The following is a 115,042-nucleotide window of genomic DNA, read 5'->3' as shown; positions in this document are numbered from 1 at the left end:
GTCCGCCCAGGCCACCAGCTCCGGACCGACGCGATAGGCGCGGATGACTGGCAGATAGACCTTGCGGTTGGTGTCGGTGTCGAGTCCACGCTCACGGGCGATCTGTTGGGCGCTGGTCTGCAGATCCTGATGCTGCAACTTCGGCATATAGCGAGCGCCGACAATCAAACTGACCAGGCCAATAAGGTAGGTCAGGGCGTAGCCGAGGCTTAAGTGATCGAGTGCTTGTGAAAGCTGGGTACTGTCCATACCCGAATGACGTAGTGTATCACCGGCACCCACCAGTACAGGCGTGGACGTCATTGCGCCTGCCAGCATCCCCGCCGTCAGACCGATATCCCAGCCGAACAATTTGCCGAGCCCAAGAGCAATCAACAATGCGCTGCCGACTAATACCAGCGCCAGCATCAGGTAATTTTTGCCGTCGCGGAAAAAAATAGAAAAAAAGTTTGGCCCAGCTTCCACTCCTACGCAAAAAATAAACAGCATAAAACCTAAATTGAGGGCATCAGTGTTTATGCTGAAATGTTGCTGACCTAATAATAAGGAAACCACTAAAACGCCAATGGAATTACCGAGTTGTACAGAACCCAGGCGTAATTTCCCCAGACAGAGTCCGAGCGCCAGAACAACAAATAATAACAGTATGTAATTCCCGTTTAACAAATCTGCGACGTTTATATTCACGGAGGCTAACTTCTTGTTTACTTGTAAGCTATTGAAAGAATGGGTTATTTGGGCTACTGTTTTGCGAAGAATCTGAGTTAGAAAAACGCACTAGTGCGTCTTTATTCCCGGCAACACAATAACTGGCCGCTAGTTTAATCGTATTGAATTGCAACGGCTAGTAAGAATCATCTATTCGCGCGGGGGTTTTTCGGCAGGGAGTGCCATAACGCTTTATCTGACCGTTCGTTCATTGCAACGGATGAAGAGTTTGATAGAGAAAAGTCAGGAGGATTGTTTGAAACATAAACGCGGACTTGCAGGCATCATTTGTTGTTTTTTACTTTTCATTGTCGTCTGTTTTTTAGAAGTGACGAATATGAAAGGTGCCTTTCGTGCGTCCGGGCATCCTGAACTCGGGTTGCTGTTTTTTACTTTACCGGGTGCCGTTGCCAGTATTTTTTCACGTCGCCGTAAAGTGATGTTGCCACTGTTTGGCGCGATCCTCGCCGCACCGCTCTGCTTCGTCGTCATGCGTCTGTTTTTTACCCCGGTGCGTTCTGTATGGCAGGAGCTGGCGTGGCTGTTTAGTGCGGTATTCTGGTGTGCGCTGGGTGCGCTCTGCTATCTGTTTATCAGCAGTTTCTTTGGCAACGGGACGCGATAAGACCAGTGTCACCCCGGTTATTGCCTGTTTACTTTATTCTACCGAACTGTTTGCGAACGAACTTATCAAATTCGGTAAAACTACCAATGTGTTTTTGATCGACAAAAATTTGCGGCACCGTTTCGATGGGTTTGCCTGCGGCTTGTTCCAGCGCTGCGCGGGTAACGCCGTCCGCATGGATATCAACATAACGCCACTCAAAATTATCCTGTGTTTTGCTGACTTTTTCAGCCAACTCTTTTACGCGTGCGCACTGTGGACAACCTGCGCGACCAAATATCACTGTGTACATGGATCCTCCTTAAACCAGACGGTAAGCAGGGATATAATGCGGCTTTTGCGCCCACGTATAAAACAGGTTGTGCCTGTTATGTTAATTTCCGCAACCTTTCAACACATTTTGACGAGCATTTCCGGTCTGAGTGTTCGCTATAATGGGGGTTTTGTTTCCAGGGAAAACGACCATGACTCCAGTTATCGATCTGCTCCGCGCCCACCGCTCTATCCGCCATTTCACCCAGGAACCCATTAGCGCAGCGCAGCGTGAAGCGATTATCGCCGGTGCCCAGGCCGCCTCCAGTTCCAGCTTTTTACAGTGCAGTTCAATTATTCGCGTGACCGACCCGGCGTTACGTCAACAACTGGTTACGCTGACCGGCGGTCAACAGCATGTGGCTGAAGCCGCTGAATTTTGGGTGTTTTGCGCCGATTTTAATCGCCATCTGCAAATTTGCCCGCAGGCGCAACTGGGGCTGGCGGAACAGCTCCTTCTCGGTGTCGTTGATACGGCCATGATGGCGCAAAATGCCATGACGGCAGCGGAATCACTCGGCCTTGGCGGCGTGTATATCGGTGGGATCCGTAACAGCATTGAGGCGGTGACCGAATTACTTCATCTGCCTCAGCATGTTTTGCCACTCTTTGGGCTCTGTCTTGGCTGGCCTGCCGATGATCCGCAGGTGAAGCCGCGTTTACCCGCCGCGCTGGTGGTGCATGAGAACAGCTATCAGCCTGTCGATGCGGACATCCTTGCACAATATGATGCGCAAATTGCCGCGTATTATACGTCGCGAGGCAGCAATACCCGCCAGGATACCTGGAGCGATCATATCCGGCGCACCATCATTAAAGAGAACCGTCCGTTCATCCTCGACTATTTGCATAAACAAGGGTGGGCAGTGCGCTAATTCCCGTTCATCCTGTGTCTCGCTGCGTGTATGATACGCAGGCTTTCTACTCGTCATACTTTACGTTGCCAGTGCATTTGCTATGTCTGGGTGCCCTGGTCATAGCGTTGTCTATGCTGTCGGGGCTTACTGACTTGCCGCCTTCCGGCAATGTGAAAAAGGTAGAGTATTGCCAGTCTATTGAGAGAGGTGCAGGGTGAAAATCGCCATATTGTCCCGGGACGGAACGCTCTATTCATGCAAACGCCTGCGCGAAGCTGCCATTGCGCGCGGGCATCTGGTCGAAATTCTCGATCCGCTGTCGTGTTATATGAACATCGACCCCGCGGCTTCTTCGGTCCATTACAAAGGCCGTCAACTTCCCCATTTTGATGCGGTGATCCCGCGAATCGGTTCCGCGATTACCTTTTACGGTACTGCCGCGTTGCGCCAGTTTGAAATGCTGGGCAGCTATCCGCTCAATGAGTCGGTGGCGATTACGCGCGCGCGTGACAAATTGCGTTCTCTGCAACTTCTGGCCCGCCAGGGGATTGATCTGCCGGTGACGGGGATCGCTCATTCACCGGATGACACCAGTGATCTGATTGCCATGGTCGGTGGCGCGCCGCTGGTGGTAAAACTGGTGGAAGGGACGCAGGGGATCGGCGTGGTCCTTGCCGAAACACGGCAGGCGGCAGAAAGTGTGATTGACGCGTTTCGCGGCCTGAACGCCCATATTCTGGTTCAGGAATACATTGAGGAAGCGAAGGGGCGGGATGTTCGCTGCCTGGTGGTGGGCAATGAGGTTGTCGCGGCGATTGAGCGGCAGGCGAAAGAGGGGGATTTTCGCTCCAATCTGCATCGTGGCGGCGTGGCCAGCGTGGCGACAATCACTCCGCGTGAGCGGGAGATGGCGATTAAAGCCGCACAGACACTCGGTCTGGATGTCGCCGGGGTGGATATCCTTCGTGCCAACCGGGGGCCGCTGGTGATGGAAGTGAATGCGTCGCCTGGGCTTGAAGGTATTGAGAAGACCACAGGGGTGGATATCGCAGGTAAAATGATTGCCTGGATTGAGCGCCATGCCACGCCCGGCTATTGCCTCAAAACCGGCGGCTAGTCGATTTTCCGCGCTACATAATGGTATGCGGCCTGCTTTTTGCGTAAGCTATGGCTCCCATTTTTTCGTCAGAGGTTGTTTTGCGCATGAATTCACTCGTCGCACCTGGTCTGGACACGCTTCGTCAATGGCTTGATGAACTGGGTATCAGTTTCTTCGAATGCGATACCTGCCAGGCGTTGCACCTGCCGCATATGCAGAATTTCGACGGGGTGTTTGACGCCAAAATCGATCTGATTAACGACGTTGTCCTGTTTACGGCGATGGCGGAAGTGAAGCCTTCCGCCTTGCTGGCACTGGCCGCCGATCTTTCCGCCATCAATGCCAGTTCTTTGACGGTGAAAGCATTTCTCGATATTCAGGATGATAACCTGCCAAAGCTGGTCGTTTGCCAGACATTATCCTCAGGCGCCGGGGTGACGCTCGAACAATTTGCATGGTTCATGCGCCAGAGCGAAGAGCAAATTTCAATGGTGATCCTTGAAGCCCGCGCCCATCAGATGCTGTTTGTTCCCGAAGAAGAAGAGCTCAAAGCTGGCGAAGACGCGCACAATTTTCTTCACTAAACCTGCCTGACATTAGCGCAGTCGCTGCCAGAGCGGCTGCATAATGAATGTTTTAATTCTGCTTTTAACCTTCTTTTAAAGAATTATTCACCGCTATTCCCGCCGTTTCGGCTTATCACATAGACAGAATCTGCATAAAAAATTGATAAAAGGCGTTTTTTAATCTGCCCTATAGCCTCTAACCCTGGCTACAGTTATTCTTGCGGTGCTTTGAAAGCATGCGGCGTCGGCCGAAAGAATTTTCCTCTTCGACCAGTGCAGACTGACAAAATATGCATGAATTTTGCATATCTTAAATGCGTACACTTAGTTCGTATGGTAACGGACTTTCCAGAAGGAATGAGATATGACCGCTTTGAGTAAAAAATGGTTATCAGGTCTTGTTGCGGGTGCATTAATGGCTGTCTCTGCCAGCACACTCGCCGCAGAGCAAAAGACGCTGCATGTGTATAACTGGTCTGACTATATTGCGCCGGATACGGTCGCAAACTTTGAAAAAGAGACCGGGATTAAAGTTGTTTACGACGTGTTCGATTCCAACGAAGTGCTGGAAGGCAAATTGATGGCGGGCAGCACCGGTTTCGACCTGGTGGTGCCTTCTGCAAGCTTCCTTGAGCGCCAGTTAACCGCCGGTGTGTTCCAGCCGCTCGATAAGAGCAAGCTGCCGAACTGGAAGAACATGGACCCGGATGTGCTGAAAATGGTTGCTCAGCATGACCCGGACAACAAATACGCGGTGCCGTACCTGTGGGCCACCACCGGCATTGGCTATAACGTTGATAAAGTCAAAGCGGTATTGGGCGATGTGCCGGTCAACAGTTGGGATCTGGTGCTGAAACCTGAAAACCTCGAAAAACTGAAAAGCTGCGGCGTCTCCTTCCTGGATGCGCCAGAAGAGATTTTCGCGACCGTGCTGAACTACCTGGGTAAAGATCCGAACAGCACCAAAGCGGACGATTACTCCGGCCCGGCAACCGATCTGCTGCTGAAACTGCGTCCGAACATTCGCTACTTCCACTCCTCTCAGTACATTAACGATCTGGCAAATGGCGACATCTGCGTAGCCATCGGCTGGGCGGGCGACGTATGGCAGGCGGCTAACCGTGCTAAAGAAGCGAAGAACGGCGTGCATGTTAACTACATCATTCCGAAAGAGGGCGCCCTGGCGTTCTTCGACGTCTTCGCCATGCCTGTTGACGCGAAAAACAAAGACGAAGCGTATCAGTTCCTGAACTACCTGATGCGTCCTGACGTTATCGCGCACATCAGTGACCATGTCTTCTATGCTAACGGTAACAAAGAGTCCAAACCGTTGATCAGCGCAGAAGTACGTGACAACCCGGCAATCTATCCGCCGGCGGATGTTTTCGCGAAACTGTATACGCTGAAAGTGCAGGATCCGAAAATTGACCGCGTAAGAACCCGCGCGTGGACAAAAGTAAAAAGCGGCAAATAATCAATCACCTGAACAGTGATTGCGTTGCACCAGGGCGGTGCAATTGCCCTAAACCTGGACAGGGGTCATTGGCCTCTGTCCGGTCATTTGTAGACAACTAGCTGGTACTGGTTGAGTTTTTTTGCCGGAGAGCACTTGAGTGAATGACGCTATCCCCCGCCCACAGGCGAAAACCCGTAAGGATTTAACGCCTCTGCTTGAAATCCGCAATCTGACCAAATCGTTTGACGGCCAGCACGCCGTTGATGACGTCAGTCTGACCATTTATAAAGGCGAAATCTTCGCGCTGCTGGGTGCATCTGGTTGCGGCAAGTCAACGCTGCTGCGAATGCTGGCAGGCTTTGAACAGCCAACGACCGGGCAAATTATGCTCGATGGTGTCGATCTGGCGCATGTGCCGCCTTATCTGCGTCCTATCAATATGATGTTTCAGTCCTATGCCTTGTTCCCGCATATGACCGTTGAACAGAACATCGCGTTTGGCCTCAAGCAGGACAGGCTGCCCAAAGCGGAAATCGCCAGCCGTGTTGCGGAGATGCTGAGTCTTGTGCACATGCAGGAGTTCGCGAAGCGTAAACCGCATCAGCTTTCTGGCGGTCAGCGTCAGCGTGTCGCGTTGGCCCGTAGTCTGGCAAAACGCCCGAAACTCCTGCTGCTTGATGAACCGATGGGTGCGCTGGATAAGAAACTGCGTGACCGTATGCAACTGGAAGTGGTGGACATTCTGGAGCGCGTTGGCGTGACCTGCGTTATGGTCACGCATGATCAGGAAGAAGCCATGACCATGGCCGGACGTATCGCCATTATGAACCGCGGTAAGTTTGTGCAAATTGGCGAACCTGAAGAGATTTATGAACACCCGACCACCCGCTACAGCGCCGAATTTATCGGCTCGGTTAACGTGTTCGAAGGCCTGCTTAAAGCGCGTGAGGACGACGGTCTGGTGATTGATTCGCCGGGGCTGGTTCATCCGCTGAAAGTGGACCCGGATGCCTCTGTTGTGGATAACGTACCGGTCTATGTTGCGTTGCGCCCGGAGAAAATCATGCTCTGCGAAGAGCCGCCTGCCGACGGTTATAACTTCGCGGTGGGTGAGGTGGTGCATATTGCCTACCTTGGCGATCTGTCGATTTACCACGTTCGTCTGCAAAGCGGGCAAATGATCAGTGCGCAGTTGCAGAACGAGCACCGCTATCGTAAAGGTACCCCGACATGGGGCGACGAAGTTCGCCTGTGCTGGGATGCCGACAGTTGTGTGGTTCTGACGGTTTAAGGAGCGGTGATGAGTACACTTGAACCACCGACCCGCGTCGAAAAACCGGGCGGTTTTAACCTGTGGTTGGCGCGTTTTCAGATGAAGCACGGGCGCAAGTTCGTTATCGCGCTTCCCTATATCTGGTTGATCTTACTGTTTTTACTGCCGTTCCTGATTGTCTTCAAAATCAGTCTGGCAGAGATGGCGCGCGCGATCCCGCCCTATACGGATCTGGTGGAGTGGGCCGATAATCAGCTCACCATTTCGCTCAACATCAATAACTTCCTGCAACTGACCGACGATCCGCTCTATTTTGAAGCGTATCTCCAGTCATTACAGGTCGCGGCGGTGTCGACGATCTGCTGTCTGGTTCTGGGGTATCCGCTGGCCTGGGCCGTTGCGCACAGTAAGCCGTCGACGCGTAATATTCTGCTGCTGCTGGTTATTTTGCCTTCATGGACCTCTTTCCTGATTCGCGTCTATGCCTGGATGGGGATCCTGAAAAGTAACGGCGTGCTGAATAATTTTCTGATGTGGCTGGGGATTATCGATCAGCCGCTGACGATTCTGCACACAAACCTGGCGGTGTATATCGGTATCGTTTATGCCTATTTGCCGTTTATGGTGCTGCCTATCTACACCGCGCTGACGCGTATTGACTACTCGCTGGTTGAAGCGTCGCTGGATCTGGGCGCGCGCCCGCTGAAAACCTTCTTTAGCGTGATCGTGCCGTTGACCAAAGGGGGCATTATCGCTGGCTCCATGCTGGTGTTTATCCCGGCGGTGGGTGAGTTCGTGATCCCGGAACTGCTCGGTGGCCCGGACAGCATCATGATTGGTCGCGTCCTGTGGCAGGAGTTCTTTAATAACCGCGACTGGCCGGTGGCCTCGGCTGTGGCGATTATTATGCTGCTGCTGCTGATCGTGCCAATCATGTGGTTCCATAAACATCAACAGAAACAGATGGGAGACAACGCATGAATAACTTGCCGGTAGTGCGTTCCCCGTGGCGTATTTTGATTCTGGTGCTGGGGTTCACGTTCCTCTATGCGCCGATGCTGATGCTGGTCATCTATTCCTTCAACAGCTCCAAACTGGTGACGGTGTGGGCCGGCTGGTCAACGCGCTGGTATAGCGAGTTGTTCCATGATGACGCCATGATGAGCGCAGTGCGCCTGAGTCTGACCATTGCCGCCTGCGCCGCGACGATGGCGGCGATCCTCGGTACGATTGCGGCAGTGGTGATGGTGCGCTTTGGCCGTTTCCGTGGTGCCAACGGTTTTGCGTTTATGATTACCGCGCCGTTGGTGATGCCGGATGTGATCACCGGGCTGTCGCTGTTGCTGCTGTTTGTTGCCCTTGGTCATGCGATTGGCTGGCCGTCGGATCGCGGCATGCTCACCATCTGGCTGGCGCATGTGACCTTTTGTACGGCTTATGTCGCGGTGGTTATCTCCTCGCGTCTGCGTGAACTCGACAGGTCAATTGAGGAGGCGGCGATGGATCTTGGCGCGACGCCGCTGAAAGTGTTCTTTGTTATTACGCTACCGATGATCATGCCAGCGATTATCTCTGGCTGGCTGCTGGCGTTTACCCTCTCTCTCGACGATCTGGTTATTGCCAGCTTCGTTTCCGGCCCGGGGGCGACAACGCTGCCAATGCTGGTCTTCTCGAGCGTGCGTATGGGGGTGAACCCGGAGATCAACGCCCTCGCGAGCCTGATACTGGGTGTCGTGGGGATTGTTGGTTTAATCGCCTGGTATCTGATGGCGCGCGCGGAAAAGCAGCGAGTGCGCGATATCCAGCGTGCAAGACAGGGACAATGATTCTAGAATCTTAAACGTTGTGTCACGGATGCCGCGCTTGTCGCGGCATTTTTCACAGGGAATATTGCACATTGGGATTCTTTACTAAAGCGCATCAGTCTCACGCCCGTCCGAATGTACCCGCACTGGTACAAGTGGCGGCTATCGCCATTATTCTTATCCGCTGTGTGGATGTCTTCATGCTCTGCAATGTGCTGGGCATACGGGGAATGATCGACTTCGTGGTACGCAGCGCGCAAACCTGGAGCCTGACGCTGATTTTCTTCGGCAGCCTGGTGCTGGTCTTCGTTGAAATTCTCTGTGCTTTTTCCGTGGTGAAGGGGCGAAACTGGGCGCGCTGGCTGTATCTGTTGACGCAAATTATTGCCACCGCTTATCTGTGGGCGGCATCGCTGGGGTATGGATATCCTGAGCTGTTCAGTATTGCCGGCGAATCAAAACGTGAGATTTTCCGTACGCTAATGCTGCAGAAAATGCCCGACCTGCTGGTACTCTTCCTGTTGTTTGTCCCTTCTCCCAGCCGACGCTTTTTCCGTCTGCAATAACGGGGTACAATCGCCGCCCCGCAATTAAGAAGGTTTTATTATGCAGTGCGCACTCTTTGATGCCAGGCGCTGTCACTCCTGTCAGTGGATTGAACAACCGACTGGCGACCAACTCTGTGCAAAAATGACCGATCTCCGCACCTTGCTGGCGGATTTGCCGGTGACAGAATGGTGCGCGCCGGTTAGCGGCCCGGAACAGGGGTTTCGTAATAAAGCCAAGATGGTGGTGAGCGGCAGCGTGGAGAAACCGCTGTTCGGTATGTTGCATCGCGACGGTACCCCCGAAGATTTGACCGATTGCCCGCTTTATCCCGCCTCGTTTCAGCCGGTTTTCGCCGTCCTTAAACCTTTTATCGCCCGTGCGGGCTTAACGCCCTACAACGTGGCGCGTAAACGCGGCGAGCTGAAATACCTGCTATTAACCGAAAGCCAGCATACGGGCGGCATGATGCTGCGTTTTGTGCTGCGTTCACAGGCCAAGCTTGAGCAGCTTCGTGCCGCGCTGCCGTGGTTACAGGCGCAATTGCCGCAGCTTCGCGTCATTTCAGTCAATATCCAGCCGGTGCACATGGCAATTATGGAAGGGGAGACGGAAATCTTCCTGACTGAGCAGCAGGCGCTGGCGGAAAATTTCAACGGCGTGCCGTTGTGGATCCGTCCGCAGAGTTTCTTTCAAACCAATCCGGTTGTCGCCAGTGCGCTGTACGCTACGGCGCGTGAGTGGGTAAGGGCGCTGCCGGTACGCCATATGTGGGATCTGTTTTGCGGTGTCGGCGGTTTTGGTCTGCACTGTGCAACCCCGGAGATGACGCTCACCGGTATCGAAATTGCCCCGGAGGCGATTGCCTGCGCGAAGCAGTCTGCGGCTGAGCTGGGACTGACCGATTTGCACTTTCAGGCGCTGGACTCCACCCAGTTTGCGACCGCCCAGACGGATGCGCCACAACTGGTGCTGGTAAACCCGCCGCGTCGTGGAATTGGCCAGGCGCTTTGCGATTATCTGAGCCGGATGGCGCCGCCGTATATCGTCTATTCAAGCTGTAATGCCCGCACGATGGCGGCAGACTTGCACGCGCTGCCGGGTTATCGTGTGGAGCGTGTGCAACTGTTTGATATGTTCCCCCACACGGCGCATTACGAAGTGCTGACACTGTTGGTGAAATGTTCTACGGTTTAAGGCATTCGCTCATCAGGGGGCACTGACCATGCGTATGCCATCTCGTTACTTATTCCCTCTTAAACCTGCCGCACCGGGTTCCGGTGTGGTGGCGTTCGTCGTTCTGTTTGCGCTGTTGGCTGGGGTTCTTTACGGCGCTTATCGCCTGTTGCGTGACTTTGTGAGCACGGGGAATCCTTTTATTTTCGCCGTTGCGCTGTTTGTGGTTCTGTTGAGTGTTTCCGGGATGGTCGACAGCCGCAAGCGGCGCGCAAGGCTCTCGGCGTTGGCGCAGGCGCGTCAGGGCGAAAGCATTTGCCAGTTTGCGCGCGCATTTCCTCGGCGGGATGTGGACGCCTGGGTGATCCGCGCTGTCTGGGAAACCGTGATGGCGTGGGGCGGGCGTGACCTGGTGCGGCTGAATTTCCCCCTGCGGGCAGACGACAGTCTGGCACTTTTTGCTTTAGACGATGACGAAGAGCTTTTCGATGCGCTCTCAGATGCGGCGACAAGGGCCGGGCGTACACTGGAAAATCTTGAGCACAACCCGTTTTTTCCCCTCCTCACGCTGCGTGATATGGTCATGGCGCTGAATGCGCAGCCCATGACGCAAGAGCGGCAACAAAAAAGAGACGTCGTTCTGGATTAGGGTAAACAGTGGGCGCAGCCCGGCCAGTGACCCCGGCAATACTGCCCGGGGTGCTGGCGGGGAGATTATTTGTCCATGCCGTCCGATTTTTTCTTCATCATGTCGTCTTCTTTGCCCATGGTCCCTTTTTTCGCCATGTCGCCGTGCTTCATCGTGCTCTCTTTTTTTGCCATCCCGTCATGTTTCATCGGCACCTTTTTCTTCATCATGGTGCTGTCATCCTGCTTTTTAATACCGTCCTGGCTCATCGCGTCGGCGGCATGGGCGTTAGCCACCGCAAAGACACAGAGGGTGGCGAGGGTGAGGATCATCTTTTTCATGGTGGTTTCCTTGCAAGGTGAGAGGGGGTGTCACCTGACTCTCTTGCCTGACTCCGGAAAGTTTGGGTGACAGGCCGCAGCTTACGCCTGGACCGGTCACGACTTCCTCACGGAAATATAAATTATTTGTGATAACTCAATGCGCGACTATTGGGTAAGCTAATAAAGAGAAAGGCAACCGGAACGGGCTATGGAAACCGCAAAAAAAATACTGCTGGTCGAAGATGATCGGGATATTGCTGGCCTGCTGCGGCTTAATTTGCAGGACGAGGGCTACCAGATTGTGCATGAAGAGGATGGGGCGCGTGCGCTCGCCCAGCTTGAAAAGACCGACTGGGACGCGGTAATCCTCGATCTGATGCTGCCGAATGTCGATGGGCTGGAGATTTGCCGCCGCATCCGCCAGATGACCCGCTATCTGCCGGTCATTATCATCAGCGCCCGAACCAGTGAGACACATCGGGTTCTGGGGCTGGAAATGGGGGCGGATGATTACCTGGCGAAGCCGTTTTCGATACTGGAACTGGTGGCGAGGGTGAAGGCGCTGTTTCGTCGCCAGGAGGCGATGGGACGCAATCTGCGTCTTGATATGGGTAGCATTGCCTGTCACGGTTTAACCATCGACCCGCTTCCCCGCGAGGTGCGCCTGCGCGGCGAGTTGATTGATTTGACGCCGCGCGAGTTCGATCTGCTCTACTGGTTTGCCCGTCATCCCGGCGAGGTCTTCTCGCGTCTGGCGCTGCTCGATCAGGTGTGGGGATATCAGCATGAAGGCTATGAGCACACGGTTAATACCCATATCAACCGTCTGCGCATGAAGATTGAAAAGGATGCCGCCGCACCGGAAATTATTCTGACCGTCTGGGGGAAAGGCTATAAATTTGCCGTTTCGGGGTCTGAGGGGGAATGATGCGTCGTTTAAGTCTGACTCAGCGCCTGACGCTGCTCTTCACCGTGCTGCTCCTGCTCTGCGCCGCCGCAGCCTGCAGCGTTCAACTCTACAGTAGCACCCGCTACGGCGATGCGATGGTGCAACGGCTTTCTGCGGGTCTTGCTCAGCAAATTGCCAGCAGCGAGCCGCTGCTTGATTCCCAGGGGAAAGTGAATCGCCAGACGCTGAAATCGCTGTTTGACCGCCTGATGACGCTCAACCCCAGCGTCGAGCTGTATATGATCTCCCCGGAAGGCGATTTGCTGGCCGATGCCGCGCCGCCGGGGCATCTTCGTCGCGAGCATATCGATGTTGCCCCGTTGCAGCACTTTCTATCCGGCGCGGCCTGGCCAGTCTATGGCGACGATCCGCGCAGTGTCGACAAACAAAAAGTCTTTAGCGTGTCGCCGATTCGCCTCGATGGTCAGTTGCGGGGTTATCTCTACATTATTTTGCAGGGTGAGAACCTGAACGCGCTGGCGGATACTGCCTGGCAAAAAGCGCTGTGGAGCGCATTGCTGTGGTCGTTGCTGTTAGTGGCGGTGTTTGGCGCACTGGCAGGCGGTCTTACCTGGTGGTGGGTGACGCGTCCGGTGAAAAAATTGACCCGCGAGGTGCAGGGGCTGGAGCAGGATAGCATCAGCGCCATTAAGCAACTGGCGTTGCGTGCGCCGGATCCTGAGGCAGGAAATGAAGTCGCGGTCCTGGAAAACGCCTTTATTGAGCTCTCCCGGCAGATAGCCAGCCAGTGGGATCAACTGGCAGACAATGACCGACAGCGACGGGAGTTTGTTGCCAATATTTCGCACGATTTACGTACCCCGCTGACCTCATTACTGGGCTATCTGGAAACCCTTTCGGTGAAGGCCGGGCATTTAACGCCGGAAGAGTCGAAACATTATCTGAGCATCGCCCTGCGCCAGGGAAACAAAGTCCGGCACCTGTCTCAACAGCTCTTTGAACTGGCGCGGCTGGAACATGGTGGCATCAAACCGCAGCCGGAACCCTTCTCAATGGCGGAACTTTTGCAGGATGTGGCACAGAAATTCGATCTGATGGCGGAAACGCGCGACATCCGGTTACTGCTGGAGTTGCCTACCAACCTGCCGCTGGTGTATGCCGATTTGTCGATGATGGAACGGGTGCTCACCAATTTGCTGGATAATGCGGTGCGCCATACGCCCAACGGTGGGAAGATTTATCTGCGCGCCCGTCAGCAGGATGACCAGCTTATGGTTGAGGTTGAGGACAACGGGTCCGGTGTACCGGGTGCGCTGCGGGCTACGTTGTTCCAGCGCCCGTCGGTGCTGGACAAGGCCAGTGCGGGAGAGTCACGCGGCGGGCTGGGGCTGATGATTGTCCGGCGTATGCTGCAACTGCACGGTGGCGATATCCGGCTGGTGGATGCCCAACCGGGGTCCTGTTTCCGTTTTACGCTGCCGTTTCAGGGAGCATGAGAGCATAAAAAAAGCCGCGTCACGCGGCTTTTTCTCTTCAATTACGCTTACTGCGGGAACCACTGATCGCTGATTTTCTGATAAGTGCCGTCAGCTTTGATGGCCGCCAGGGCCGCGTTCAGTTTTTCCAGCAGGGCTTTGTTATCCGGACGTACCGCGATACCAAGACCTGTGCCGAAATACTGCGGATCGGTCACTTTCGGAGTCGCAACACCCAGTTGCGGGTTGGTTTTCAGCCACTCGTTGACCACCGCGGTATCACCGAACACGCCATCGATACGGCCATTTTTCAGGTCGATAATCGCGTTCTGGTAACTGTCATAAGCCACGGTTTTCACTTCCGGGTGTTTGTCCTGCAGGTATTTCTGGTGCGTGGTGCCGTTTTCCATACCGATACGTTTGCCTTTCAGGTCATCGAAGGTTTTGTACGCATCTTTTTTGGCAATAACCACGGCGGAGTTGGCGTAGTACGGCTCGGTGAAGGAGACCTGTTTGCTACGCTCCGGGGTGATATCCATGCCGGAGATAACCGCGTCATATTTTTTGAATTTCAGGGACGGGATCAGGCTGTCAAAGGCATGGTTGGTGAAAGTACACTCTGCTTTCATCTGGGTACAGAGCGCGTTTGCCAGGTCGATATCAAAACCCACAATCTTGTTATTCGCATCCATGGATTCAAACGGCGGGTAGGTAGCAGAGACACCGAAATTAATCTTGTCCGCGGCGGTTGCGCCAGCAGCGAAAGAGGCAAGTAATGCGGCCAGAATCAGTTTTTTCATTTTTAGATCTCCTGTCTGTCAATCTTATTGTTTTGCGGTTGCCGTGTCTGAGGCATGGGGCTAACAATGCCACTTAATGAATTTATATGCAATATATTTGATTAATTATTTTGTTTTTCATATTAAAAAAGCGAGCAATTAATAAGTTGCTCGCTTTATTGATTACTATTTATGCATTTTTTGTGGTTTTAGTTGCGTCGCTCAAAGGCCAGCGCTTTACGCTCAATCAGACGCATCATCAGGGTCAGCAGGCCGTTAACGATAAGATAAATCGCCCCGGCAGCACCAAATACCATCACATCGTAGGTGCGTCCGTACAGCAACTGACCATGTCCCATCACTTCCATTAACGTAATGGTATAGGCCAGCGATGTACTCTTGAACACCAGCACCACTTCGTTCGAATAGGACGATAAGGCGCGTTTGAATGCATACGGCAACAGAATCGCCAGCGTATCTTTCTTGCTCATCCCCAGCGCGCTGCAGGACTGCCACTGGCCTTGCGGAATGGCGCGGATCGCCCCGTAAAACAGCAGAGTGGTATAGGCCGCGCTGTTCAGGGAGAGTGCCAGCAAGGCACACAGCCAGGGTTCCGACAGCAGGTGCCAGATAACCGGATATTCCTGTAGCACCGGGAACTGGCCCGGACCGTAGTAAATCAGGAAGATCTGCACCAGCAGCGGGGTACCGGTAAACAGCGTGATATAGCCACGGACTATCCATGACAGAACGGGCGTCTTTAGCGTCAGCACAATGGTAAAGAGCAACGACAGGATCAACGCAGCAATCAGCGACGCCACGGTGAGCGTCAGGCTGGTGTGCAGGCCTTTCAGCAGCTCAGGTAAATACTCAAGCATCAGTCTGGTCTCCGTTCAAAGCGTGTGGCGCGCAGATCGATACGCTTAAGGATCCACTGACTGAGCAGGGTGACCACCAGATAAATCGCTGCCGCCACAATGTACCAGGTAAATGGCTCCTGGGTACGGGTGGCGATACTTTTGGTTTGCAGCATCAGGTCATTAACGCTGATAAGCGACACCAGCGCGGTATCTTTCAACAGTACCAGCCACTGGTTGCCAAGGCCCGGCAACGCGTGACGCCACATTTGCGGCATGACCAGACGGAAGAAAATGGCGCTTTTTGACAGCCCCAGCGCCTGGCCCGATTCCCACTGACCTTGCGGTACCGCTTTTAGCGCGCCACGTAAGGTCTGTGACGCGTAGGCGGAGTACAGCAATGACAGGGCGATCACGCCGCAGAAGAACGGGCTGACATCAAAGTTCTCGATCTGCACCTGTATCGGGAGTTGCACGAACCCCAGATTGAGGGTGAAACCGTCAGAAAGAATTAACAGTAGCTGTGACGAGCCGAAATAGATAAACAGCACGACCAGAATTTCTGGTAAGCCGCGCAAAATAGTGACCAGCGCCGAGCCAGCCCACGCAACGGGACGCCATTTGGCTGACTCCCATACCGCAAAGATCATCGCCAGAACCAGGCCGATGATCAGTGCGCAAACGGCAAGGCCGACGGTCATCCCGGCGGCGCTTGCTAATGGAAAAATTTCATTCATCAAGGATTACTTCTGGAACCATTTGTTGTAGATGGTTTGGTAGGTGCCATCTTTCTTCACTTTTTCCAGCGCAGTGTTGAATTTCTGCTGCAACTCGGTGTTGCCCTGACGAACGGCGATACCCAGGCCCGTGCCGAAGTACTCTTTATCGGTCACTTTGTCGCCAACGGTAGCCAGTTTATCGTTCGATTTCAGCCATTCGGTGACAACTGCGGTGTCACCAAATACGGCATCGATACGGCCATTCTGCAGATCCAGCTTAGCATTCTGATAGCTGTCGTACGGAACGGTGGTGATTTCCGGGTGTTTATCATTAATGAATTTCTGGTGAGTGGTGCCGTTCTGCACACCCACTTTCTTGCCTTTCAGGGCATCAATGCTGGTGTATTTACCGGTTTGACCTACGAACAGCGCGGAGTTGTCATAGTACGGAGTGGTAAACAGAACCTGTTTCTCACGCTCCGGGGTGATGTCCATACCGGCCATTACCGCGTCGAAACGACGGAATTTCAGGCTGGGGATCAGGCTGTCGAACGCCTGGTTGGTGAAGGTACAGGTGGCATCAATCTCTTTACACAGCGCGTTTGCCAGGTCTACATCGAAACCAACGATTTTGTTGTTGGCGTCGGTAGATTCAAACGGAGGGTAGCTTGCTTCGGTGGCGAAACGGATAGTCTGTGCTGCAGAAGCAGACAGGCTGACGCTTGCAAGTAGCGCGGCGATCAATACTTTTTTCATTGTCATTTCCCCGAGAACTCAGTGAGATAAATAATATTTAAACGCGTCGGTCTGCGGCGAAGCAAAGCAGCTCGCATCCCCTTGTTCGATAATATGACCGTTTTCCATATAGACCACGCGGCTGGCGGTTTTGCGCGCCACTTCCACTTCATGGGTCACGATAACCTGCGTAATACCGGTTTCTGCCAGTTCACGGATGATGCTGACGATTTGCGCGGTAATTTCCGGGTCCAGCGCGGCCGTCGGTTCATCAAACAGCAGAACCTGCGGCTCCATCATCAGAGCGCGGGCAATCGCCACACGCTGCTGCTGGCCGCCGGAAAGATGCAGCGGATAACGATCGCTGTAGGGCTTAAGACGTAAACGTTCCAGCAGTTTGTCCGCACGGGCGAGCGCCTCATCTTTACTCAGACCCAGCACGCGGCACGGGGCTTCAATAAGGTTCTGGGCTACCGTTAAGTGCGGCCAAAGATTGTATTGCTGAAACACCATACCCACGTTCTGACGCAAATCGCGAATCGCTTTGTCAGAAGGGGCTTTGGCAAAATCGAAGTGATTGCCTGCGATGCTTAACTGACCGGAGCGCGGCATCTCAAGCAGGTTCAATACGCGTAATAATGAGCTCTTACCCGCGCCACTCGGGCCAAGCAGCACAAGTGTTTCACCCTGCGGGCAGTCAAGCGTAATGTCAAAGAGCGCCTGGTGCGCACCATAGAAGCAGTTAATGCCGTTTAATTTTATACTCATCGAGGCAATCTAATAGCAATTGAGGCCGCAAATAGTAACGTTCGCAGAATAGTTATGCAATATTTGTGCGTTAAAACTTAAATATAAACCGCATTCACACATAAAGTTAGCACAAAATACCGGGGCGTGATGGAAGCAGGCATAAATGTCGGCATTCACGCTGGAATGCCAGACATTTTGCGGGGATTAATGCATATTTCCCACTTTCATGGGCCTCTTGTTAGCGATGCTCAACAGACTGGCGCAATGTCCCGGCCGGAGCATGCGCCGTGCCACCGAGGTAGCGCACATCATCCACAGCCCAGCACTGACCTTCACGGATCATCAGCACTTCATCCTGCCAGCTTTGGGAGCCCTGAGTCAGGGTGACCCGCAGTGGAATGTTTCGCGCATCGGTGTTTGGGATCGTTGAGGCGCTGGCAACGCTCGCTTTCTCCGGCATGACGGTTCTGCTGGAGAAGGGATCGGATTTCAGGAGCGTGGTATTGCGATTATCTTTACTGGCTGCGGTGAGCGAAGCCGCCAGATCGTCGCTCAGGTACGGACGCAGTGCAGAAAAATCATTACTGCGGTGCTCAATGCGATAATCGTAAAATTGTTGTGCAACAGTATCGGGGCCGCCTTCGATACAAGGGCCGCTGCGGGTTCCGATATCCTTAAACGCTGGTGTAACCGTGGTACAGGCGCTGAGCAGCAGCGCGCACGGTAAAACGAGAGTCAAAGCAGAGTAGCGCATATTGATTTCCTTATTTTCTCTTCGGATATAACCACCTTTCAAGAATAGTGTATTGCTCCGATAATGTGCTTTATAACGCACTGAGTATCAAAAGGAGACGCTGATGCAATTTTCAACAACACCCACCCTCGAAGGCCAGCCGATTGTCGAATACTGCGGCGTCGTCACCGGCGAAGCGATTCTGGGGGCCAATATTTTTCGCGACTTTTTCGCTGGTATCCGCGACATCGTGGGGGGCCGTTCAGGCGCGTATGAAAAAGAGCTGCGCAAGGCGCGTGAAATTGCGTTTCGCGAGATGGGCGAGCAGGCAAAAGCGCTGGGAGCGAATGCCGTTGTGGGTATCGATATCGATTACGAAACGGTGGGCAAAGACAGCAGCATGCTGATGGTGAGCGTGAGCGGTACGGCGGTGAAAACACGCTGATGAGCCGCTTTTTATCCTTATTGTTGTTAGCGCTGTTTCTGGTGGGGTGTGCGGGTGAGAAGGGGATCGTCGATAAAGACGGTTACCAGCTTGATACCCGCCGTCAGGCGCAGGCGGCGTATCCGCGTATCAAAGTGCTGGTGGTGCACTACACGGCGGATGACTTTGATGTTTCGCTGGCGACGCTCACCGATAAGCAGGTGAGTTCGCACTATTTGATTCCGGCGCACCCGCCTTTCCACCACGGTAAGCCGCGTATCTGGCAACTGGTGCCGGAAAGTGAGTTGGCCTGGCATGCGGGGATAAGCTACTGGCGCAACGCCACGCGAATCAATGATACCTCTATCGGTATTGAACTTGAAAACCGTGGCTGGCAAAACGTGGCAGGGGTGAAGCGATTTACCCCCTTTGAGCCTGAACAGATTGCCGCGCTGGTTCCGCTGATGAAAGACATTGTCAGTCGTTATCATATCCAGCCACAGAACGTGGTGGCGCATTCGGATATCGCCCCGCAGCGCAAAGATGATCCGGGGCCACTTTTCCCGTGGCGTGAACTGGCGGCACAGGGGATAGGGGCATGGCCGGATGCCGCGCGTGTGGCATTCTATCTGAATGGTCGCGCGCCGTATGAAGCGGTAGAGACGGGCTCACTGCTCGATCTGCTGGCGCGCTACGGTTATGAGGTCAAACCGGAGATGAGCGCCGCCCAGCAGAAAAGGGTGATTATGGCCTTCCAGATGCATTTCCGCCCGGCATTATGGAATGGTGTAGCCGATGCAGAAAGCCAGGCGATTGCCGAAGCGCTGCTGGAAAAATATGGTCAGGGATGAGGACGCTTGAGGTAAGGGCCGTTTAGCGCGGCAACTTCCCGTGATCCCGCAGCCAGTAAGCCGTGCGGGCAATGCCCTCATCGACAGAGACAATAGGCTCATATCCCAGCTCGTCCTTCGCTCTTTGGATATCCAGCGTGAAATCGAAGTTCAGCTTGGATACCCCATAATGGGTGAGCGAAGGCTCTTTCGCTGATTTGTCGCCGAAACGTTCCATGCTGCGTGCGATCATATCCAGCATCGCATAAGGCACGGAGCGGATGCGGCAGTCCATCCCCAAATCGTCAATCAACTTTTGCACGATGCTACGCAGGGTGCGCGGCTCGCCGTTGGTGATGTTGTAGGTCCGCCCGGACGGCAGCGCATCACAAACGGGCTGGCTTGCCAGCCACATCGCATGCACCGCGTTTTCGTAGTAAGTCATATCGACCAGCGCTTGCCCACCGCGCGGCAGTAAGATGCTGCGGTAGTGGTGCATCATCTGCGCCAGACGGGGAATAAAGACTTTATCGTGTGGCCCGAACAGACTCTGCGGGCGTAAAACTGTAAAACGAGTATTGGGGTTGGCCTGCGCAAGCAGTTGAATCACCTCTTCGCTGGCGGCTTTACTGCGGGCGAACTCGTTAGCTAATCGCGCCGGACGGAAATCCTCACGAATGTCGTGATGATGGTGATAATCGAAATAGAGTGATGGCGATGAAATGTGAATGAAGTTACGCACGCCCCAGGCCACGGCCCATTCGCCGAGGCGTCGGGTTGCCCGGACATTCGCCAGGTCAAAGGCTGCCTGTGTACCCCAGGGAGAGGTAAAACTGGAACAGTGCCACAGGGTATCCACCCCGGCGAGCATCACTTTGGCCTGCGAAGAGACCAGCTCGGTCAGATCGGCGTGAATAAACTCAGCGCCCATTTTTGTCAGCAACTCGCCCATGGCTTTGTTGCGGCCCGTTGCGCGTACGCTAATGCCTTTTTGACGCAAATATTCGACGGCGTTTCGGCCTAAACCGCTGGTTGCGCCTGTGACCAGAACCTTCATAGCAATCCACTATAGTGACCCGCAATCATTGCGTGCGCATTCTTCCGTGAAACAGGGCGGTATGCAATGGGAAACATGAAAGAATAATGTCTGAATTTACTTTTTTTCTGCGTTTTGTTCTGCCAGTCGCGCAATTCGCCGCGCCATGCCCCGAAAAATAAACAGATGCGCGGGGATCATCAACAGCCAGTAGAGCAGCCCTGGCATACCGTGCGGATGCCACCAGGCGCGTACATCCAGCAGGCGGTATTGACCTTTGTCGGTGAGGGTAAAGCTCAGGCGACCCAGCCCCGGCGCTTTCATCCCGAACAGCAGTGCTAATTGCTTTTGCGGCTCGGCGATGATCACTTTCCAGCTATCAACCTGGTCGCCTGGCTGCAAAAACGGACGCTGCGGACGGCCTTTCGCCAGACGATGGCCGATCAGATGATCCAGCGCGGCGCGGGTTTGCCAGAGAATATTGCCAAAAAAGTAACGCTCTTTACCGCCGATCTGATTAACCACCTCCCACAGCGCCTCCAGACTGGCGGCGGTTTCAACGGTGAAGCCTGCCTGTTTGGGGAAATAGCCATATTGCGGACGCCAGCGTGCAAATGCCTGCGGGGAATATCCCCAGTCGCTGGAATTCACCAGTTTCTCTTCTTCACGAAGCGTACGACGAACCGCTTCGTCGAAAGTGATCAACGGCTGGGGGATGAGCTGGCGAAGGGGGCCATCGTCAGCCAGCAGATCATGCTTTAACCCCTGAATCAGCGCGCGCGCAATAGTCGGTGGCACGGACGTGATGACCTGTAAAAACCAGACCGAGATAAGCCGGGTGGGCAGGGGGACAGGGATTAATGGACGGGTAACGCCACTGACCGCCATAAAATGTTCAAACTGTTGCTGGTAACTCAGCGTTTCCGGGCCGGCAGCCTCAAAAACGCGGTGCTCTTGCGACGGATGATGGCGTAACTCCAGCAGGTAGTGGAGCAGATTCTCCAGCGCAATGGGAGTGGTACGTGAACGCACCCACAGCGGCGGCGTCAGCACCGGCAGGTTGTAAACCATATCGCGCATCACTTCAAACGCGGCCGAGCCTGCGCCAACAATAATCCCGGCGCGCAATTCCGTAATGGGAACCCCCGCGTCGCGCAGGATATCGCCGGTGAGCTGGCGGGCAATCAGATGGCTGGAGTCACTGGATCCTTTGGCCTGCAGTGAGCTGAGAAAAATCACCTGCCGGACCGGGCATTGCCGCAGCGTATCGCGCACGTTGAGGGCAATTTGTCGCTCCTGGGCGATAAAGTCGCCGCTCTCGCCCATGCTATGCACCAGAAAGTAGAGAGTATCGATCCCCTGAAACAGCGCCGGGAGATTGTCCGGCCAGATAAGATCCGTTTCATGGCAACTTACCCCCGGCAACTGCTGTTTTTGCAGGCGAGCAAGATGGCGTGCCACAGCGAGAATCTCATGCCCCTGCTGACTTAACGCCTGGATCAGGTGCTGACCAATGTAGCCACTGGCCCCGAGCACCAGAATTCGTTGCGGCACACCCTGCTCCTTAACGCTGCAAAAACGCCTGCCAGTGAGAAACAACATCGGCAAGCTGATCGCGGCTGACATCCAGATGGGTCACCAGGCGCACAATCGGCGAAGCGTTAATCAGCACATCGCGCTCACGCATAAAGGCTCCGAGCGCCGCCGCGTTTTCTTCCCCTACGCGGACAAACAGCATATTGGTGTCATTGCGCATCACGTCGGCGCCAATTTCACGCAACTGTGCCGCCAGCCAGGCCGCGTTATCGTGATCGTCTTTCAGTCGCTGGACATTGTGCTCAAGCGCATAGAGACCGGCTGCCGCCAGTATTCCCGCCTGACGCATGCCGCCGCCGGTCATTTTACGCCAGCGGGTAGCACGCTTGATGTAATCCTTACTTCCCACCAGCAGTGACCCGACGGGCGTGCCAAGACCTTTAGAGAGGCAAATAGTAAACGAGTCGCAGTATTGAGTGATGTCGCGCAACGCACAGCCATATTCCACCACGGCATTGAAAATACGCGCGCCATCAACGTGCAGCGCAAGGTTGCGCTGGCGGGTGAACTCCCACGCCTGACGCAGGTAGTCGCGTGGCAGGACTTTACCGTTGTGGGTGTTTTCCAGGCTTAACAGGCGGGTACGGGCAAAGTGGATATCGTCCGGCTTGATTTTCATGGCCACTTTATCGAGCGGCAGGCTGCCGTCCGGTGCGGCGTCGATGGGCTGCGGCTGGATACTGCCCAGAACGGCAGCGCCACCGGCTTCGTACAGGTAATTATGTGCGGCCTGGCCGACAATGTACTCTTCGCCGCGCTCGCAATGGCTGAGCAGTGCGACCAGGTTTGCCTGGGTACCCGTAGGCAGAAACAGCGCGGCTTCCTTACCGCCCAGCGCAGCTGCGTAACGCTGCAGTTCATTGACGGTCGGGTCATCCCCGTAAACATCATCCCCGACGGGCGCTGCCAGCATATGTTCCAGCATGGCGCGCCCCGGGCGGGTGACGGTATCACTGCGTAAATCGATCATGGCACTTCCTTATTTACACGTCATCCCTCAGGCTGCCTCTGTGCAGGCTGTGCCCGCTAACCCCCGTTGCATCGTTATCTCCGCGTCTGGGGTTAGAGGACTAGCCGTCCTGATGCATCATGAAGGATTTTGTGTTGAGGCAAAAAGGATGTTTTACCTGAGCCAGTTCGTTTTCGCCAGTTCCATCACCTCATCGCCACGTCCGTTGATAATGGCGCGCAGCATATAAAGGCTAAAGCCTTTGGCCTGTTCCAGTTTGATCTGCGGTGGGATGGCCAGCTCTTCTTTGGCGACCACCACATCCACCAGCACCGGGCCATCAATGGAGAACGCCCGTTGGAGAGCCTCATCCACATCGGCTGATTTTTCCACCCGGATACCGGTAATCCCGCACGCTTCGGCAATGCGGGCAAAATTGGTATCATGCAGTTCCGTGCCATCGGTGAGATACCCGCCAGCCTTCATCTCCATCGCCACAAAGCCAAGCACGCTATTGTTAAAAATGATGATTTTGACAGGCAGCTTCATTTGCACCACCGAGAGAAAATCCCCCATCAGCATGCTGAAACCACCATCGCCGCACATCGCCACAACCTGCCGTTGTGGGTAGGTTGCTTTCGCCCCCAGTGCCTGGGGCATTGCATTGGCCATCGAACCGTGGTTGAACGACCCCAGCAGGCGGCGCTTACCGTTCATTTTCAGATAACGTGCAGCCCAGACGGTCGGTGTGCCTACATCGCAGGTGAAGATGGCGTCGTCGCTGGCGAAATGGCTGATCTGTTGCGCCAGATATTGCGGGTGGATGGATTTCTCACTGGGTTTTGCCAGATCGTCCAGCCCCTTACGCGCATCGCGATAGTGCTCCAGCGCTTTGTCCAGAAAACGGCGATCGGTTTTTTCTTCCAGCAGCGGAAGCAGGGCGGTGAGGGTGGCATTGATATCGCCCACCAGCGCCATGTCTACTTTGCTGTGGGCGCCAATACTGCCTGGATTGATATCAATTTGAATGATTTTGGCATCCGTGGGGTAAAACGCCCGATAGGGGAACTGGGTGCCGAGCAGGATTAACGTATCGGCATTCATCATGGTGTGAAAACCCGACGAGAAGCCAATCAACCCGGTCATGCCAACATCGTACGGGTTGTCATACTCCACATGCTCTTTACCGCGCATGGCATGCACGACAGGCGCTTTCAACTTACCGGCAAACTCGATCAACGCACTGTGCGCACCCGCGCAGCCACTGCCGCACATCAGGGCGATGTTGCTGGAGTAGCGCAGCAACTGCGCCAGTTTTTTCAACTCTTCCTCAGCGGGTACTACCACCGGTTGTGGCGCCGGATACCAGTGGCTGCTGGCGGTCTCTGGTGCCGGTTTCAACGCCACATCTCCGGGTATGACGACAACGGAAACACCACGGTTAAGTATGGCTTTGCGCATGGCGATGGCCAGCACCTGCGGGATCTGTTCGGGGGTCGAAACCAGCTCACAATAGTGGCTGCATTCGCGGAACAACTCCTGCGGATGGGTCTCCTGAAAATAGCCGCTGCCGATTTCGCTTGAAGGAATGTGAGCGGCAATCGCCAGCACAGGTACGTGGTTGCGATGGCAGTCGAACAGCCCGTTAATCAGATGCAGGTTGCCAGGCCCGCAGGAGCCAGCACAGACGGCCAGCTCACCAGTGAGTTGCGCTTCCGCGCCTGCCGCAAATGCAGCAACTTCTTCATGGCGCGTGGACATCCAGTCAATGGTGCCCATGCGGTTAAGGCTGTCGCTTAATCCGTTTAACGAATCTCCGGTTACACCCCAGATGCGTTTCACCCCTGCCTGCTCAAGTGTTCTGGCGATATAAGCGGCTACAGTCTGTTTCATCGTTACGCCTCCATCTTATTGTTCCGTCTACAAGCGTAGTCGATGAAATGTCATTATTTGTGCGTAAATTGCCCCTTATTAGTTAGGGCTTTATTTATTTTTGGATTAGGAATAATCTGCTTACAGTTCGATAAAAATAGGAATCATTTCAAATGATTAAATCGCTGTTAAGTTCTGTTAATAAGATGTTGGCGCATGAAGACTTTGGTCGTTTATTGCTGCGTTTGACTGTCGGTGGATTGATGTTGTTCCACGGATTGCACAAGCTCATCGGCGGCATTGATGGCATCGCGGGTATGCTGGTGGCGAAAGGATTGCCTGGCTTTATCGCTTACGGTGTGCTGATTGGCGAAGTGGTTTGCCCGGCCCTGATCATTCTGGGCATTCTGGTCCGTCCGGCAGCGCTGGTGCTGGCATTCACAATGGTCGTTGCCTGGTTGATGGTGGGTATTAACAACACGGCAATGTTGGATAAGACGGGCGCATGGGCGATCGAAAGCCTGGTCTATTTCTTTGTTGCCGCACTGGCACTGGCCTTCCTGGGCGCGGGGCGTTACTCCGTTGCGCCAGCCGAGTGGCGTTAAGGTTTAAAAAAAGCCCTTCCTGAAAAGGAAGGGCTTTTGCTTAACAGGGGACTGGCGGTTATGCCAGTACCAGATCGCTTTCCGGGTGGCAGGAGCAGGCCAGAACATAACCCTCAGCAATTTCCTGCGGTGTTAATGTCATAGTGCTGGTGACGCTGTACTTACCGGACACCACTTTCGTTTTGCAAGACCCGCAGACACCCGCACGACAGGCCGCATTGACCGGCACCTTGTTACTTTCGAATGCTTCCAGCAACGTAGTGCCAACCGGACCGTAGAACGTTTTCGCCGGCTGTAATTTGGTGAATGTCAGACCGCTGGTTGCCGCTTCTGCCACCGGGATGAAGAACTTCTCATTAAAGAACTGCGTCACACCCAGAGCTTTAACGTCTTTCTCAACCTGGTCCATATAAGGCGCTGGCCCACAGGTCATGACGGTACGGGCAGCAAGGTCCGGGACGCTGCGCAGGATCTCTTGCGTCAGGCGACCGGCAAGGAAGCCAGCCGTGGCGTTGTTTTCCGCCACCAGGGTAACCGGATAGTTTTTCCACTCATCGGCAAAAATCACATCCTGGGGTGAGCGCACGCTAAAAATAACCTGCACATCAACCTGTGGACGGTATTTTGCCAGCCAGCGGCGCATCGACATGATCGGTGTTACCCCACAGCCCGCCGCCAGCAAGAGTAATTTATCACTGGCTTTGTTGTCGCAGGTGAACTCCCCTTGCGCATCCGACAGCCAGAGATAATCGCCGCGTTTGACGTCTCGCGTCAGCCACTTTGAGCCCAGACCGCCATCAAGACGACGGATGGTCAGCGTGATGTATTCGCTGACGCCCGGCGTGGAGGAGATCGTATAGGCACGCATCTGCTCAGCGCTGTTGCGAATACTGACCAGCGCATATTGTCCTGCGCGGTACGGGTAATAATCGTGGCATAACAGCGACAGCGTCCAGACATCCGGTGTTTCTTGTTGGATGTGGTGAACCTGCATACGCCACGGACACTGCGGGGTTGGCATCGTCATTCTCTACTCCTTACGCGCCCAGTAACTGCTGCATATCCTGCTCTACGGTCGTGATTGAACGCAGACCGAATTTCTCATTCAGTACTGCCAGCAGATCTGGCGTCAGGAAGCCAGGCGCCGTTGGGCCGGTCACGATATTGGTAACGCCGAGCGAGAGCAGGGTCAGCAGAATCACAATCGCTTTCTGTTCAAACCAGGAAAGCACCAGTGACAGCGGCAGGTCGTTCACGCCACAGCCCAGTTTCTCTGCCAGCGTGACGGCAAGAATAATGGCCGAGTAGGCGTCGTTACACTGACCGGCATCCACCAGACGCGGCAGGCCTTCGATATTGCCGAAGTCCAGCTTGTTAAAGCGGTATTTACCGCACGCCAGGGTCAGGATCAGGCAGTCATCCGGTACGCTGGTGGCGAAGTCCGTAAAGTAGTTACGTTCACCGCGCGCGCCATCACAGCCGCCAAGCAGGAAGATGTGACGCAGTTTTTCACGGCTCACCAAATCAATCAGAGTATCGGCTGCACCGAGCAGCGTCTGACGGCCAAAACCAACGGTGATCAGGTGCTCGATTTCACTGTACGGGAAGCCTGCCAGTTGTTGTGCCTGATCGATAACGCGGGTGAAGTCATCGCCTTCCAGATGATTAACACCCGGCCAGCCGACGATGCTGCGCGTCCAGATACGGTCGTCATAGGAACCGACAGTCGGGTCGATGATGCAGTTTGAGGTCATCACGATGGGGCCCGGGAAGCGGGCAAATTCAACCTGCTGGTTCTGCCAGCCGCTGCCGTAGTTACCCACCAGATGTTTATATTTACGCAGTTCCGGGTAGCCGTGGGCTGGTAGCATTTCGCCATGGGTATAGACGTTAACACCCGTGCCTTCGGTCTGCTGCAGCAGGTTATGCAGGTCTTTCAGATCGTGACCGGAAATCAGGATGCATTTACCGGCAACAGCTTTTACGTTGACCTGAGTCGGCGTCGGGTGGCCGTAGGCGGTGGTTTCGCCCGCATCCAGGATGCTCATCACTTTAAAGTTCATCTGACCGATTTCCATCGAGCAGTTGAGCAGGGCGTTCATATCAGCAGGCCAGGTACCCAGCCACGCCATAATTTTATGGTACTGGGCGTAAATCTCGTTGTCGTACTGGCCGAGTACGTGGGCGTGCTCCATATAGGCTGCGGCCCCTTTCAGGCCGTACAGGCATAGCAGGCGCAGGCCGAGAATATTTTCACCGATAACCGCTTTATCAATATTCGGTGTGAAGGCTGCCGCCTGACGCTGCAGATCGCCCAGGTCGTCGCTGACCAGTTGCAGTTCTGCCATCGGGTTATCAACCGTGGCTGCCGGATCTTTGCTAAGGCACTGTGCTTTTAAGGCTTCACGGTAGGCAATCGCTTCACGCGCATAGCCAACGATACGCACGGAATCGAAGTTGACGTTGGTCAGCGTAGAGAAGAAGGCGCGCGGGGCAAAGTTGTCGATGTCATGAACGATAATGCCGTATTCACGCGCTTTGCTGGCCCAGGCTGACAGCCCTTGCAGCGCGGCGATCAGCAGATCCTGCAGGTCCGATGTTTCGGCCGTTTTGCCGCACATACCCTGCGCATAAGCGCAGCCATCACCAGCCGGGGTACGGATGGTCTGTTCACATTGCACACAAAACATAGTCACACCTTATAAATTAAAGTTATATTTGAAATGCATGTTTAAGATTATGCTGCTCCCGAAAGGCTTAAAAGATGTTTTTTATGCAATGTGCAGAGAGATTGATTTAGCGCAATTTTAAGGCCGCCAGTCTACCGCTTAGGGAGTAAGTGTTAAAATGAGAGAGGGCACTTAATAATAAAGAGAATTATTAGCAATACTGACAGAGGCGAACATGCCGGCGTCTCCCTTAAATGAAAAACGCCGGTTGCCGCTTAGAGGCAGAAGGAATGTTCGGAGGACCAGACAACGTAAAACGAAGAGATAAAATAAACCAATAACCTATTGGCTTAATTCGAATTAATCACGTTTTTCCAGCAGAGTGCGATACAAAATCCCCCCAAGGATGCCGCCAATAATTGGCATGACCCAAAATAGCCATAATTGATTTAGCGCCCAGCCACCCTGAAAGAGTGCCACTGCGGTGCTACGTGCCGGGTTAACGGAGGTATTTGTTACAGGGATACTGATCAAATGTATCAGCGTTAAAGCAAGACCAATGGCAATAGGGGCAAAACCAGCAGGTGCATATTTATCCGTCGCGCCGAGAATAACTAACAGGAAGCCACAAGTCAGAACAACTTCTATTATGATGGCTGAGGTCATGGAATATTGACCAGGAGAATGTTCGCCGTAGCCATTTGACGCAAAGCCGCTGGCGACAGCATCAAAGCCCGCTTTACCGCTGGCAATCAGGTATAGCACACCGGCAGCAATTATCCCGCCTGCCAGTTGCGCAATAATATAGCCGATAATCTCTTTTGCCGGGAAACGACCACCCGCCCATAATCCCAGGGTTACGGCGGGATTAAAATGCCCACCAGAAATATGCCCGACAGCGTAAGCCATCGTTAATACGGTTAAACCAAATGCCAGCGCTACGCCAACAAAACCAATTCCCAGTTCTGGGAATGCCGCAGCTAATACCGCGCTCCCGCAACCACCAAATACCAGCCAGAATGTACCAAAACATTCCGCCGCTAATTTTCTAAACATAATATCCTCAATAAAAATCTACATCCTGTGAAGACAGCCAAAAACATTTTTCTGGCTGCTGTGTCACTATTTTAGAAATAATGGCGCGTGAGGGCCAGCCAAATAAATGGCTTAAATTTGATTTAAGGCAAAATGATGATAATAGCCTTTCGATGAACGAAGAAACGCAGCAGGAAATTATTTCGAATGAAATAAGCCATGCGGTAAAAAAATTAAACCATAAGCGCGTCGATACGCTGGCTCACATTCAAAGATGCTTAATCTATGATAAATACGGTGTTTTGCCCCGTTTCATGCCGCTATACTTGAGCTAACTTAATGGAAAAAAGACATATTTCCCGGAGGGGCTATGATTCTGGAGCGCGTAGAGATTGTCGGGTTTCGCGGTATCAATCGGCTATCGCTGATGCTGGAACAAACCAACGTCCTGATTGGGGAAAATGCCTGGGGTAAATCAAGCCTGCTGGATGCGCTGACGCTGTTACTCTCGCCGGAAACAGATTTATATCATTTTGTGCATGAAGATTTTTGGTTTCCGCCGGGAGATATTCAGGGGCGGGAACACCATCTGCACATTATCCTGACGTTTCGTGAATCCGAACCGGGGCGGTACCGTACACGCCGTTATCGACCGCTTCAGCCCTGCTGGGTGCCCAGCGATGATGGCTATCAACGTCTGTTTTACCGTCTGGAAGGGGAACTGGCGCAAGATGAAAGTGTCATGACGCTACGAAGCTTTCTTGATGCCCAGGGTCACCCGCTGATACTCGACGATATTGATGACCTGGCGCGCCACCTTATCCGCCTGATGCCGGTGCTGCGTCTGCGTGATGCGCGTTTTATGCGACGTATCCGTAATGGTTCGCTGCCGCAGACGCTGGAAGTGGAAGCAACCGCGCGTCAGCTTGATTTTCTCTCACGGGAACTGGTGACCCATCCGCAAAACCTGACGGACGGGCAAATTCGCCACGGGCTGTCAGCCATGGTGCAACTGCTGGAGCACTATTTTGCTGAACAGGGCAGCGGTCCATCCCATCAGCGCCTGATGCGCCGTCGCTCTCACGATGAGCAGCGTAGCTGGCGTTACCTCGATATCATTAACCGTATGATCGATAAACCCGGCGGCCGTATGTACCGGGTCATTCTGTTAGGCTTTTTTGCGACTCTGTTACAGGCCAAAGGGACAGTGCGCCTGGATCGCGACGCCCGACCACTTCTGTTGGTTGAAGATCCGGAAACACGACTGCACCCCATTATGCTTTCCGTCGCCTGGCAATTACTCAACTTGCTGCCGTTACAGCAAATCACGACCACGAACTCAGGGGAACTGCTTTCGCTCACCCCGGTTGAGCATGTATGCCGCCTTGTGAGGGAGTCTTCACGGGTTGCTGCATGGCGGCTGGGGCCGGGCGGCATGAACGCAGAGGAGGGGCGGCGTATTGCCTTCCATATTCGTTTTAATCGCGCATCGGCGCTGTTTGCCCGCTGTTGGCTTCTGGTAGAGGGGGAAACGGAGACATGGGTGATTAACGAGCTGGCACGCCAGTGCGGGCACCATTTCGACGCGGAAGGGATTAAGGTTATTGAATTTGCCCAGTCCGGGTTAAAGCCCTTGATCAAATTCGCCAGACGCATGGGCATTGAATGGCATGTGCTGGTCGACGGGGATGAAGCGGGCAAAAAATATGCGGCAACGGTGCGCGGTCTGCTGAACGAGGAACGTGACCAGGTGCGTGAGCACTTAACCGAACTGCCGGCGCTGGACATGGAGCATTTTATGTTTCGCGAGGGGTTTGACGAGGTGTATCGCCGTGTGGCGCAGTTGCCTGAAAATGTGCCGATGAATATGCGGCGTATCATTATCAAAGCGATTCATCGTTCGTCGAAACCCGACTTAGCTATTGAAGTCGCGATGGAAGCGGGGCGGCGGGGCGTGGAGTCGGTGCCATTACTTCTACGTAAGATGTTCTCCCGCGTACTCTGGCTGGCGCGCGGGAGAGCGGATTAGCGGTGTAAAATCTGACGCATCTGGTTTTGCAGTGAATCCAGTAAATCATAGCGGCGGCGATACTCCGCACGTTTTTTACTGGCAATCTCTTCCATGGTTTTTCGCGCAATCAACATTGGCAGGCGGAAGGTTCCCTCGGCGGTGCGTTCGCCGCTGAGCGATTCCCAGAAGCTGTCGTAGTCGGCGTGCAACTTGTCCTGTTTTTTCTTGCGGTAGCGCCAGCTTTGGTAAATATGCGTGTCATTACTGACGGCGATAATCTGTTCAACATCCAGATATGATGCCAGCTCTGTACAGGCCTCCAGCAGCAGGCGTTTAGGAAATAAACCGTGGCAACTCTTGGTTGCGGCCTGGATAAGCTCATGAGGAATATTCGCTTTTGCGCCCTGTAAGCCACCGATAAACAGCGTGCGTTTCCCCTCGTATAGACACAGCACGAAGGTTATTCCCGCCAGTTGGGTTCGCTGCTTATCGCAGAAAACCATTGTCGCTTCGCCTTCTTTGTCCTGCATTGGGTCCATATAAAAACGGATAGTGTAGTGCTCCCCATTCTTGCCGGTTAATTCGGCAAAGGTGACGCCCTGCGGCGTAAAAAAAACTGAACACACAGAGGTGGGGAGGCGCGCACAAAGGGTTTTGTAATGATAATCGAGCGCGGCGACTGTTTTTTTCTCATCGAAGGTTAATGACAGCCACGGGCGATGTAATCGACAAGGCAAACCCGGTTGGGCATTAAGAATAAGCAATAAATCCGGGTGCTGCGCCAGGCTGGATAGCAGTTTCGCGGTACCGAGTGGTTTGAACAAAGAGCGCAGCAGAAATTTTCGCCGATAAGAGGGGTTTTTCCATGCAAGACCTGGCATTAATTTGCCGCTGGCAAGTTGACAAAAAAGTTGCCAGCCTGTTTTTGCACAGAGTACGGGTGAAGTGATTCCAGCAATAGTGGACATGACACAAACTCGAATTGTAAGCGTAATGTCAATATTTCAACAAAATATGTCTTAACGCCGGATAAATGAATTATGTGAAAAAAAAGAAGATTGGGTTTCGTTGAGCAATTGTTTAATGAATACTGGCATCAATAGAGTCAGTTTGGATATCTGGAAAAGTTATGAATTTGAAGGGAAGAAGTCGAAAAATCTGGCTGGTGCTGATAGTACTGATCGTACTGGCGGCGATATGGCTCTTTAAGCAGTTGAATGCGCCAGTGCCTCACTATCAAACCTTGATCGTTCGCCCTGGCGAATTGCAGCAGAGCGTGCTGGCGACCGGTAAGCTGGATGCTTTGCGCAAAGTTGATGTTGGCGCTCAGGTCAGCGGGCAGCTCAAAACGCTGTCGGTGAATATCGGTGATAAGGTTAAAAAAGATCAACTGCTCGGCGTTATCGATCCGGAACAGGCAACAAACCAGATCAAGGAAGTGGAAGCGACCCTGCTGGAGTTGCGTGCGCAACGTCGTCAGGCTCAGGCTGAACGCAAACTGGCAGCGGTCACGCTCACACGCCAGCAACAACTGGCTAAAACGCATCTTATCTCGCGTCAGGATCTGGACACGGCAATTACCGACCTGGCGGTCAAAGAGGCGCAGATTGGTACTATAGATGCCCAGATTCAGCGTAATCAGGCGACGCTCGACACGGCGAAAGCCAATTTTGATTACACTCGCATTGTTGCGCCTATGGCGGGCGAGGTGACGGAAATCACCACGTTGCAGGGCCAGACGGTCATTGCCGCTCAGCAGGCTCCGAATATTCTGACCCTGGCCGATATGAGTACCATGCTGGTGAAAGCGCAGGTATCCGAGGCTGATGTCATCCACCTCAAACCGGGACAAAAGGCCTGGTTTACCGTGCTGGGTGACCCGGACACCCGCTATGAAGGCAAACTTAAGGATATTCTCCCCACGCCGCAGAAAGTGAATGACGCCATTTTTTACTATGCGCGTTTTGAGGTGCCTAACCCGCAAGGCATTCTTCGTTTGGAAATGACGGCGCAGGTACATATTCAGCTAACGGGTGTGAAAAATGTCCTTACTGTGCCGCTTGCCGCATTAGGCGATCCGGTGGGTGATAACCGCTACAAAGTGAAAGTGCTACGTAACGGTGAAGTGCGCGATCGTGAAGTGACGCTGGGTGCCCGCAATGATACTGATGCTGAGGTGACAAAAGGGCTGGATGCCGGAGAGGAGGTGGTCATTTCGGAAATCAACGCTGGGGCTAATAAATGACGGCGTTGCTCGAACTTAAAGGCATTCGCCGTAGTTATCCTTCCGGTGACGGGCAGGTAGAGGTTCTGAAAGGCATTACCCTTGATATCCATGCCGGTGAGATGGTGGCGATTGTCGGTGCTTCCGGGTCCGGCAAATCAACATTAATGAATATCCTGGGTTGCCTGGATAAGCCGACCAGCGGCAGCTATCGGGTTGCAGGGATTGATATTGCAACACTTGATGGCGATGCGCTGGCCAGGCTACGCCGGGAACATTTCGGTTTCATCTTTCAACGCTATCACCTGTTGTCGCATCTTACGGCCGCGCAGAACGTCGAAGTTCCCGCCGTTTATGCAGGTGTTGACCGTAAGGCACGTCTGGCGCGGGCAAAGGAGCTGCTGGCGCGACTGGGATTAGATGAACGGATGGAATATCCGCCGTCGCAGCTCTCAGGTGGGCAACAGCAGCGCGTTAGTATCGCGCGCGCCCTGATGAATGGCGGGCAGGTTATCCTTGCTGACGAACCTACCGGCGCACTGGATAGCCATTCGGGTGAAGAGGTGATGGCTATCCTGCATCAGCTTCGCGATCGCGGCCACACGGTCATTATCGTCACCCACGATGCGGACATTGCCGCACAGGCTGAAAGAGTTATCGAAATCCGCGATGGCGAGATAATTAATAATCCTCCCTCTACGAAGCACGACAACGCGCCGAAGACTATGAGTGCAGGGACGGAACCCGGCAACTGGCGACAATTCTCCGGGCGCTTCCAGGAGGCGCTGATGATGGCGTGGCGGGCGATGGCGGCAAATAAGATGCGTACCTTGCTCACCATGCTCGGCATCATTATTGGCATTGCCTCGGTGGTGTCGATTGTGGTGGTGGGGGATGCCGCTAAACAACTGGTACTGGCTGATATTCGGGCCATCGGCACCAACACCATTGATGTCTACCCCGGTAAAGATTTCGGCGATGACGACCCTCAGTATCAACAGGCGCTGAAATACGACGATATGGTTGCCATCCAAAAGCAGCCATGGGTGCGCTCGGCCACGCCATCTGTCTCGCAAAACGTGCGCCTGCGCAGTGGAAATATTGATGTGGCGGCCAGCGCGAATGGCGTTAGCGGTCAGTATTTCAACGTCTATGGCATGACCTTTAGCGAAGGGAACACCTTCAACAGCGAGCAGGAAAAAGGACGGGCACAGGTGGTGGTTCTCGACAGCAATACACGTCGGCAGCTCTTCCCGAACAAAGCGCAGGTTACAGGTGAAGTGATTCTGGTGGGAAATATGCCCGCCACGGTGATTGGTGTGGCCGAAGAGAAGCAGTCAATGTTTGGCAGCAGTAAGATTTTGCGCGTCTGGTTGCCATATCCCACCCTCTCGGCGCGCGTTCTGGGTCAATCCTGGTTGAACTCTATTACCGTGCGTGTCAATGAAGGTTACAGCAGTGAGCAGGCGGAGCAGCAGCTTACGCGGTTGCTGTCATTACGCCACGGCAAAAAGGATTTCTTCACCTGGAATATGGACGGTGTATTGAAAACGGCAGAAAAGACCACACGTACTCTTCAGCTGTTTTTAACGTTGGTTGCGGTAATCTCACTTCTGGTTGGCGGTATTGGTGTAATGAATATTATGCTGGTATCAGTAACGGAACGAACCCGAGAGATTGGTATCCGCATGGCGGTGGGGGCGAGGGCGAGCGATGTACTGGCGCAGTTTTTGATTGAAGCCGTGCTGGTATGTCTGGTGGGGGGCGCGCTGGGTGTGGCGCTCTCGATGGCTATCGCTTTCACGCTACAATTGTTCCTGCCGGGCTGGGAGATCGGCTTTTCGCCAGTTGCGCTATTGACGGCCTTTATCTGTTCAACCTTTACTGGCGTGCTGTTTGGCTGGTTGCCAGCCCGCAACGCGGCGCGACTGGACCCGGTGGATGCGCTGGCTCGCGAGTAAATAAAAATGCCAGTCGACTGGACTGGCATTTTAACTGCGGCATGTACACAATGAAGAAAGCGCCGTCAGGCGACGGCTTCTGCTTCTACGGGCACGATGAGACTGGCATGATTGCCTTTAGGGCCCTGATGTACATCAAACCGGACGGTTTGCCCGGCTTTTAGCGTTCTGTAACCATCCATCTGAATGGTGGAGTAATGTGCGAAGATATCTTCGCCGCCGCCTTCGGGGCAAATGAAACCAAACCCTTTGGCATTATTGAACCACTTAACAGTACCCGTTTCCATGCTTCGACATCCTTCGTAAATCTTATTTAAGTAAGATGGAATGAACCGGTGGCAGAGTGTGGGTTTGTTCAAAACCTCGCCAACTCTCGCCTGTACAATTTAGAGAAATCAGGCATCGCGTCAAGCGTTTGGCAGGGGTTATGCGGGGTGCATCAATCAAAAATTTGAAGCAGTTAACGCTATTGGAGGGGTTTGTGACAGCCGTCGCGGATGACAACGATAGATGATAGTTATCTAACACCTGATGTAGATTAAAAATACATCTAGACTCATGTAATCGGCCGATTGATTTGGGTCGGAACCTGTAACCTAAGATGAAAACTGACGATGGGCAAGACCAATAACTGGCTGGATTTTGACCACCTGGCGGATGAAAAACTGCGTGACGCGCTAAAGCCGCCATCCATGTATAAAGTTATGTTAATGAACGATGATTACACGCCAATGGAATTTGTTATTGACGTGCTACAAAAGTTCTTTTCTTATGATGTAGAACGTGCAACGCAATTGATGCTGACTGTGCACTATCGTGGAAAGGCGATTTGTGGTGTTTTCACCGCAGAAGTCGCGGAAACGAAAGTGTCGATGGTAAATAAGTATGCCAGGGAGAACGAGCATCCGTTGTTGTGTACGCTGGAAAGAGCCTGAATGCAGGCATAAAACTTGGGGGAGGTGCCAATGCTCAATCAAGAACTGGAACTCAGTTTAAACATGGCTTTCGCCAGAGCGCGTGAGCACCGACATGAGTTTATGACCGTCGAACACCTGTTACTGGCATTGCTCAGTAATCCCTCGGCCCGCGAAGCGCTGGAAGCGTGTTCTGTGGACCTGGTGGCGTTGCGACAGGAACTCGAAGCCTTCATCGAACAAACCACACCCGTCCTGCCGATGAGTGAAGAGGAGCGCGATACTCAACCGACGCTCAGCTTCCAGCGTGTCTTACAGCGCGCGGTGTTTCACGTTCAGTCCTCCGGTCGTAGCGAAGTTTCCGGGGCGAACGTGCTGGTTGCCATTTTCAGCGAGCAGGAGTCGCAAGCGGCTTATCTGCTACGCAAACATGAAGTGAGCCGCCTTGACGTGGTTAACTTCATCTCTCACGGCACACGTAAAGACGAGCCGGGACAATCCTCTTCTGATTCAAGCAGTCAGGCGAATAATGAAGAGCAAGCAGGCGGGGAGGAACGTATGGAAAACTTCACCACCAATCTCAATCAGCTTGCTCGTGTCGGCGGTATTGACCCGTTGATTGGGCGTGACAAAGAGCTTGAGCGCACTGTTCAGGTTCTCTGCCGTCGCCGTAAAAATAACCCGCTGTTGGTGGGGGAATCCGGTGTCGGTAAGACGGCAATTGCCGAAGGTCTGGCATGGCGTATTGTGCAGGGTGATGTGCCTGAAATTATGGCCGATTGCACCGTCTATTCGCTGGATATCGGTTCTCTGCTGGCTGGCACCAAATACCGCGGTGACTTTGAGAAGCGTTTCAAAGCGCTGTTGAAACAGCTTGAGCAGGACAGCAACAGCATTCTGTTTATCGACGAAATCCACACCATTATCGGTGCGGGTGCCGCGTCGGGTGGACAGGTGGATGCCGCTAACCTGATCAAACCGTTGCTCTCCAGCGGTAAGATTCGCGTGATGGGGTCGACGACCTATCAGGAATTCAGCAACATTTTTGAGAAAGACCGTGCGCTGGCGCGTCGTTTCCAGAAAATTGATATTACTGAACCTTCTGTCGAAGAGACTGTGCAGATTATCAATGGCCTGAAACCGAAATACGAAGCACACCATGATGTGCGCTATACCGCGAAAGCGGTACGTGCGGCGGTGGAGCTGGCGGTGAAATACATCAACGATCGTCATCTGCCAGACAAAGCGATTGATGTGATTGACGAAGCAGGCGCGCGTGCACGACTGATGCCCGTCAGCAAGCGTAAAAAAACCATCAATGTGGCGGATATCGAATCGGTGGTGGCCCGCATCGCGCGTATTCCTGAGAAGAGTGTGTCGCAAAGCGATCGCGATACGCTGAAAAATCTCGGCGATCGCCTGAAAATGCTGGTCTTTGGGCAGGATAAAGCCATTGAGGCATTAACCGAAGCCATCAAGATGAGCCGTGCGGGTCTGGGCCACGATCATAAGCCGGTCGGTTCCTTCCTGTTTGCCGGTCCTACCGGGGTCGGGAAAACCGAGGTGACGGTCCAGCTTTCCAAAGCGCTGGGCATCGAACTACTCCGTTTTGATATGTCCGAATATATGGAGCGTCACACTGTCAGCCGTTTAATTGGTGCGCCTCCGGGATATGTCGGCTTTGATCAGGGCGGCTTACTGACTGACGCGGTCATTAAACATCCTCATGCGGTCCTGCTGCTTGATGAAATCGAGAAAGCACATCCGGACGTCTTTAACCTGCTGTTGCAGGTCATGGATAACGGTACGCTGACCGATAACAACGGGCGCAAAGCGGACTTCCGCAATGTGGTGCTGGTGATGACCACCAACGCCGGGGTGCGTGAAACCGAACGTAAATCGATTGGTCTTATCCACCAGGATAACAGTACCGATGCGATGGAAGAGATCAAAAAGATCTTTACGCCGGAGTTCCGCAACCGTCTGGACAACATCATCTGGTTCGATCACTTGTCGACTGAGGTGATCCATCAGGTGGTCGACAAATTTATCGTCGAGCTCCAGGTACAGTTGGATCAGAAAGGCGTGTCGCTGGAAGTCAGTCAGGATGCCCGCAACTGGCTGGCAGAAAAAGGCTATGACCGTGCGATGGGGGCACGTCCAATGGGACGCGTCATCCAGGACAACCTGAAAAAACCGCTCGCCAACGAATTGCTGTTTGGTTCGCTGGTAGATGGCGGCCAGGTAACGGTAACACTGGATAAAGAGAAAGATGAGCTGAAATATGACTTCCAGAGTGCACAAAAGCACAAACCGGAAGCCGCACATTAATCTTCCTGCCTGAAATAAAAAACCGGACTGATGTCCGGTTTTTTATGCGTAGCATACTGGTGTTGATGTTGGCATCATCCCCGAAAAGCGGGGCGCATCGTATTCGGAAACGAAAAAAGCCGGACTGCGCGTCCGGCTCTCAAATTCTTGCACGTGCGTGCTTCAATAATTAACGGCTACGGAAGACAATGCGGCCTTTGCTCAGGTCGTACGGGGTCAGCTCAACTGTCACTTTGTCGCCCGTCAGAATGCGGATGTAGTTTTTACGCATTTTACCGGAGATATGCGCAGTGACCACGTGACCGTTTTCCAGTTCTACGCGGAACATAGTATTAGGCAACGTTTCCAGAACGGTGCCCTGCATTTCAATATTGTCTTCTTTGGCCATCTAATCCTCGGGGGTATCACTACCATATTTTTTTGAACCGGCAAGATAATGCCGAAGTTCGTCTGTTAAGTAAAGATTTGTGCGATAAAACGCAGCAAAGCGGCTTTTGCGCATTACCCTCACGCCACACTCACGGCACGCAATATGCGCAACGTGTAAAGGGGAACGAAGAAGGAAATGAAGGACGTCCCTGATACAAGCTTTCCCGAATGGTGGCGGGGTAACAGGCAGAAGCTGCTCTGAGCGTCCATTATAACACCCTGATAAAAAATGTGCCGAAAACATTCATCAGGCGGGTAAAAACAGTTCCCTGGGCACCCAGAAATGGGAAGGGAGCTTTTGCAAACGGAGCTCTCTAAGCCATTCAAGGTACTCGCGCCGCGGAATTTCCACAGCGCCCAGCGAGGCGGTATGCGAGTTCAGCACCTGGCAATCAATCAATTGACCCCCATCGCGAGCGAAGGCATGGCTGAACACCATTAACGCAGTTTTGGATGCATTAACGCGGCGGCTGAACATCGACTCGCCGCAAAACAATCTCCCCTGCGATACGCCGTACATGCCACCGACCAGTTCATCCTCCTCCCAGACTTCAATTGAATGGGCATGTCCTAACTCATGCAGTCGGTGATATGCCAGCACCACATCCGGTGTAATCCAGGTTCCCTCATCACGATCTTCTGTGCAGCCGTCGATTACCCGCCCAAAGGCATGATTGAGCGTAACGCGGTACGGGGAGGATTTGTGAAAACGCTTCATGCTACGGCTGACATGAAACTCTGTCGGCCACAGCACGGCACGTGGGTCTGGCGACCACCAGAGAATGGGATCGCCTGGCGAAAACCACGGGAAGATACCGCGTTGATACGCCATCAGGAGACGGGCAGGGCTAAGATCCCCACCCAGTGCCAACAAGCCATTTGGTTCACGCAACGCCGCTTCCGGCGAAGGGAACGCAAGGGTATGACGAGACAGCTGGACCAGGCGCATGACACAACGCTCCACAACGCAACAAGGAATACCCCATATATATCGTCACATCCGGCACAGCACTTTAGAATCACCCCTTAATGGGCGGCTGAAAATGACGACATCCATAGACTACAGACGTTGCTTAAACTGGTAGTATCGACCCTGTTTTGCCATTAACGCTGCGTGATTACCTTGCTCAATTATTTGTCCGTTGTCCATCACAATTATCTGATCAAAGCGACTCAGTCCACGCAGGCGATGTGTCACCATAAGCACGGTTTTTTTCTGCATCACTTCTTCAAGTAACTCAAGGATTTGGCTCTCCGTGGCAGCATCAAGCCCCTCGGTCGGCTCATCCAGCAGGACCAGCGGCGCATCGTGCAATAACGCTCGTGCGATAGCCAGACGGCGAAGCTCACCGCCGGACAGTTGACGACCGCCTTCACCCAGCCAGGCATTCAGGCCGCTGTCATCGAGTAATTTCTCAAGACCCGTGCGGGTAAGTACATCAGCCAGCGCCTCATCAGTTGCCTGCGGTGCGGCTAACAGCAGGTTATCGCGCAGCGTTGCGCTGAACAGATGCACACGTTGCGGTACCATACTGATACTCGCACGTAGCGCCGTTTCCCCGTATTGAGTCAGTGGCACTCCGTTGAGTAATACTTCTCCGTGCTGCGGGTCCCAGGCACGTGTTAATAGCTGTAGCAGCGTTGATTTACCACACCCTGTACGCCCCAGCACAGCAACATGTTCGCCAGCGGCAATAGACAGGCTAATGCCATCCAGCGCCTTTTGCGGTTGCTCAGGATAGCTAAATGAGATGTCCTGCAGGTTGACATTGACCGCAGTGGGGGCCATCGCTGAGGTTTGCGGGAACTGCACTTCCGGCGGACAGTCGGTAATTTGCGTAATCCGTATCGCCGAGGCGATAACTTGTCCAAGGTGTTGGAATGCACCGGTAACCGGGGCCAGCGCTTCAAAAGCCGCTAAAGCACAGAACACGAAAAGGGCAATAAGCGCACCTGGCTGCGTGTTATCGCCCACGCCGCCTGCGGCGAACCACAGCATAGTCAGCACTGCAATCGCGCCAATCAGTAACATCACTGCCTGGGACGCGGCGGTCAGATCGGACTGGCGACGCTGGGCGTCATGCCAGCTTAGTTCCGTATTTTCCATCTGTTCGCGGTAGCGCTGGCTGGCGCCGAAAATCGTGAGTTCCGCCTGGCCCTGTAGCCAGGTGGTTAACTGCTGACGGTATTGTCCGCGAAGCTGCGTCAGATTTTCGCCGGTGGGTTTCCCGGCACGATAAAAGAGCGGCGGCAGGATAATCAGCGTAGCCAGCATAATTCCACCCAGCATCAGCGCCAGTGGAACATCCAGTACGCTTAGCCCGACGGTGACCACAACAATCACCACAAGAGCGCCAACAAGAGGTGAAATCACGCGTAGATACAAGTGGTCAAGCGTGTCGACATCCGCAACCACGCGATTGAGTAACTCTCCCTGGCGAAAACGTGACAGGCCGGCAGGAGAGAGCGGCAGCAGTTTGCTGAATGTGGTGACGCGCAGATGTTGCAGCACGCGGAAGGTTGCATCGTGGCTGACCAGCCGTTCAAAATAGCGCCCGGCGGTACGGGTAATCGCGGCACCGCGAACCCCTGCAGCCGGGAGCATGTAATTAAAGCTGTAGAGTCCGGCGGCGCCGACCACCGCGGATGCCGATAAAAACCATCCGGACAATGTCAGCAGGCCGATACTGGCCAGTAGTGTGACAATCGCGAGGATCACACCCAGCAACAGCAGCCAGAAGTGGCGTTTATACAGAGCGAGATAGGGCAGAAGTGCGCGCATTTAAATCTCCTCCTGGCGATGGGCGAGGAGCGCGGCAAAGGCTCCCTGCGCTGTGGAGAGTTCCGCGAAAGCCCCCTGTTCGATGATTTTTCCGTCATCCATGACCCATATGGCGCTCCAGTCGGCCAGCCCTTCTAACTGATGTGTCACCATCAGCGTTGTCTGGTTCAGTGAGGCATCATTAAGCGCTTGCATCACGCGCTGTTCACTGTGCGCGTCAAGGCTGGCGGCGGGTTCATCGAGCAGCAATAGCTGGCATCGGTTAAGCAGGGCGCGGGCAACCGCAACGCGCTGAGCCTGGCCTACGGAAAGACGCGTTCCCTGATCGCCACAAGCTGTTTCCAGCCCTTGTGGTAAGAGCGGTAAAAATTCGCTCACCCAGGCTTTATCCAGCACGGACTGCAATTCAGCGGCGCTGGCATCCGGGCGAGACAGGAGGATATTTTCCCGTAATGTGGTGGCCGGAAGCTGCGGGTTTTGCCCGACCCAACTGATAAGCTGACGCCAGCTCTCCGGGGCCAGGTCTCGTAACTCAATGCCATTTATCCGCAGGGAGCCCTCATACGGCAGGAACCCGGAAAGGGCATTCATCAGCGAACTCTTACCGGAGCCGCTTTTCCCCACCAGCACCACGCGCTGACCGGCTGGCAGCGTAAAGTTCAGTGGCCCGGCAAGGACGCTGCCTTCTGGCGATTTGAGAACCAGATCTTCCGCTGTGATGCTCACCGCCTCATCCGCTTTCAGCGTGATATCGCCACGCTGCGGATGGGCAAGTGGCGCTTCCATAAAGGTTTTCAGGCTGTCGGCGGCACCAATAGCCTGGGCTTTCGCGTGATAGAACGTCCCCAGATCGCGCAGCGGCTGGAAGAACTCCGGAGCCAGAATCAGGGCCAGGAAACCGGCAAACAGCGTTACGCCCGTGCCGTAATGGCCAAAATTGAGTTCGCCCAGGTAAGAGAAGCCAAAATAGACGGCCACCAGAGCGATGGACAACGAGGTGAAAAACTCCAGCACGCCGGAGGAGAGAAACGCCATACGCAGGACTTCCATCGTACGGCTGCGAAAATCCTCTGAGGCCTGACGAATATTTTCTGTCTCCGCTGCGCCACGATCGAAGATACGCAGCGTCTCCATGCCGCGTAAGCGGTCAAGGAAATGGCCGCTCAGGCGCGCCAGTGCTTTGAAGTTGCGTCGGTTCGCATCGGCTGCGCCCATCCCCACCATCGCCATAAAGATCGGAATGAGCGGCGCGGTTGCCAGCAGAATCAAGGCTGCGGCCCAGTTAATTGGAAAGAGGGTAATGACAATCAGCAACGGTACACTGGCTGCCAGTGCCATCTGAGGCAGATAACGTGCATAAAAATCATGCATATCGTCGATTTGCTCGAGGATAAGCGTAGCCCAACTGCCTGCGGGCTTACCCTGAATCCACGCTGGACCAGCTTGCTGTAACCTGTCGAGCACCTGACGGCGTATTTCGAAACGGATGTGGACGCCGGCATGAAAACCGACGCGCTCACGCAACCAGACGACCCAACTGCGCAAAACAAAAATCAGCACCAACAAGGCAAAAGGCAGCAGCAATGCTTCGCGCGGGATATTTTCCATAATCATATGATTCAGGATTTTGGCGAGTATCCAGGCCTGAGCAACGATAAGAACGCCACTCACCACGCCCAGCAGGCGAGACATCATAAGCCAGCGACGAGAAATGACACTTTGCTGTTTTAACCAGCGGGTTAACTCTTGTTGACGGGTTTTATTCATTGCGCGCTTTGCAGGTGAAGTTATCGGAATTTTTGAGCTTCGCAATGTTACATCGGCGCAAAAATAAAGGCGACTTATAGTCGCCTTATTTACCTTTGTTACTGAGTTGTAACGTTTATTTACTTTGTGCTAACCCATCAAGATAACGTTCTGCATCCAGTGCCGCCATACAGCCGGTACCGGCCGAGGTGATCGCCTGACGATAGATATGATCCATCACATCACCCGCAGCGAAAACGCCTGGAATACTGGTCTGGGTGGCATTGCCATGAATACCTGACTGTACTTTGATGTAGCCATTTTCCAGTTCAAGTTGACCATCAAAAATGGCGGTGTTCGGGCTGTGTCCAATAGCGACAAACAGGCCGGCGACATCCAGTGATTCAATATTATCCGCATTTTCGGTATCGCGAATGCGCAGACCGCTAACGCCCATCTGATCGCCCGTCACCTCTTCCAGGGTGCGGTTGGTGTGCAGCACGATATTGCCACTGGCCACTTTATCCATCAGACGTTTAATCAGGATTTTCTCCGCGCGGAAAGAATCACGACGGTGAATCAGGTGTACCTCAGAGGCGATGTTTGCCAGGTACAGCGCTTCTTCAACGGCAGTATTACCCCCACCGATGACCGCGACTTTCTGATTGCGATAGAAGAAACCATCGCAGGTGGCGCAGGCAGAAACACCGCGGCCTTTAAATGCTTCCTCAGATGGCAGACCCAAATAACGCGCGGAGGCGCCGGTGGCGATAATCAACGCATCACAGGTATATTCGCCGCTATCACCGATAAGACGGAACGGACGGTTTTGCAGATCAACCTTATTGATATGATCGAACAAAATTTCGGTATCAAATTTTGCGGCATGCTCATGCATGCGCTCCATCAGGAGCGGCCCGGTCAGATCGTGCGGGTCGCCTGGCCAGTTTTCCACCTCAGTGGTCGTGGTGAGCTGACCGCCTTTCTCCATACCGGTAATTAACACCGGTTCCAGGTTTGCACGTGCAGCATAGACTGCAGCGGTGTATCCCGCAGGCCCTGAACCAAGGATAAGCAGCTTACTGTGTTTGGCCGTACCCATGAGATCCTCATTATTGTTTGGCAGACATTGGGCTGGATTGTAGGGAATTTGCAGGCGTAAAAAAAGGGCACAGCGGTTTTGTTAACGATATGTGTAATAGATGGCACTAATCATTTAACGCTGAGTGAGATCCTAAATATAACTATTTCTACTGAAAAACGGGCCGTTATAAGGTGATTAAATGAGTATTGCCTAAGGGTGATGATGAATATCTGGCATGTTGTACTAAAAAAAGATGTTTTGCTTTGACAATCCCCTGCGCATTTGCGAAAACATCAAAGGAAGAAAAAAAGCAGTGTTTCGCGCGTGATGCAAATTCATGCATGTAAATACCATTTTTACCGGGCTAGCGAAATCTACGCATGGCGTGGACAGACGCCATTCGTGATGTCGATAGCTGCCGTATGGCAACGGACTTCTTAATGCAGACCCTGGGATTACATGCGGCGTTATCGTTATTAACCCGCACGTAAAGCGACGGGCAAAGACCCTGAACAGTGAAGTGCACAGGGTCAAGACAGGAGTAGGGAAGGAATACAGAGAGACAATAATAATGGTAGATAGCAAGAAGCGCCCTGGCAAAGATCTCGACCGCATTGATCGTAATATTCTGAACGAATTGCAAAAAGATGGGCGTATTTCCAACGTCGAGCTTTCTAAACGAGTGGGACTTTCTCCTACGCCGTGCCTTGAGCGCGTGCGCAGGCTGGAAAGACAGGGCTTCATTCAGGGCTATACAGCGCTGCTGAACCCGCATTATCTGGATGCATCACTTCTGGTATTTGTTGAGATTACTCTGAATCGTGGCGCCCCGGATGTGTTTGAGCAATTTAACGCCGCAGTACAAAAACTTGAAGAAATTCAAGAGTGTCATTTGGTGTCCGGTGATTTCGACTACCTGTTGAAAACACGTGTGCCGGATATGTCTGCTTATCGCAAACTGCTAGGGGAAACCCTGCTGCGACTGCCGGGCGTGAATGACACCCGTACTTATGTGGTGATGGAAGAAGTCAAACAGAGCAACCGTCTGGTTATCAAGACGCGCTAATACGGAACAGGTGCAAAATCAGCTTTTTTTGATTACACTCCTGTTAATCCATACAGCAACAGTGCCGGGGTGACCCGGCGCTGTTGTCCGTTTTAGCTGGAGAGCCTTACTTGAGCCAGGAATACACAGAAGACAAAGAAGTCACACTAACCAAGCTAAGCAGCGGGCGTCGACTCCTTGAGGCGTTGCTGATCCTTGTTTCTCTGTTTGCCGTCTGGTTAATGGCGGCCCTCATTAGTTTTAATCCTTCCGATCCCAGTTGGTCGCAAACCGCGTGGCATGAACCCATACATAATCTGGGTGGCGCGCCGGGAGCGTGGCTTGCGGATACATTATTCTTCATTTTCGGTGTAATGGCTTACACCCTGCCGGTGATTATCATCGGTGGTTGCTGGTTTGCTTATCGACATCGTGCCAATGAAGACTTTATCGATTATTTCGCCGTTTCATTACGTCTTATTGGTGCGCTGGCGCTGATCCTGACCTCTTGCGGTCTGGCGGCTATCAACGCTGACGATATCTGGTATTTCGCCTCTGGCGGCGTCATCGGTAGTTTGCTGAGCACAACGTTGCAACCGCTGCTGCATAGTAGCGGGGGCACCATCGCCTTATTGTGTGTATGGGCAGCCGGGCTCACGCTGTTTACTGGCTGGTCCTGGGTGACCATTGCTGAAAAACTCGGTGGCATTATCCTCGGTATTCTCACCTTCGCCAGTAATCGCACGCGCCGTGACGATACCTGGGTTGATGAAGAGGAATACGAGGAAGAAGAGGAGTACGACGACGAGCCCGCAGCCCCGCGCGAATCGCGTCGTGCCCGTATTCTGCGTGGAGCACTGGCGCGCCGTAAACGCGTCGCGGAGAAATTCGCCAATCCTCTTGGCCGTAAAACCGACGCAGCATTGTTCTCCGGAAAACGGATGGATGATGATGAAGAGGAGATCGCCTACAGTGCCCGCGGTGTCGCAGCAGATGCTGATGATGTCCTGTTTTCTGGTCATAGAGCCACACAGCCGGATATCGACGCTTACGATCCGCTGTTAAGCGGGCAACGCGCAACCGAACCTGTTTCAGCCGCCGCTGCAGCCATGACAGCGGCACAGGCGTATGCTGCGCCAGCCAGCCCGGTGGTCCAGCCTCCGGTGGAAACGCCGCCGTGGCAGCCAGTTTCTGGCGACTATGCGGCGCAATATGAGCCAGAGCCCGAGCAGGTTCCGCTTTCGCATTACGCCGCGCCTGCACAGAATAATGAGTGGCAGCCGGAAGCGCCGCCAGTCGCACCACAGCCGCAAGCATATCAGGCGTGGCAAGAGCCTCAATACGAAGAGCCCGCGCCAGCGCCAGAGATTGAGCCGGAAGCGGTAGAAGAGGTGAAGCAGACGCGCCCGCCACTTTACTATTTTGAAGAGGTTGAAGCCCAGCGAGCACGTGAGCGTGAACAGCTCGCCGCCTGGTATCAGCCCATCCCGGAGCCGGTACAAGAATCGACGCGTCCGGTCGCGCCAGCAATGCCTTCTGTTCCTGCTGCGCCGACAACGCCTGTTGAACCCAGCGTTGTGCCGACAGTCGCGCCTGTTGCAGGTGCGAAAGATGTCGCTTCGACAGCGGCAGTGGCTACTGCACCGGTGTTTAGTCTTGCCGATGGCGGTGCTGCTCGTCCGCAGGTGAAAGAGGGCATTGGACCACAACTGCCGCGCCCGAACCGTGTCCGCGTGCCTACCCGGCGTGAGCTGGCTTCCTATGGCATCAAACTGCCATCGCAGCGGATGGCAGAAGAGCGCGCACGTGAAGCCGGGCGCCAACAAAATGGTGCGCTGGATGATGATGATGCCGACATGCTGCAACAACATGAGTTGGCGCAACAGTTCGCGACGAGTCAGCAGAACCGCTATGGCGAGGAGTATCAGCACGATACGACAGCCCCCATTCTTGATGACGATGAGGCCGAAGAGGCTGAACTGGCGCGTCAGTTTGCCGCCACCCAGCAGCAGCGCTATTCCGGTGAGCAGCCGACAGGGGCTCATGCCTTTTCAGCTGATGATTTTGCATTCTCGCCGTTTAAAGCGCTGGTAGATGATGGCCCTGGTGAGCCATTGTTTACGCCTGGCGTGATGCCAGAAGCTGAACAGCCAACGCAGCAGCCTGCTGTAAATTATACTGCTCAGCCTTCCGCGCCTGTCCATGCGCAACCTGCAGCGACCAGACCACAAGCACCTGCACCTCAGGAAAGCCTGATTCATCCGCTGTTGATGCGTAACGGTGACAGCCGCCCGTTGCCAAAACCGACGACACTACTGCCTTCGCTGGATTTGCTGACGCCACCGCCGGCTGAGATTGAGCCGGTTGATACTTTCGCGCTGGAGCAAATGGCTCGTCTGGTGGAAGCGCGCCTGGCCGATTTCCGTATTAAAGCTGACGTGGTGAACTATTCTCCGGGTCCGGTGATTACACGTTTTGAACTGAACCTGGCGCCGGGCGTGAAAGCGGCACGAATTTCTAACCTGTCGCGTGACCTGGCGCGTTCCTTGTCGACCGCAGCGGTTCGTGTTGTAGAAGTGATTCCAGGTAAACCTTACGTTGGTCTGGAGTTACCGAATAAAAAGCGTCAGACCGTTTATCTGCGCGAAGTGCTGGACTGCGCGAAATTCCGCGAAAGCCCATCGCCTTTGACCGTCGTGTTAGGCAATGATATCGGTGGCGAGCCGGTGATTGCTGATTTGGCCAAAATGCCCCACCTGTTAGTCGCGGGGACCACGGGTTCAGGTAAATCCGTTGGGGTTAATGCCATGATCCTCAGCATGCTCTACAAAGCGCAGCCGGAAGACGTGAAATTCATCATGATCGACCCGAAAATGCTGGAGCTTTCCGTGTACGAAGGTATCCCGCATTTGCTGACAGAAGTGGTCACCGACATGAAAGACGCTGCCAACGCATTGCGCTGGAGCGTTAATGAGATGGAACGTCGGTACAAACTGATGTCGGCGCTTGGCGTACGTAATCTCGCGGGGTATAACGAAAAAATCGCCGAAGCGGCGAAAATGGGGCGCCCAATTCCGGATCCATACTGGAAACCGTGTGACAGCATGGCGATTGAGCATCCGGTGCTGGAAAAACTGCCGTACATCGTCGTGCTGGTCGACGAATTTGCTGACCTGATGATGACCGTAGGTAAAAAGGTGGAAGAGTTGATTGCCCGCCTGGCGCAGAAAGCGCGTGCTGCGGGTATTCACCTGGTGCTGGCGACGCAGCGTCCTTCTGTTGACGTTATCACCGGTCTGATTAAAGCCAACATCCCGACCCGTATCGCTTTTACCGTGTCGAGCAAAATCGACTCCCGTACCATCCTTGACCAGGGCGGTGCAGAATCGCTGCTAGGGATGGGGGATATGCTTTACTCAGGGCCAAACTCGACCATGCCGGTACGTGTCCATGGTGCGTTTGTGCGTGACCAGGAAGTGCATGCCGTGGTGCAGGACTGGAAAGCGCGCGGTCGTCCGCAATACGTTGACGGTATTACCTCCGATAGCGAAAGCGAAGGGGGCGGCGGCGGTGGTTTTGACGGCGGTGAAGAGCTGGATCCGTTATTCGACCAGGCGGTTAATTTCGTCACCGAAAAACGCAAGGCTTCCATCTCTGGCGTACAGCGTCAGTTCCGTATCGGTTATAACCGCGCGGCGCGTATCATTGAGCAAATGGAAGCGCAGGGCATCGTCAGCGAGCAGGGGCATAATGGTAACCGTGAGGTGTTAGCGCCTCCGCCGTTCGAGTGATTGCAAAGATCGGTAAAGCCGTAAAAATTCAGTCTTTTCTTCTGTCACTTGTGGCAATGAGCTTTTAGAGTGACAGAAGTGTTCTCCCGTACCGGGAGCGACGTTTTTGAGGAAAAACAATGAAAAAAATCGCGATAACCTGTGCGTTACTTGGCAGCTTTATGGTGAGCAGCGTGTGGGCGGATGCTTCCAGCGATCTGAAAAGCCGTCTCGACAAAGTGAGCAGTTTCCATGCAAGCTTTACCCAAAAAGTGACGGACGGAAGCGGTGCGGCGGTACAGGAAGGTCAGGGCGATTTATGGGTCAAGCGTCCAAATCTGTTCAACTGGCACATGACGCAACCCGATGAGAGTGTCCTTGTTTCCGATGGGAAAACATTGTGGTTCTACAACCCGTTTGTTGAGCAGGCTACGGCAACCTGGCTGAAGGATGCTACCAGCAACACACCGTTTATGCTGATTGCGCGTAACCAGAGTAGTGACTGGCAGCAGTACAATATTCAGCAGAACGGCGATGATTTTGTCCTGACACCAAAAAGCAGCAATGGCAACCTCAAGCAGTTCACGATCAACGTTGGCAGTGATGGCACCATTCACCAGTTCAGCGCGATTGAGCAGGATGACCAGAAAAGTAACTACCAGCTAAAAGCCCAGCAAAATGGCACGGTAGATGCTGCTAAGTTTACCTTTACTCCGCCAAAAGGTGTAACGGTCGACGATCAACGTAAGTAAGAGGCATGCGTGAGCAATCTGTCGCTCGATTTTTCCGACAATGCGTTTCAACCTCTGGCCGCGCGTATGCGGCCAGAAAATTTGGCGCAATATATAGGTCAGCAACATCTGCTGGCTCCGGGTAAACCCCTGCCTCGGGCGATTGAAGCCGGTCATCTGCATTCGATGATTTTGTGGGGACCGCCCGGAACGGGAAAAACGACGCTGGCAGAGGTGATTGCCCGCTATGCCAGTGCCGATGTTGAACGCATTTCTGCGGTCACGTCGGGTGTGAAAGAGATTCGTGAAGCTATTGAGCGAGCCCGGCAAAATCGCAATGCGGGGCGTCGCACGATCCTGTTTGTTGATGAAGTCCATCGCTTTAACAAAAGCCAGCAGGATGCCTTTTTACCCCATATTGAAGACGGTACGATCACCTTTATTGGTGCTACCACCGAAAATCCCTCATTCGAACTCAATTCCGCTTTGCTCTCTCGTGCGCGCGTCTATCTGCTGAAATCTTTGACAACAGCGGATATTGAACAGGTATTAACGCAAGCGATGGAAGATAAGGCGCGGGGCTATGGCGGTCAGGATATTTCTCTGCCGGATGAGACCCGTAGCGCGATTGCTGAGCTGGTCAACGGCGATGCGCGCCGGGCGCTCAATACGCTGGAAATGATGGCCGACATGGCTGAGATGGATGACTCCGGTAAGCGCGTCCTGCAGCCCTCGCTTCTGACGGAGATTGCCGGTGAGCGTAGTGCGCGTTTTGATAACAAGGGCGACCGTTTCTACGATTTGATCTCAGCGCTGCATAAGTCTGTGCGCGGTAGTGCGCCAGATGCGGCGTTGTACTGGTATGCACGTATTATCAGCGCCGGGGGCGATCCATTATACGTGGCGCGCCGCTGTCTGGCGATTGCGTCTGAGGATGTTGGTAACGCCGATCCGCGCGCGATGCAGGTGGCTATTTCGGCCTGGGATTGTTTCACCCGCGTTGGGCCTGCGGAGGGTGAGCGGGCTATTGCGCAGGCGATTGTTTATCTGGCCTGTGCCCCGAAAAGTAATGCGGTTTATACCGCCTTCAAAGCCGCACTGGCGGATGCGCGCGAACGTCCGGATTACGACGTTCCCGCCCATTTACGTAATGCGCCAACCAGACTGATGAAAGAGATGGGTTATGGTCAGGAGTATCGCTATGCTCATGACGAACCCAATGCCTATGCGGCTGGCGAGTCTTATTTCCCCGAAGAGTTAGCACAAACACGCTATTATCATCCGACAAACAGAGGCCTTGAAGGCAAGATTGGCGAAAAGCTCGCCTGGCTCGCTGAACAGGATCATAAAAGCCCCACAAAACGCTATCGCTGAGAGTGGCGTTGCGGTAATGTTGTCGGTGTATCTCTGTGGCCGCAGGCTGCGGTCACTTTCTCATTTTTTCAATTCGATAAGCACAGGATAAGCATGCTCGATCCCAATCTGCTGCGTACCGAGCCAGACGCAGTCGCAGAAAAACTGGCACGCCGGGGCTTTAAGCTGGATGTAGATAAATTGCGCGCTCTTGAAGAACGTCGCAAAGTTTTGCAGGTAAACACCGAAAACCTGCAGGCAGAGCGTAACTCGCGATCGAAATCCATCGGCCAGGCGAAAGCGCGCGGGGAAGACATTGAGCCATTACGCCTGGAAGTGAACAAACTGGGTGAACAACTGGACGCGGCGAAAGCCGAGCTGGAAACGCTGCTGGCGGAAATCCGTGATATCGCGCTGGCAATCCCCAACATTCCGGATGACAGCGTTCCGGTTGGTAAAGATGAAAACGACAACGTTGAAGTGAAACGCTGGGGTACGCCGCGTCAGTTCGACTTTGAAATTCGTGACCATGTCTCGCTCGGCGAAATGCACGCGGGGCTGGATTTTGCTGCAGCGGTTAAACTGACCGGCTCCCGTTTTGTGGTAATGAAAGGTCAAATCGCTCACCTGCATCGTGCACTGGCGCAGTTTATGCTCGACCTGCATACCGAGCAGCACGGCTATAGCGAGACCTATGTTCCGTATCTGGTTAACCAGGATACGCTCTACGGTACGGGGCAATTGCCGAAGTTCGCGGGCGATCTGTTCCACACGCGTCCGCTGGAGGAAGAAGCTGACAGCAGTAACTATGCGCTGATTCCGACCGCAGAAGTGCCGCTGACTAACCTTGTCCGCGATGAAATCATCGACGAAGACGACTTGCCGATTAAGCTGACGGCGCATTCACCATGCTTCCGTTCAGAAGCCGGTTCTTATGGTCGTGATACGCGCGGTCTGATCCGTATGCACCAGTTCGACAAAGTCGAGATGGTACAGATTGTTCGTCCGGAAGACTCTATGGCAGCACTCGAAGAGATGACCGGTCACGCGGAAAAGGTGCTGGAGCTGCTCGGCCTGCCGTACCGTCGTGTTGCACTCTGCACGGGTGACATGGGTTTTGGTGCCTGCAAAACATTCGACCTGGAAGTGTGGGTACCGGCGCAAAATACCTATCGCGAAATCTCCTCCTGCTCCAACGTCTGGGACTTCCAGGCGCGCCGTATGCAGGCTCGTTGCCGTAGCAAATCCGATAAAAAAACACGCCTGGTACATACCCTGAACGGGTCCGGTCTGGCGGTCGGTCGTACGCTGGTCGCGGTGCTGGAAAACTATCAGCAAGCCGACGGTCGGATTGAGATACCGGCAGTCCTGCGTCCTTATATGCGTGGGCTCGAGTATATCGGTTAAGCCTCTTATTTCTTATAAAAAGCGCCTGAGGGCGCTTTTTTTATCCCTGCTTGATTTTCGACAATAAGCTTAACAAGAATAGGGTTAATACTCGTTTTGCAGGTCAGAATAAAACACTAAAAAAATGGAATTTCGTAATATAAGAAATTATATAACGATTCTATATTCTTAATTCTGTGAGCAAAGTGAGTACATATGAAAATTAAGACCCCCGATACACTACTCGGTGTGGAGGTGAGTCGACGTGGGCTGATGAGAACAACCGCTATTGGCGGGCTCGCGGCGGCAGGAAGTGCCTTCACTTTACCTTTTTCCCGACTCGTCAGCGCCGCTGATGCCATTTCTCCACCTTCCACCAGTGAAAAAGTTGTCTGGAGTGCCTGTACGGTCAATTGCGGTAGCCGATGTCCGCTGCGCATGCATGTCGTCGATGGCGAAATTAAATACGTCGAAACTGACAATACAGGCGATGATAACTACGATGGATTGCATCAGGTTCGCGCCTGCCTTCGTGGCCGCTCAATGCGCCGTCGTGTCTACAATCCCGATCGTCTGAAATATCCGATGAAGCGCGTTGGCAAACGCGGCGAAGGTAAATTCGAGCGAATCAGTTGGGAGGAAGCTTACGACACGATCGCTCAGAATATGATGCGTCTTATTAAAGACTACGGTAACGAATCCATCTATCTGAATTATGGTACCGGTACGCTGGGCGGTACAATGACGCGTTCGTGGCCACCGGGAAAAACGCTGGTGGCACGCCTGATGAACTGTTGTGGCGGTTACCTTAACCATTATGGCGACTACTCCTCAGCACAAATCGCTGCGGGGCTTAATTACACTTACGGTGGCTGGGCGGCGGGTAACAGTCCGTCAGATATCGAAAACAGTAAGCTGGTCGTGCTATTTGGTAACAACCCAGGCGAAACGCGTATGAGCGGTGGCGGGGTGACCTATTATCTTGAACAGGCGAGGGCAAAATCGAATGCCCGAATGATCATCGTCGATCCGCGTTATACCGATACTGGCGCGGGACGTGAAGATGAGTGGATCCCCATTCGTCCAGGTACAGACGCCGCACTGGTAAACGGCATTGCATGGGTGCTGATTACGGAAAACCTTGTTGATCAGCCATTCCTCGATAAGTACTGCGTTGGTTACGACGAAAAAACATTGCCCGCCAGTGCACCTGCCAATGGTCATTACAAAGCCTATATTCTTGGGCAGGGGAAAGACGGTGTGGCCAAAACGCCTGAGTGGGCGTCGACAATTACCGGTGTTCCTGCCGAGCGTATTGTTAAGCTGGCACGAGAAATCGGTAGCACCAAACCCGCGTTTATCAGCCAGGGATGGGGGCCACAGCGCCATGCCAACGGTGAGATTGCGACCCGTGCGATTTCAATGCTGGCTATCCTTACGGGCAATGTCGGGATCCACGGCGGCAACACAGGGGCTCGCGAGGGGTCATACGATCTGCCGTTCGAACGAATGCCGACACTGGAGAACCCGGTAAAAACCAGCATTTCTATGTTCTTGTGGACGGATGCCATTGAGCGAGGCCCAGAGATGACGGCGCTGCGCGATGGTGTACGTGGTAAAGATAAGCTGGATGTGCCTATTAAGATGATCTGGAACTATGCTGGCAACTGCCTCATCAACCAGCATTCAGATATCAACCGTACGCATAACATCCTGCAGGATGATAAAAAATGCGAGCTGATTGTGGTGATTGATTGCCATATGACGTCATCAGCAAAATATGCCGATATTTTGCTGCCAGATTGCACGGCGTCTGAGCAGATGGACTTCGCGCTGGATGCCTCCTGCGGCAATATGTCTTACGTCATTTTTAATGATCAGGTCATTAAGCCGCGTTTCGACTGTAAAACCATCTACGACATGATGTCCGGGCTGGCAAAACGTCTTGGCGTTGAGCAGCAGTTTACCGAAGGTCGCACCCAGGAAGAGTGGATGCGTCATTTGTACACCCTTTCACGTAAAGCGATCCCGGATTTGCCGGATTTTGACACCTTCCGTCAGCAGGGGATGTTCAAACAGCGCGATCCTGATGGGCACTACGTCGCCTATAAAGAGTTCCGCGACGATCCACAGGCCAACCCGCTGACCACACCGTCAGGTAAGATCGAGATCTATTCGGAAGCGCTGGCAACGATCGCGTCGACCTGGGAATTGTCGGAAGGCGATGTTATCGATCCCCTGCCGATTTATACCCCAGGGTTCGAGAATTACAACGATCCGCTGAACAAAACATTCCCCTTGCAGCTTACCGGTTTCCACTATAAGTCCCGTACGCACTCAACCTATGGCAACGTTGATGTATTGAAAGCGGCCTGTCGGCAGGAGATGTGGATCAACCCGATTGATGCGCGCAAACGTGGGATAATCAACGGTGATCGAGTACGTATTTTTAACGATCGTGGCGAAGTTCATATTGAAGCAAAGGTGACGCCGCGCATGATGCCGGGCGTAGTTGCTCTGAGCGAAGGTGCCTGGTATGCGCCGGATGCGAAAGGTATAGACCAGGCAGGTTGCATCAATGTCCTGACGACTCAGCGTCCCTCACCGTTGGCGAAGGGTAACCCATCGCACACTAACCTTGTTCAGGTCGAGAAGGCGTAAGGAGTAAAAGATGGCTACGCAATATGGATTTTATATCGACTCCGCACGCTGCACCGGCTGTAAAACCTGTGAGCTGGCGTGTAAGGATTACAAGAACTTAACCCCGGATGTCAGCTTCCGCCGCATTTACGAATACGCAGGGGGAGACTGGCAGGAAGATAACGGCGTCTGGCACCAGAACGTTTTCGCCTATTACCTCTCCATCGCCTGTAATCACTGCGAGGATCCGGCCTGTACCAAAGTCTGCCCCAGCGGGGCGATGCACAAACGCGAAGATGGCTTTGTGGTGGTGGACGAAGATATCTGCATCGGCTGTCGTTACTGCCATATGGCCTGCCCGTACGGTGCGCCGCAGTTCAACGCTGAAAAAGGCCATATGACCAAATGCGACGGCTGCTACAGTCGTGTTGCCGAGGGGCATAAGCCGATTTGCGTGGAATCCTGCCCGCTGCGTGCGCTGGACTTCGGCCCCATTGACGAGTTGCGTAAAAAATACGGTGAGCTGGCGGCTGTCGCCCCGCTCCCGGCGTCGCACTTCACGAAGCCGTGCATCGTGATTAAACCTAACGCCAACAGCCGCCCGACAGGGGATACCACCGGCTATCTGGCAAACCCGCTGGAGGTGTGAGATGGGTAACGGATGGCATGAATGGCCGCTGATGATCTTCACTGTCTTTGGCCAGTGTGTGGTGGGTGGCTTCATTGTACTGGCTGTGGCGCTCCTGAAAGGTGATGCTCACGCCGGGACGCAGCAACGTATTATCCGCGTGATGTTCGGTCTGTGGGTGCTGATGGGGATTGGCTTTATCGCATCAATGCTGCATCTCGGTACGCCAATGCGGGCGCTGAACTCCCTTAACCGGGTCGGCTCCTCAGCATTAAGCAATGAAATTGCCTCAGGATCGTTGTTTTTTGCTGTTGGTGGTATCGGTTGGCTGCTGGCGATGGCGGGAAAACTGTCGCAGAGGGGGAGCCAGTGGTGGCTCATTGTGACGGCAGTGCTGGGCGTGGTGTTTGTCTGGATGATGGTGCGCGTATACAACACCATTGATACGGTACCGACCTGGTACACGCTCTGGACGCCGCTCAGTTTCTTCCTGACGCTGTTCATTGGCGGCCCGCTACTCGGCTATTTGTTGCTGCGCATAGTGGGCGTTGAAGGCTGGGCAATGCGACTGCTGCCAGTGATTACTATGCTTGCACTGGTTGCCAGTATGATTGTCGTGCTGATGCAGGGAAGTGAACTTGCGTCTATCCATAGCTCCGTCCAGCAGGCGTCTGCGTTGGTACCGGATTACGGCGCATTAATGGCATGGCGCGTCGTTGCACTGGTCCTGGCTGTAGTATGCTGGGTGGCGCCACAACTGAAAGGCCACTACCCGGCGGTCCCGTTACTGAGCCTGGCATTTGTCCTGGTGCTGGTGGGGGAAATGATTGGTCGTGGTGTATTTTACGGTCTGCATATGACCGTGGGTATGGCGGTGGCAGGGTAACGTTGTAACAGCCGGGGCGGAAGTCCCGGCTTTTCAGGGCTGTTCTCACAATAAATTATCATGAATTTTTTCAACTGAACCCTGTCGATGTCATTCTGATATAAGCCAGTCTAATCAATCACGTAATGAAACTTTTAACCCTATGGAAACTTCGCTGGATTAGTTTTATATATCGTCCTGCCGTAAAACGTACCGATGGATAAAAGTGGTAGATTGACAATGTTTTTGCCAGTGGCATGATGCGCACGAATCTTGAACTTCCTCACGGTTTTTACCCATGCCCACTTATACTCGCCCAGTGCTTTTGTTGCTCTGTGGCTTGCTGCTGTTGACGCTGGCGATTGCAGTGCTGAACACGCTCGTCCCGCTTTGGCTCGCCCATGAAAACATGCCTACGTGGCAGGTTGGAATGGTCGGCTCATCCTATTTTACCGGCAACTTATTGGGGACACTGCTGACCGGGCGTGTGATCCAGCGACTTGGCTTTAACCGCAGTTATTACATTGCATCCATCATCTTTGCGGTTGGTTGTGCAGGGCTGGGGCTGAATGTGGGTTTCTGGAGCTGGCTTAGCTGGCGTTTCGTCGCGGGTATCGGTTGCGCAATGATTTGGGTTGTGGTGGAAAGCGCATTGATGTGCAGCGGAACATCCCGTAATCGCGGGCGCTTACTGGCGGCCTATATGATGGTCTATTACGTGGGCACGGTGCTGGGGCAGTTGATGGTGAGCAAACTGTCCACTGAACTGATGCATGTGCTGCCCTGGGCGGTGGGGTTAATACTGGCGGGGATTTTACCGTTACTCTTCACACGCATTATGGAGCAGCGCGATGAATCTCACGGTACTACGGCAATCTGGCCTATGCTTCGCCTGCGTCAGGCGCGGCTTGGCGTTAATGGCTGCATTATTTCCGGGATCATTCTGGGCTCCTTGTATGGGTTGATGCCGCTTTATCTGAACCATAAGGGCATCAGTGATGCGGGTATTGGGTTCTGGATGGCGTTAATGGTGAGCTCCGGTATCATTGGGCAATGGCCAATTGGTCGCCTGGCAGATCGTTTTGGACGACTGCTGGTGCTGCGTGTTCAGGTCTTTGTTGTGATCCTTGGCTGTTTCGCAATGCTTAGCAACGCGGCTATGGCCCCGGCGTTGTTTGTATTGGGCACTGCCGGTTTTACGCTCTATCCGGTGGCGATGGCGTGGGCCTGCGAAAAAGTCGAATATCATCAATTGGTGGCGATGAACCAGGCTTTGCTGCTTAGCTATACCGTAGGCAGCCTCTCCGGACCAACGTTGACCGCGATGCTGATGCAGAGCTATTCCGACAGTCTGCTGTTTATCATGATTGCCAGCGTGTCCTTTATCTATCTGCTAATGCTGATGCGTAAAGCTGGTCAGCATCCAACGCCAGTGGCGCATGCCTGATTTTAAGCCTGCATATGCAGGCTTTTTCTCTTTGCAGACGAAAATCCTCCATTATGGGAGTTCTCCCTATTGTGACCCGTCGAATATCTCAGATATTCTGCGCCTGGATTCATTTTAAGAAGGCCTCCATCATGATGTCTTTACGTCGTTCCAATACTGCCGCATTGGCTGTTTTTCTCGCGTGTTCCCTTATATCAATACCTGCTATGGCTAATCCTGGTAATGGGAATGGTAATGGCGGAGGGCAGGGCAACAGCAGCAATCATGGCAATTCCGGTTCTCATGGCGATAACGGAAATCATTCGGCAAATAATCAACACAAATCCGCTAAACAAAAAGACGGTAATGATGTTTCGGTGAATGTCAGCTACGACCGTGCGCGTACGCTGGCTGTGAATTATGGCTTGACGGGCTATGACTCTTTGCCGCCGGGAATCGCAAAAAACGTTGCGCGCGGTAAAGCACTACCGCCAGGTATTGCGAAGAAAACGGTGCCTGCGTCTATGCTGGGGCAGTTACCATCCTATCCGGGATATGAATGGAGAATTGTAGGCGACGACTTAGTTTTGGTGGCGCTGAGTACTGCCGTTGTGACGGCAATTATTAATGGTGTATTCAAATAAAATAATAACGCCCGGGAAACCGGGCGTTTTAATTAATACATCACTTTGTGACCATACTGTTCCAGGATGCCTTTCACGCGCTCCATGGTCTCTTTCTTCGGCGGATGAACGCCATCAAGTTTATACTCTTCACCCATCGCCACCCATTTGTGTTTACCCAGCTCATGGTAAGGCAGCAGTTCGATTTTCTCGACATTGCCCATATCGCGGGTAAATTCACCGAGGCGATGCGCGGAGTCGTCATCGTCAGACCAGCCCGGTACAACAACATAGCGGATCCAGACCTTAATATTTTTATTCGCCAGATATTTCGCGAACTCCAGCGTACGGTGATTAGAAACGCCCACCAGATCCTGATGAATTTCATCATTCATCTGTTTGAGATCGAGCATCACCAGATCAGTCACTTCCAGCAGCTCATCAATCACCGGATCGTAACGGCGAACAAAGCCATTAGTATCAAGACAGGTATGAATGCCCTCTTTTTTGCAGGCACGGAACCAGTCGCGGACAAACTCCGCCTGCAAAATGGCTTCCCCTCCGGAGGCAGTCACGCCGCCGCCGGACGCATTCATAAAGTGACGATAGGTCACCACGTCTTTCATCAGATCTTCTACCGTGATTTCTTTGCCGCCATGGGTGTCCCAGGTATCGCGGTTATGGCAATACAGGCAACGCATCAGGCAGCCCTGGAAGAAGGTAATAAAGCGGATACCTGGGCCATCAACGGTGCCACAGGATTCAAAGGAGTGGATGCGACCAATAACTGACATTGCGGTGTTTTCTCCAGATGTGGCCCATCCGGGGCCTGTATTGATGCACAGCTCACCGGCTGTGTTTAAGTCTATTTTGGCTGATATCCATCGTCTTGGCATAGATATCTGGCAAAGCAGACTGGAGAGGGGTGTTAAAAAGGCCCCACTTGTGTGGAGCCTTTATTGTACGCTTTTTAAATCGCGATTTCAGTCAATACCCGTCGTCTTTAAGGCTGCATCTTTGTTGGCTTCATTTACTCACCCGAATCACTTACGTGAGTAAGCTCATCGGGATTCGCGCTTGCCGCCTTGATGCAACCCGAATTCCATCGGGTTACACCAATTACATGGTCTGAGTGAAAGTACGGGTAATAACGTCCTGCTGCTGTTCTTTAGTCAGGGAGTTAAAACGTACTGCGTAGCCAGATACGCGGATGGTCAGTTGCGGATATTTTTCCGGATGTTCCATCGCATCGAGCAGCATTTCGCGGTTCATTACGTTCACGTTCAGGTGCTGACCACCTTCGATGGACGCTTCATGGTGGAAGTAACCATCCATCAGACCTGCCAGGTTAGTCTTACGAACTTCATCGTCTTTACCCAGTGCGTTCGGAACGATAGAGAAGGTGTAAGAGATACCATCTTTAGCGTAGGCAAACGGCAGTTTAGCAACGGAAGTCAGAGAAGCAACAGCACCTTTCTGGTCACGACCGTGCATTGGGTTAGCACCTGGTCCGAACGGCGCACCTGCGCGACGACCGTCTGGGGTGTTACCGGTTTTCTTACCATACACAACGTTAGAGGTGATGGTCAGAACAGACTGTGTCGGGATGGCGTTACGGTAAGTAGTCAGTTTCTGAATTTTCTTCATGAAACGTTCTACCAGGTCAACAGCCAGGTCATCTACACGTGCATCGTTGTTACCAAACTGCGGGTATTCGCCTTCGATTTCGAAGTCAACAGCCAGACCGTCTTCGTCACGAATCGGTTTAACTTTCGCATATTTGATAGCAGACAGGGAGTCAGCCGCAACGGACAGACCTGCGATACCACACGCCATGGTACGAATAACGTCACGGTCATGCAGCGCCATCAGAGAGGCTTCGTAGCTGTATTTGTCGTGCATATAGTGGATGACGTTCAGCGCGGTAACATACTGTTTAGCCAGCCAGTCCATGAAGTGATCCATGCGATCCATCACTTCGGTGAAGTTCAGTACATCGCCTTTGATCGGCTCAGATTTCGGACCAACCTGCATTTTCAGTTTTTCATCAACGCCGCCGTTGATAGCATACAGCATGGTTTTCGCGAGGTTAGCACGAGCACCGAAGAACTGCATTTGTTTACCAACGACCATCGGGCTTACGCAGCAAGCGATAGCATAGTCATCATTGTTGAAGTCAGGACGCATCAGATCATCGTTCTCATACTGCAGAGAAGAGGTATCGATGGAGACTTTCGCAGCAAATTTCTTGAAGTTCAGTGGCAGTTTTTCAGACCACAGAATGGTGATGTTCGGCTCCGGAGACGGCCCCATGGTGTACAGGGTGTTCAGGAAACGGAAGCTGTTTTTGGTAACCAGAGTACGGCCATCAACGCCCATACCACCGATAGATTCAGTTGCCCAAATCGGGTCGCCGGAGAACAGTTCATCATACTCAGGGGTACGCAGGAAGCGGACCATACGCAGTTTCATGACCAGGTGGTCAACCATTTCCTGCGCTTCTTGTTCGGTGATTTTGCCTGCTTTCAGGTCGCGTTCGATGAACACGTCCAGGAAGGTAGCGGTACGACCGAAGGACATTGCTGCGCCGTTCTGGGATTTAACAGCAGCCAGGTAGCCGAAGTAAGTCCACTGGATAGCTTCCTGAGCGGTAGTAGCCGGACCAGAGATATCGCAACCGTATTTAGCGGCCATCTCTTTGATCTGACCCAGAGCACGGTGCTGTTCAGCGATTTCTTCACGCAGACGGATAGTCGCTTCCAGGTTTACGCCGTTTTCCATGTCAGACTGCAGAGACAGGAACTGAGCGTATTTGTCTTTCATCAGGAAGTCGATACCGTACAGCGCAACGCGACGGTAGTCACCGATGATACGGCCACGGCCATAGGCATCCGGCAGACCGGTCAGCACGCCAGATTTACGGCAGTTCAGGATGTCTTTGGTGTAAACGTCAAAAACGCCCTGGTTATGAGTTTTGCGGTATTCAGTGAAGATTTTTTTCAGGGCCGGGTCCAGCTCGCGGTTGTACGCTTTGCAGGAACCTTCAACCATTTTGATACCACCGAACGGGATAATCGCACGTTTCAGCGGTGCTTCAGTCTGCAGACCAACGATTTTCTCAAGCGCTTTGTTGATGTAGCCAGCGTCGTGAGAGGTGATGGTAGAAGCAACAGAGGTGTCGAAGTCAACAGGCGCGTGGGTGCGGTTTTCCTGTTTAACGCCTTCCATTACTTTGTCCCACAGCGTGGTGGTCGCATCAGTTGCGCCAGCCAGGAAGGACTCGTCACCCTCGTAAGGGGTATAGTTTTTCTGGATAAAGTCGCGTACGTTGACTTCTTTCTGCCAGTCACCTTTCGCAAAACCTTCCCAGGCTGTGGCTAACTTTTCATTAAGCTCGGACATGTAACACCTACCTTCTTAAGTGGATTTTTTATTTACTGCCTGAAACAACCATCAATCAATGATGATCATCGCCACGCAGGTAAATGACCCAGTATGTCAACCCAACTAACAATCCTCCACCAATGATATTCCCAATTGTTACCGGAATCAGATTATCGGTGATGAAATTTGCAATAGTCAGGTGAGAAAAACTTTCCGGGCTGGAGCCGATAGCGGTCCAGAACTCCGGGCTCGCAAAGTGACGGATTACGATACCCATCGGAATCATAAACATGTTTGCGATACTGTGCTCAAAACCGCTGGCAACAAACATGGCCACCGGCAGCACCATAATCAACGCTTTATCGGTCAGACTGCGACCTGAGTAGCTCATCCATACGGCCAGGCAGACCATCAGGTTCGCCAGAATACCCAGTGCGACAGCTTCAATAAAGGTATGGTGCAGTTTGTGGTCGGCTGTTTGCAGGACATTCAGGCCCCAGCCACCATTTGCTACCATATACTCCCCGGATAACCACATCAGCAGCACGAACAACAATGCGCCAATCAGGTTACCGATATAGACGTTTACCCAGTTACGAGCCAGTTGGCCCCAGGTGATACGCCCACTGGCTTTCGCCACCACGATCAACACCGTTGATGTGAAAAGGTCTGCGCCGCAGATGACGCAAAGAATTAACCCTAATGAGAAGCATATCCCACCAACCAGTTTAGCCATGCCGTACGGCATTGATGCTGTCCCTGTGGTGGCAGTAATATAAAAAACAAACGCGATGGAGATAAAGACACCTGCTGTAATCGCCAAAAAGAACGTTGTCAGCGGTTTCTTAGTTGCTTTGTAGACACCTGCTTCTTCGGCAACTTTGGCCATCGCAGCTGGAAGTATTAGATCAAAAGGGTTGTCAGCTTTCACACTAACTCTCTCTTTATTTAAGTCGGCGACGAGATACTAACAAAGCATTATAGAAGAGAATTTGATATGGATCATATCTCGCCTGGCTTATAGGACTGCAAAGTGCATGGTTTTTCAGCAAATGCAGAGTAACGTGTTGATTATCAAAATAAAAATAAAGTTTAAAATTTGCAATTACAGTTGAATTTTTTTATGCGGCCTCCCAAACAACAGTTAATTAAAATGGGGTAATTGCCATAAAGAGTAACAATAATCCTTGGGTTTATATAATCATATTCACCCATGGTTAACTTAATTATTACAATTGGCACTCATTGCCGAAATATAAATAAAAAGGGGCAATGAAATTGCCCCGTAATATAACGTAGACCTGTGATTAAGCCTACAGATTGTCGTGTTACTTGTCGTTAATTCGACCAAAAGGCACGTTTGGCCCGTTGTAATTTTTCGTAAGCCGCTAACAAACCCTGATGCGCCGGAAATGCCGTCAGCGAACCATCCGCTGCCTGCAGACCATAGAAAGCCGCTTCTCCGCTTAGCGCCGCGCTGGCCGCTTCAACTGCATCCGCACCGTACATGCGCACAAAAGCGTTCAGATATTGCAGTGGCTGACGCTCTTCTTCCTGAGACAGTTGCAGCAGCGTTTGCAAGCAGCGGTAATAATTGATGCGCTCAGCGCTGAAGACCGAACCGTTGAATTCAATTGTCCACTCCGTCCAGGAGAGCGCCTGATCAAGGTCGCCACCCGCCAGCGCGAGCATCGCTTTCAGTTCGCCAATACGCAGCGTAAACCAGCCATTGTCTTTACCGGTCGCTACACCCAGCAGTTCACGCACGCGGGTGAAATCGTCATGACCTTCTTCATCAAGCTGATCGATAAGATTCAGGTAATCTTCTTTCTCCCACTCGCTACCTGGCAGAGAGAGGATTGTTTCACGCAGATGGCTGCCCATGCTGTTGTTTGCCAGCCAGAGATCTTCCGCCGGATAAATATCTGACATGCCCGGCACCAGGATGCGGCAGGCGTAAACGCCCAGATGCTCGTAGTCGGCGATGTACACTTCTTTATCTTCTGCATTGAAGATGGCCATCAGGGTGGCAAACTCTTCTTCGGTTGTTCCGGCAAAGCTCCAGTCAGCAAACGGGTAGTCTGCATCCTGTTTGAACAGATCCCAGGAGATCGAACCGCTGGAGTCGATAAAGTGCGTTTCGAGGTTGGTATGCTCTGCGACTTCTTCATCATCAAACGTCGGCGGGGTAAAGACATCCAGATCTTTCAGGCTACGGCCCTGCAGCAGTTCGGTCACGGTACGTTCGAGTGCCACGCCAAAGTCCGGGTGTGCGCCGAATGAGGCAAAGCAGGTGCCGTTAGCCGGGTTAAACAGAACAACGCAGATCACCGGATATTGACCGCCCAGCGAGCCATCATAGGCAAAAATCGGGAAACCTTCGGCTTCCAGTTTCTCAATAGATGCCACAACGCCAGGATAGCGTGCAAGGACCTCAGCAGGAATTTCAGGCAGGCTGATACGTTCGCTGATGATACGGTTTTTAATATGACGTTCGAAAACCTCAGACAAACCCTGGACGCGAGCTTCATTACGGGTATTGCCTGCTGACATGCCATTGGAGACATACAGGTTACCGACGATATTCATCGGAATATAGACGGTTTGTTCATCTGACTGGCGGGTAAAGGGCAGGGCGCAAATTCCGCGTTCTTCATTGCCGGACTGCAGATCGATCAGCATGCCTGCCGTCAGTTCGTTTTCCGGATCGTAAAATGCGCGCAGACGCGGATCGAGAATGCCTTCCGGCAGTGTGTCGTCTTCGGTCAGCGGGAACCATTTCTCATTTGGATAATGGACGAATGGACCATTAGCCACTTCATCACCCAGCCAGAAATCGGCAAAGAAATAGTTAGTGGACAGACGCTCAAAATATTCACCCAGCGCAGATGCCAGTGCCGCCTTTTTGGTTGCGCCTTTACCGTTAGTAAAGCACAGCGCGCAGTCTTTATCGCGAATGTGCACGGACCAGACGTTCGGTACCGGGTTTAGCCAGGAAGCTTCTTCAATATTGAAGCCGAGGTCGAGCAGTTTTTGCTGGAAGCGAGCGATGGAATCTTCCAGTGCGGCGTCTTTGCCGGGGATATAGGTTTGCGTCATAGCAGTCACTTTTTTGTACGTAAAGCGGGCAATCATACGGGTTTTACGTGACTGACGCTATCTTCGGGGCCCGGTCTGCGAAAATAAAACTTTTGACTATCATTAATGAACCTAACTCGTTGTTCGGAAATAAAAAAATGAAAGCGTTTGATCTCCACCGCATGGCGTTGGATAAGGTTCCTCTGGAGTTTCTTGGCGAAGTTGCGCTTCGCAGCCTCTATACCTTTGTTTTGGTCTTTATATTTCTCAAAATCACGGGGCGGCGCGGCGTGCGTCAGATGTCGCTCTTTGAAGTATTAATCATCCTGACATTAGGCTCAGCGGCAGGCGACGTTGCGTTTTATGACGATGTACCCATGCTTCCGGTACTGGTGGTATTTGTTACTCTGGCCGTATTGTACCGTTTAGTAATGTGGTTCATGACGCACAGCGAGAAACTGGAGGATCTGCTGGAAGGTAAGCCTGCCATCATTATTCACGAAGGGGAATTTGTCTGGGAGAAATTAGATAAGCAGAACATGACGGAATTTGAATTCTTTATGGAACTACGCATCCGTGGCGTTGATCATCTTGGGCAGGTGAGGCTGGCTATCCTGGAGACCAATGGTCAATTGAGTGTCTTTTACTATACGGATGAAGATGTAAAACCGGGTCTGTGTATTTTGCCTAAGGCATTTTCTGAACGTTTCACTACCATACCGGAAGCGGGAGTCTACGCCTGCGTTCAATGCAGTAAAATCATTGCCATGCCGGCGGGTTGTCATCAATTATGTCCGCGTTGTGCAAATCCAGAATGGTCGAAGGCCAGTCGGGGAATTCGGGTAACTTGATAGCCATTATGTCGGTTTTATGACGATTCAGCGGAAGAATGTTTTGTGTGACAGCGACTGCATATTTGGGGTCATAAGTTTTAGACATTGCGGCGCGTGTCACTGAATGATAAAACCGATATCCACTGTTATAACTTATTGCTTTTAGCGTGGTGAGGGGAAATGGCTCAGGTCTTTAATTTCAGTTCAGGTCCGGCAATGTTACCGGCAGATGTACTTAAACAGGCTCAACAGGAACTTTGTGACTGGCATGGTCTTGGTACATCAGTGATGGAAATCAGCCACCGTGGTAAAGAATTTATTCAGGTGGCTGAGGAAGCAGAAAAGGATTTTCGCGATCTGCTGAATATTCCCTCGAACTACAAAGTTTTGTTCTGCCATGGCGGCGGCCGTGGTCAGTTTGCCGGTATTCCGTTGAACATCCTCGGTGATAAAACCACTGCAGATTATGTTGACGCAGGTTACTGGGCGGCGAGTGCAATCAAAGAAGCAAAAAAATACTGCTCCCCAAATGTTATCGACGCAAAAATCTCTGTTGAGGGGCTGCGTGGTGTGAAGCCAATGAGCGAGTGGCAACTGAGCGATAACAGCGCCTATTTGCACTTCTGCCCGAACGAAACCATTGACGGTATTGCCATCAATGAAACGCCGAACTTTGCGGCCGATGTGGTTGTAACGGCGGATCTCTCTTCCACTATCCTGTCCACTCCGCTGGATGTTTCCCGCTACGGTGTGATTTATGCCGGTGCGCAGAAAAATATCGGCCCGGCAGGCTTAACGCTGGTGATCGTTCGTGAGGATTTGCTGGGTAAAGCGCATCAATCTTGCCCTTCAATTCTGGATTACACCATCCTGGCGGAAAACGACTCCATGTTTAACACGCCGCCGACGTTTGCCTGGTATCTGGCTGGCCTCGTCTTCAAATGGCTGAAAAACAACGGTGGCGTTGCAGCCATGGACCGTATTAATCAGCAAAAAGCTGACCTGCTCTACGGTGTGATTGATAAAAGCGATTTCTACCGTAACGATGTTGCCAAAGCGAACCGTTCTCGCATGAACGTTCCGTTCCAGTTGGCTGACAACGCGCTCGACAAAATTTTTCTGGAAGAGTCACTGGCGGCAGGGCTGCATGCACTGAAAGGCCATCGTGTGGTTGGGGGTATGCGTGCCTCTATCTATAACGCGATGCCGCTGGAAGGCGTAAAAGCGCTGACCGACTTTATGGCTGACTTCGAACGTCGCCACGGCTAAATTTGGCTTGCCCCGTACCCCCGTAGCCTGGCTGCGGGGGTTTTTATTCTGTTTGTTGAGAGTTGAGTTTCATGGAATCCCTGACGTTACAACCCATCGCGCGGGTAGATGGCACCATTAATCTGCCTGGTTCAAAAAGTGTTTCCAACCGCGCCTTGTTGCTGGCCGCCTTCGCACAGGGCACCACCGTTCTGACCAATCTTCTGGACAGCGACGATGTGCGCCATATGCTCAATGCGCTCAGTGCGTTGGGAGTTTCCTTCACGCTGTCTGCGGATCGTACCCGCTGTGAAGTAACCGGCGTCGGTGGACCGTTAACGGCAGAAAAACCGCTGGAATTATTTCTGGGTAATGCAGGTACAGCAATGCGGCCATTAGCAGCAGCGCTGTGCCTTGGCAGCAATGACATTGTCCTGACCGGCGAACCGCGTATGAAAGAACGTCCGATTGGCCATCTGGTGGATGCGCTACGGCAGGGCGGCGCGCAGATTAATTATCTGGAACAGGAAAATTACCCGCCTCTGCGTCTGCGCGGCGGGTTCAGCGGTGGCGTCGTCGAAGTTGACGGTAGCGTATCGAGCCAGTTTTTGACTGCATTGCTGATGACCGCTCCGCTTGCAGCTCAGGATACCGTTATCTCCATTAAAGGAGACCTGGTTTCCAAACCCTATATCGACATTACGTTGCATCTGATGAACACTTTCGGTGTCGAGGTTGAAAATCAGCAATATCAGCGGTTTGTCGTGCGTGGTAAGCAGCAGTACATCTCTCCGGGGCATTATCTGGTCGAAGGTGATGCTTCCTCTGCCTCCTATTTCCTGGCGGCTGGCGCGATTAAAGGCGGTACGGTCAAAGTCACCGGTATTGGGCGCAACAGCGTGCAGGGCGATATTCGTTTTGCCGACGTACTGGAAAAAATGGGTGCGCAGGTTGTCTGGGGTGATGATTTTATTTCTTGTACGCACGGTGAGCTGAATGCCATTGATATGGATATGAACCATATTCCTGATGCGGCGATGACCATTGCGACGACGGCGTTATTTGCCCGCGGTACTACCACGATGCGTAACATCTATAACTGGCGCGTTAAAGAAACCGACCGTCTTTTTGCCATGGCGACAGAACTGCGTAAAGTCGGCGCCGAGGTGGAGGAAGGTGAAGATTATATTCGCGTAACCCCACCGGCACACATTCAGTATGCGGAAATTGGCACCTATAATGACCACCGTATGGCAATGTGTTTCTCGCTGGTAGCGTTGTCGGATACACCTGTCACGATCCTCGATCCGAAATGTACCGCCAAAACGTTCCCTGACTATTTCGAGCAACTGGCGCGTATCAGTACGCTTGCCTGATTCTGTTCCTGCTGACGCGGCATTAAAACACAAGGGCTGGTGACCAATTTTGAAAAACTGGCGAAAATGGACTCCGGCCACGCGAAGTCACTGTTCGATTCTCATCCGCCATCAGCGGAGCGCGCGCAGCACATTCGTGATCGTATCGCCGCAGATAAAAAGTAAATAATTGTCACTTTCGGGCTGGTAATCCTCCAGCCCCTCTATAATTGCGCAAACCTTCTTCACTCAGCACGATTAATCCCGTTATTTATACCTGGTAGTAACGGTCATTGACGTTGCAGCGTATAATGCGCGGCGTTTACGTTAACGGTATGCCTTTATGAAGGAGAAAAAGATGGCGGCAATTGCCCCGGTAATCACCATTGATGGGCCTAGCGGTGCGGGGAAAGGCACTCTGTGCAAGGCAATGGCGGAAGCGTTGCAATGGCATCTACTGGATTCAGGCGCAATCTATCGTGTGCTGGCGCTGGCGGCGTTGCACCACCATGTTGATGTCACCTCAGAAGACGTACTGGTTCCGCTGGCAGCGCATCTCGACGTACGTTTTGTCTCAACTGACGGCAACCTTGAAGTGATTCTTGAAGGTGAGGACGTGAGCGGTGAGATTCGTACGCAGGAAGTCGCTAATGCAGCATCGCAGGTTGCGGCTTTTCCACGCGTGCGTGAGGCTCTGTTACGCCGTCAGCGCGCTTTTCGTGAAGCGCCGGGCCTTATCGCCGACGGGCGCGATATGGGAACCGTCGTATTCCCCGATGCGCCAGTGAAAATTTTCCTTGACGCCTCCTCCGAAGAGCGTGCGCACCGCCGCATGCTACAGTTGCAGGAAAAGGGGTTTAGTGTTAATTTTGATCGCCTTTTATCTGAGATAAAAGAGCGCGATGACCGCGATCGTAACCGCGCCGTCGCCCCACTTGTTCCTGCAGAAGATGCTTTAGTGCTGGATTCCACCAGTTTAACTATTGAGCAAGTGATTGAAAAAGCGCTACAATATGCGCGCCAAAAACTGGCACTCGCGTAATCGCGACAGAATTAGTAGTACCCCCGCTGCAAAGGATTGACGGCGGGTATGTGAAACAACCCCATCCGGCACGGAGCCAGGTGGACGTTAATATTAACCTGAAGATTAAACATGACTGAATCTTTTGCTCAACTGTTTGAAGAATCCTTAAAAGAAATCGAAACCCGCCCGGGTTCCATCGTTCGTGGTGTTGTTGTTGCTATCGACAAAGACGTAGTACTGGTTGACGCCGGTCTGAAATCTGAGTCTGCCATTCCGGCTGAGCAGTTCAAAAACGCCCAGGGCGAACTGGAAATCCAGGTTGGCGACGAAGTTGACGTTGCTCTGGATGCAGTAGAAGACGGCTTCGGTGAAACCCTGCTGTCCCGTGAGAAAGCTAAACGTCACGAAGCTTGGATCACGCTGGAAAAAGCGTACGAAGAAGCTGAAACTGTTACCGGTGTTATCAACGGCAAAGTCAAAGGCGGCTTCACTGTTGAGCTGAACGGTATTCGCGCGTTCCTGCCAGGTTCTCTGGTAGATGTTCGTCCGGTTCGCGATACGCTGCACCTGGAAGGCAAAGAGCTTGAGTTCAAAGTAATCAAGCTGGACCAGAAGCGTAACAACGTTGTTGTTTCTCGTCGTGCCGTTATCGAATCCGAGAACAGCGCTGAACGTGATCAACTGCTGGAAAACCTGCAGGAAGGCATGGAAGTTAAAGGTATCGTTAAGAACCTCACTGACTACGGTGCATTCGTTGATCTGGGTGGCGTTGACGGCCTGCTGCACATCACTGACATGGCCTGGAAACGCGTTAAGCATCCGAGCGAAATCGTCAACGTGGGCGACGAAATCACTGTTAAAGTGCTGAAGTTCGACCGCGAGCGTACCCGTGTATCTCTGGGCCTGAAACAGCTGGGCGAAGATCCGTGGGTTGCTATCGCTAAACGTTACCCGGAAGGTACTAAACTGACCGGTCGCGTAACCAACCTGACTGACTACGGCTGCTTCGTTGAAATCGAAGAAGGCGTTGAAGGCCTGGTACACGTTTCCGAAATGGACTGGACCAACAAAAACATCCACCCATCCAAAGTTGTTAACGTTGGTGACGTAGTGGAAGTTATGGTTCTGGATATCGACGAAGAACGTCGTCGTATCTCCCTGGGCCTGAAACAGTGCAAAGCTAACCCGTGGCAGCAGTTCGCGGAAACCCACAACAAGGGTGACCGTGTTGAAGGTAAAATCAAGTCTATCACTGACTTCGGTATCTTCATCGGCCTGGACGGCGGCATCGATGGTCTGGTTCACCTGTCTGACATCTCCTGGAACGTTGCAGGCGAAGAAGCAGTTCGTGAATACAAAAAAGGCGACGAAATCGCAGCTGTTGTTCTGCAGGTTGACGCAGAGCGTGAGCGTATCTCTCTGGGCGTTAAACAGCTCGCAGAAGATCCGTTCAACAACTACGTTGCTCTGAACAAGAAAGGCGCGATCGTAACCGGTAAAGTAACTGCAGTTGACGCGAAAGGCGCAACCGTAGAACTGGCTGACGGTGTTGAAGGTTACCTGCGTGCTTCTGAAGCATCCCGTGACCGCGTTGAAGACGCAACTCTGGTTCTGAACGTAGGCGACGACGTTGAAGCTAAATTCACCGGCGTTGATCGTAAAAACCGTGTAGTTAGCCTGTCTGTTCGTGCTAAAGACGAAGCTGACGAGAAAGATGCTATCGCAACTGTTAACAACAAACAGGAAGACGGCAATTTCTCCAACGCTATGGCAGAAGCCTTCAAAGCAGCTAAAGGCGAGTAATATTTCGCCATACTTTGGACTGCCAGACGGCTGTTAGTACATCGCTTCGGTAAATTGCCGGGGCGATATTGCGAAGCAACGGTGCCTGACACGCGAAGTATGATGAGTATACTTGACAGATTACAGATTTCGTCCTGTAATCAAGCACAAAGGGCGGCTACGGCCGCCCTTGTTCAAGCTGTTAAGCTAATTTGCCCTGAAGGAAACCGGAGGAATCATGACCAAGTCAGAATTGATTGAAAGACTTGCCAGCCAGCAATCGCACATTCCCGCGAAAGCGGTGGAAGACGCGGTGAAAGAGATGCTGGAGCATATGGCCTCTACTCTTGCCCAGGGTGAGCGTATTGAGATCCGCGGTTTCGGCAGTTTTTCTCTGCACTATCGTGCACCCCGCACCGGACGTAATCCGAAAACGGGCGATAAAGTGGATCTGGAAGGAAAATACGTTCCGCACTTTAAGCCGGGTAAAGAATTACGTGACCGCGCCAATATTTATGAAGGTTAAGTTTTAATCTGTATTGAAACCTAATCATCGTGAAAAGCACCGACAGGTGCTTTTTTCATTTCTGGTCCCTGCATCCTGAAAGCTGCTCGCAAAATGCGTTTTTTTAGATGCAAGCGCGTTTAAATCTGCCCACCCTCGCCGCAAAACAAGAAAATCATGCCAGACGGCATACGTAACGCTGGTCACACTTCCCGTAACAAGGAGGTGGGCATGTCATTACCTGCATTAGCACTTTGTCTGAACTTAGGCATATTGCCACTATTATTTCTCCCGACACTGCCTGAAATTGAACATGTCTGGGTGATAGCCGTTACAGGATTACTGCTCGCCAGCAGGCATCAGCGCTACATTCGCTATGCAGGTTTTACGGTTCTGTTTTTCGCCTGGGGATTACTGGCGGCATTGCAGGTTCTCTGGCCTACACAACATTTGCCGGGTGCGAATCGGCAGGTGAGGGTAGTGATTACCGCCACCGATCATGCAACAACGCACTATGCTGACATCACCCACCTGGAGGGTAAGCGCGTCATTCCCGCGGCAGGTATTACGCTCTACGGCGAATATTTGCCGCAACCGGTGTGCGTTGGTCAGCAGTGGGATATGACCATAAGAGCAAGGCCTGTACACGGGCAACTCAATGATGGGGGATTCGATACTCAGCGCCATGCGCTGTCGTCGCATTTACCGCTTACCGGTCGATTTGTGAAGGCAAATATTGTGAATGCCCAGTGTAGCTGGCGTGGGCGATATCTGGATTCACTGAGTACGCATCTGGAAGCGTACCCCTGGCGGCAGGTCATCCTGGCGCTGGGGCTTGGTGAACGTGCGGCGCTGGATAGTGACGTAAAAGATATCATGCGTCAGACGGGCACAGCCCACCTGATGGCCATATCGGGGCTGCATATCGCACTGACAGCGATGATGGGTGTGCTACTGACCAGAGGCGTGCAGCGCTTTTTCCCCGCAAGACGAATCAACTGGCATTTACCGCTACTGATAGGTGTGGTCTGTGCTGTCTGCTATGCCAGTTTAACGGGGATGCAGCCACCCGCTTTTCGAACCAGTCTCTCTATTGGCATATGGGCTGCTTTACGTCTCTCTGGACGTTTGTGGACACCATGGCAGGTCTGGGTGTGCTGCATTGCCGGTATACTGTTTATCGATCCTATTGCTGTGTTGTCGCAAAGTTTATGGCTGTCTGCTTTCGCCGTCGCGGCACTGATTTTTTGGTATCATTGGCTCCCGTTACGGATTCAGAACCTGTGCTGGTGGCGCCGGATCCTCATCGATCTGCTGTATATCCAGGCGGGAATGACATTATTGCTGATGCCGCTGCAGGTTTTGTCTTTTCACGGCCTTAGCCTGAGTTCAATGGTGGCGAATTTAATCGCAGTACCGCTGGTTACCTTTGTCACGGTCCCACTCGTCCTCTTCGGTATGCTGCTGCATCTTATTGGCCCGCAAGGTATTGAATCATGTGTCTGGTATCTGGCTGATGGTTCTCTTGCGATTTTATTCTGGTTCCTGCAGCGCTTGCCGCACGGCTGGATTGATGTCGATGCACGCTGGCTTGGGCTAGCCTGGCTTCCCTGGTTTTTTCTTATCATGGGAAAATTGCGCTGCTGGCGCACCTTTCCCGCTGCCAGTTGTACGGCAATCCTTCTCCTGCTGTTCCCTTTTTGGCAGACCCATCGCGACGGTGACTGGGCGGTACATGCGCTTGATGTAGGCCAGGGTCTGGCGATGGTTATTGAACGCAACGGTAAAGCAATTTTGTACGACACCGGGCTTGCCTGGCCGGGTGGGGATAGCGCACAGCAACTGATTACCCCGTGGTTGCGTTGGCATCATCTGCAACCGGAAGGCATTATTCTCAGCCATGAGCATCTCGATCATCGGGGTGGGCTTAATACTCTTCTCGCCGACTGGCCGTCACTGTGGGTTAAAAGCCCGTTGGGCTGGGCCGGCCATCAGCCCTGTTTTCGCGGTGAACGCTGGCAATGGCAGGGGCTTACCTTCACGGCACACTGGCCACTCAAAGGCGTGCAAATGAAGGGAAACAATCGCTCGTGCGTGGTCAAAGTCGATGACGGGCAACAAAGCATACTGCTTACGGGAGATATTGAAAGCGCAGGGGAAATGGCGATGATGAGCCATTACTGGCAGCATCTCCAGGCTACACTTATCCAGGTGCCTCATCATGGCAGCAACACCTCTTCCACGCTCCCTTTTATTCAGAGAGTGAATGGAAAGGTGGCGCTGGTATCGGCATCGCGTTACAACAACTGGCGTTTGCCGTCGGCAAAAGTGCAAAAGCGCTATCGGCAACAGGCTTACCAGTGGTTTGATACGCCGCATCATGGACAAATAACAGTCTTATTCTCGCGGCAAGGTTGGAAAATCTTAAGCTTACGCGAGCAAATTTTCCCACGTTGGTATCATCAGTGGTTTGGCGTACCTGGAGATAACGGGTAGAATATGCGGCTATTTCAACAAGTGCTGGTTTTTTGAATGCATAACGACAAAGATCTCTCTACATGGCAGACATTCCGCCGACTTTGGCCCATCATTGCGCCGTTTAAAACGGGTTTGATCGTGTCGGGAGTAGCGTTAATCCTCAACGCAGCCAGCGATACATTCATGTTATCGCTCCTCAAACCATTACTGGATGATGGTTTTGGTAAAACGGACCGCTCAGTGTTGCTGTGGATGCCACTGGTGGTTATCGGGCTGATGATTTTACGCGGCATCACCAGCTATATATCCAGCTACTGTATTTCATGGGTTTCTGGCAAGGTGGTGATGACCATGCGCCGCCGCCTGTTTGGTCATATGATGGGGATGCCCGTATCCTTCTTCGACAAACAATCTACCGGGACGCTCCTGTCCCGCATTACCTATGACTCTGAACAGGTTGCTTCTTCCTCTTCCAGTGCGCTGATCACTGTGGTTCGTGAAGGGGCATCTATCATCGGTCTGTTTGTGATGATGTTCTATTACAGCTGGCAACTGTCGGCAATCCTCATTGTACTTGCGCCGATCGTCTCTTTTGCTATTCGCGTTGTGTCAAAGCGTTTTCGCAATATCAGCAAAAACATGCAAAACACGATGGGGCAGGTGACCACCAGTGCCGAGCAGATGCTGAAAGGGCATAAAGAAGTGCTGATGTTTGGCGGTCAGGAAGTAGAGACCAGCCGCTTTGAGAAAGTCAGCAATAAGATGCGTCTGCAGGGCATGAAAATGGTCTCTGCATCATCCATTTCTGACCCGATCATTCAGCTTATTGCCTCACTGGCGCTGGCATTTGTGCTTTATGCCGCAAGTTTCCCAAGCGTGATGGATACCCTGACGGCAGGGACTATTACCGTTGTGTTCTCATCAATGATTGCTCTGATGCGCCCGCTTAAATCGCTGACCAACGTCAATGCCCAGTTTCAGCGCGGGATGGCTGCCTGCCAGACGCTGTTCGCGATTCTGGATAGCGAGCAGGAAAAAGACGAAGGTACGCTGGTGATTGAACGTGCAAAAGGCGACGTTGAGTTCCGTGATGTGACCTTTACTTATCCGGGGCGCGAGACGCCTGCACTGCGTAATATCAACCTGAGTATTCCTGCAGGAAAAACGGTGGCACTGGTTGGCCGTTCTGGTTCGGGTAAATCGACCATGGCGAGCCTTATCACGCGCTTCTATGACATTGATAAAGGCCAGATCCTGATGGATGGTCATGATCTGCGTGAATATAAGCTGACGTCATTGCGTAACCAGGTCGCACTGGTCTCGCAAAATGTACACCTCTTCAACGATACTGTGGCAAATAACATTGCCTATGCCCGTACGGAAGAGTACAGCCGTGAGCAGATCGAACAGGCGGCGAAAATGGCCTACGCCATGGATTTCATCAATAAGATGGACAATGGTCTGGACACCATTATCGGTGAAAACGGCGTACTGCTTTCCGGCGGCCAACGTCAGCGTATTGCGATTGCCCGTGCACTGTTGCGTGACAGTCCCATTCTTATCCTGGATGAGGCAACGTCGGCACTGGATACGGAATCCGAGCGTGCGATTCAGGCGGCGCTTAATGAATTGCAGAAAAACCGTACCTCACTGGTGATTGCACACCGCCTTTCTACGATCGAGCAGGCAGATGAAATCGTGGTGGTAGAAGATGGGCGCATCGTTGAGCGTGGAAGTCATAGCGAGCTTCTGGCGCAACTTGGTGTCTATGCGCAGTTGCATAAAATGCAGTTTGGCGAATGATTGCGCGCATCTGGTCCGGTGAATCACCGCTGTGGCTGTTGTTATTACCGCTGTCCTGGCTCTATGGCCTGGTCAGCGGCATTATTCGTTTGTGCTGGCGGCTGGGGTTGAAAAAAGCCTGGCAGGCACCCGTTCCCGTTGTCGTGGTCGGTAATCTGACTGCGGGCGGCAACGGTAAAACGCCGGTAGTTGTCTGGCTGGTTGAACAGTTACAGCAGCGCGGTATCCGGGTAGGGGTGGTTTCCAGAGGGTATGGCGGTAAAGCCGCGCATTACCCGCTGTTGCTTACCCCTGAAACTACGACTACCGAGGCAGGTGATGAGCCAGTGCTTATTTTTCAGCGTACGGGCGCGCCTGTCGCTGTGTCTCCCGCCAGAGTCGATGCCGTTAAAGCACTTCTGGCGGACTCACCTGTGCAACTGATCGTCACCGACGACGGCTTGCAGCACTATCGTCTGCACCGTGATAAAGAAATTGTCGTTATTGATGGTGTGCGACGTTTTGGTAACGGCTGGTGGCTTCCCGCAGGGCCGATGCGTGAGCGGGCATCGCGACTTAAAACCGTTGACGCAGTGATCACCAATGGTGGCATTGCTCAGCCTGGCGAGATAGCCATGCGATTGCAGCCAGGGTTGGCCGTGAATTTACTTACCGGTGAGCGCCGTAATGTCAATGCGTTGCAAAATCTGGTAGCAATGGCCGGAATTGGTCATCCTCCGCGTTTTTTTGCTACGCTGCATGAAAGCGGCGCGCGTCCGGTGAAAACCGTTGCGCTGGCCGATCATCAGGCACTTTCCCGGCAGGATGTTGCGGCACTGCTTGAGCCAGAGCAGACGCTTATCATGACGGAAAAAGATGCCGTCAAGTGTCGCGCCTTTGCGGAAAATAACTGGTGGTATCTGCCCGTGGATGCGCATCTTGAGGATAAGCAAGCAGAGAAGTTGTTGCAGGAACTCATAAATCTGGTGCGCTGACGCTCTTGTCGGGGCGCGCCGTGTTCTACGACCGGGAAGCCTATGTCTGTGCCACAAATCACGCTGCAAACGGCCCGTCATCTTCATCTTGCCGCTCAGGGCTTACTGAGAAAACCATCCCGTCGCGCCACCCCTGGCGACATCCTGACGACGATTCAACGTATGTCGTTGCTACAAATTGATACCATCAACATTGTGGCGCGTAGTCCCTATCTGGTACTTTTCAGCCGTCTTGGCAAATATCCTACCCAGTGGCTTGATGACGCGCTGAAAAATGGCGAACTGATGGAGTACTGGGCGCACGAAGCCTGCTTTTTACCACGTAGCGATTTTGCCTTATTCCGCCATCGTATGCTTGCCCCGGATAAGATGGGCTGGAAGTATCGCGAGGCATGGATGCAAGAGCATGCGCAGGAAATTGAGGCGCTCATCGCACACATTCAGCAAAACGGTCCTGTTCGTTCGGCTGATTTTGAACATCCGCGTAAAGGGGCCAGCGGCTGGTGGGAATGGAAGCCACATAAGCGCCATCTGGAAGGATTGTTTACTGCAGGGAAGGTGATGGTTATCGAACGCCGCAATTTCCAGCGCGTTTATGATCTTACTCATCGGGTGATGCCACACTGGAATGACGAGCGTGACTTATTAACGCAGGCTGAGGCCGAGCACCTTATGCTTGCGAAGAGTGCACGCAGTCTGGGCCTCTTTCGTGCTGAATGGCTCGCGGATTATTACCGTCTGCGCCAGCCTGCGTTACCTCTGTTGCTTGAGCGTCTCCAGGAAGAGGGCAACATTGTCCCGGTGGATGTCGAAAAGCTTGGCCCCGCCTGGCTGCATACTGATTTATTGCCGCAGCTTGAACTCGCGGCAGCCGGAAAACTGACGGCAACCCATAGCGCTGTGCTCTCACCCTTCGACCCGGTTGTGTGGGATCGCAAACGGGCGGAACAACTGTTTGATTTTAGCTATCGGCTGGAGTGCTATACGCCTGCGCCAAAACGTCAGTACGGTTATTTTGTGCTGCCGCTATTGCATCGTGGCCGTCTGGTCGGGCGAATGGATGCCAAAATGCATCGCAAAGAAGCGGTGCTGGAGGTCATTGCGCTCTACCTGGAAAACGGTGTAAAACCGGGGCGCATGCTTGAAAATGGGCTTCTAACCGCTATCGGTGATTTTGCCCGCTGGCAAGGCGCGCAGCGTGTTACCTTTGGAAAACTGCCGGAAGGGCTTTTTATTGAGCATCGTCAGGGGCTGGAAGTCGACGCAGCCTGACCAATGAATATGTTAAAATTTACGGATCATGCGTCAGGTCCGCCAGGAGGAAATATGGATCATCGGTTACTGGAAATCATCGCCTGCCCGGTTTGTAACGGCAAACTCTATTACAGCCAGGATAAACAAGAACTGATTTGCAAAGTGGATAGCCTCGCTTATCCCGTGCGCGAGGGCATTCCAGTACTGCTGGAAAACGAAGCGCGCTCATTAACAGAAGAAGAGAGTCGGCCATGAGTTTCGTTGTCATTATTCCAGCGCGTTACGCGTCCACCCGTTTACCGGGGAAACCTTTGGTTGATATCAATGGGAAACCCATGGTGGTGCATGTGCTGGAACGTGCGCGTGAATCAGGGGCGGCGCGCATTATTGTTGCGACCGACCATGCGGATGTTGCGCGTGCGGTAGAAGCGGCGGGTGGAGAGGTTTGCATGACCCGCGCCGATCATCAGTCCGGAACGGAGCGTCTGGCCGAAGTCGTCGAAAAATGTGGTTTCAGTGATGACACCGTGATCGTCAATGTGCAAGGCGACGAACCGATGATCCCACCGGCCATTATTCGTCAGGTGGCAGAAAACCTGGCCACTCGCGACATTGGCATGGCTACGCTGGCAGTGCCGATTCATCATGCCGATGAAGCATTTAATCCGAACGCGGTAAAAGTGGTGACCGACGTGCAAGGTTATGCGCTCTATTTCTCGCGGGCGACCATTCCGTGGGATCGTGACCGTTTTGCTGTTTCTCGTGAGACAATTGGCGATACCTTCCTGCGTCATATCGGTATTTACGGTTATCGTGCCGGCTTTATCCGTCGTTATGTAAATTGGGAAGCCAGTCCGCTGGAAAATATCGAAATGCTGGAGCAGCTACGCGTGCTGTGGTACGGCGAAAAAATTCACGTCGCTGTTGCGACGGAAGTTCCGGGCACAGGGGTTGATACGCAGGAAGATCTCGTGCGCGTGCGCGCTGAAATGCATTAATTTTCTCTTCTCAATCCCCTCACTCTGAGGGGATTTGCTTTTTTCCAGCAAATTCTCGTATTGATTTGATCTCATCAGGTGACATCCCGTCATCCGGCGCTCATTATAAAAGCAGTAGTCTTCATGAGGGCAATCTGATATGGAACAACTGCGCGCTGAATTAAGCCACCTGCTGGGTGAAAAGCTGAGCCGCATGGAATGTGTCAGCGAGAGACCTGATACGACGTTATGGTCCTTGTATGACAGCCAGGGAAATCCCATGCCATTACTGGCGAGGAGTTTTTCCACCCCTGGCCTTGCTCGTCAACTGGCATGGAAAATCTCAATGTTGGCACGCAGTGGCACGGTACGTATGCCTGTCGTGTATGGCGTAATGACCCATGAAGAACATCCAGGGCCAGATGTCCTGCTTATGGAACGCCTGCGCGGCGTGCCGGTTGAAGCACCTGCACGTACCCCCGAACGCTGGGAACATCTGAAAGATCAAATCGTGGAAGGGTTACTGTCCTGGCACAGACAGGACAGCCACGGCTGTGTGGGAATGGTGGACAATACCCAGGAGAATATCTGGCCCTCCTGGTATCGCCAGCGGGTAGAAGTACTATGGACCACGCTGAATCAGTACCACAATACGGGGCTCACGATGCAGGATAAACGTATCCTGTTCCGCACCAGGGAGTGCCTGCCGTTGCTGTTCGAAGGTTTCAACGACAATTGTGTACTGGTGCATGGCAATTTCAATTTGCGTAGTATGTTGAAAGATGCCCGGAGCGACCAGCTTCTGGCTATGGTCGGGCCGGGTATTATGCTCTGGGCACCGCGAGAATATGAGCTGTTCCGCCTGGCGGATGGTCCTCTCGCCGAAGGACTGTTCTGGCATTATCTCCAGCGCGCACCGGTCGCAGAATCCTTTATGTGGCGGCGCTGGCTCTATTTGCTGTGGGATGAAGTGGCGAAACTGGTGAATACGGGCCACTTCAGTCGCCCCAGTTTTGATTTGGCGTCTAAGTCACTCCTTCCCTGGCTTGCCTGAGTCACCTTTCAGCCATTGCCAAATCCTCCCCAGTGTTTCATACCCGACCCGGTCGCTGTGCATGAGCCAGACCGGGGACGGGATGGCGCGTTCCCAGGGATTAAGAGGGGAAACGATAGCCATCTGATTCGCGGGAGCGGGCAGGGGGGGGAGCCCCGCATTACGGAAGAAAACCATTGCTCTGGGCATATGCGAAGCGGACGTCACCAGTAAAAAAGGTACGTCGCCAATAGCCTGTTTGACGGCGGCAGCTTCCTCTTCGGTATCTTTCGGTGAATCCAGGGTGATGATATCGCCGCGCGGTATGCCCAGGCTCTCCGCCACTCTGGCTCCGGCTTCTGCTGTACTGATGGGGTTCGTTTTTGCCGCCGCACCGGTAAAGATTAATTTCGCACCAGGATTCTGATGTAACAGGCGAATGCCCTCGTTCAAACGTGGCAGGCTGTTATTAATGAGATTTGAGCTTGGTGCCCAGGCGTCATTCCAGGTATAGCCGCCACCCAGAACCACGATATATTTGACCGTCTCTGCGCCGCGCCAGGTGGGATAGCTATCCTCGATGGGTTTGAGCATTTTGTCCGCAACGGGTTGTAGACTCAGTAGCAGAAGAATCAACCAGCTTGCGCTAATGATGCCTTTGCCCGTTTTTTGCCAGCGACTGAACCAAACGAGCAACAGCCCAATCCCAATCAATATAAGCAATGCCGGCAGGGGCAGCATCAGGCCGCCAATGTATTTCTTGAGCGTAAAAAGCACGCGTCCGTCTCCTTTTTAACCATACAGCAGGCGTTTTGCGTGGATCTTACACCAGATGGGTTCATTCTGAGCACGGCTGTGACAAAATAGCGGTTTTGTCAGGATCGCGGAGCGGCCATGCAGGATCGTAATTTCGATGACATCGCGGAAAAATTCTCCCGCAATATCTATGGCACGACCAAAGGTCAACTGCGTCAGGCGATCCTCTGGCAGGATTTGGATAGGGTTCTCGCCGAAATGGGCGATCGCACGCTTCGTGTTCTGGATGCGGGCGGCGGCGAAGGCCAGACAGCGATTCGTGTGGCAGAACGGGGTCATCATGTGACGCTGTGTGATGTGTCGCAGGAGATGATTGCGCGTGCTACCGCAGCCGCAGAAGAGAAAGGTGTGAGCGGTAACATGCATTTTGTACAATGCCCTGCTCAGGACATTGCGCGACATTTGGAATCGCCCGTCGATCTGATATTGTTCCATGCTGTACTCGAATGGGTCGCTGAACCGGTGGACGTTTTGCGAACGCTGTGGTCGGTTTTAAAGCCCGCAGGGACGTTGTCGTTGATGTTTTACAATGCTAATGGCCTGTTGATGCACAATATGGTGGCAGGTAATTTCGACTATGTGCTGGCGGGTATGCCTAAAAAGAAAAAGCGCACATTGTCCCCAGATTATCCGCGACATCCGGATGAAGTCTATAGCTGGCTGAATGCGATTGGCTGGCAGATCACGGGGAAAACGGGTGTTCGGGTGTTTCACGATTACTTACGCGAAAAACACCAACAACGTGACTGTTTTGACTCCTTGCTTGAACTTGAAACGCAATATTGTCGTCAGGAGCCGTATATCAGCCTGGGGCGTTATATCCATGTGACCGCGCTCAAGCCGCAGAGAGATGAAAGGATGAACGATGAGTGAATTTTCCCAGACAGTTCCCGAACTGGTTGCCTGGGCCAGGAAAAACGATTTCTCTATCACGCTTCCGGTAGACAGATTGTCGTTTTTGCTGGCGGTTGCCACGCTGAACGGTGAACGCCTGGATGGCGAAATGAGCGAGGGAGAGCTTGTTGATGCGTTTCGCCACGTCAGCGAAGCATTTGAACAAAGTGGCGAAACCATTGCTCAGCGTGCGAACAATGCGATAAACGATATGGTGCGTCAGCGCCTGTTAAACCGTTTTACCAGCGAGCTGGCTGACGGTAATGCCATCTATCGTCTGACGCCGCTCGGCATTGGCATTACCGATTACTATATCCGCCAGCGCGAGTTTTCTACGCTGCGCCTGTCCATGCAGTTATCTATCGTGGCGGGAGAACTGAAACGCGCTGCTGATGCCGCTGATGAGGGTGGGGATGAATTCCACTGGCATCGCAACGTCTATGCGCCGCTGAAATACTCGGTGGCAGAAATTTTCGACAGCATCGATCTCACGCAGCGTGTGATGGATGAGCAGCAGCAGTTAGTCAAAGATGACATCGCTCAGTTATTGAATAAAGACTGGCGTGCGGCTATTTCAAGTTGTGAGCTGTTACTCTCCGAAACCTCCGGTACGCTGCGTGAATTACAGGATACGCTGGAGGCGGCAGGGGATAAGCTGCAGGCGAACTTATTACGTATCCAGGAAGCGACGCTGGCGCATAACGATCTGGAGTTTGTCGACCGGCTGGTTTTTGATTTACAGAGCAAACTGGACCGCATCGTCAGTTGGGGACAGCAGGCTATCGATTTGTGGATTGGCTATGATCGCCACGTACACAAGTTTATTCGTACCGCTATCGATATGGATAAAAACCGCGTATTTGCCCAGCGTTTGCGCCAGTCGGTACAGGGTTACTTCGATGCTCCCTGGGCATTGACCTATGCGAACGCCGACAGGCTGCTGGATATGCGCGATGAAGAGATTGCGTTGAGCGATGCCGAGGTTACAGGTGAGCTTCCGCCTGACCTGGAATATGAAGAGTTCAACGAAATCCGCGAACAACTTGCGGCGATGATCGAAGAACAACTGGCGATATATAAAACCAGACAAGCTCCACTGGATCTTGGGCTGGTTGTACGCGAATATCTGGCGCGGTACCCGCGCGCGCGGCATTTTGATATCGCGCGGATCGTCATTGATCAGGCGGTACGCCTCGGCGTAGCGCAAGCAGATTTCACCGGCCTGCCAGCAAAATGGCAGCCGATTAATGATTACGGAGCCAAGGTACAGGCGCATGTCATTGACAAATATTGAACAAGTGATGCCGATCAAATTGGCCCAGGCGTTGGCAAACCCACTCTTTCCGGCGCTCGACAGTGCGCTGCGCTCAGGCCGCCACATCGGCCTTGATGAGCTGGATAATCACGCCTTTTTAATGGATTTCCAGGAATTTCTGGAGGAGTTTTACGGGCGTTACAACGTTGAGTTGATCCGGGCGCCAGAAGGTTTTTTCTACCTGCGCCCACGCTCGACAACGCTTATCCCACGCTCGGTGCTGTCTGAACTGGATATGATGGTCGGTAAAATTCTTTGTTACCTCTATCTCAGCCCGGAACGTCTGGCCAATGAAGGCATCTTCACTCAGCAGGAGCTGTATGACGAGCTGATGGCGCTGGCAGACGAAGCCAAACTGTTGAAGCTGGTGAACAACCGCTCAACCGGTTCTGATTTGGATCGCCAAAAATTACAGGAAAAAGTGCGTTCCTCCCTGAACCGCCTGCGTCGTCTTGGCATGATCTGGTTTATGGGTAACGACAGCAGCAAGTTTCGTATTACCGAGTCTGTGTTCCGCTTCGGCGCGGATGTGCGCTCCGGTGACGATGCACGTGAGGCTCAGCGGCGCTTGATTCGCGACGGTGAAGCCATGCCTGTAGAAAATCACCTGCAGCTCAATGATGAGAACGAAGACAATCAGCCGGATAGTGGAGAGGAAGAATAATGATTGATCGCGGTAAATTTCGCTCACTGACGCTGATTAACTGGAACGGTTTTTTTGCCCGTACGTTTGACCTGGACGAACTGGTGACCACGTTGTCCGGAGGAAACGGTGCCGGTAAATCCACCACCATGGCGGCGTTCGTCACCGCGCTTATCCCGGACTTAACGCTGCTGCACTTCCGTAACACCACCGAGGCAGGCGCGACGTCAGGCTCTCGTGACAAAGGCCTGCACGGTAAACTGAAAGCCGGTGTCTGCTACTCTGTTCTTGATGTGATCAACTCGCGTCATCAGCGCGTGCTGGTGGGGGTTCGCCTGCAACAGGTGGCCGGTCGCGATCGTAAAGTCGATATCAAACCGTTCGCTATTCAGGGGCTGCCAACGGCGGTTCAGCCGACACAACTGCTGACAGAAACGCTTAACGAGCGTCAGGCGCGCGTGCTGCCGTTGCAGGAAGTGAAGGAAAAGCTGGATGCGATGGAAGGGGTGCAGTTTAAGCAGTTCAACTCCATCACCGATTATCATTCTCTGATGTTCGATTTGGGCATCGTCGCACGTCGCTTGCGCTCAGCATCCGATCGCAGCAAATTCTATCGCCTGATCGAAGCGTCACTGTATGGCGGTATCTCCAGTGCGATCACCCGTTCTCTGCGCGACTATCTCTTGCCGGAAAATAGCGGTGTACGTAAAGCCTTCCAGGATATGGAAGCGGCACTGCGCGAAAACCGCATGACGCTGGAAGCGATTCGCGTTACCCAGTCGGATCGCGATCTGTTCAAACATTTGATCAGTGAAGCGACCAACTATGTGGCGGCGGATTACATGCGCCATGCCAACGAACGACGTATTCACCTCGATCAGGCGCTGACATTCCGTCGCGATCTGTTCAGTTCACGGCAAAAGCTGGCGGCTGAGCAATACAAACATGTCGATATGGCGCGCGAACTGGCAGAACACACCGGGGCAGAAGGGGATCTTGAGGCTGACTATCAGGCCGCCAGCGATCACCTGAACCTGGTGCAGACCGCGCTGCGCCAGCAGGAAAAAATTGAGCGCTACGAGTCGGATCTGGACGAACTGCAAATCCGCCTTGAAGAACAAAATGAAGTGGTGGCCGAAGCTACCGATCATCAGGAAGAGAACGAAGCGCGCGCCGAGGCCGCTGAACTGGAAGTGGATGAGCTGAAAAACCAGCTTGCCGACTACCAACAGGCTCTGGATGTGCAGCAAACCCGCGCGATTCAGTACAATCAGGCACAACAGGCCTTACAGCGTGCAAAAGAACTTTGCCAGCTACCGAACCTGACGGCAGAAACGGCAGACGAATGGCTGGAAACCTTCCAGGCGAAAGAGCAGGAAGCTACAGAGAAACTCCTGTCGCTTGACCAACGTATGAGCGTGGCGCAAACCGCGCACAGCCAGTTTGAACAAGCTTACCAGTTGGTCGTCGCTATCAATGGTCCGCTGGCCCGTGATGAAGCCTGGGATGTCGCACGTGACCTTTTACGAGAAGGGGTAAACCAGCGTCATCTGGCAGAACAGGCGCCATCGCTGCGAGCGCGTCTGAACGAACTGGAACAGCGTCTGCGTGAGCAACAGGATGCTGAACGCATGCTGGCGGAATTCTGCAAACGGCAGAATAAACAGTACGATGCTGACGAGCTTGAGGCTCTGCATCATGAGCTGGAGGCTCAAATTGCCGCGCTTTCCGAGAATGTGGCAATGGCCGGTGAGCAGCGTATGGCGTTGCGCCAGGAGCTGGAACAGCTACAGTCACGCATCCAAATATTGACCCAGCGCGCACCGATTTGGCTGGCAGCGCAAAGCAGCCTGACCCAGTTGTGTGAGCAGAGCGGCGAGCAGTTTGAATCCGGCCAGCAAGTGACGGAATACCTGCAACAGTTGCTGGAGCGTGAACGCGAAGCTATCGTTGAACGCGATGAAGTCGGGGCACGCAAGCGTGCGGTGGACGAAGAAATCGAACGTCTGAGTCAGCCAGGTGGCTCCGAAGACGGGCGTCTTAACACGCTGGCTGAACGCTTTGGCGGTGTACTGCTCTCTGAAATTTACGATGACGTTAGCCTTGACGATGCGCCCTATTTTTCCGCGTTGTATGGCCCATCACGTCACGCGATCGTGGTCCCGGACCTCTCCCTCATTTCAGAACAGCTTGAAGGGCTCGAGGATTGCCCGGAAGACCTCTATCTGATTGAAGGGGATCCGCAATCTTTCGATGACAGTGTGTTCAGCGTCGATGAGCTGGAAAAAGCGGTGGTGGTTAAGATAGCCGATCGTCAGTGGCGCTACTCCCGTTTCCCGTCAGTGCCGCTGTTTGGTCGTGCCGCACGTGAAAGCCGTATCGAAGGGCTCCACGCCGAACGTGAGGAGCTTGCCGAGCGTTTTGCCACATTATCCTTCGACGTGCAGAAAACGCAGCGCCTGCATCAGGCCTTCAGCCGTTTTATCGGTAGCCATCTTGCCGTTGCGTTTGATCCAGACCCGGAAGCTGAAATTCGTACGCTCAGTGGACGCCGTGGTGAACTGGAGCGCGCGCTGAGTAATCATGAGAATGACAACCAGCAGAACCGCATGCAGTTCGAGCAGGCGAAAGAGGGGGTTGCTCAGCTTAACCGCCTGCTGCCACGCCTGAGCTTGCTGGCAGATGAAACCCTTGCCGATCGCGTTGATGAAATTCAGGAGCGTCTGGACGAAGCTCAGGAAGCCGTGCGTTTTATTCAACAGTTTGGCAACCATCTGGCGAAACTGGAGCCCGTTGTTTCGGTGCTGCAAAACGACCCGGAACAGTATGAACAACTGAAAGAAGATTATGCGTACTCCCAGCAAGTGCAGCGTGAAGCACGCCAGCAGGCATTTGCGCTGATCGAAGTTGTACAGCGCCGGGCGCACTTTAGCTATTCCGATTCTGCGGAAATGCTCAGTGGCAATAACGATCTCAACGAGAAGCTGCGTCAGCGGCTCGAGCAGGCAGAACGTGAACGTAGCCGTACGCGTGAGGCGCTGCGTAGCCACGCGGCCCAGCTCAGTCAGTACAACCAGGTATTGGCATCGCTGAAAAGCTCGTTCGATACCAAAAAAGAACTGCTCAACGATCTGCAAAAAGAGCTGCAGGAAATTGGTGTCCGTGCCGACAGTGGTGCGGAGGAGCGCGCGCGTATTCGTCGCGACGAGCTGCATGCCCAGTTGTCCGGCAACCGTGCCCGTCGTAATCAACTGGAAAAAGCGCTGACCTTCTGTGAAGCGGAAATGGATAACCTGACCCGTGCGTTGCGTCGCCTTGAACGTGATTATCATGAGATGCGCGAACAGGTCGTCACGGCGAAAGCAGGCTGGTGTGCGGTGATGCGAATGGTGAAAGATAACGGCGTTGAACGCCGTTTGCATCGTCGTGAACTGGCTTACCTTTCTGGTGACGAACTGCGTTCCATGTCGGATAAGGCGTTAGGTGCGTTGCGCCTCGCCGTGGCGGACAACGAACATCTGCGTGATGTGCTGCGTATGTCGGAAGATCCGAAACGTCCGGAGCGTAAGATTCAGTTCTTTGTCGCGGTTTACCAGCATCTGCGCGAGCGTATCCGCCAGGATATTATTCGTACTGACGATCCGGTTGAAGCTATCGAACAGATGGAGATTGAACTCAGCCGTCTGACGGAAGAGCTAACCTCCCGCGAGCAGAAACTGGCGATCAGCTCTCGTAGCGTGGCGAATATCATTCGCAAAACGATTCAGCGCGAACAGAACCGTATCCGTCAACTTAACCAGGGGCTGCAAAACGTCTCCTTCGGTCAGGTACACAGTGTCCGTTTGAATGTTAACGTCCGCGAGAGTCATGCAATGTTGTTGACGGTGCTTTCCGAGCAGCATGAGCAGCATCAGGATCTGTTTAACAGCAATCGCCTGACCTTCTCCGAAGCACTGGCGAAACTGTATCAACGCCTGAATCCGCAAATCGATCTTGGCCAGCGTACGCCGCAAACCATCGGCGAAGAGCTGCTTGATTACCGCAACTATCTTGAGATGGAAGTGGAGGTCAACCGTGGTTCGGATGGCTGGCTGCGTGCGGAATCCGGGGCCCTGTCGACCGGTGAGGCCATCGGTACCGGGATGTCTATCCTCGTGATGGTTGTCCAGAGTTGGGAAGACGAGGCGCGACGTCTGCGTGGTAAAGATATTTCGCCATGCCGCTTGTTGTTCCTCGATGAGGCAGCACGTCTGGATGCCCGCTCCATCGCAACCTTGTTCGAACTCTGCGAACGCCTTGAAATGCAATTGATTATTGCGGCTCCGGAGAACATCAGCCCGGAAAAAGGCACCACGTATAAACTGGTGCGTAAAGTCTTCCAGAACCATGAGCATGTTCACGTTGTGGGCCTGCGTGGTTTCGCGGCTCAGCTACCGGAGACATTACCTGGTACGGCAGACGCTTCTTAACGGTTCGCCTAAACAATAAGGGTGGCAGAGATGCCGCCCTTTTTCTTTTCTGAAACACCTCACCCGACCACAGGCTCTTCTTTAAACTTCTTTACATTTGGTAAGGCAAATGCTTTTTTGTCTTTATATACTGATAGAAAGAGCATTGTGAGTGTAATGAAGAAACAGGGGGCAAGGGATGTTGCTTAAGAAATCGTATGGTCGTCGGATGTCGACATTGAGTGTATGTCTGGCATTCGCATTTGCTCCGCTGTTTAGCGCTCAGGCCCAGGCCGATGAGCCTGAGGTGGTACCGGTTGACAGTTCCGCGACGCTTGGCGATCAACCCACGGCATTATCGCAGCCGCTGGAACAGTCGCCTGCGACGGCAATGATGGCAGGCTTGCAGCCTTATCCGGCAGCAGATGCGCCTGCTAACGCGCGTAGCGCATTGCAGGCACTTTTGCCTGCGAACTGGACACCGGTCTACATGGATTCGCTTTCCGCGTTGTATGCGGCGCGTGAAATGAAGCCGATGTGGGATAATCGTGATGCCGTTCAGGCTTTTCAGCAACAACTCGCCGAAGTCGCGATTGCCGGTTTCCAGCCGCAATTCACGACCTGGGTTGGGCTGTTGACCGATCCGAATATCTCAGGAATGGCGCGGGATTTGGTGTTATCGGACGCCATGATGGGATATCTGCATTTCGTCGCCGGTATTCCGGTGAAAGGCAACCGCTGGCTCTACAGCAGTAAACCTTACACGCTGGAAACACCGCCCCTGTCGGTAATCAATCAGTGGCAATTAGCGTTGGATAAAGGCAACCTGCCGCAATTTATCGAAACCCTTGCACCTCATCATCCGCAGTATGCTGCGATGCATCAGTCTTTACTGACGCTGGTGGCAGACAATTCACCGTGGCCACAGTTGACCAGTACCGTTTCACTGCGTCCCGGACAGAAGAGCAGGGATGTACCCGCGCTGCGTGAAATCCTGCAACGTAGCGGCATGATGGATGATGCGCCGAAAATCGCGCTGCCTGGCGATGATGCAACGAGCAGCGTCGTCAGTCCGTCTGCCATCGCGGTTGATACGGCGGGAACAACAACGGCGCAGTTGACCAAAAAAGCGAAACCGGCAAGTACGCTCAGCAGCGACTATGACCGCCAGTTAGTTGCCGCAGTCAAACGCTTCCAGGCCGCTCAGGGGCTGCATGCCGACGGCGTGATTGGGCAGTCGACCCGCGACTGGTTGAATGTAACCCCAGCCCAGCGCGCCGGCGTTCTGGCGCTGAATATTCAGCGTCTGCGTTTGCTGCCGGGTAAACTATCCACGGGGATTATGGTTAACATCCCGGAATATTCGCTGGTCTATTATCTGAACGGCAACCAGGTGCTGGCCTCCCGCGTGATTGTCGGGCGGCCGGATCGCAAAACGCCGATGATGAGCAGTGCGCTGAATAACGTGGTGGTTAACCCGCCGTGGAACGTTCCACCTACGCTGGCACGCAAAGATATTCTACCGAAAGTATGGAATGACCCGGGCTATCTGGAACGGCATGGTTATACCGTGCTGCGTGGCTGGAACAGTAAAGAGGCTATTGACCCGACGATGGTGGATTGGGCAACCATCACGCCATCTAATCTGCCTTTCCGGTTCCAGCAGGCGCCGGGCGCGCAAAACTCGCTCGGCCGCTATAAGTTCAATATGCCGAGCTCTGACGCTATCTATCTTCATGACACACCCAACCATAATCTTTTCCAGAAAGATGCGCGAGCGTTGAGTTCAGGCTGTGTGAGGGTGAATAAAGCCTCTGAGCTTGCCAATATGCTATTACAGGATGCGGGATGGAACGACACGCGGATTTCCGATGCATTAAAACAAGGAGATACCCGTTACGTTAATATCCGTCAAAATATACCGGTGAATCTTTATTATTTGACCGCATTTGTTGGCGAAGATGGTCGTACCCAATATCGTACAGATATTTACAATTATGATCTGACGGCGCGATCTGGCGCACAAATCCTGGAGAAAGCCGAACAATTAATCAGGTAAATGAAGCAGTTCGGGAAATAACATTGTCGTAATAATTAGCGAAAACGGGCCGGATCTGCTGTAAGGCCCGTCTTTGCTGGGGTTTGGCTACCTTGACGCAGACGTTTTTGCCCGGTAAGGTGCCTTTCGTGCGCAATAAAAGTGCATAAATTACGATCACTTTGTTATCTTGCAGACCTGATTATCATGGACAAATTTGACGCTAATCGCCGCAAATTGTTGGCGTTAGGTGGTATTGCCCTTGGTGCAGCCATCTTACCTCAACAAGCATTTGCAACCCTTTCCACCCCACGTCCGCGTATTTTAACGCTGAATAATCTCCATACTGGAGAAACAATTAAGGCGCAGTTTTTCGATGGCCGGGGCTATATTCAGGATGAATTAGCAAAGCTCAACCATTTTTTCCGTGATTATCGCGCGAATAAAATTAAAACCATCGATCCACGACTGTTTGATCAACTTTATCGCCTGCAAGGTTTGTTAGGAACAAGCAAACCGGTGCAATTGGTCTCGGGATACCGTTCTGTCGACACGAATAACGAACTCCGCGCCCACAGTTCTGGTGTTGCCAAAAAAAGCTATCACACCAAAGGACAGGCGATGGATTTCCATATCGAAGGGATTTCTCTGAGCAATATTCGCAAAGCTGCGTTATCTATGCGTGCAGGTGGTGTAGGATATTACCCCAGCAGCAACTTTGTGCATATTGATACCGGGCCGCTACGGCACTGGTAAAACTCAGTTAAAAGAGACAGGAGCAGTATGAACTATCGTATTATTCCGGTTACCGCCTTCTCCCAGAACTGCTCGTTAGTCTGGTGTGAGCAAACCCGGCTGGCAGCAATAGTGGATCCCGGTGGCGATGCTGAACGCATCAAACAGGAAGTGGCAGCCTCCGGCGTGACGTTAACGCAAATACTGCTTACCCATGGTCATCTTGATCATGTTGGTGCGGCTGCCGAGCTGGCGCAGCACTATGGCGTGCCAGTGATTGGTCCGGAAAAAGAAGATGAGTTCTGGCTGCAAGGGCTACCCGCCCAAAGTCGTATGTTTGGTCTGGATGACTGCCAGCCGCTGACGCCGGATCGTTGGTTAAACGAAGGCGACACGGTGAGCGTAGGCAATGTGAGACTGGATGTTTTGCATTGCCCCGGGCATACGCCAGGACACGTGGTTTTCTTTGATGCGCAATCCCGGCTGTTGGTGTCCGGCGACGTTATCTTTAAAGGCGGCGTAGGGCGCAGTGATTTCCCGAAAGGCAATCATGGGCAGTTGATTGATGCCATCAAAACCAAACTGTTGCCTCTGGGGGATGATGTGACCTTTATTCCTGGTCACGGCCCGATGTCCACGCTTGGCAACGAGCGGCTACATAACCCTTTCCTGCAGGATGAACTGCCGGTCTGGTAAAACAAAAAAGGTCGCATTCGCGACCTTTTTTATTATCTATTGTCGTTTATAACACCGCGACGATAGCTTCACACAGCGGCGACATGTTATCCGGTGTCATGCCCGCAACGTTAATACGTCCTGATGCAACCGCGTAGATAGCGAACTCTTCACGCAGACGGAGCACCTGCTCTTTGGTCAGGCCGCTAAAAGAGAACATGCCGTTCTGACGGGTGATAAAGCTGAAATCGCGATCCGCCCCTTTTTCTTGCAGGGTATTTACAAACAGCAGACGCATACGCTGAATGCGCTGGCGCATGTCTGTCAATTCTTGTTCCCAGATGGCACGTAGCGCATCGTTGCTCAGGATCGTTGCCACAACGGAGGCACCATGAGCCGGCGGGTTAGAGTAGTTAGCGCGGATAGTTGACTTCATCTGGCTGAATGCACGGTCTGTTGTCTCCTGGTCCGCGGCCACCAGCGTACAGGCACCGACACGTTCATTGTACAGACCGAAGTTTTTCGAGAAGGAACTGGCGATGATCAATTCTTTATGCAGCGCGGCAAAGGCGCGCAGACCTTCTGCGTCTTCTTCCAGACCGCGGGCGAAACCCTGATAGGCAAAATCGAACAGCGGCAGCCAGCCTTTTTCAATGGACAATTTGGCCAGTGTCTCCCACTGCTCAAGCGTCGGATCGATACCGGTCGGGTTATGACAGCAACCGTGGAACAGTACGATATCACCCGCTTGCGCGGCTTCGAGACTTGCAACCATGCCGTCGAAATCCAGCGCGTGGTTTTGCGCGTCATAATAGGCGTAATCACACACTTCAAGGCCGGCGGAGTTAAACACGCCTTTATGGTTCGGCCAGCTTGGATTACTTACCCAAATACGTTTTGCTGAGGTGTTTTTCGCCAGGAAATCAGCGGCAACACGCAGGCCACCCGTACCGCCCGGGGTCTGCGCGGTGCGCGCACGTTTGTCATTAATAATCGCGCTGCCTTTGCCGAATAGCAGTTCCTGCGTGCAACGACCAAACTCAGGAATACCGTCGATGCCGAGGTAATTTTTTGTGTTTTCGTTTTCCAGCAGATACTGCTCCGCTTTTTTAACGCTGGTCAGTACCGGCGTTTTCCCGGTTTCGTCTTTATAGACACCAATACCAAGGTTGATTTTGCCAGGACGTTCATCGGCGCGAAACAGATCGGCCAAACCCAGAATAGGGTCAGCAGGGGCAGCGGTAATATTCTCAAACATGACGAGGTTCCATTATGATGACAGAAGGGAAATCCGTTATCAGGTTAACGGTTGATGTGACAATTGCCAACCGTTTGCGATAAAAAGCGTGCGTCTTTTTAGAAGTTAGTCTTTTTGGCGGCGAGACAATAAAAAAACAGGGCCGAAGCCCTGTTTTTCACGCATATAATAACGAGGTGTGCTGATTAGAACTGGTAAGTCACAGCCATCGCAACCTGGTCATCACGACCATTCACGATACCAACGGCCTGGCTGTAATCGCTCTTGTCGATCAAGTTCAGCTGGTAGTCAACATAGATGTTGAAGTTTTTGTTGAAGTAGTAGTACGCACCGATTTCAACATATTTCTGCAGATCTTCGTTGCCGCCAGCGAAAGTTGCGCCATTAGCTGTACGACCTGCCAGGTCCTTGCCTTTAGACTGAACGTAGGACAGGGACGGACGCAGACCGAAGTCGAACTGGTACTGAGCCATTGCTTCGAAGTTCTGAGTTTTGTTAGCAAAAGTACCGTCAGCTTCGCGAGTCATGTTGCGAGTTTCGGAATAAACAGTTGCCAGGTAGATGTTGTTTGCGTCGTATTTCGCACCAACAGCCCATGCTTCTGCCTTCTCACCTTTACCGTCTACAGTCTGACGGTTAGTACGGTCAGAGTTGCTGTAAGCGCCGATTACGCTAAAGCCTTCTGCGAAGGAGTAACCCAGAGAGTAACCAACGCCGTCGCCATTAGAGGTTTTAACGTCAGTACGATCGTTTTTACCCTGGTACTGGATACCCATGCTCAGACCATCAACCAGACCAAAGAAGTCGGTGTTACGATAGGTCAGGACGCCAGTAGTACGGCCAGTCATGAAGTTATCAGAGTAGTTAGCCCATGTCATGCCAGAGAAAGATGGGGCAACGTCGGTGTAAGATTCTACGTCGTAGACGATACCGTAGTTACGACCATAGTCCAGAGAACCAGCGTTGTTAACTTTGATACCTGCGAAAGCCAGACGGTTACGGGTACCCTGTGAACCTTCTGCATCGCTTGCCAGCGCACGGTATTCCCACTGACCGTAACCGGTTACATCGCTGTTGATCTGAGTTTCGCCTTTGAAACCAATCTGAGCGTAGGTGTTGTCGTTGCTGTTGGTGTTGTCACCAGAGGTCACGAAGTCGTGCTCACCAACAACTTTACCGTACAGGTCCAGTTTGTTGCCGTTTTTGTTGTAAACTTCTGCAGCGTTAGCTGCACCAGCTACCAGCAGGGCAGGGATAACCACTGCCAGGATATTGCGCTTCATCATTATTTATTACCCTCATTGGTTTTTTTGTACACCTGCCACTGCCGCCAATAAATTCCGTCAATAAAAATTTACGGAACTATTGATGAGAGTTTGGTGTCTTTCTGTGTCTGAGAGGCATCTTTCCATTCATATAATCGTTTCGCTAGCCTGAAAGTGCTACAAATGTCTTAAAGAGGTTACAAAAAGCAATTATGTGTAAGAATTTATGTATTTTAAGGAACTTTGTGAACCACCTCAAAGTTCGGGAGCGATCGTTGTCAAAAACAACGACCTCATAACTATATATATGAATTGCTTATGTTTAATTGAGATAAGGGTGAATCTTGTACAGGAATCATTCTCATCTTACTTTTTCTCACTGACCTTTTTAGCCGTCTGGAAAGCTGTGCGATTTTTATCCAGACGTGCTATCAGGTGAGATAAAACTAAGCCACAATTTAAGTGTGCTTTATTTTTTGTTCAGAAGTATTTCACAGATATATCGTCGATAAAGATAGGGAAGCGTTAACCGGGCCAGGATGCCCCGGTTAGGGTGAAGGAATAATGAAGAGCAAAAAAAGCCAGCATATGCTGGCTTTTATCATTAAAACGTGGCGCTACGAGGTGTGCGGGGGAACGGGATAACATCACGTACGTTTTGCACGCCGGTGACATAAGCGATCAGACGCTCAAAGCCCAGGCCGAAACCTGAGTGAGGTACGGTGCCATAACGGCGCAGATCGCGATACCACCAGTAGTCTTCTTTATTAAGACCCATTTCAGCCATACGCGCATCCAGCACATCCAGACGTTCTTCACGCTGCGAGCCGCCGATGATTTCACCAATGCCCGGCGCCAGAACATCCATTGCTGCTACGGTTTTACCGTCATCGTTAAGGCGCATATAGAAAGCCTTAATGTCTTTCGGGTAGTTTTTCACAACGACCGGTGCTTTAAAGTGTTTCTCGGCCAGGTAGCGTTCATGCTCGGAAGAGAGGTCAACGCCCCAGTAAACCGGGTTTTCAAACTTCTCACCGCAGTTTTCAAGAATGGTCACGGCATCGGTGTAGTCCACTTGCGCGAAATCAGCCGCAACAAAACGCTCCAGACGGGCAATTGCATCTTTATCAACGCGTTCAGCGAAGAACTTCATGTCATCCATACGCTCAGTCAGAACTGCGTTGAAGGCATATTTCAGCATCGCTTCCGCCAGACGGGCGTTATCTTCCAGATCGGCAAATGCCACTTCCGGCTCCAGCATCCAGAATTCCGCCAGGTGACGGCTGGTGTTGGAGTTTTCCGCGCGGAACGTTGGCCCAAAAGTGTAGATTTTGGACAGCGCGCAGGCATAGGTTTCGCCGTTCAACTGGCCCGATACGGTCAGGAAAGACTCTTTGCCAAAGAAATCTTTGTCGAAATCGACTTTACCCTGAGCGTTACGCGGCAGGTTTTCCAGATCCAACGTGGAGACGCGGAACATTTCACCCGCACCTTCGGTGTCAGATGCGGTAATGAGCGGTGTGGAAACCCAGAAGAAACCCTGCTCATCAAAGAAACGGTGCAGCGCCTGCGCCAGCGTGTGACGAACACGTGCGACAGCGCCAATCAGGTTGGTACGCGGACGCAGGTGCGCCACTTCACGCAAATACTCGATGCTGTGGCGTTTCGCCGCCATCGGGTAAGTGTCCGGGTCTTCAACCCAGCCGGTGACTTCAACCTGAGTCGCCTGCAGCTCGAAGCTCTGGCCTTCACCAGGGGACTCCACCACTTTGCCAGTGACAACAACGGAGCAGCCGGTGGTCAGATGAAGAACTTCTTCATTGTAATTGGGCAGAGAATTATTAATGACAGCCTGTACAGGATCAAAGCAGGAGCCGTCATAAACGGCGAGGAAGGAGATGCCAGCTTTTGAATCTCGGCGGGTACGTACCCATCCGCGCACGGTGACTTCTTGGTCAACGGTAACGCGGCCCTGGAGTACGTCGGCTACAGGCACAACGCTCATAATATTCTCTCTGTTAATTGTCTGGAAAAGATCATCGTTTGTCCGCCCACAAAGGGGGGATACCTATGTTACCTGGCGAGCGCCATCAGACAAGTAGAATTCGCAGCGAAAAGGGGGATTTCGGAAATTAATCTTTTGCTAACGCTGAGATACTGAGCGGAGAAGTGAAAATAGCGCGCGGTATTGCTTTTTATATTGGCCATATCGCGAATGTTCGCCACGAAAAAAAGCGTCCCGATAAGGACGCTTATTAACAGGGATTAGCTGGCCTTTTTAACCTGCGGCAGGTCAAATGCTTTGCGCAACGCACGCACAAACGCTTTGTCGTGACAAATCGTTTTTCCGGGGCTATCAGACAACTTCGCCACCGGTTTGCCGTTACACTCAACAAGCTTGATGACGATATTCAACGGCTTCACATGTGGAATGTCGCAGGTCAGCCGCGTGCCAATACCGAAGCCCAGTTTGATGCGGGAGGCGAAGTGTCGGTAGAGATCCAGCGCTTTATTCAGATCAAGATTGTCTGAGAAAATCAGTGTTTTCGATAACGGATCGATGCCGAGCTTCTCATAATGGGCGATGGCTTTTTCACCCCATTCCACCGGGTCGCCCGAGTCATGGCGTAGCCCCTGGTAACGTTGTGCAAACACCGGTCCGAAATCACGCAGGAAGGCATCCATGGTAATGCAGTCTGTCAGGGCAATACCAAGTTGCTCCGGGTACTCTTCCAGCCACGCGGCCAGTGCAGCACGCTGACTGGTAGCCAGATCCGGGCTGATTTGCTGATGCGCCTGGAACCATTCGTGTGCCTGAGTTCCCATTGGCGTAAGCGACAGACGGCGCGCCAGATCGTAATTACTGGTGCCAATAAACCACGGTTCTTGTTTGAGACGTTCCACGATAGCGTACTGTACATCGCGCGAGAAACGGCGGCGCGTGCCGAAATCCATCAGACGGAAGCCTGACATATCCAGCTCTGCGGTGCGGGTAGCAAAATCTGCCAGTTTCGTTTCAAGATGTAGCAGGGCCTGCTGAACACCCACTTGTGGAGAGCGGCAGCGATGCACCAGTTCGCTAATTACCGCCAGTAGCGGCACTTCCCACATGATGACTTCACGCCATGGCCCGGACATACGAATGTTCAACTTGCCATTATCATTAATGACAGTCACTTGCGACGGATCATAACGGAAATTACGTAACCACTGCAGGTAATCCGCTTTGAAGAAGGGGAGGCCGGACAGCCATTGGTATTCGTCTTCCTGCAGGCGCAGATGTTGCATCGCGTCAATTTCTTCGCGAATTGCGCTGGCATAAATGCCCAGAAGGTCGTCGCCGCGGCAGCGAAACTCCGCTGTGACATGCACATCGTAATAGTGATGGAACACCGCCTGTTGCATATGCAATTTGTAGGCATCAGTATCCAGCAGCGTCTGCAGAGCGGGGGGAGCGAGTCGTGTCATGGTGCGCCGTAGCATCCTCTCACAGGAGCGTTTAGTACAATAAACAAAGCAGGTGGAAACCGCTGGAGTATACCTTGTTTATTGATTTATTGAACCCCGATCACACCATAAGGCGCAAAACGGGTCGAGGGCATTTCGTGCCGCGTGTTACTAAAATGTATAACATGTCGCGCTAACTACTTGAATTTGAAATACGTTACTAACCGCATACAGCCCCTTGGGGCATGGATGGGGCAAACTCTGACAACTTCTGGTTTAGTATAGACACTTGCTCAGCACTGCTTTCTGACATCCATTTTCCGTAGACCTTAAAGACCATCTGAGCGTTAGCGTGTCCCATTTGGGTTGCTATAAAGCTTGGGTTGGCTCCGGCAGACAACGACCAGCATGCATAGGTATGTCGTGACTGGTATGCATTACGGTAACGGATCCCCGCACGTTTAATGACCGAGGCCCAGATTTTATTAATGGAGTTCACCGCATAGTGATATCCTGTATGAACACCACGCCGGGTACACTGAGGACTGAAAACAAAGGTGCAGGGGTGAATGACTGACCGGCCATATTCCCGTAACTTCACTTCAATCTCATACTGTCTGCCCAGGCGTGTTAGTTCGGCCTGACTTTTAAGGGCTTCGATTGCTGGTTTGATGAGAAAAATCACCCTGTCAGTTCCCGCCTCGGTTTTTGGCAGGGTGAACTCATCAGTTTGGGTGTGATTGCGCTTGACCGTTAACGTACCAGCTTTCAAATCAATGTCCTCCCACGCAAGCCCGCACAGCTCCCCATGCCTCATGCCTGTATAAATCGCCAGCGACCATAAATTCTTCAATTGCTGGTGTCGGCATGCCTCTATAAACCTGATAAATTCATCTCGGCTGAGTGGATCTGGATCGGCTTTCGCCTTCTTTAGCCGGTTAATTCCACTAAACGGGTTTTGCTTTATATATCCGTTATCCTGCGCAAACTGAAAAATTCCAGACATAAGAGTCATGTAGTTGTTTACGGAAGGCGCTTTTCTTCCCTTAACCGGTGTGCGATATCCCTTCTTCATGACCTGGTAACCAGTCAGTAGATCTTTCCGGATGAACAGCAAATCTTCGGTTGTTACCGCTGATACAAGTTTTCTCCCCCCCAGGCGGGGGAGCATATTCTTGATAATTGACTCGTAACGACTCATGGTATTTGTGCTGATCTCCATTCTTTTCAGCTCCACCCACTTATCGGCGAGTTCTTTCACCGTGATTTCCTTTCCGGATTGCCCGAAGCGGGCAAGGTTGGGTGAATCCGGAAACTGCTTTGCATAGTCAAACTTTCCCATGCGAATAGAGAAGCAGACCGACGTTCGCAGATCTCCGGCAACCTTCCGGTTTTTAGCGGTATCAGGAACGCCAAGGTTTTCTCTGACTCGCTTACCATTATATTTGAACCATATGCGGAGTGATCCGCCGTGATTCTCAACGCCCGTTGGATATGAGCTTTTACTCATAATTTCCTCCTGACGCCCAGGAGCCATACAAGCTTACCTTTTTCATCGAACCCGATCACCATATTGGTTGTTTTTGTGCGGCAACCCATGCGTCAACTGCTTTACGGTTGTACATGCATTCGCTGGTGGGCTTTGGTTCCCCGTCTGGTGAAACGTGCTTATATTCCCGGCCAAGAAGCCAGGAGTTTTTTCGCGCCCGAGCGATTGTGCCAGGCTTCAAGCCGGTAACGGCAATCAGTAGTTGCTCGGTAACCCATTCGTTCGGTTCGACCTGAATAATCGTCTGCATACCTACCTCACACCACGTTCTGGCCACGACAGTGGCACCAGGTTTCAAACATCCGCTTGACCACCTCCCGGCAGTAGCAACCATCAACATCCCGCGTCAGGTCGTAGCGGCGTCCGTACCGCTGGCGAACCCATATTTCAAAGGCGTTATGCATCATGAATTCCCCGCAACTGTATTGCCCATGTCGTTAACCATGCTTTGCCAGATTTCACGCCCGGTTACCGTCAATTCGTCTCCACGAACGCATCTACTCAATAATTGAATTGCGATAGCTTCCCATTGTGGGTAACTGTCTTTGAGCGCCTCAAGCGCGTAACCGTCTACTAAATCCCTAACCCCTTTAATACCACCGACAATATTCACCTGTATTGTCTGCCCTCCGGCATTAACCGAGAAGCCACCCCCGGTGCTGGTGGCGCAGATATGGGTATAAAGGGCTGAGGCATACTGATTTGCCAGCGCGTTGAGCCGGAAATTTTGAATAATGAGTGCCATTACTTCGCCTCCCAGCCGATAGCCTGAAACAAGCCCATCTTCGGGTGATACCAGCGTGTGCCACGCGGCTCTGCTTCGGACATCATCTGGCGAAATGCGTGCATGAAAGGCTCAAGCTCCACGATAGCCCGGCGGGAAAGCAACCCATCCGGCGTCATGAACTCGTGAGTGTCAGTCGGGATCCGGTAGGCGTTAACCAGATTGCGACACTTCGCATCGGTCATGCCGCTTTGGGCGACCACCTGGCGATAACCGACATAACCAGCACGCATGTTGCCGCGCTTAATGTTCTCTACGGCTTCGGTGACAGTATCAATCTGCTCTTCGACATGGCTTAGTCGCTTTTGCTGGCGAACGGCATCGGCGGCCATCGCGGCGATCATCTCGATTTCGGTAAGAGGCTGCGTCCGCTGAGTACGGAAATAGCTATTGACCAGTTCGCGCTGAACCTGCCAGGCCAGATCGTCATTGAATGGCTTAGTCAACATCAGGTAGCCTGATTCGAAAAGCACAATCCCTGACGGTGCAAATTTAGAGAATGTCCCTTCCGGGAGGTCCGTACGTATTACGTCCGCACCTAATTCGGCATAGTCCACACCGTTGATGAAATGCTCACGGTTTCGGTTGAATGCTGCACGTGCGGTTCCTTCCGGTCGCTGGTGGACTTCATCAATCATCGCCAGCGTCACAACGCGCTGACCGCGATATTCGACTGCCGGCAACTGTTTGTTATTGATCGTTACAGTGTTCATTTTCGTCCTCCTCAGTGCATAACCGGCATGTCTGGCATGCCTGCGGTCTGGAGTTGTTCGATAAAGCTATCGTGCAGCGTTTCAAAAGCATCACGACCCCAGTCTGAAAGCGTGAATCCTTGCTGACTGGTGGTGAGCATGCTCTTGTAAATCTGGAGGGCTTTTCCCGGCCCCGTGACGCTGCCAAATTTTTCGATGGCGATACTTTCAACGTGGTTAGCCAGGCAGAATCGTTCTGGCCCCGGGTAGATGCTCATGCCGCCGTGTTTGCCGCAGTAAATGACCCCTTTATCAAAACCGCCAGAGTCGTTTGGCACTTCGACAGGACCGTACATATCGAGCAGTTCTGTTACGAAAACCGTCACTACCAGCCAGCGCCAGAGGATGATTTCCTTTTCTACAGACAGCGCTATCCAGCCAGCTTCACTTGCTTCCCAGATGCAGGACAGCATGCGCATGCCTTTTACGACGTCTCGGTCGTAATCACCCCGATCCAGCCCCTTGATAGCGACGGAGTACCCGATAGTGCGGCGGCTTATCAGAATGCCGTCCGGGGTGGCTTCCGGGTTAAATGTGTTGTGAGCCATTGCGCACCCCCGCTGGTTTACTGGACTGCAGCTCTGCCCGCTCTTTCACGTAGCGGTCATGCATGGCGTCCCATTTCGTCAGCCACTTCTGCGCTTCGCGCTTGCTGGCAAGCATGCGACGCAGGCGGCGGACCGTGCGCTGGTGGGCCCTGGAATATTCCAGTGTGACGGGGCCGCGCACCCAAACTTCACCTCCCTGGCTGACTTCACGCGTATCCGGGTGGCGTTCTGCGAAGCCAGAACTAGCGAATGCATGCGATGTCAGGAAGTGCGCCAGATGCCGGATTGCCGTGTCGCGGCTGAAACAACGCTTCATACGACCGTGACGGGCTGCAACAAACAGATCGCCGACAGGCGTCTGGTGCTTCTGGAACGCCAGGTCAATGGCGCTTGCGTGAATGCGTTTATCAGTCATTTTCTGTCCTTAACTTTGGAGTAGCGTTCGTGTGACATAACTTCCCAGTTCTGGCCGCCATCGCGGGAAAGCAGGCGCCAGCGACGGTTAACCCGCAGACTCAGATTTCCTGAGCGATGCATGCGGCAGGGGTGAACCCGTCTGTTTCTGTACTGGCGTAGAACGAAAACCGCCTGTTCATGCACCCACTCAGGAATGCGTATTGCTGTCAGTGCCACAGGTACCGTCCTTTAATTCCCGCTGGATGGGGTAACAGTCCATCCGAACTTACGGGCCAGTTCGATAAACCCGTCCAGGGTGAGAATCATCTCGGCGTCAGTAAGGTGACGTTCAGAGACCAGCCCGTTTTGCAGATACACCAGTACACGACCGGAGAAGTCCGGGGAGACGTGCAGGTCAACTGTCCGCACTGGCAACGGAATTGAAACGCCGTCGCGCACAAACGTTTTCTGGTTAGCACGCATTCTGGAGCCTCCTTTTTTTCATCGCTTCTTCGGCCAGGGTTTCAATTAACGCATCCATGAAATACACGGCATCAGGCGTTAATTTGCTTTTGCCGATGCAGTCGGCGTAATGTTCCGAAATAATGGATTCCGCCTCGGCGCGTCTGTGCGTGTCGTAAATCATTTCTTCGAAGAGCTTTATTAACGCTTTCGATAATACATCTTCGGATAACTCAACCGGGAATAAAGCTCCGTTATCCAGTTTTGCCATCTGAATATTGCCGCCAGTTCTGCGCTTAACAGAATCCAGCTTTGCTTGTACAAGTCGGCGGCGACGGGTTTCAATCAGGTTGTTTTTATTTGCCGTCATTTAAGGCCTCGCTTTCAAGTGTCTGCATAAAACAGCTAATTGGTATTGACAGTTGGTAAGCCAGTTCGAACAAACTTTTAACCTCTGATGGTTCGAGTTCATCTGAGGAAAGCGAGGCAACTTTAAGGAGTAAGTAAAGCTGATAGCTTTTTAACTCAGTCTCCTGAATATCAATTTCACTAGCCATAATTACACCCCATATGCTTTGCGAAGATAAAGAATCGCAATGTCCCAATATCCAGCGGCAGCCATTATTTTTGCCAATTTAAAAGCCGCATTGTTCTTCATACGAACCGCCTTATTGCAAGAGAAGCGACGACACGCCCATAAATCTTCATATCTTCGCGCTCATCTGCGCAGAGGGTATATGTCTGATACGCCTTGTGATCAGAAGTAATCATTAATTCATTATCTGGCAAGATGGAGACTCTTTTAATAAATAGGACTTCACGGCCAAATACTAATCTAGTGAATACATAGATACCGTCTATTTTTATTTCTCCAGCGCAATCAACGAACGCGACCACCTCACCGGGTTCTATTGTGGGCTGCATAGAATCACCATTCATGCGGCAAGTCATTACCATTCCGCCGTAGTCATTAACCTGACTTGGACCGAATAGCAATTCCGGGTTAATAATTGGTTTCTCAATCACAGAAAGTGAATTTTGCATTTTCGCTTCCTCAAGTTGTAGGAATCCCCACCATGCGTGGTGTAATTAAAAGTTAGAATTATTTATCCGTGAATTTTAACTATCTTTTCTGCAAGCTCTGGAATGACGCTTAAAATATTTAATTCACTAAAAGTTAAATTTCTCGGGTCTTTTATTTTCGCAAACTGAATGGGTTCATTTTCAATGGAAACGTAAACAGTGTTGTAATACGGTTCCACAAGCTCCATGTGTAAACTGATTTTCAACTCTGGAAAAATATTTCTCAGGTTCGTTTTAAGATCGGCAAACACATAAGGGAAGCTTTTTAAAACAATCATGGCGACGGATTTAGAGATGGATTCCTTAGATGAAAATGCAGCAGTGAGGAATGCAATACCGCGATCACATTTATAAATACCGTAATACTCAACCTCATCTAAAATAAAAGTCTCTAACAGATAACCACCGTCACTTTTGCAACGCTTGTGATTCATGAAGAGCCCTTTATTATCGATCACCGGAAACGTAACATATTCACCAGGGGCTACCCTGATGGAAACTTCTTTAAACTGTTCAATTGGTATAATACTCATCTCATTGGCTCCGTTGTTTGCCGATGAGTTTATAGTACTATGGGTACTAGTATTTTCAATACTAAATGATGAGTTTATTAATAACCATTGGTATTACTATATGATTTCCAATGAAATTTAGTTGAAAAAAAACCGGCGATTGCCGGCTTTTGATAAGAGATTTCCAATCTTAAATGAAGCGATATTTTGCCTCGATAACAACCCCTATAATCCGGCAATTACCATTAACGTGCATTAATGGATATTGTGGATTCAAAGGCTTGAGGTATTTTTGTCCACTATCAATGACTAACTTCTTAAACGTGGCTTCGTTGGCGTCATCTAACTTAGCAATCACCAAACTACCATTTATTGGCTCTCTGCCAGTATCGACCAAAATGACCATGCCTTCTGGTATGCTTATTCCGGCCGGAGATGTCATTGAATCACCTTGAACGCGCAACCAAAAACCTTCACCCTCAACATGTGCGTCGGATTCAAGCCATTCATCTATATCCTTAATGGCGTATGGTTCGCACGCTTCACCCCATGCCCCAGCATTCACCCAGCTAATCAAAGGGTACGACGGCATTTTGTCATAACCGCCTATAAATTTGATATTTTGAGCGGCTACATGCATGAGCTCCAATTCCTTAGCCAAATGCGGGCTAAATTCTTCTATCTGCACCTCCAGGATCTTTGCAAACATCAGCGCAGAACTCACATTCAGTGCGTTCCTTCCGTTTAAGTAATGACCAACAGCACTTTGTGTGATGTTCAGCTTATCTGCTATGTCTTGCTGAGTAATCCCGAGAGATTTCTTTTTTGACTCGTAAATGGCCTTTAGGCGTTCAGAGTCTTTCTGCTGTTCTGTGGTAAGGCGCTTTTGATTTTTCATTTGAGTATTTTAATACCTTTGGTTTGAAAATGTCTCCTATCGATAGTACTATGTATTTTAGTACCTATAATACTATTAATTGGGCTGTCAATATGATGACTTTCACGCTTAAAGATTACGCATCTGAAATTGGTCAAGTTAGAGCAGGTGAGCAGCTTGGTGTAACTCAAATTGCCATTAGCAAAGCGGTGAGATCTGGCCGCAACATTTTCGTCCAAGTTATGGATGACGGAAAAGTTAGCGCCTTTGAAAACAAACCATTCCCTGCAAAAAAAACTAAGGGGAAAGAAAGCCGTGGGTAACTTGCCCTTTGCACCTAGTGACACGAAGCCGCTCGATCTCGAATACAGCGATCCGAGAGGTGTGGTTGTGCATGTCATTGGCTGGAATCGGGATAAACAGCAGGGGTATTTCACCAGGCAGAACTATCCGCATGAATGCATGCAGCCTGTCTGGAAGTTTCAACAATATTTTACGAAGGCTCCGGAGGCGCAAAATGCGTGATTACGGAAAGGTGTCTCCTCACTTCTGGATCGGTAAAACGGGCAAGGAACTGCGGCAAGCTGGCTCAGAGTCTCAACTGGTAGCCCTTTACCTTCTGACCAGTCCTCATGCCAATATGATCGGTCTTTATTACATGCCCCTTGCGTTCCTTTCTCATGAAACGGGATTAAGCATCGAAGGGGCTTCGAAGGGGCTTAATAGCGCCATCAAAGCCGGGTTTTGTAAGTACGACGAGCAATCCGAAATGGTTTGGGTTATCGAAATGGCAACACATCAAATCGGTGATGCCCTGAAACCCGGAGATAAGCGCTGTGCTGGCGTACAGAACGAATACGATAAGGTTTCAGATAACCTATTTCTTTCAGAGTTTTACGACAAATATTCCGCGCAATTCAATATGTCATCTCGCCGGGAAAGTGAAGTGTTGTTCCCGGTTCAAAATGAAGGGGCTTCGAAGGGGCTTGCAAGCCAAGAGCAGGAACAGGAACAGGAGAAAGAACAGGATCAAAATACTTTGTCCGATTCGAATCGGACTTCTGACGATTTTAACAATGGCTCAGAAGAGCTACCTGCACAGGAAAATCCAGATTCGGAATCGGCTGGAACGACGGGTGATGCTGGTGGTGATAACTCGGTCGATGTCGCATTCGAAGATATTTTTTGGGTTGCTGGTCTTCGCAAAGACTCGAAAGTTAAATCACGCTCTTCGTTTCGCACCAAGTATCGGGACTGGAAAAAATCCACGCGCGGAGCACCTGATGAGTTCGCCAGGATGCTGGCTGATGATATCCGACTACGGGTGAAGGCGCAGCAAATGGGCTTCGATAAGCTCCTGCCAACGTCCTACCTGAACGGTGAGCGGTGGAACGACGAAAAACCTGCAACACATTCCACCGCTGGAACTGGTGATGAAAAACCTGCTTATCCGGCCTGGTACACCCCATCCAACGATGGGTCAGGGGAGATATTTATCAACCAGGCTGCGATTGAACGCCAGAGACGCGGAGACGGTCGCTCATGAAATCAATTCTAAAGCGTGTGCTGATGGCTGGATACAACCACTGTGTATTGCGCGAAGGAATCGTAGCCTGGTGTTTTGTTAAATTTGATTTACGGAGTGCGTAATGTCGCCATCTGAATTGTCAGAAAAGTTGTGGGATAACGCCGAGAGAGTGGCGAAATACCTTCTGCCGAAGGGACACCTTGAAGGGCGCGAATGGTGCGCGGGCAGTGTCGATGGTGAAGCCGGGAAGAGCCTGAAAATAAATCTGGCCGGGAAAAAGACCTGGGCTGATTTCGCCAGTGGTGACAGCGGTGACCTGCTCGATTTGTGGGTGCTGGTTCGTAACTGCCAGTTGCATGATGCGATGCGCGAGGCTAAAGAATTTCTCGGTCTTAAAGACGACGATCACCACTTCGAAGCCAAGAAAAAAACGTTCTCCAGGCCGACGAAGAAGGGCGTTAAAAAAGCGAATCACTGCTACGAGTACTTAGCAACACGTGGCATTACGCGTGAAACAGCCGACCTTTTCAAAGTGACTGACGCGGTGGTCTGGCACCACGATGGAAACCGGGAAATACCGGCAGTAGCGTATCCGTATCTCCGTAACGGCGATCTGCTGCAGGTTAAGCGCATCGGTATAGAGCGACCGAACGGCAAAAAAATCATTATGGCCGAGGCTGATTGTGAGCCCTGTTTGTTTGGCTGGCAGGCGCTGGACAAATCGACCCGCCTGGTTGTTCTCTGTGAGGGTGAAATTGACTGCATGACTTTCACCCAACTCGGTTATGACGCACTGTCGGTACCGTTCGGCGGCGGGAAGGGTGCCAAACAGCAGTGGATTGAGTATGAGTATCACAATCTCGATCGCTTTACCGAAGTCTGGCTTTGCCTGGATAACGACGACGTGGGACGCGAGGCGGCGAAAGAAATCGCAAGGCGTCTGGGTGAGCACCGTTGCCGGCTTGTCGAATTACCCCACAAAGACATCAACGAGTGTCTGATGGCTGGCATGGATAGCGAGGCCATTCTGGAATACATGGAGAGGGCGAAGTTCTTCGATCCCGACGAATTGTGTTCCGCTGGTGACCTGTTGCAGGAAACCATTGAAGCTTTTGAGCACCGCGATGTCGGGTTATTCAACAGCCCATGGACACCACTGAATTACAACTTCAAGTTCCGGGCAAGTGAGATGACACTCATCAACGGGGTAAACGGTCACGGAAAAACCGAACTGGTAGGTCATATTGCAGTAGAAGCGATGAGTCAGGGCGTTCGTACTTGTATCGCCTCCCTCGAACTTAAGCCCGGAAAGATGCTTGCCCGCCTGACCCGTCAGACTATTTGTACTGCTTCTCCGCAGCGTGAAGAGATCGTGATGACCAACGAGTGGTTTTCTGATCGCCTGTGGGTTTTCAAACTGACCGGAACAGCTAAGGCGGGAAGGCTACTGGAGATTTTTGCGTATGCCCGCCGCCGCTACGGCATTGAATTGTTCGTTATCGATAACCTCGCAAAATGCGGGCTCGACGAAGAGGACTACACCGGGCAGAAAGATTTTATCGACACCCTGTGTGATTTCAAAAACGAGCATAACTGCCACATTCTGCTGGTGACCCATAGCCGCAAAACCAATGAGTCAAGCCCAACAGGGAAAATGGACGTCAAAGGAACTGGCGCACTGACTGACATGCCTGACAACGTCATGGCTGTGTGGCGAAACATCCCGCGTGAGCTGGCGCAACGCAAAGCAGAACGACAGGGTTATGAAAGCCTGGACAAGGACGAGCAGGCTGCCGTCGCCATGCCTGCGTCAATGATCAGACTGCTGAAACAGCGCGAAGGTGAGGGGTGGATTGGTGACATAGGCGCAACGTTTGATCCTCGCTCACATCAATTTTTAGTCGATAAAACCAGCCCAATAAATTACCTGGTCGGTAAGCCACAGAGTGAAATTGACTTGGAATGGGAATCCAACAACGTTACGAGGTACTGAATATGACAAACGCAGTTTTGAAAGAAGCTATTGAGAACTATCAGCACCTGAAAGTGCAAGTCCGCCAGCAGGAGGCGGAATGTAGTGACGTTGGAACTTTTGGCGGTGTTGATGTCGATTTATTCGAAGCGTTTATGTTTGCAAAAAACCAACTCCAGGAGCTGATTAACCCTGATGAATATCTTGGGTTAAAGAATAAGGTATCGCACCTTACCAACGAAGTTGGCGCGCTAATACTTGAAAATATTGTGCTGAAAAATGAGGTTGTTCGCCTGGGTGGAGACCCTAATTTTTTGGGTAATGTAGATTCTGAGGGAAACTCATGAAAATGGAATCTGGACTCAAACATTTCAGCCCTCAGGGCATTCACATCAGCGAAATATCTGGAGAGAACTATGCGTGATATTCAGATGGTGCTTGAACGATGGGGGACATGGGCCGCTGGTGGATCAGCAAATATCGGTTACCCGCGAACTGCCGCCGGACTTTCGCGTTTGTTGCCTGCCAGTCGCCAGGGTAAACCATCATGCTGTGATGATGACGGCATGTATATTAACGAGGCAATGATCCGTCTCAGAAAGCACGATGAGTATCTTTGCTCATTACTGGAATGGCATTACATCGACAATATGACATTACGTGCGATGGCAACGAAATTGGGCATTTCACACAATCAGGTTTCGGTAAGAATTCAGACAGCGGAAAGTTTTATCCAGGGATCGCTTTGTACGCTGGATATCCGGCTGGAAATGGACAGGGAATGCCGCAAAGGAAATAATTTTCCGCCCAAACTGAAAAGAGTTGTGTAATTACAAAACCCCATTTATTCTGATATGAGTTGTCACTACGCACTGACACATAACATTCGAAACCTCGCCATCTGGCGGGGTTTTTTCGTATTCAGGCCTCACTGACGGCGGCTCATTACCCAACCGTCAGGCGCTTGCGCAGAGGCCGCCATCTTTGGTTGCTGGACCGTTCCCTCTACTGGTCTGGTTGTGATTGCTCCGGCGACCGAAGTCATTTTATTGACTAAACAGACTGTGCGATTTTACATTGTATGCGTGGTGGATCCCCCTATGCGGCGGGGCATTACTGGTTATCCTCGGAAGTAGATGCATGCGGAACGCTGTCCAGTCAGTGTTTCACCGGGAGGCACCCGGCACCACACATAACAAAAATATGCGCATTCCTTATTTATGGCCTGTTCGTCCGAGCAGGCTTTTTTTTGCTTTGCTGTGCTGTTTATGAATACGAATCCTTCACTATCCTTAGTGCGGATTCATAGAGCAAAACATCTTCTACCAAGGCGCTGTTTTCATAAATATCCAGATACTTCTGGGTCAGACGTTCAATCAGTAATTCTTTGGTTATTTTTTGTTCTGAGCCTGACAGGAGGATGTCAAAGACAGCCCTCCCGATAACCCAGTCTTCATCTTTCATGACACACCCGGTTTTTGTTAAAAGCATGCAATAGTATCCCAAAATATCTGACGGCATTACTTCGATTTAAATCACTTACTCACTCAGAAATTCAGATGAGATGGCTCTGCTGCTCATGTCTGAACCTTCTCTATTATGCATAGCACCCGCTAACCAGCGAGGTGAGAGACCATGAAAATGAATGACCAACCCGGAAACATTGTCACGCAATTTTTCGCGTGGCTGGCAACGATTGCCGCTGGCTTAGGGCTGGCGACACAGGATGTCGTGTATATGGCCTTTGGTCTGATTGGTGTCGTTATTTCTCTTGCGTCATATGTGAATGGACGTATGGATGCGCGTCGCCGACGTAAAGAGGACGAAAAGCGTACTCAGATGCTCAGTAGTTATCTCGATGAGGTGAAAGACAAGCCTCACAGCGAACGCCCGGCAGCGGTTCAGGTTGCTGTCTCCGCTCTGGAAAAGGTGGGTGAATAATGGCGATTGAATCGCCACGGATAATCTAGACACTTCCGAGCCGTTGATAATACTGGTTTTCATATTCTGTCGGTGACATCTGTTCGCTAGAACCATGCCGACGCTTACTGTTATAAAACATTTCGATGTAATCAAAAATATCACTGCGGGCTTCTTCCCGCGTTCCGTAGATCTTTTTCTTTATCCGTTCACGTTTCAACAACTGGAAAAAACTTTCTGCAACCGCATTATCATGGCAGTTACCGCGACGGCTCATGCTACCCTCCAGGCCGTGTGATTTCAGGAACGACTGCCACTCATGGCTTGTGTACTGACTGCCCTGATCCGAATGAACCAGCACCTGTTTTTCGGGATTACGCCGCCATACAGCCATCAGCAGTGCGTTCAGGACAATGTCCTTTGTCATCCGGGATTGCATGGACCAGCCGATAATTTTGCGTGAGAACAGATCAACAACAACGGCAAGATACAGCCAGCCTTCGTGGGTCCTGATGTAGGTTATGTCCGTTACCCAACGCTCATCAGGAGCATCCGGATTGAACTGTCGCTGGAGCCTGTTGGGTGACACGATACTGGCCTCGCCTTTACGTGCCCGCGGGCTTCGGTATCCGACCTGAGCCTTTATTCCGACACGTTTCATCAGTCTCCAGACTCTGTTTACTCCGCACTGTTGCCCGCTGTCACGCAGATCCAGATGGATTTTGCGATAACCATAGACGCATCCCGACTCCAGCCAGAACTGTTTAATCTGTCCTGTCAGTCTCAGGTCTGCCTGATGGCGTTGTGAATGCGGCTGCTGAAGCCAGGCGTAAAAACCACTGGGATGAACATCCAGCACCCGACAGAGCAGGCGAACAGGCCAGCAACAGGAGTTGTCACGGATAAAGGCGTACCTCAGTCGGACAGCTTTGCGAAGTACGCCGCGGCTTTTTTTAATATGTCCCGTTCGTCGGTAACCCGTTTCAGCTCTTTCTGGAGACGGCGGATCTCGGCCTGAGCATCTGACTGTTCTTTATTAGTGGAAGAATCCGGACCGTACTTCTTTATCCAGGCATAAAGGCTGTGGGTGGTGATATCGAGACGTGTTGCAACGCTGGCAACAGAATAACCGCGATCAACAACCTGTTTGACTGCTTCAGTTTTAAACTCTTCGGGATAACGCTTACCGCTCATGGGCACCTCTCTTTAAGCCATCTTAAATGACTCTGAGGTGTCTGTTAAACCCGTGGCGATTCAGATGTCTCCGGCGTTACGAAATAAATTACTGGCGATGGCTGGTGCTGGTTCTCTGGCAATTTCCGGGACGATGATCCCCGATCTTGAGGGGGTGAAATACGCACCTTATTACGATGTTGCTGGCGTACTGACCGTCTGCTACGGGCACACTGGTCCCGATATTAAGCCGGGTAAAAAGTACAGTGATACAGAATGCCGCGCGCTACTGCAAAAAGACCTGGTGCCTTTTGCTCGTTCTGTTGACCGTTCCGTCAAGGTTCCGGCCAGTGAATACCAGAAAGCAGCGCTTATCACGTTTAGCTACAACGTTGGCGTAATGGCATTTGAGCATTCCGCTGTGCTACGCCACCTCAACGCCGGGAACTACCAGGCAGCGTGCGATGGTCTGCGTCAGTGGATTTATGCTGGTGGCCGTAAATGGCAGGGGTTAATCAATCGCCGTGAAGTTGAGCATGAGGTTTGTACGTGGGGCCAGAAATGAGCCGCGTAACCGCCATAATTGTAACTGCCATCATCATTCTGATTGTCTCGCTGGTCTGGGCGGTGAACCATTACCGGGACAACGCTCTGAACTACAAAGCCCAGCGCGACAAGGCAGCCAGCGCTCTTACGCTGGCAAATGAAACCATTGACGATATGACAGTACGTCAGCGTGATGTCGCCACGCTCGATGCGAAATATACTGGAGAACTCGCAGATGCTAAAAAGCAGCTTGCAGATCTGCAGCGTTGCGTTAGCACTGGCAAGTGTGGGTTGCGCGTCAACGCAAAATGTCCATCGAACGGAACGGCCAGCGCCCCCGGCATGGATGATGCAACCGGCCCCCGACTTACTGACGCCGCTGAACGGGATTATTTCACCCTCAGAGAGCGAATCGAAACCATCACCAAACAACTGACGGGCCTGCAACAGTATGTGCGCGAGCAGTGCTTAAGATAAAAAAATCCCTCAGGAGATGGAAATCCGATCTTCTCCTGAGGGGAGCAAGTGCGATAGGTTCACAAAAAACTCGTTACATCAGTTAGTTTGCTAACTATCACAGATATATGCTCTCGGAAACGTCCTGGTTTGCAATCGGTGACTATTAGCCAGCTATAGTAATTGCATCCATGCTTCATTATTTTTCCCTGGTAAACTTCTTCGCCGCTCTGTCCGAGCGGCTTTTTTTTATTGCGCCCATGCACGAACCCAGCGAGTAAGAAATGAAAAATCTCAAAGTTACCATTAACAACCTGATGGAGTTTGCCGATGGTATTGTCCAGGGTGCAAACGTAACGCTTACAGTGTGGCAGGCCGGAAAAGTATTAGTTGAAGATTCGCTGTCAGGTAAAGCTACCGGGCCATATGAAAGAAATTATGAAGTAATGGGATCAGATGTGAATGTGGTTGTAGAACACAACCGCCCTGACTTAACCCGCCTATCTATCACCGCTGCTATTGTTTAGCCCCATTTAAGCAATACACGAAGTAAGCCAGCCTCGCAATCGCGGGGCTTTTTTATGCGCCTCGCACGCGCAGGAGTAACCAATGCCAGCGTTAATTCCTCGGGCATGCCGCAAGCGCGGTTGCCCTGGCACAACTACTGATCGCTCTGGCTACTGCGATAAGCATCGTAACGAAGGCTGGGAACAGCACCAGCAGGGCAGAAGCAGACATCAGCGAGGATACGGTAGCAAGTGGGAGATTCGCCGCGCTCGCATCCTCAGCCGTGATAACCATTTGTGCCAGTCATGCCTCAAAGAAGGGCGCGCCGTGCCTGCTGTTACCGTTGACCATATTAAGCCGAAGTCGCAAGGGGGTACCGATGATGATGCCAACCTGCAAAGCCTGTGCTGGCCGTGCCACCGCAGGAAGACAGCAACGGAGAAAACCCAATGAGCTATACCCGATGTACCTATTGCGGCTCGCAGTTGCACACCGTGGCTAACTGCCCGAAGACATGGGGAGGCTCTTCACGTCGGGCTAACCTCAGGTGCGGCTATTGCGGGCAGTCAGGGCATAACTCCAGTGCCTGCCCCCACAATGCAACCAGTGCGCGCCGTCGCACGCTGAATGATGACTTCACTCTGGATTGATATCAAAGTGAAATGATTCAAAATGCAACCATATCGATGCGAATGATATTGATTCTCATCACCGAGGGGGGGATCAAATCCCTCCAGCCGCGCGGCCTGCGGACCGACGCCTGACCTTTCTTCACATCGCCGCAGGTTACGAAACTTTTTTTGGGGATCCCCAGCCGATCATTAATAGGAGTTTTCGATTATGTCTGGACCACCGAAAACCCCGAGCCATCTGCGTTTGGTGAGGGGTAACCCATCCAAGCGCCCGATCAACAAAGACGAGCCAAAACCTCCCAAAGGGGTTCCCCCAACTCCGAAGCATTTCGATAAGCAGGGTAAGTACTGGTTTAAGCGAATGGCCGAGGAACTGGACGCAGTAGGCGTTCTTTCTGAGCTGGACGCGCGGGCGCTTGAATTGCTGGTTGAGGCATATACCGAATACCGGCACCACTGCGAAACGCTGGAGCGTGAAGGTTACACCTACGCCGTTTATAGCGAAGACGACGGCGACGAAAGAAAAGAGCGCGAAATTCGCATGATAAAAGCTCACCCGGCGGCAATTATGAAGGCTGACGCCTGGAAACGACTTCGCGCCATGCTGGCAGAATTTGGCATGACGCCCGCCAGCCGCTCAAAAGTCAGTATTAAAAAACCCGGCGAGGTTGATCCAATCGCTGAGTTCATGAAAGCGAGGGACTAATGGCTAAGGTGGCAGAAGGCATACGCTACGCCGAACGGGTGGTGGCGGGGGAAATTGTTGCCTGTGAATATGTGCGCCTG

Annotated in this window: 112 protein-coding genes and 1 pseudogene (2 of these 113 cut by a window edge); 65 read left to right on the top strand and 48 right to left on the bottom strand. The window is 52.4% G+C overall.

All coding sequences use genetic code 11. The features are described 5' to 3' along the window. Positions 1-687: the beginning of an aspartate:alanine antiporter gene (locus ACS0RQ_RS18430; RefSeq protein ID WP_039078489.1), read on the bottom strand. The gene continues 999 nt to the left of window position 1, outside the view; the window shows 687 of its 1,686 coding nt (coding positions 1-687); its start codon is at positions 685-687; the stop codon falls past the left edge of the window. Between the two features lie 277 nt (positions 688-964). Between ACS0RQ_RS18430 and ACS0RQ_RS18425 the strand changes: the two genes are divergently transcribed. After that, the gene (locus ACS0RQ_RS18425) at positions 965-1,333 is read left to right on the top strand and encodes an inner membrane protein YbjM (protein WP_071196063.1); all 369 of its coding nucleotides are present in this window, start codon (positions 965-967) and stop codon (positions 1,331-1,333) included. Positions 1,334-1,361: 28 nt separating this feature from the next. Here ACS0RQ_RS18425 and ACS0RQ_RS18420 read toward each other — a convergent pair whose 3' ends face one another. After that, positions 1,362-1,625, bottom strand: a complete 264-nt coding sequence (locus ACS0RQ_RS18420) for a GrxA family glutaredoxin (RefSeq protein WP_039078491.1) — start codon at positions 1,623-1,625, stop codon at positions 1,362-1,364. 172 nt (positions 1,626-1,797) lie between these two features. Between ACS0RQ_RS18420 and nfsA the strand changes: the two genes are divergently transcribed. The 10 genes from nfsA (at position 1,798) to ACS0RQ_RS18370 (ending at position 11,072) form a co-directional block, all read left to right on the top strand. Then, positions 1,798-2,520, top strand: coding sequence for an oxygen-insensitive NADPH nitroreductase (gene nfsA, locus ACS0RQ_RS18415; protein WP_271849798.1), 723 nt, complete (start codon positions 1,798-1,800; stop codon positions 2,518-2,520). A 196-nt stretch (positions 2,521-2,716) separates the two neighbouring features. After that, a complete protein-coding gene (rimK, locus tag ACS0RQ_RS18410; RefSeq protein WP_039078493.1) occupies positions 2,717-3,619 on the top strand; it encodes a 30S ribosomal protein S6--L-glutamate ligase in 903 nt (300 codons plus the stop codon). Positions 3,620-3,705: 86 nt separating this feature from the next. Then, positions 3,706-4,185, top strand: a complete 480-nt coding sequence (locus ACS0RQ_RS18405) for a type III secretion system chaperone family protein (protein ID WP_039078494.1) — start codon at positions 3,706-3,708, stop codon at positions 4,183-4,185. A gap of 346 nt (positions 4,186-4,531) precedes the next feature. Then, a complete protein-coding gene (gene potF / locus ACS0RQ_RS18400; protein ID WP_039078495.1) occupies positions 4,532-5,641 on the top strand; it encodes a spermidine/putrescine ABC transporter substrate-binding protein PotF in 1,110 nt (369 codons plus the stop codon). Positions 5,642-5,780: 139 nt separating this feature from the next. Then, on the top strand, positions 5,781-6,914 hold the full coding sequence (gene potG, locus ACS0RQ_RS18395) for a putrescine ABC transporter ATP-binding subunit PotG (protein WP_039078496.1): 1,134 nt from the start codon (positions 5,781-5,783) through the stop codon (positions 6,912-6,914). 9 nt (positions 6,915-6,923) lie between these two features. Beyond that, on the top strand, positions 6,924-7,877 hold the full coding sequence (gene potH / locus ACS0RQ_RS18390; RefSeq protein ID WP_039078497.1) for a putrescine ABC transporter permease PotH: 954 nt from the start codon (positions 6,924-6,926) through the stop codon (positions 7,875-7,877). Further along, positions 7,874-8,722 (top strand): putrescine ABC transporter permease PotI, encoded by an 849-nt coding sequence (potI, locus tag ACS0RQ_RS18385; RefSeq protein ID WP_271849797.1) that lies wholly within the window; start codon positions 7,874-7,876, stop codon positions 8,720-8,722. The genes potH and potI overlap by 4 nt, the downstream gene beginning before the upstream one ends. A gap of 47 nt (positions 8,723-8,769) precedes the next feature. After that, complete coding sequence (locus tag ACS0RQ_RS18380; protein ID WP_271849878.1) at positions 8,770-9,267, top strand: YbjO family protein; 498 nt, start codon at positions 8,770-8,772, stop codon at positions 9,265-9,267. Between the two features lie 40 nt (positions 9,268-9,307). Next, positions 9,308-10,444: a 23S rRNA (uracil(747)-C(5))-methyltransferase RlmC gene (rlmC, locus tag ACS0RQ_RS18375; protein ID WP_271849796.1), complete on the top strand. Its 1,137-nt coding sequence runs from the start codon at positions 9,308-9,310 to the stop codon at positions 10,442-10,444. A 28-nt stretch (positions 10,445-10,472) separates the two neighbouring features. After that, positions 10,473-11,072, top strand: a complete 600-nt coding sequence (locus ACS0RQ_RS18370; protein WP_271849795.1) for a hypothetical protein — start codon at positions 10,473-10,475, stop codon at positions 11,070-11,072. Between the two features lie 65 nt (positions 11,073-11,137). Here ACS0RQ_RS18370 and ACS0RQ_RS18365 read toward each other — a convergent pair whose 3' ends face one another. After that, positions 11,138-11,392 (bottom strand): hypothetical protein, encoded by a 255-nt coding sequence (locus tag ACS0RQ_RS18365; RefSeq protein WP_271849794.1) that lies wholly within the window; start codon positions 11,390-11,392, stop codon positions 11,138-11,140. 190 nt (positions 11,393-11,582) lie between these two features. Between ACS0RQ_RS18365 and ACS0RQ_RS18360 the strand changes: the two genes are divergently transcribed. Beyond that, positions 11,583-12,302: a response regulator gene (locus tag ACS0RQ_RS18360; protein WP_271849793.1), complete on the top strand. Its 720-nt coding sequence runs from the start codon at positions 11,583-11,585 to the stop codon at positions 12,300-12,302. Continuing rightward, a complete protein-coding gene (locus ACS0RQ_RS18355) occupies positions 12,299-13,780 on the top strand; it encodes a sensor histidine kinase (protein WP_110295651.1) in 1,482 nt (493 codons plus the stop codon). The genes ACS0RQ_RS18360 and ACS0RQ_RS18355 overlap by 4 nt, the downstream gene beginning before the upstream one ends. Before the next feature lie 47 nt (positions 13,781-13,827). Here the strand turns inward: ACS0RQ_RS18355 and artJ are convergent, their stop codons facing one another. The 6 genes from artJ to ACS0RQ_RS18325 form a co-directional block, all read right to left on the bottom strand. Beyond that, positions 13,828-14,559, bottom strand: a complete 732-nt coding sequence (artJ, locus tag ACS0RQ_RS18350; protein ID WP_039078505.1) for an arginine ABC transporter substrate-binding protein ArtJ — start codon at positions 14,557-14,559, stop codon at positions 13,828-13,830. A 188-nt stretch (positions 14,560-14,747) separates the two neighbouring features. Then, positions 14,748-15,416 carry an arginine ABC transporter permease ArtM gene (gene artM / locus ACS0RQ_RS18345; RefSeq protein ID WP_271849791.1) on the bottom strand — a complete coding sequence of 223 codons (669 nt, stop codon included), beginning with the start codon at positions 15,414-15,416 and terminating at the stop codon, positions 14,748-14,750. Further along, entirely contained in the window at positions 15,416-16,132 is a 717-nt protein-coding gene (gene artQ / locus ACS0RQ_RS18340; RefSeq protein WP_039078507.1) for an arginine ABC transporter permease ArtQ, read from the bottom strand. Before artQ ends, artM begins: the two co-directional genes overlap by 1 nt. Before the next feature lie 6 nt (positions 16,133-16,138). Further along, positions 16,139-16,870, bottom strand: coding sequence for an arginine ABC transporter substrate-binding protein ArtI (artI, locus tag ACS0RQ_RS18335; protein ID WP_271849790.1), 732 nt, complete (start codon positions 16,868-16,870; stop codon positions 16,139-16,141). An 18-nt stretch (positions 16,871-16,888) separates the two neighbouring features. Continuing rightward, positions 16,889-17,617 (bottom strand): arginine ABC transporter ATP-binding protein ArtP, encoded by a 729-nt coding sequence (artP, locus tag ACS0RQ_RS18330; RefSeq protein WP_039078509.1) that lies wholly within the window; start codon positions 17,615-17,617, stop codon positions 16,889-16,891. 220 nt (positions 17,618-17,837) lie between these two features. Beyond that, positions 17,838-18,353 carry a lipoprotein gene (locus ACS0RQ_RS18325; RefSeq protein WP_271849788.1) on the bottom strand — a complete coding sequence of 172 codons (516 nt, stop codon included), beginning with the start codon at positions 18,351-18,353 and terminating at the stop codon, positions 17,838-17,840. Between the two features lie 103 nt (positions 18,354-18,456). On the opposite strand from ACS0RQ_RS18325, the gene ACS0RQ_RS18320 reads away from it, so the two are divergent. Together ACS0RQ_RS18320 and ACS0RQ_RS18315 are read left to right on the top strand one after the other, a co-directional pair. Next, positions 18,457-18,777, top strand: a complete 321-nt coding sequence (locus tag ACS0RQ_RS18320; RefSeq protein WP_039078511.1) for a heavy metal-binding domain-containing protein — start codon at positions 18,457-18,459, stop codon at positions 18,775-18,777. Next, positions 18,777-19,607, top strand: coding sequence for an N-acetylmuramoyl-L-alanine amidase (locus ACS0RQ_RS18315; RefSeq protein WP_271849787.1), 831 nt, complete (start codon positions 18,777-18,779; stop codon positions 19,605-19,607). Before ACS0RQ_RS18320 ends, ACS0RQ_RS18315 begins: the two co-directional genes overlap by 1 nt. A gap of 22 nt (positions 19,608-19,629) precedes the next feature. Here the strand turns inward: ACS0RQ_RS18315 and ACS0RQ_RS18310 are convergent, their stop codons facing one another. The 4 genes from ACS0RQ_RS18310 to poxB form a co-directional block, all read right to left on the bottom strand. Then, positions 19,630-20,643 (bottom strand): 3-beta-hydroxysteroid dehydrogenase, encoded by a 1,014-nt coding sequence (locus ACS0RQ_RS18310; protein ID WP_107222898.1) that lies wholly within the window; start codon positions 20,641-20,643, stop codon positions 19,630-19,632. A 96-nt stretch (positions 20,644-20,739) separates the two neighbouring features. Continuing rightward, on the bottom strand, positions 20,740-22,176 hold the full coding sequence (locus tag ACS0RQ_RS18305) for a DUF2867 domain-containing protein (protein WP_271849786.1): 1,437 nt from the start codon (positions 22,174-22,176) through the stop codon (positions 20,740-20,742). 10 nt (positions 22,177-22,186) lie between these two features. Beyond that, positions 22,187-23,188, bottom strand: coding sequence for a low-specificity L-threonine aldolase (ltaE, locus tag ACS0RQ_RS18300; RefSeq protein ID WP_271849785.1), 1,002 nt, complete (start codon positions 23,186-23,188; stop codon positions 22,187-22,189). 153 nt (positions 23,189-23,341) lie between these two features. After that, entirely contained in the window at positions 23,342-25,060 is a 1,719-nt protein-coding gene (gene poxB / locus ACS0RQ_RS18295; RefSeq protein ID WP_271849784.1) for a ubiquinone-dependent pyruvate dehydrogenase, read from the bottom strand. Positions 25,061-25,212: 152 nt separating this feature from the next. Between poxB and ACS0RQ_RS18290 the strand changes: the two genes are divergently transcribed. Beyond that, positions 25,213-25,644, top strand: coding sequence for a DoxX family protein (locus tag ACS0RQ_RS18290; protein WP_165158926.1), 432 nt, complete (start codon positions 25,213-25,215; stop codon positions 25,642-25,644). A 58-nt stretch (positions 25,645-25,702) separates the two neighbouring features. Here the strand turns inward: ACS0RQ_RS18290 and hcr are convergent, their stop codons facing one another. The 3 genes from hcr to aqpZ all read right to left on the bottom strand — a co-directional run bounded on the left by hcr (position 25,703) and on the right by aqpZ (position 29,369). After that, on the bottom strand, positions 25,703-26,671 hold the full coding sequence (gene hcr / locus ACS0RQ_RS18285) for an NADH oxidoreductase (RefSeq protein WP_271849783.1): 969 nt from the start codon (positions 26,669-26,671) through the stop codon (positions 25,703-25,705). 10 nt (positions 26,672-26,681) lie between these two features. Continuing rightward, positions 26,682-28,334 (bottom strand): hydroxylamine reductase, encoded by a 1,653-nt coding sequence (hcp, locus tag ACS0RQ_RS18280; RefSeq protein WP_110295643.1) that lies wholly within the window; start codon positions 28,332-28,334, stop codon positions 26,682-26,684. Between the two features lie 339 nt (positions 28,335-28,673). Then, positions 28,674-29,369, bottom strand: a complete 696-nt coding sequence (aqpZ, locus tag ACS0RQ_RS18275) for an aquaporin Z (RefSeq protein WP_079498330.1) — start codon at positions 29,367-29,369, stop codon at positions 28,674-28,676. A gap of 349 nt (positions 29,370-29,718) precedes the next feature. On the opposite strand from aqpZ, the gene ACS0RQ_RS18270 reads away from it, so the two are divergent. Then, positions 29,719-31,377 (top strand): ATP-dependent endonuclease, encoded by a 1,659-nt coding sequence (locus tag ACS0RQ_RS18270; RefSeq protein WP_271849782.1) that lies wholly within the window; start codon positions 29,719-29,721, stop codon positions 31,375-31,377. Here the strand turns inward: ACS0RQ_RS18270 and ACS0RQ_RS18265 are convergent. Further along, the gene (locus ACS0RQ_RS18265) at positions 31,374-32,327 is read right to left on the bottom strand and encodes a VirK/YbjX family protein (protein ID WP_271849781.1); all 954 of its coding nucleotides are present in this window, start codon (positions 32,325-32,327) and stop codon (positions 31,374-31,376) included. The two genes, ACS0RQ_RS18270 and ACS0RQ_RS18265, sit on opposite strands and share 4 nt — an antisense overlap. Before the next feature lie 161 nt (positions 32,328-32,488). On the opposite strand from ACS0RQ_RS18265, the gene macA reads away from it, so the two are divergent. After that, positions 32,489-33,604, top strand: a complete 1,116-nt coding sequence (gene macA, locus ACS0RQ_RS18260) for a macrolide transporter subunit MacA (protein ID WP_271849780.1) — start codon at positions 32,489-32,491, stop codon at positions 33,602-33,604. Further along, a complete protein-coding gene (macB, locus tag ACS0RQ_RS18255; RefSeq protein ID WP_271849779.1) occupies positions 33,601-35,544 on the top strand; it encodes a macrolide ABC transporter ATP-binding protein/permease MacB in 1,944 nt (647 codons plus the stop codon). Before macA ends, macB begins: the two co-directional genes overlap by 4 nt. Positions 35,545-35,609: 65 nt before the next feature. On the opposite strand, the gene cspD is transcribed toward macB, so the two are convergent. Continuing rightward, a complete protein-coding gene (cspD, locus tag ACS0RQ_RS18250; RefSeq protein ID WP_039078525.1) occupies positions 35,610-35,831 on the bottom strand; it encodes a cold shock-like protein CspD in 222 nt (73 codons plus the stop codon). A gap of 327 nt (positions 35,832-36,158) precedes the next feature. Between cspD and clpS the strand changes: the two genes are divergently transcribed. Further along, entirely contained in the window at positions 36,159-36,479 is a 321-nt protein-coding gene (gene clpS, locus ACS0RQ_RS18245) for an ATP-dependent Clp protease adapter ClpS (RefSeq protein ID WP_039078526.1), read from the top strand. A 30-nt stretch (positions 36,480-36,509) separates the two neighbouring features. Beyond that, a complete protein-coding gene (gene clpA, locus ACS0RQ_RS18240; RefSeq protein ID WP_039078527.1) occupies positions 36,510-38,789 on the top strand; it encodes an ATP-dependent Clp protease ATP-binding subunit ClpA in 2,280 nt (759 codons plus the stop codon). A 169-nt stretch (positions 38,790-38,958) separates the two neighbouring features. On the opposite strand, the gene infA is transcribed toward clpA, so the two are convergent. The 5 genes from infA to trxB all read right to left on the bottom strand — a co-directional run bounded on the left by infA (position 38,959) and on the right by trxB (position 44,848). Further along, positions 38,959-39,177 carry a translation initiation factor IF-1 gene (gene infA, locus ACS0RQ_RS18235; protein WP_001040187.1) on the bottom strand — a complete coding sequence of 73 codons (219 nt, stop codon included), beginning with the start codon at positions 39,175-39,177 and terminating at the stop codon, positions 38,959-38,961. A gap of 288 nt (positions 39,178-39,465) precedes the next feature. Further along, a complete protein-coding gene (gene aat, locus ACS0RQ_RS18230; protein ID WP_079498333.1) occupies positions 39,466-40,167 on the bottom strand; it encodes a leucyl/phenylalanyl-tRNA--protein transferase in 702 nt (233 codons plus the stop codon). 111 nt (positions 40,168-40,278) lie between these two features. Then, a complete protein-coding gene (cydC, locus tag ACS0RQ_RS18225) occupies positions 40,279-42,000 on the bottom strand; it encodes a heme ABC transporter ATP-binding protein/permease CydC (RefSeq protein WP_071196082.1) in 1,722 nt (573 codons plus the stop codon). Continuing rightward, positions 42,001-43,767, bottom strand: a complete 1,767-nt coding sequence (gene cydD / locus ACS0RQ_RS18220; protein ID WP_071196083.1) for a heme ABC transporter permease/ATP-binding protein CydD — start codon at positions 43,765-43,767, stop codon at positions 42,001-42,003. A 115-nt stretch (positions 43,768-43,882) separates the two neighbouring features. Beyond that, the gene (trxB, locus tag ACS0RQ_RS18215; RefSeq protein ID WP_039078531.1) at positions 43,883-44,848 is read right to left on the bottom strand and encodes a thioredoxin-disulfide reductase; all 966 of its coding nucleotides are present in this window, start codon (positions 44,846-44,848) and stop codon (positions 43,883-43,885) included. A 553-nt stretch (positions 44,849-45,401) separates the two neighbouring features. On the opposite strand from trxB, the gene lrp reads away from it, so the two are divergent. The 10 genes from lrp (at position 45,402) to ACS0RQ_RS18165 (ending at position 59,318) form a co-directional block, all read left to right on the top strand. Next, positions 45,402-45,896, top strand: a complete 495-nt coding sequence (lrp, locus tag ACS0RQ_RS18210) for a leucine-responsive transcriptional regulator Lrp (RefSeq protein WP_000228469.1) — start codon at positions 45,402-45,404, stop codon at positions 45,894-45,896. A 110-nt stretch (positions 45,897-46,006) separates the two neighbouring features. Further along, positions 46,007-49,666 carry a DNA translocase FtsK 4TM domain-containing protein gene (locus ACS0RQ_RS18205; protein ID WP_271849778.1) on the top strand — a complete coding sequence of 1,220 codons (3,660 nt, stop codon included), beginning with the start codon at positions 46,007-46,009 and terminating at the stop codon, positions 49,664-49,666. A 119-nt stretch (positions 49,667-49,785) separates the two neighbouring features. Then, positions 49,786-50,397, top strand: a complete 612-nt coding sequence (gene lolA / locus ACS0RQ_RS18200) for an outer membrane lipoprotein periplasmic chaperone LolA (RefSeq protein ID WP_271849777.1) — start codon at positions 49,786-49,788, stop codon at positions 50,395-50,397. Positions 50,398-50,406: 9 nt separating this feature from the next. Then, on the top strand, positions 50,407-51,750 hold the full coding sequence (gene rarA, locus ACS0RQ_RS18195) for a replication-associated recombination protein RarA (RefSeq protein ID WP_271849776.1): 1,344 nt from the start codon (positions 50,407-50,409) through the stop codon (positions 51,748-51,750). Positions 51,751-51,843: 93 nt separating this feature from the next. Then, a complete protein-coding gene (serS, locus tag ACS0RQ_RS18190; protein WP_271849775.1) occupies positions 51,844-53,136 on the top strand; it encodes a serine--tRNA ligase in 1,293 nt (430 codons plus the stop codon). A gap of 195 nt (positions 53,137-53,331) precedes the next feature. Next, complete coding sequence (gene dmsA / locus ACS0RQ_RS18185; RefSeq protein WP_271849774.1) at positions 53,332-55,776, top strand: dimethylsulfoxide reductase subunit A; 2,445 nt, start codon at positions 53,332-53,334, stop codon at positions 55,774-55,776. Positions 55,777-55,786: 10 nt separating this feature from the next. Continuing rightward, complete coding sequence (locus ACS0RQ_RS18180) at positions 55,787-56,404, top strand: DMSO/selenate family reductase complex B subunit (protein WP_334632922.1); 618 nt, start codon at positions 55,787-55,789, stop codon at positions 56,402-56,404. Between the two features lies 1 nt (position 56,405). Further along, a complete protein-coding gene (locus tag ACS0RQ_RS18175) occupies positions 56,406-57,269 on the top strand; it encodes a dimethyl sulfoxide reductase anchor subunit family protein (RefSeq protein ID WP_271850946.1) in 864 nt (287 codons plus the stop codon). A 277-nt stretch (positions 57,270-57,546) separates the two neighbouring features. Continuing rightward, on the top strand, positions 57,547-58,695 hold the full coding sequence (locus ACS0RQ_RS18170; protein WP_039078539.1) for an MFS transporter: 1,149 nt from the start codon (positions 57,547-57,549) through the stop codon (positions 58,693-58,695). 134 nt (positions 58,696-58,829) lie between these two features. Next, positions 58,830-59,318 carry an anti-virulence regulator CigR family protein gene (locus tag ACS0RQ_RS18165; RefSeq protein WP_271850948.1) on the top strand — a complete coding sequence of 163 codons (489 nt, stop codon included), beginning with the start codon at positions 58,830-58,832 and terminating at the stop codon, positions 59,316-59,318. Positions 59,319-59,350: 32 nt separating this feature from the next. Here the strand turns inward: ACS0RQ_RS18165 and pflA are convergent, their stop codons facing one another. The 4 genes from pflA to ycaO form a co-directional block, all read right to left on the bottom strand. Then, on the bottom strand, positions 59,351-60,091 hold the full coding sequence (pflA, locus tag ACS0RQ_RS18160) for a pyruvate formate lyase 1-activating protein (RefSeq protein WP_039078540.1): 741 nt from the start codon (positions 60,089-60,091) through the stop codon (positions 59,351-59,353). Between the two features lie 325 nt (positions 60,092-60,416). Further along, entirely contained in the window at positions 60,417-62,699 is a 2,283-nt protein-coding gene (gene pflB, locus ACS0RQ_RS18155) for a formate C-acetyltransferase (protein ID WP_271850945.1), read from the bottom strand. Between the two features lie 55 nt (positions 62,700-62,754). Continuing rightward, positions 62,755-63,612, bottom strand: a complete 858-nt coding sequence (gene focA, locus ACS0RQ_RS18150; RefSeq protein ID WP_271850944.1) for a formate transporter FocA — start codon at positions 63,610-63,612, stop codon at positions 62,755-62,757. Between the two features lie 407 nt (positions 63,613-64,019). Continuing rightward, positions 64,020-65,780, bottom strand: coding sequence for a 30S ribosomal protein S12 methylthiotransferase accessory factor YcaO (gene ycaO, locus ACS0RQ_RS18145; protein ID WP_271850943.1), 1,761 nt, complete (start codon positions 65,778-65,780; stop codon positions 64,020-64,022). 137 nt (positions 65,781-65,917) lie between these two features. Between ycaO and ACS0RQ_RS18140 the strand changes: the two genes are divergently transcribed. The 14 genes and pseudogenes from ACS0RQ_RS18140 (at position 65,918) to ACS0RQ_RS18075 (ending at position 81,046) form a co-directional block, all read left to right on the top strand. After that, positions 65,918-66,610, top strand: a complete 693-nt coding sequence (locus ACS0RQ_RS18140) for a DUF421 domain-containing protein (RefSeq protein ID WP_271850947.1) — start codon at positions 65,918-65,920, stop codon at positions 66,608-66,610. Between the two features lie 162 nt (positions 66,611-66,772). Further along, on the top strand, positions 66,773-67,861 hold the full coding sequence (gene serC / locus ACS0RQ_RS18135; protein ID WP_271850942.1) for a 3-phosphoserine/phosphohydroxythreonine transaminase: 1,089 nt from the start codon (positions 66,773-66,775) through the stop codon (positions 67,859-67,861). A 71-nt stretch (positions 67,862-67,932) separates the two neighbouring features. Continuing rightward, positions 67,933-69,216, top strand: a complete 1,284-nt coding sequence (gene aroA, locus ACS0RQ_RS18130) for a 3-phosphoshikimate 1-carboxyvinyltransferase (protein WP_271850941.1) — start codon at positions 67,933-67,935, stop codon at positions 69,214-69,216. Positions 69,217-69,231: 15 nt separating this feature from the next. Beyond that, positions 69,232-69,381: pseudogene (locus ACS0RQ_RS18125) on the top strand (metalloprotease); the annotation flags it as partial. Positions 69,382-69,553: 172 nt separating this feature from the next. Continuing rightward, entirely contained in the window at positions 69,554-70,237 is a 684-nt protein-coding gene (cmk, locus tag ACS0RQ_RS18120; protein ID WP_039078547.1) for a (d)CMP kinase, read from the top strand. A gap of 111 nt (positions 70,238-70,348) precedes the next feature. Further along, positions 70,349-72,022: a 30S ribosomal protein S1 gene (gene rpsA, locus ACS0RQ_RS18115; protein ID WP_039078548.1), complete on the top strand. Its 1,674-nt coding sequence runs from the start codon at positions 70,349-70,351 to the stop codon at positions 72,020-72,022. A gap of 217 nt (positions 72,023-72,239) precedes the next feature. After that, positions 72,240-72,527: an integration host factor subunit beta gene (gene ihfB, locus ACS0RQ_RS18110; protein ID WP_039078549.1), complete on the top strand. Its 288-nt coding sequence runs from the start codon at positions 72,240-72,242 to the stop codon at positions 72,525-72,527. A 210-nt stretch (positions 72,528-72,737) separates the two neighbouring features. Further along, positions 72,738-75,002, top strand: coding sequence for a ComEC family protein (locus tag ACS0RQ_RS18105; RefSeq protein WP_271850940.1), 2,265 nt, complete (start codon positions 72,738-72,740; stop codon positions 75,000-75,002). Positions 75,003-75,038: 36 nt separating this feature from the next. Next, positions 75,039-76,787 carry a lipid A ABC transporter ATP-binding protein/permease MsbA gene (msbA, locus tag ACS0RQ_RS18100; protein ID WP_271850939.1) on the top strand — a complete coding sequence of 583 codons (1,749 nt, stop codon included), beginning with the start codon at positions 75,039-75,041 and terminating at the stop codon, positions 76,785-76,787. Then, entirely contained in the window at positions 76,784-77,761 is a 978-nt protein-coding gene (gene lpxK / locus ACS0RQ_RS18095; protein ID WP_039078552.1) for a tetraacyldisaccharide 4'-kinase, read from the top strand. The genes msbA and lpxK overlap by 4 nt, the downstream gene beginning before the upstream one ends. A gap of 42 nt (positions 77,762-77,803) precedes the next feature. Beyond that, positions 77,804-79,033, top strand: a complete 1,230-nt coding sequence (locus ACS0RQ_RS18090; protein WP_271850938.1) for a winged helix-turn-helix domain-containing protein — start codon at positions 77,804-77,806, stop codon at positions 79,031-79,033. Positions 79,034-79,087: 54 nt separating this feature from the next. Next, entirely contained in the window at positions 79,088-79,270 is a 183-nt protein-coding gene (locus tag ACS0RQ_RS18085) for a Trm112 family protein (protein WP_039078554.1), read from the top strand. Then, a complete protein-coding gene (kdsB, locus tag ACS0RQ_RS18080) occupies positions 79,267-80,013 on the top strand; it encodes a 3-deoxy-manno-octulosonate cytidylyltransferase (protein ID WP_271850937.1) in 747 nt (248 codons plus the stop codon). Before ACS0RQ_RS18085 ends, kdsB begins: the two co-directional genes overlap by 4 nt. Positions 80,014-80,152: 139 nt before the next feature. Then, positions 80,153-81,046, top strand: a complete 894-nt coding sequence (locus tag ACS0RQ_RS18075; protein WP_271850936.1) for a YcbJ family phosphotransferase — start codon at positions 80,153-80,155, stop codon at positions 81,044-81,046. Here ACS0RQ_RS18075 and elyC read toward each other — a convergent pair. Then, entirely contained in the window at positions 81,023-81,802 is a 780-nt protein-coding gene (gene elyC, locus ACS0RQ_RS18070) for an envelope biogenesis factor ElyC (protein WP_334632915.1), read from the bottom strand. The two genes, ACS0RQ_RS18075 and elyC, sit on opposite strands and share 24 nt — an antisense overlap. Before the next feature lie 117 nt (positions 81,803-81,919). Here elyC and cmoM point away from each other — a divergent pair, with 117 nt between their 5' ends. The 7 genes from cmoM (at position 81,920) to ACS0RQ_RS18035 (ending at position 92,610) form a co-directional block, all read left to right on the top strand. After that, positions 81,920-82,714: a tRNA uridine 5-oxyacetic acid(34) methyltransferase CmoM gene (cmoM, locus tag ACS0RQ_RS18065; protein ID WP_271850934.1), complete on the top strand. Its 795-nt coding sequence runs from the start codon at positions 81,920-81,922 to the stop codon at positions 82,712-82,714. Further along, positions 82,707-84,029 (top strand): chromosome partition protein MukF, encoded by a 1,323-nt coding sequence (mukF, locus tag ACS0RQ_RS18060; protein ID WP_271850933.1) that lies wholly within the window; start codon positions 82,707-82,709, stop codon positions 84,027-84,029. The genes cmoM and mukF overlap by 8 nt, the downstream gene beginning before the upstream one ends. Then, on the top strand, positions 84,010-84,714 hold the full coding sequence (gene mukE / locus ACS0RQ_RS18055; RefSeq protein WP_039078560.1) for a chromosome partition protein MukE: 705 nt from the start codon (positions 84,010-84,012) through the stop codon (positions 84,712-84,714). Before mukF ends, mukE begins: the two co-directional genes overlap by 20 nt. Further along, the gene (mukB, locus tag ACS0RQ_RS18050; protein WP_039078561.1) at positions 84,714-89,162 is read left to right on the top strand and encodes a chromosome partition protein MukB; all 4,449 of its coding nucleotides are present in this window, start codon (positions 84,714-84,716) and stop codon (positions 89,160-89,162) included. The genes mukE and mukB overlap by 1 nt, the downstream gene beginning before the upstream one ends. Positions 89,163-89,340: 178 nt before the next feature. After that, a complete protein-coding gene (ldtD, locus tag ACS0RQ_RS18045) occupies positions 89,341-91,200 on the top strand; it encodes a L,D-transpeptidase (protein ID WP_271850932.1) in 1,860 nt (619 codons plus the stop codon). 186 nt (positions 91,201-91,386) lie between these two features. Beyond that, complete coding sequence (gene mepK, locus ACS0RQ_RS18040) at positions 91,387-91,935, top strand: peptidoglycan L,D-endopeptidase MepK (protein ID WP_039078563.1); 549 nt, start codon at positions 91,387-91,389, stop codon at positions 91,933-91,935. Positions 91,936-91,962: 27 nt separating this feature from the next. Continuing rightward, entirely contained in the window at positions 91,963-92,610 is a 648-nt protein-coding gene (locus tag ACS0RQ_RS18035; protein ID WP_039078564.1) for an MBL fold metallo-hydrolase, read from the top strand. Positions 92,611-92,656: 46 nt separating this feature from the next. On the opposite strand, the gene ACS0RQ_RS18030 is transcribed toward ACS0RQ_RS18035, so the two are convergent. The 18 genes from ACS0RQ_RS18030 to ACS0RQ_RS17945 all read right to left on the bottom strand — a co-directional run bounded on the left by ACS0RQ_RS18030 (position 92,657) and on the right by ACS0RQ_RS17945 (position 105,543). Beyond that, positions 92,657-93,847, bottom strand: a complete 1,191-nt coding sequence (locus ACS0RQ_RS18030) for an amino acid aminotransferase (RefSeq protein WP_271850931.1) — start codon at positions 93,845-93,847, stop codon at positions 92,657-92,659. Between the two features lie 185 nt (positions 93,848-94,032). Beyond that, positions 94,033-95,133 carry a porin gene (locus tag ACS0RQ_RS18025; RefSeq protein ID WP_039078566.1) on the bottom strand — a complete coding sequence of 367 codons (1,101 nt, stop codon included), beginning with the start codon at positions 95,131-95,133 and terminating at the stop codon, positions 94,033-94,035. A 583-nt stretch (positions 95,134-95,716) separates the two neighbouring features. Continuing rightward, the gene (asnS, locus tag ACS0RQ_RS18020; RefSeq protein WP_271850930.1) at positions 95,717-97,117 is read right to left on the bottom strand and encodes an asparagine--tRNA ligase; all 1,401 of its coding nucleotides are present in this window, start codon (positions 97,115-97,117) and stop codon (positions 95,717-95,719) included. Positions 97,118-97,377: 260 nt separating this feature from the next. Continuing rightward, positions 97,378-98,580 (bottom strand): nicotinate phosphoribosyltransferase, encoded by a 1,203-nt coding sequence (pncB, locus tag ACS0RQ_RS18015; RefSeq protein WP_039078571.1) that lies wholly within the window; start codon positions 98,578-98,580, stop codon positions 97,378-97,380. Between the two features lie 199 nt (positions 98,581-98,779). Further along, positions 98,780-100,069 (bottom strand): tyrosine-type recombinase/integrase, encoded by a 1,290-nt coding sequence (locus ACS0RQ_RS18010; RefSeq protein ID WP_107224295.1) that lies wholly within the window; start codon positions 100,067-100,069, stop codon positions 98,780-98,782. A gap of 55 nt (positions 100,070-100,124) precedes the next feature. After that, entirely contained in the window at positions 100,125-100,358 is a 234-nt protein-coding gene (locus ACS0RQ_RS18005) for an excisionase family protein (RefSeq protein ID WP_107224296.1), read from the bottom strand. Between the two features lie 7 nt (positions 100,359-100,365). Then, a complete protein-coding gene (locus ACS0RQ_RS18000; protein ID WP_107224325.1) occupies positions 100,366-100,512 on the bottom strand; it encodes a hypothetical protein in 147 nt (48 codons plus the stop codon). After that, complete coding sequence (locus ACS0RQ_RS17995) at positions 100,512-100,853, bottom strand: hypothetical protein (RefSeq protein WP_107224297.1); 342 nt, start codon at positions 100,851-100,853, stop codon at positions 100,512-100,514. Before ACS0RQ_RS17995 ends, ACS0RQ_RS18000 begins: the two co-directional genes overlap by 1 nt. Next, positions 100,853-101,605: an ORF6N domain-containing protein gene (locus ACS0RQ_RS17990; RefSeq protein WP_107224298.1), complete on the bottom strand. Its 753-nt coding sequence runs from the start codon at positions 101,603-101,605 to the stop codon at positions 100,853-100,855. The genes ACS0RQ_RS17995 and ACS0RQ_RS17990 overlap by 1 nt, the downstream gene beginning before the upstream one ends. Before the next feature lie 11 nt (positions 101,606-101,616). Further along, on the bottom strand, positions 101,617-102,192 hold the full coding sequence (locus tag ACS0RQ_RS17985) for a hypothetical protein (protein ID WP_317078746.1): 576 nt from the start codon (positions 102,190-102,192) through the stop codon (positions 101,617-101,619). Then, entirely contained in the window at positions 102,173-102,607 is a 435-nt protein-coding gene (locus tag ACS0RQ_RS17980; protein WP_317078744.1) for a hypothetical protein, read from the bottom strand. Before ACS0RQ_RS17980 ends, ACS0RQ_RS17985 begins: the two co-directional genes overlap by 20 nt. Then, positions 102,604-102,825 carry a ParE family toxin-like protein gene (locus ACS0RQ_RS17975; protein ID WP_317078743.1) on the bottom strand — a complete coding sequence of 74 codons (222 nt, stop codon included), beginning with the start codon at positions 102,823-102,825 and terminating at the stop codon, positions 102,604-102,606. The genes ACS0RQ_RS17980 and ACS0RQ_RS17975 overlap by 4 nt, the downstream gene beginning before the upstream one ends. A 12-nt stretch (positions 102,826-102,837) precedes the next feature. Further along, positions 102,838-103,071 (bottom strand): hypothetical protein, encoded by a 234-nt coding sequence (locus ACS0RQ_RS17970; RefSeq protein WP_317078741.1) that lies wholly within the window; start codon positions 103,069-103,071, stop codon positions 102,838-102,840. Continuing rightward, positions 103,061-103,420 carry a hypothetical protein gene (locus tag ACS0RQ_RS17965; protein WP_317078740.1) on the bottom strand — a complete coding sequence of 120 codons (360 nt, stop codon included), beginning with the start codon at positions 103,418-103,420 and terminating at the stop codon, positions 103,061-103,063. Before ACS0RQ_RS17965 ends, ACS0RQ_RS17970 begins: the two co-directional genes overlap by 11 nt. Further along, complete coding sequence (locus tag ACS0RQ_RS17960) at positions 103,407-103,607, bottom strand: hypothetical protein (protein ID WP_317078739.1); 201 nt, start codon at positions 103,605-103,607, stop codon at positions 103,407-103,409. Before ACS0RQ_RS17960 ends, ACS0RQ_RS17965 begins: the two co-directional genes overlap by 14 nt. A gap of 97 nt (positions 103,608-103,704) precedes the next feature. Further along, complete coding sequence (locus ACS0RQ_RS17955) at positions 103,705-104,094, bottom strand: S24 family peptidase (protein WP_317078738.1); 390 nt, start codon at positions 104,092-104,094, stop codon at positions 103,705-103,707. Between the two features lie 62 nt (positions 104,095-104,156). After that, positions 104,157-104,666, bottom strand: a complete 510-nt coding sequence (locus ACS0RQ_RS17950) for a hypothetical protein (RefSeq protein WP_317078737.1) — start codon at positions 104,664-104,666, stop codon at positions 104,157-104,159. Positions 104,667-104,835: 169 nt separating this feature from the next. Beyond that, a complete protein-coding gene (locus tag ACS0RQ_RS17945; protein ID WP_317078736.1) occupies positions 104,836-105,543 on the bottom strand; it encodes a LexA family protein in 708 nt (235 codons plus the stop codon). Positions 105,544-105,572: 29 nt separating this feature from the next. On the opposite strand from ACS0RQ_RS17945, the gene ACS0RQ_RS17940 reads away from it, so the two are divergent. The 6 genes from ACS0RQ_RS17940 to ACS0RQ_RS17915 all read left to right on the top strand — a co-directional run bounded on the left by ACS0RQ_RS17940 (position 105,573) and on the right by ACS0RQ_RS17915 (position 109,852). Beyond that, on the top strand, positions 105,573-105,845 hold the full coding sequence (locus ACS0RQ_RS17940; protein WP_317078735.1) for a Cro/CI family transcriptional regulator: 273 nt from the start codon (positions 105,573-105,575) through the stop codon (positions 105,843-105,845). Beyond that, positions 105,769-106,047: a DUF4222 domain-containing protein gene (locus ACS0RQ_RS17935; RefSeq protein WP_317078734.1), complete on the top strand. Its 279-nt coding sequence runs from the start codon at positions 105,769-105,771 to the stop codon at positions 106,045-106,047. Before ACS0RQ_RS17940 ends, ACS0RQ_RS17935 begins: the two co-directional genes overlap by 77 nt. Continuing rightward, positions 106,040-107,068, top strand: a complete 1,029-nt coding sequence (locus tag ACS0RQ_RS17930) for a DNA-binding protein (protein WP_334632900.1) — start codon at positions 106,040-106,042, stop codon at positions 107,066-107,068. The genes ACS0RQ_RS17935 and ACS0RQ_RS17930 overlap by 8 nt, the downstream gene beginning before the upstream one ends. 103 nt (positions 107,069-107,171) lie before the next feature. Next, positions 107,172-109,043 (top strand): toprim domain-containing protein, encoded by a 1,872-nt coding sequence (locus ACS0RQ_RS17925; protein ID WP_334632898.1) that lies wholly within the window; start codon positions 107,172-107,174, stop codon positions 109,041-109,043. A 2-nt stretch (positions 109,044-109,045) separates the two neighbouring features. Beyond that, on the top strand, positions 109,046-109,369 hold the full coding sequence (locus ACS0RQ_RS17920) for a hypothetical protein (protein WP_334632896.1): 324 nt from the start codon (positions 109,046-109,048) through the stop codon (positions 109,367-109,369). A gap of 69 nt (positions 109,370-109,438) precedes the next feature. Then, positions 109,439-109,852: an antiterminator Q family protein gene (locus ACS0RQ_RS17915; protein ID WP_334632894.1), complete on the top strand. Its 414-nt coding sequence runs from the start codon at positions 109,439-109,441 to the stop codon at positions 109,850-109,852. Between the two features lie 436 nt (positions 109,853-110,288). Here ACS0RQ_RS17915 and ACS0RQ_RS17910 read toward each other — a convergent pair whose 3' ends face one another. Continuing rightward, positions 110,289-110,486 (bottom strand): hypothetical protein, encoded by a 198-nt coding sequence (locus tag ACS0RQ_RS17910; protein ID WP_271851469.1) that lies wholly within the window; start codon positions 110,484-110,486, stop codon positions 110,289-110,291. A gap of 171 nt (positions 110,487-110,657) precedes the next feature. On the opposite strand from ACS0RQ_RS17910, the gene ACS0RQ_RS17905 reads away from it, so the two are divergent. After that, positions 110,658-110,963, top strand: a complete 306-nt coding sequence (locus ACS0RQ_RS17905; RefSeq protein ID WP_165158531.1) for a hypothetical protein — start codon at positions 110,658-110,660, stop codon at positions 110,961-110,963. A gap of 25 nt (positions 110,964-110,988) precedes the next feature. Here the strand turns inward: ACS0RQ_RS17905 and ACS0RQ_RS17900 are convergent. Continuing rightward, a protein-coding gene (locus tag ACS0RQ_RS17900) for an IS3 family transposase (protein ID WP_085949497.1) occupies positions 110,989-112,136 on the bottom strand; the annotation gives its coding sequence in 2 pieces (ribosomal slippage) (positions 110,989-111,899 and positions 111,899-112,136; 1,149 coding nt in all). A gap of 64 nt (positions 112,137-112,200) precedes the next feature. On the opposite strand from ACS0RQ_RS17900, the gene ACS0RQ_RS17895 reads away from it, so the two are divergent. From ACS0RQ_RS17895 to ACS0RQ_RS17870, 6 genes are all read left to right on the top strand, one after another. Further along, positions 112,201-112,680, top strand: a complete 480-nt coding sequence (locus ACS0RQ_RS17895; protein WP_334634852.1) for a lysozyme — start codon at positions 112,201-112,203, stop codon at positions 112,678-112,680. Further along, a complete protein-coding gene (locus ACS0RQ_RS17890) occupies positions 112,677-113,138 on the top strand; it encodes a lysis protein (protein WP_334634850.1) in 462 nt (153 codons plus the stop codon). The genes ACS0RQ_RS17895 and ACS0RQ_RS17890 overlap by 4 nt, the downstream gene beginning before the upstream one ends. Before the next feature lie 263 nt (positions 113,139-113,401). Continuing rightward, positions 113,402-113,644, top strand: coding sequence for a hypothetical protein (locus tag ACS0RQ_RS17885; RefSeq protein ID WP_334634848.1), 243 nt, complete (start codon positions 113,402-113,404; stop codon positions 113,642-113,644). Positions 113,645-113,726: 82 nt separating this feature from the next. After that, the gene (locus tag ACS0RQ_RS17880; protein WP_334634846.1) at positions 113,727-114,077 is read left to right on the top strand and encodes an HNH endonuclease; all 351 of its coding nucleotides are present in this window, start codon (positions 113,727-113,729) and stop codon (positions 114,075-114,077) included. A 387-nt stretch (positions 114,078-114,464) separates the two neighbouring features. Next, positions 114,465-114,962 carry a phage terminase small subunit P27 family gene (locus tag ACS0RQ_RS17875; RefSeq protein WP_317078724.1) on the top strand — a complete coding sequence of 166 codons (498 nt, stop codon included), beginning with the start codon at positions 114,465-114,467 and terminating at the stop codon, positions 114,960-114,962. Further along, positions 114,962-115,042, top strand: the 5' portion of a protein-coding gene (locus ACS0RQ_RS17870) for a terminase large subunit (protein WP_317078723.1). The gene runs 1,677 nt beyond the window's last position; only the first 81 of its 1,758 coding nucleotides appear in the window; it begins with the start codon at positions 114,962-114,964; its stop codon lies beyond the right edge, outside the window. The genes ACS0RQ_RS17875 and ACS0RQ_RS17870 overlap by 1 nt, the downstream gene beginning before the upstream one ends.

Source organism: Phytobacter diazotrophicus, from assembly GCF_052061655.1.
In the GTDB taxonomy this organism is placed as follows: domain Bacteria; phylum Pseudomonadota; class Gammaproteobacteria; order Enterobacterales; family Enterobacteriaceae; genus Phytobacter; species Phytobacter diazotrophicus.
The sequence above is the reverse complement of the archived record's forward strand: the minus strand, read 5'-3'. Positions and strand labels throughout refer to the sequence as shown.

Bases quoted from the DNA above. Each gene is read 5' to 3' on its own strand.
- ACS0RQ_RS18420 (WP_039078491.1), bottom strand. From the start codon at position 1,625: ATGTACACAGTGATATTTGGTCGCGCAGGTTGTCCACAGTGCGCACGC.
- nfsA (WP_271849798.1), top strand. From the start codon at position 1,798: ATGACTCCAGTTATCGATCTGCTCCGCGCCCACCGCTCTATCCGCCAT.
- ACS0RQ_RS18405 (WP_039078494.1), top strand. From the start codon at position 3,706: ATGAATTCACTCGTCGCACCTGGTCTGGACACGCTTCGTCAATGGCTT.
- potF (WP_039078495.1), top strand. From the start codon at position 4,532: ATGACCGCTTTGAGTAAAAAATGGTTATCAGGTCTTGTTGCGGGTGCA.
- potH (WP_039078497.1), top strand. From the start codon at position 6,924: ATGAGTACACTTGAACCACCGACCCGCGTCGAAAAACCGGGCGGTTTT.
- potI (WP_271849797.1), top strand. From the start codon at position 7,874: ATGAATAACTTGCCGGTAGTGCGTTCCCCGTGGCGTATTTTGATTCTG.
- rlmC (WP_271849796.1), top strand. From the start codon at position 9,308: ATGCAGTGCGCACTCTTTGATGCCAGGCGCTGTCACTCCTGTCAGTGG.
- ACS0RQ_RS18370 (WP_271849795.1), top strand. From the start codon at position 10,473: ATGCGTATGCCATCTCGTTACTTATTCCCTCTTAAACCTGCCGCACCG.
- ACS0RQ_RS18365 (WP_271849794.1), bottom strand. From the start codon at position 11,392: ATGAAAAAGATGATCCTCACCCTCGCCACCCTCTGTGTCTTTGCGGTG.
- ACS0RQ_RS18360 (WP_271849793.1), top strand. From the start codon at position 11,583: ATGGAAACCGCAAAAAAAATACTGCTGGTCGAAGATGATCGGGATATT.
- ACS0RQ_RS18355 (WP_110295651.1), top strand. From the start codon at position 12,299: ATGATGCGTCGTTTAAGTCTGACTCAGCGCCTGACGCTGCTCTTCACC.
- artJ (WP_039078505.1), bottom strand. From the start codon at position 14,559: ATGAAAAAACTGATTCTGGCCGCATTACTTGCCTCTTTCGCTGCTGGC.
- artM (WP_271849791.1), bottom strand. From the start codon at position 15,416: ATGCTTGAGTATTTACCTGAGCTGCTGAAAGGCCTGCACACCAGCCTG.
- artQ (WP_039078507.1), bottom strand. From the start codon at position 16,132: ATGAATGAAATTTTTCCATTAGCAAGCGCCGCCGGGATGACCGTCGGC.
- artI (WP_271849790.1), bottom strand. From the start codon at position 16,870: ATGAAAAAAGTATTGATCGCCGCGCTACTTGCAAGCGTCAGCCTGTCT.
- artP (WP_039078509.1), bottom strand. From the start codon at position 17,617: ATGAGTATAAAATTAAACGGCATTAACTGCTTCTATGGTGCGCACCAG.
- ACS0RQ_RS18325 (WP_271849788.1), bottom strand. From the start codon at position 18,353: ATGCGCTACTCTGCTTTGACTCTCGTTTTACCGTGCGCGCTGCTGCTC.
- ACS0RQ_RS18320 (WP_039078511.1), top strand. From the start codon at position 18,457: ATGCAATTTTCAACAACACCCACCCTCGAAGGCCAGCCGATTGTCGAA.
- ACS0RQ_RS18315 (WP_271849787.1), top strand. From the start codon at position 18,777: ATGAGCCGCTTTTTATCCTTATTGTTGTTAGCGCTGTTTCTGGTGGGG.
- ACS0RQ_RS18310 (WP_107222898.1), bottom strand. From the start codon at position 20,643: ATGAAGGTTCTGGTCACAGGCGCAACCAGCGGTTTAGGCCGAAACGCC.
- ltaE (WP_271849785.1), bottom strand. From the start codon at position 23,188: ATGATCGATTTACGCAGTGATACCGTCACCCGCCCGGGGCGCGCCATG.
- poxB (WP_271849784.1), bottom strand. From the start codon at position 25,060: ATGAAACAGACTGTAGCCGCTTATATCGCCAGAACACTTGAGCAGGCA.
- ACS0RQ_RS18290 (WP_165158926.1), top strand. From the start codon at position 25,213: ATGATTAAATCGCTGTTAAGTTCTGTTAATAAGATGTTGGCGCATGAA.
- hcr (WP_271849783.1), bottom strand. From the start codon at position 26,671: ATGACGATGCCAACCCCGCAGTGTCCGTGGCGTATGCAGGTTCACCAC.
- hcp (WP_110295643.1), bottom strand. From the start codon at position 28,334: ATGTTTTGTGTGCAATGTGAACAGACCATCCGTACCCCGGCTGGTGAT.
- aqpZ (WP_079498330.1), bottom strand. From the start codon at position 29,369: ATGTTTAGAAAATTAGCGGCGGAATGTTTTGGTACATTCTGGCTGGTA.
- ACS0RQ_RS18270 (WP_271849782.1), top strand. From the start codon at position 29,719: ATGATTCTGGAGCGCGTAGAGATTGTCGGGTTTCGCGGTATCAATCGG.
- ACS0RQ_RS18265 (WP_271849781.1), bottom strand. From the start codon at position 32,327: ATGTCCACTATTGCTGGAATCACTTCACCCGTACTCTGTGCAAAAACA.
- macA (WP_271849780.1), top strand. From the start codon at position 32,489: ATGAATTTGAAGGGAAGAAGTCGAAAAATCTGGCTGGTGCTGATAGTA.
- macB (WP_271849779.1), top strand. From the start codon at position 33,601: ATGACGGCGTTGCTCGAACTTAAAGGCATTCGCCGTAGTTATCCTTCC.
- cspD (WP_039078525.1), bottom strand. From the start codon at position 35,831: ATGGAAACGGGTACTGTTAAGTGGTTCAATAATGCCAAAGGGTTTGGT.
- clpS (WP_039078526.1), top strand. From the start codon at position 36,159: ATGGGCAAGACCAATAACTGGCTGGATTTTGACCACCTGGCGGATGAA.
- clpA (WP_039078527.1), top strand. From the start codon at position 36,510: ATGCTCAATCAAGAACTGGAACTCAGTTTAAACATGGCTTTCGCCAGA.
- infA (WP_001040187.1), bottom strand. From the start codon at position 39,177: ATGGCCAAAGAAGACAATATTGAAATGCAGGGCACCGTTCTGGAAACG.
- aat (WP_079498333.1), bottom strand. From the start codon at position 40,167: ATGCGCCTGGTCCAGCTGTCTCGTCATACCCTTGCGTTCCCTTCGCCG.
- cydC (WP_071196082.1), bottom strand. From the start codon at position 42,000: ATGCGCGCACTTCTGCCCTATCTCGCTCTGTATAAACGCCACTTCTGG.
- cydD (WP_071196083.1), bottom strand. From the start codon at position 43,767: ATGAATAAAACCCGTCAACAAGAGTTAACCCGCTGGTTAAAACAGCAA.
- trxB (WP_039078531.1), bottom strand. From the start codon at position 44,848: ATGGGTACGGCCAAACACAGTAAGCTGCTTATCCTTGGTTCAGGGCCT.
- lrp (WP_000228469.1), top strand. From the start codon at position 45,402: ATGGTAGATAGCAAGAAGCGCCCTGGCAAAGATCTCGACCGCATTGAT.
- lolA (WP_271849777.1), top strand. From the start codon at position 49,786: ATGAAAAAAATCGCGATAACCTGTGCGTTACTTGGCAGCTTTATGGTG.
- serS (WP_271849775.1), top strand. From the start codon at position 51,844: ATGCTCGATCCCAATCTGCTGCGTACCGAGCCAGACGCAGTCGCAGAA.
- dmsA (WP_271849774.1), top strand. From the start codon at position 53,332: ATGAAAATTAAGACCCCCGATACACTACTCGGTGTGGAGGTGAGTCGA.
- ACS0RQ_RS18180 (WP_334632922.1), top strand. From the start codon at position 55,787: ATGGCTACGCAATATGGATTTTATATCGACTCCGCACGCTGCACCGGC.
- ACS0RQ_RS18175 (WP_271850946.1), top strand. From the start codon at position 56,406: ATGGGTAACGGATGGCATGAATGGCCGCTGATGATCTTCACTGTCTTT.
- ACS0RQ_RS18170 (WP_039078539.1), top strand. From the start codon at position 57,547: ATGCCCACTTATACTCGCCCAGTGCTTTTGTTGCTCTGTGGCTTGCTG.
- ACS0RQ_RS18165 (WP_271850948.1), top strand. From the start codon at position 58,830: ATGTCTTTACGTCGTTCCAATACTGCCGCATTGGCTGTTTTTCTCGCG.
- pflA (WP_039078540.1), bottom strand. From the start codon at position 60,091: ATGTCAGTTATTGGTCGCATCCACTCCTTTGAATCCTGTGGCACCGTT.
- pflB (WP_271850945.1), bottom strand. From the start codon at position 62,699: ATGTCCGAGCTTAATGAAAAGTTAGCCACAGCCTGGGAAGGTTTTGCG.
- ycaO (WP_271850943.1), bottom strand. From the start codon at position 65,780: ATGACGCAAACCTATATCCCCGGCAAAGACGCCGCACTGGAAGATTCC.
- ACS0RQ_RS18140 (WP_271850947.1), top strand. From the start codon at position 65,918: ATGAAAGCGTTTGATCTCCACCGCATGGCGTTGGATAAGGTTCCTCTG.
- serC (WP_271850942.1), top strand. From the start codon at position 66,773: ATGGCTCAGGTCTTTAATTTCAGTTCAGGTCCGGCAATGTTACCGGCA.
- aroA (WP_271850941.1), top strand. From the start codon at position 67,933: ATGGAATCCCTGACGTTACAACCCATCGCGCGGGTAGATGGCACCATT.
- cmk (WP_039078547.1), top strand. From the start codon at position 69,554: ATGGCGGCAATTGCCCCGGTAATCACCATTGATGGGCCTAGCGGTGCG.
- rpsA (WP_039078548.1), top strand. From the start codon at position 70,349: ATGACTGAATCTTTTGCTCAACTGTTTGAAGAATCCTTAAAAGAAATC.
- ihfB (WP_039078549.1), top strand. From the start codon at position 72,240: ATGACCAAGTCAGAATTGATTGAAAGACTTGCCAGCCAGCAATCGCAC.
- ACS0RQ_RS18105 (WP_271850940.1), top strand. From the start codon at position 72,738: ATGTCATTACCTGCATTAGCACTTTGTCTGAACTTAGGCATATTGCCA.
- msbA (WP_271850939.1), top strand. From the start codon at position 75,039: ATGCATAACGACAAAGATCTCTCTACATGGCAGACATTCCGCCGACTT.
- lpxK (WP_039078552.1), top strand. From the start codon at position 76,784: ATGATTGCGCGCATCTGGTCCGGTGAATCACCGCTGTGGCTGTTGTTA.
- ACS0RQ_RS18090 (WP_271850938.1), top strand. From the start codon at position 77,804: ATGTCTGTGCCACAAATCACGCTGCAAACGGCCCGTCATCTTCATCTT.
- ACS0RQ_RS18085 (WP_039078554.1), top strand. From the start codon at position 79,088: ATGGATCATCGGTTACTGGAAATCATCGCCTGCCCGGTTTGTAACGGC.
- kdsB (WP_271850937.1), top strand. From the start codon at position 79,267: ATGAGTTTCGTTGTCATTATTCCAGCGCGTTACGCGTCCACCCGTTTA.
- ACS0RQ_RS18075 (WP_271850936.1), top strand. From the start codon at position 80,153: ATGGAACAACTGCGCGCTGAATTAAGCCACCTGCTGGGTGAAAAGCTG.
- cmoM (WP_271850934.1), top strand. From the start codon at position 81,920: ATGCAGGATCGTAATTTCGATGACATCGCGGAAAAATTCTCCCGCAAT.
- mukF (WP_271850933.1), top strand. From the start codon at position 82,707: ATGAGTGAATTTTCCCAGACAGTTCCCGAACTGGTTGCCTGGGCCAGG.
- mukE (WP_039078560.1), top strand. From the start codon at position 84,010: ATGTCATTGACAAATATTGAACAAGTGATGCCGATCAAATTGGCCCAG.
- mukB (WP_039078561.1), top strand. From the start codon at position 84,714: ATGATTGATCGCGGTAAATTTCGCTCACTGACGCTGATTAACTGGAAC.
- ldtD (WP_271850932.1), top strand. From the start codon at position 89,341: ATGTTGCTTAAGAAATCGTATGGTCGTCGGATGTCGACATTGAGTGTA.
- mepK (WP_039078563.1), top strand. From the start codon at position 91,387: ATGGACAAATTTGACGCTAATCGCCGCAAATTGTTGGCGTTAGGTGGT.
- ACS0RQ_RS18035 (WP_039078564.1), top strand. From the start codon at position 91,963: ATGAACTATCGTATTATTCCGGTTACCGCCTTCTCCCAGAACTGCTCG.
- ACS0RQ_RS18030 (WP_271850931.1), bottom strand. From the start codon at position 93,847: ATGTTTGAGAATATTACCGCTGCCCCTGCTGACCCTATTCTGGGTTTG.
- ACS0RQ_RS18025 (WP_039078566.1), bottom strand. From the start codon at position 95,133: ATGATGAAGCGCAATATCCTGGCAGTGGTTATCCCTGCCCTGCTGGTA.
- asnS (WP_271850930.1), bottom strand. From the start codon at position 97,117: ATGAGCGTTGTGCCTGTAGCCGACGTACTCCAGGGCCGCGTTACCGTT.
- pncB (WP_039078571.1), bottom strand. From the start codon at position 98,580: ATGACACGACTCGCTCCCCCCGCTCTGCAGACGCTGCTGGATACTGAT.
- ACS0RQ_RS18010 (WP_107224295.1), bottom strand. From the start codon at position 100,069: ATGAGTAAAAGCTCATATCCAACGGGCGTTGAGAATCACGGCGGATCA.
- ACS0RQ_RS18005 (WP_107224296.1), bottom strand. From the start codon at position 100,358: ATGCAGACGATTATTCAGGTCGAACCGAACGAATGGGTTACCGAGCAA.
- ACS0RQ_RS18000 (WP_107224325.1), bottom strand. From the start codon at position 100,512: ATGCATAACGCCTTTGAAATATGGGTTCGCCAGCGGTACGGACGCCGC.
- ACS0RQ_RS17995 (WP_107224297.1), bottom strand. From the start codon at position 100,853: ATGGCACTCATTATTCAAAATTTCCGGCTCAACGCGCTGGCAAATCAG.
- ACS0RQ_RS17990 (WP_107224298.1), bottom strand. From the start codon at position 101,605: ATGAACACTGTAACGATCAATAACAAACAGTTGCCGGCAGTCGAATAT.
- ACS0RQ_RS17985 (WP_317078746.1), bottom strand. From the start codon at position 102,192: ATGGCTCACAACACATTTAACCCGGAAGCCACCCCGGACGGCATTCTG.
- ACS0RQ_RS17980 (WP_317078744.1), bottom strand. From the start codon at position 102,607: ATGACTGATAAACGCATTCACGCAAGCGCCATTGACCTGGCGTTCCAG.
- ACS0RQ_RS17970 (WP_317078741.1), bottom strand. From the start codon at position 103,071: ATGCGTGCTAACCAGAAAACGTTTGTGCGCGACGGCGTTTCAATTCCG.
- ACS0RQ_RS17965 (WP_317078740.1), bottom strand. From the start codon at position 103,420: ATGACGGCAAATAAAAACAACCTGATTGAAACCCGTCGCCGCCGACTT.
- ACS0RQ_RS17960 (WP_317078739.1), bottom strand. From the start codon at position 103,607: ATGGCTAGTGAAATTGATATTCAGGAGACTGAGTTAAAAAGCTATCAG.
- ACS0RQ_RS17955 (WP_317078738.1), bottom strand. From the start codon at position 104,094: ATGCAAAATTCACTTTCTGTGATTGAGAAACCAATTATTAACCCGGAA.
- ACS0RQ_RS17950 (WP_317078737.1), bottom strand. From the start codon at position 104,666: ATGAGTATTATACCAATTGAACAGTTTAAAGAAGTTTCCATCAGGGTA.
- ACS0RQ_RS17945 (WP_317078736.1), bottom strand. From the start codon at position 105,543: ATGAAAAATCAAAAGCGCCTTACCACAGAACAGCAGAAAGACTCTGAA.
- ACS0RQ_RS17940 (WP_317078735.1), top strand. From the start codon at position 105,573: ATGTCTCCTATCGATAGTACTATGTATTTTAGTACCTATAATACTATT.
- ACS0RQ_RS17935 (WP_317078734.1), top strand. From the start codon at position 105,769: ATGACGGAAAAGTTAGCGCCTTTGAAAACAAACCATTCCCTGCAAAAA.
- ACS0RQ_RS17930 (WP_334632900.1), top strand. From the start codon at position 106,040: ATGCGTGATTACGGAAAGGTGTCTCCTCACTTCTGGATCGGTAAAACG.
- ACS0RQ_RS17925 (WP_334632898.1), top strand. From the start codon at position 107,172: ATGTCGCCATCTGAATTGTCAGAAAAGTTGTGGGATAACGCCGAGAGA.
- ACS0RQ_RS17920 (WP_334632896.1), top strand. From the start codon at position 109,046: ATGACAAACGCAGTTTTGAAAGAAGCTATTGAGAACTATCAGCACCTG.
- ACS0RQ_RS17915 (WP_334632894.1), top strand. From the start codon at position 109,439: ATGCGTGATATTCAGATGGTGCTTGAACGATGGGGGACATGGGCCGCT.
- ACS0RQ_RS17910 (WP_271851469.1), bottom strand. From the start codon at position 110,486: ATGAAAGATGAAGACTGGGTTATCGGGAGGGCTGTCTTTGACATCCTC.
- ACS0RQ_RS17905 (WP_165158531.1), top strand. From the start codon at position 110,658: ATGAAAATGAATGACCAACCCGGAAACATTGTCACGCAATTTTTCGCG.
- ACS0RQ_RS17895 (WP_334634852.1), top strand. From the start codon at position 112,201: ATGTCTCCGGCGTTACGAAATAAATTACTGGCGATGGCTGGTGCTGGT.
- ACS0RQ_RS17890 (WP_334634850.1), top strand. From the start codon at position 112,677: ATGAGCCGCGTAACCGCCATAATTGTAACTGCCATCATCATTCTGATT.
- ACS0RQ_RS17885 (WP_334634848.1), top strand. From the start codon at position 113,402: ATGAAAAATCTCAAAGTTACCATTAACAACCTGATGGAGTTTGCCGAT.
- ACS0RQ_RS17880 (WP_334634846.1), top strand. From the start codon at position 113,727: ATGCCAGCGTTAATTCCTCGGGCATGCCGCAAGCGCGGTTGCCCTGGC.
- ACS0RQ_RS17875 (WP_317078724.1), top strand. From the start codon at position 114,465: ATGTCTGGACCACCGAAAACCCCGAGCCATCTGCGTTTGGTGAGGGGT.